At 44.9% G+C, this 115343-nt stretch carries 88 protein-coding genes, 2 tRNA genes and 1 pseudogene (2 of these 91 only partly in view); 37 read left to right on the top strand and 54 right to left on the bottom strand.

Going from position 1 to position 115343, the window contains the following annotated elements:
* Together KHN78_RS11125 and galE are read right to left on the bottom strand one after the other, a co-directional pair.
* Window positions 1-58 carry the 5' portion of a UDP-glucose--hexose-1-phosphate uridylyltransferase gene (locus tag KHN78_RS11125; RefSeq protein WP_211916066.1) on the bottom strand. 995 nt of this gene lie to the left of the window's left edge, so only the first 58 of its 1053 coding nucleotides appear in the window; it begins with the start codon at window positions 56-58; its stop codon lies beyond the left edge, outside the window.
* A gap of 114 nt (window positions 59-172) precedes the next feature.
* Complete coding sequence (gene galE / locus KHN78_RS11120; RefSeq protein WP_211916065.1) at window positions 173-1192, bottom strand: UDP-glucose 4-epimerase GalE; 1020 nt, start codon at window positions 1190-1192, stop codon at window positions 173-175.
* Between the two features lie 405 nt (window positions 1193-1597).
* Between galE and ebgR the strand changes: the two genes are divergently transcribed.
* Window positions 1598-2602 carry a transcriptional regulator EbgR gene (ebgR, locus tag KHN78_RS11115; RefSeq protein WP_211916064.1) on the top strand — a complete coding sequence of 335 codons (1005 nt, stop codon included), beginning with the start codon at window positions 1598-1600 and terminating at the stop codon, window positions 2600-2602.
* Between the two features lie 205 nt (window positions 2603-2807).
* Here ebgR and KHN78_RS11110 read toward each other — a convergent pair whose 3' ends face one another.
* Window positions 2808-3725, bottom strand: coding sequence for a LysR family transcriptional regulator (locus KHN78_RS11110; protein ID WP_211916063.1), 918 nt, complete (start codon window positions 3723-3725; stop codon window positions 2808-2810).
* 114 nt (window positions 3726-3839) lie between these two features.
* Between KHN78_RS11110 and chrA the strand changes: the two genes are divergently transcribed.
* Both chrA and KHN78_RS11100 read left to right on the top strand, forming a co-directional pair.
* On the top strand, window positions 3840-4979 hold the full coding sequence (gene chrA, locus KHN78_RS11105) for a chromate efflux transporter (protein WP_211916062.1): 1140 nt from the start codon (window positions 3840-3842) through the stop codon (window positions 4977-4979).
* 251 nt (window positions 4980-5230) lie between these two features.
* On the top strand, window positions 5231-6922 hold the full coding sequence (locus tag KHN78_RS11100; protein ID WP_211916061.1) for an AMP-binding protein: 1692 nt from the start codon (window positions 5231-5233) through the stop codon (window positions 6920-6922).
* A gap of 161 nt (window positions 6923-7083) precedes the next feature.
* On the opposite strand, the gene fusA is transcribed toward KHN78_RS11100, so the two are convergent.
* Together fusA and radA are read right to left on the bottom strand one after the other, a co-directional pair.
* Window positions 7084-9171, bottom strand: a complete 2088-nt coding sequence (gene fusA, locus KHN78_RS11095; protein ID WP_211916060.1) for an elongation factor G — start codon at window positions 9169-9171, stop codon at window positions 7084-7086.
* 202 nt (window positions 9172-9373) lie between these two features.
* Window positions 9374-10753 carry a DNA repair protein RadA gene (gene radA / locus KHN78_RS11090; RefSeq protein WP_128810291.1) on the bottom strand — a complete coding sequence of 460 codons (1380 nt, stop codon included), beginning with the start codon at window positions 10751-10753 and terminating at the stop codon, window positions 9374-9376.
* A 149-nt stretch (window positions 10754-10902) separates the two neighbouring features.
* On the opposite strand from radA, the gene KHN78_RS11085 reads away from it, so the two are divergent.
* Window positions 10903-13251, top strand: a complete 2349-nt coding sequence (locus KHN78_RS11085) for a PilZ domain-containing protein (RefSeq protein ID WP_211916059.1) — start codon at window positions 10903-10905, stop codon at window positions 13249-13251.
* A 91-nt stretch (window positions 13252-13342) separates the two neighbouring features.
* Here the strand turns inward: KHN78_RS11085 and serB are convergent, their stop codons facing one another.
* Window positions 13343-14323 carry a phosphoserine phosphatase gene (gene serB, locus KHN78_RS11080; protein ID WP_211916058.1) on the bottom strand — a complete coding sequence of 327 codons (981 nt, stop codon included), beginning with the start codon at window positions 14321-14323 and terminating at the stop codon, window positions 13343-13345.
* 90 nt (window positions 14324-14413) lie between these two features.
* On the opposite strand from serB, the gene KHN78_RS11075 reads away from it, so the two are divergent.
* A complete protein-coding gene (locus KHN78_RS11075; protein WP_211916057.1) occupies window positions 14414-15019 on the top strand; it encodes a YtjB family periplasmic protein in 606 nt (201 codons plus the stop codon).
* A gap of 115 nt (window positions 15020-15134) precedes the next feature.
* On the opposite strand, the gene deoD is transcribed toward KHN78_RS11075, so the two are convergent.
* The 10 genes from deoD to KHN78_RS11025 form a co-directional block, all read right to left on the bottom strand.
* Window positions 15135-15854 carry a purine-nucleoside phosphorylase gene (gene deoD / locus KHN78_RS11070; RefSeq protein WP_128810288.1) on the bottom strand — a complete coding sequence of 240 codons (720 nt, stop codon included), beginning with the start codon at window positions 15852-15854 and terminating at the stop codon, window positions 15135-15137.
* A 187-nt stretch (window positions 15855-16041) separates the two neighbouring features.
* Window positions 16042-17262 carry a phosphopentomutase gene (locus tag KHN78_RS11065; protein ID WP_211916056.1) on the bottom strand — a complete coding sequence of 407 codons (1221 nt, stop codon included), beginning with the start codon at window positions 17260-17262 and terminating at the stop codon, window positions 16042-16044.
* Window positions 17263-17330: 68 nt separating this feature from the next.
* On the bottom strand, window positions 17331-18659 hold the full coding sequence (gene deoA / locus KHN78_RS11060) for a thymidine phosphorylase (RefSeq protein ID WP_211916055.1): 1329 nt from the start codon (window positions 18657-18659) through the stop codon (window positions 17331-17333).
* A gap of 99 nt (window positions 18660-18758) precedes the next feature.
* Window positions 18759-19535 carry a deoxyribose-phosphate aldolase gene (gene deoC / locus KHN78_RS11055; RefSeq protein WP_211916054.1) on the bottom strand — a complete coding sequence of 259 codons (777 nt, stop codon included), beginning with the start codon at window positions 19533-19535 and terminating at the stop codon, window positions 18759-18761.
* 575 nt (window positions 19536-20110) lie between these two features.
* Window positions 20111-21394, bottom strand: coding sequence for a NupC/NupG family nucleoside CNT transporter (locus KHN78_RS11050; protein WP_211916053.1), 1284 nt, complete (start codon window positions 21392-21394; stop codon window positions 20111-20113).
* A 204-nt stretch (window positions 21395-21598) separates the two neighbouring features.
* Window positions 21599-22372: a TatD family hydrolase gene (locus KHN78_RS11045; protein WP_211916052.1), complete on the bottom strand. Its 774-nt coding sequence runs from the start codon at window positions 22370-22372 to the stop codon at window positions 21599-21601.
* Window positions 22359-22526, bottom strand: a complete 168-nt coding sequence (locus tag KHN78_RS11040; RefSeq protein ID WP_211916051.1) for a DUF5363 family protein — start codon at window positions 22524-22526, stop codon at window positions 22359-22361. Before KHN78_RS11040 ends, KHN78_RS11045 begins: the two co-directional genes overlap by 14 nt.
* 101 nt (window positions 22527-22627) lie before the next feature.
* Entirely contained in the window at window positions 22628-24217 is a 1590-nt protein-coding gene (gene prfC, locus KHN78_RS11035) for a peptide chain release factor 3 (protein ID WP_211916050.1), read from the bottom strand.
* A 130-nt stretch (window positions 24218-24347) separates the two neighbouring features.
* Window positions 24348-24803, bottom strand: coding sequence for a ribosomal protein S18-alanine N-acetyltransferase (gene rimI / locus KHN78_RS11030; RefSeq protein ID WP_128810282.1), 456 nt, complete (start codon window positions 24801-24803; stop codon window positions 24348-24350).
* Between the two features lie 12 nt (window positions 24804-24815).
* Window positions 24816-25214, bottom strand: a complete 399-nt coding sequence (locus KHN78_RS11025; protein WP_211916049.1) for a DNA polymerase III subunit psi — start codon at window positions 25212-25214, stop codon at window positions 24816-24818.
* Window positions 25215-25277: 63 nt separating this feature from the next.
* On the opposite strand from KHN78_RS11025, the gene KHN78_RS11020 reads away from it, so the two are divergent.
* Complete coding sequence (locus tag KHN78_RS11020; RefSeq protein WP_211916048.1) at window positions 25278-25730, top strand: hypothetical protein; 453 nt, start codon at window positions 25278-25280, stop codon at window positions 25728-25730.
* Window positions 25731-25857: 127 nt separating this feature from the next.
* Here the strand turns inward: KHN78_RS11020 and KHN78_RS11015 are convergent, their stop codons facing one another.
* A complete protein-coding gene (locus KHN78_RS11015) occupies window positions 25858-26361 on the bottom strand; it encodes a GNAT family N-acetyltransferase (protein WP_128810280.1) in 504 nt (167 codons plus the stop codon).
* Window positions 26345-26872, bottom strand: a complete 528-nt coding sequence (locus KHN78_RS11010) for an SCP2 domain-containing protein (protein WP_164837146.1) — start codon at window positions 26870-26872, stop codon at window positions 26345-26347. The genes KHN78_RS11015 and KHN78_RS11010 overlap by 17 nt, the downstream gene beginning before the upstream one ends.
* Window positions 26873-27138: 266 nt before the next feature.
* On the opposite strand from KHN78_RS11010, the gene KHN78_RS11005 reads away from it, so the two are divergent.
* The 3 genes from KHN78_RS11005 (at window position 27139) to KHN78_RS10995 (ending at window position 31238) form a co-directional block, all read left to right on the top strand.
* On the top strand, window positions 27139-29178 hold the full coding sequence (locus KHN78_RS11005) for a putative bifunctional diguanylate cyclase/phosphodiesterase (protein WP_211916047.1): 2040 nt from the start codon (window positions 27139-27141) through the stop codon (window positions 29176-29178).
* Window positions 29179-29325: 147 nt separating this feature from the next.
* On the top strand, window positions 29326-30339 hold the full coding sequence (locus KHN78_RS11000; RefSeq protein WP_211916046.1) for a peptidase U32 family protein: 1014 nt from the start codon (window positions 29326-29328) through the stop codon (window positions 30337-30339).
* Window positions 30340-30359: 20 nt separating this feature from the next.
* Entirely contained in the window at window positions 30360-31238 is an 879-nt protein-coding gene (locus KHN78_RS10995; protein ID WP_211916540.1) for a U32 family peptidase, read from the top strand.
* A gap of 139 nt (window positions 31239-31377) precedes the next feature.
* Here the strand turns inward: KHN78_RS10995 and KHN78_RS10990 are convergent, their stop codons facing one another.
* The 17 genes from KHN78_RS10990 to rlmE all read right to left on the bottom strand — a co-directional run bounded on the left by KHN78_RS10990 (window position 31378) and on the right by rlmE (window position 49449).
* On the bottom strand, window positions 31378-32724 hold the full coding sequence (locus KHN78_RS10990; protein ID WP_211916045.1) for an MATE family efflux transporter: 1347 nt from the start codon (window positions 32722-32724) through the stop codon (window positions 31378-31380).
* 57 nt (window positions 32725-32781) lie between these two features.
* Window positions 32782-33195 (bottom strand): MarR family winged helix-turn-helix transcriptional regulator, encoded by a 414-nt coding sequence (locus KHN78_RS10985; protein WP_128810275.1) that lies wholly within the window; start codon window positions 33193-33195, stop codon window positions 32782-32784.
* 99 nt (window positions 33196-33294) lie between these two features.
* Window positions 33295-34218, bottom strand: a complete 924-nt coding sequence (gene nlpI / locus KHN78_RS10980; RefSeq protein WP_128810274.1) for a lipoprotein NlpI — start codon at window positions 34216-34218, stop codon at window positions 33295-33297.
* Window positions 34219-34392: 174 nt separating this feature from the next.
* Window positions 34393-36528, bottom strand: a complete 2136-nt coding sequence (pnp, locus tag KHN78_RS10975; RefSeq protein ID WP_128810273.1) for a polyribonucleotide nucleotidyltransferase — start codon at window positions 36526-36528, stop codon at window positions 34393-34395.
* Between the two features lie 320 nt (window positions 36529-36848).
* On the bottom strand, window positions 36849-37118 hold the full coding sequence (gene rpsO, locus KHN78_RS10970) for a 30S ribosomal protein S15 (RefSeq protein WP_005380094.1): 270 nt from the start codon (window positions 37116-37118) through the stop codon (window positions 36849-36851).
* Between the two features lie 150 nt (window positions 37119-37268).
* Window positions 37269-38213, bottom strand: a complete 945-nt coding sequence (gene truB, locus KHN78_RS10965) for a tRNA pseudouridine(55) synthase TruB (protein WP_211916044.1) — start codon at window positions 38211-38213, stop codon at window positions 37269-37271.
* Window positions 38213-38629 (bottom strand): 30S ribosome-binding factor RbfA, encoded by a 417-nt coding sequence (gene rbfA / locus KHN78_RS10960; protein WP_211916043.1) that lies wholly within the window; start codon window positions 38627-38629, stop codon window positions 38213-38215. Before rbfA ends, truB begins: the two co-directional genes overlap by 1 nt.
* A 109-nt stretch (window positions 38630-38738) precedes the next feature.
* On the bottom strand, window positions 38739-41426 hold the full coding sequence (gene infB / locus KHN78_RS10955; RefSeq protein ID WP_211916042.1) for a translation initiation factor IF-2: 2688 nt from the start codon (window positions 41424-41426) through the stop codon (window positions 38739-38741).
* A 24-nt stretch (window positions 41427-41450) separates the two neighbouring features.
* Window positions 41451-42935 carry a transcription termination factor NusA gene (gene nusA, locus KHN78_RS10950; protein ID WP_211916041.1) on the bottom strand — a complete coding sequence of 495 codons (1485 nt, stop codon included), beginning with the start codon at window positions 42933-42935 and terminating at the stop codon, window positions 41451-41453.
* Window positions 42936-42971: 36 nt separating this feature from the next.
* Entirely contained in the window at window positions 42972-43427 is a 456-nt protein-coding gene (gene rimP / locus KHN78_RS10945; RefSeq protein WP_128810269.1) for a ribosome maturation factor RimP, read from the bottom strand.
* Window positions 43428-43657: 230 nt separating this feature from the next.
* Window positions 43658-43734, bottom strand: a tRNA-Met gene (locus KHN78_RS10940).
* A 56-nt stretch (window positions 43735-43790) separates the two neighbouring features.
* A tRNA-Leu gene (locus KHN78_RS10935) sits at window positions 43791-43874 on the bottom strand.
* Window positions 43875-43892: 18 nt separating this feature from the next.
* On the bottom strand, window positions 43893-44231 hold the full coding sequence (gene secG / locus KHN78_RS10930; protein WP_128810268.1) for a preprotein translocase subunit SecG: 339 nt from the start codon (window positions 44229-44231) through the stop codon (window positions 43893-43895).
* A gap of 256 nt (window positions 44232-44487) precedes the next feature.
* Entirely contained in the window at window positions 44488-45828 is a 1341-nt protein-coding gene (gene glmM / locus KHN78_RS10925; protein WP_206513210.1) for a phosphoglucosamine mutase, read from the bottom strand.
* Window positions 45829-45848: 20 nt separating this feature from the next.
* Window positions 45849-46679, bottom strand: a complete 831-nt coding sequence (gene folP, locus KHN78_RS10920) for a dihydropteroate synthase (protein WP_211916539.1) — start codon at window positions 46677-46679, stop codon at window positions 45849-45851.
* A 52-nt stretch (window positions 46680-46731) separates the two neighbouring features.
* The gene (gene ftsH / locus KHN78_RS10915; protein WP_206513200.1) at window positions 46732-48711 is read right to left on the bottom strand and encodes an ATP-dependent zinc metalloprotease FtsH; all 1980 of its coding nucleotides are present in this window, start codon (window positions 48709-48711) and stop codon (window positions 46732-46734) included.
* Between the two features lie 108 nt (window positions 48712-48819).
* Window positions 48820-49449 carry a 23S rRNA (uridine(2552)-2'-O)-methyltransferase RlmE gene (gene rlmE, locus KHN78_RS10910; RefSeq protein WP_128810266.1) on the bottom strand — a complete coding sequence of 210 codons (630 nt, stop codon included), beginning with the start codon at window positions 49447-49449 and terminating at the stop codon, window positions 48820-48822.
* A 138-nt stretch (window positions 49450-49587) separates the two neighbouring features.
* On the opposite strand from rlmE, the gene yhbY reads away from it, so the two are divergent.
* On the top strand, window positions 49588-49884 hold the full coding sequence (gene yhbY, locus KHN78_RS10905; protein ID WP_009842966.1) for a ribosome assembly RNA-binding protein YhbY: 297 nt from the start codon (window positions 49588-49590) through the stop codon (window positions 49882-49884).
* A 69-nt stretch (window positions 49885-49953) separates the two neighbouring features.
* Here yhbY and greA read toward each other — a convergent pair whose 3' ends face one another.
* Window positions 49954-50427 (bottom strand): transcription elongation factor GreA, encoded by a 474-nt coding sequence (greA, locus tag KHN78_RS10900; protein WP_128810265.1) that lies wholly within the window; start codon window positions 50425-50427, stop codon window positions 49954-49956.
* A gap of 538 nt (window positions 50428-50965) precedes the next feature.
* Here greA and KHN78_RS10895 point away from each other — a divergent pair.
* Together KHN78_RS10895 and dacB are read left to right on the top strand one after the other, a co-directional pair.
* On the top strand, window positions 50966-51982 hold the full coding sequence (locus KHN78_RS10895) for a porin (protein ID WP_211916040.1): 1017 nt from the start codon (window positions 50966-50968) through the stop codon (window positions 51980-51982).
* A gap of 117 nt (window positions 51983-52099) precedes the next feature.
* Window positions 52100-53524, top strand: a complete 1425-nt coding sequence (gene dacB, locus KHN78_RS10890) for a serine-type D-Ala-D-Ala carboxypeptidase (protein WP_211916039.1) — start codon at window positions 52100-52102, stop codon at window positions 53522-53524.
* Here the strand turns inward: dacB and KHN78_RS10885 are convergent.
* A complete protein-coding gene (locus KHN78_RS10885) occupies window positions 53503-54348 on the bottom strand; it encodes a magnesium transporter (RefSeq protein WP_211916038.1) in 846 nt (281 codons plus the stop codon). The two genes, dacB and KHN78_RS10885, sit on opposite strands and share 22 nt — an antisense overlap.
* A gap of 419 nt (window positions 54349-54767) precedes the next feature.
* A complete protein-coding gene (gene tyrS, locus KHN78_RS10880; protein WP_128810262.1) occupies window positions 54768-55955 on the bottom strand; it encodes a tyrosine--tRNA ligase in 1188 nt (395 codons plus the stop codon).
* Window positions 55956-56085: 130 nt separating this feature from the next.
* On the opposite strand from tyrS, the gene KHN78_RS10875 reads away from it, so the two are divergent.
* Window positions 56086-57375, top strand: a complete 1290-nt coding sequence (locus KHN78_RS10875) for a peptidoglycan DD-metalloendopeptidase family protein (protein ID WP_211916538.1) — start codon at window positions 56086-56088, stop codon at window positions 57373-57375.
* A 31-nt stretch (window positions 57376-57406) separates the two neighbouring features.
* Here KHN78_RS10875 and KHN78_RS10870 read toward each other — a convergent pair whose 3' ends face one another.
* The 3 genes from KHN78_RS10870 to erpA all read right to left on the bottom strand — a co-directional run bounded on the left by KHN78_RS10870 (window position 57407) and on the right by erpA (window position 62124).
* A complete protein-coding gene (locus KHN78_RS10870) occupies window positions 57407-60541 on the bottom strand; it encodes an efflux RND transporter permease subunit (RefSeq protein ID WP_211916037.1) in 3135 nt (1044 codons plus the stop codon).
* A gap of 9 nt (window positions 60542-60550) precedes the next feature.
* Entirely contained in the window at window positions 60551-61675 is a 1125-nt protein-coding gene (locus tag KHN78_RS10865) for an efflux RND transporter periplasmic adaptor subunit (RefSeq protein WP_211916036.1), read from the bottom strand.
* A gap of 107 nt (window positions 61676-61782) precedes the next feature.
* Window positions 61783-62124 carry an iron-sulfur cluster insertion protein ErpA gene (erpA, locus tag KHN78_RS10860; protein ID WP_211916035.1) on the bottom strand — a complete coding sequence of 114 codons (342 nt, stop codon included), beginning with the start codon at window positions 62122-62124 and terminating at the stop codon, window positions 61783-61785.
* A 237-nt stretch (window positions 62125-62361) separates the two neighbouring features.
* Between erpA and hemL the strand changes: the two genes are divergently transcribed.
* From hemL to KHN78_RS10790, 14 genes are all read left to right on the top strand, one after another.
* The gene (hemL, locus tag KHN78_RS10855; RefSeq protein ID WP_211916034.1) at window positions 62362-63657 is read left to right on the top strand and encodes a glutamate-1-semialdehyde 2,1-aminomutase; all 1296 of its coding nucleotides are present in this window, start codon (window positions 62362-62364) and stop codon (window positions 63655-63657) included.
* Window positions 63658-64054: 397 nt separating this feature from the next.
* Window positions 64055-65140, top strand: coding sequence for an AI-2E family transporter (locus tag KHN78_RS10850; RefSeq protein ID WP_211916033.1), 1086 nt, complete (start codon window positions 64055-64057; stop codon window positions 65138-65140).
* Between the two features lie 107 nt (window positions 65141-65247).
* Window positions 65248-66273, top strand: coding sequence for a 16S rRNA (guanine(1207)-N(2))-methyltransferase RsmC (gene rsmC / locus KHN78_RS10845; RefSeq protein ID WP_211916032.1), 1026 nt, complete (start codon window positions 65248-65250; stop codon window positions 66271-66273).
* Between the two features lie 226 nt (window positions 66274-66499).
* Window positions 66500-69886: a response regulator gene (locus tag KHN78_RS10840; RefSeq protein WP_211916031.1), complete on the top strand. Its 3387-nt coding sequence runs from the start codon at window positions 66500-66502 to the stop codon at window positions 69884-69886.
* Window positions 69887-70802: 916 nt separating this feature from the next.
* Entirely contained in the window at window positions 70803-72485 is a 1683-nt protein-coding gene (locus tag KHN78_RS10835) for an ABC transporter substrate-binding protein (protein ID WP_211916030.1), read from the top strand.
* 170 nt (window positions 72486-72655) lie between these two features.
* Window positions 72656-73642, top strand: coding sequence for an ABC transporter permease (locus KHN78_RS10830; RefSeq protein ID WP_041058689.1), 987 nt, complete (start codon window positions 72656-72658; stop codon window positions 73640-73642).
* 2 nt (window positions 73643-73644) lie between these two features.
* Window positions 73645-74670, top strand: a complete 1026-nt coding sequence (locus tag KHN78_RS10825) for an ABC transporter permease (RefSeq protein ID WP_211916029.1) — start codon at window positions 73645-73647, stop codon at window positions 74668-74670.
* A 2-nt stretch (window positions 74671-74672) separates the two neighbouring features.
* Window positions 74673-75656: an ABC transporter ATP-binding protein gene (locus KHN78_RS10820; RefSeq protein WP_128810254.1), complete on the top strand. Its 984-nt coding sequence runs from the start codon at window positions 74673-74675 to the stop codon at window positions 75654-75656.
* A gap of 44 nt (window positions 75657-75700) precedes the next feature.
* On the top strand, window positions 75701-76696 hold the full coding sequence (locus KHN78_RS10815; RefSeq protein ID WP_128810253.1) for an ABC transporter ATP-binding protein: 996 nt from the start codon (window positions 75701-75703) through the stop codon (window positions 76694-76696).
* 69 nt (window positions 76697-76765) lie between these two features.
* Complete coding sequence (locus KHN78_RS10810; protein WP_211916028.1) at window positions 76766-78505, top strand: glycoside hydrolase family 9 protein; 1740 nt, start codon at window positions 76766-76768, stop codon at window positions 78503-78505.
* 2 nt (window positions 78506-78507) lie between these two features.
* Window positions 78508-79404, top strand: a complete 897-nt coding sequence (locus KHN78_RS10805) for an N-acetylglucosamine kinase (RefSeq protein WP_211916027.1) — start codon at window positions 78508-78510, stop codon at window positions 79402-79404.
* A gap of 2 nt (window positions 79405-79406) precedes the next feature.
* Window positions 79407-81326 carry a beta-N-acetylhexosaminidase gene (locus KHN78_RS10800; protein WP_211916026.1) on the top strand — a complete coding sequence of 640 codons (1920 nt, stop codon included), beginning with the start codon at window positions 79407-79409 and terminating at the stop codon, window positions 81324-81326.
* 86 nt (window positions 81327-81412) lie between these two features.
* The gene (locus KHN78_RS10795; protein ID WP_211916025.1) at window positions 81413-83821 is read left to right on the top strand and encodes a GH36-type glycosyl hydrolase domain-containing protein; all 2409 of its coding nucleotides are present in this window, start codon (window positions 81413-81415) and stop codon (window positions 83819-83821) included.
* A 125-nt stretch (window positions 83822-83946) separates the two neighbouring features.
* A complete protein-coding gene (locus tag KHN78_RS10790; protein ID WP_128810248.1) occupies window positions 83947-85359 on the top strand; it encodes a phosphoglucomutase/phosphomannomutase family protein in 1413 nt (470 codons plus the stop codon).
* Window positions 85360-85458: 99 nt separating this feature from the next.
* Here KHN78_RS10790 and KHN78_RS10785 read toward each other — a convergent pair whose 3' ends face one another.
* The 6 genes from KHN78_RS10785 to KHN78_RS10760 form a co-directional block, all read right to left on the bottom strand.
* Window positions 85459-86490, bottom strand: a complete 1032-nt coding sequence (locus KHN78_RS10785) for an ABC transporter ATP-binding protein (RefSeq protein WP_211916024.1) — start codon at window positions 86488-86490, stop codon at window positions 85459-85461.
* Window positions 86490-88115, bottom strand: a complete 1626-nt coding sequence (locus KHN78_RS10780; RefSeq protein WP_211916023.1) for an ABC transporter permease — start codon at window positions 88113-88115, stop codon at window positions 86490-86492. The genes KHN78_RS10785 and KHN78_RS10780 overlap by 1 nt, the downstream gene beginning before the upstream one ends.
* 99 nt (window positions 88116-88214) lie before the next feature.
* Window positions 88215-89228, bottom strand: coding sequence for a Fe(3+) ABC transporter substrate-binding protein (locus KHN78_RS10775; RefSeq protein WP_211916022.1), 1014 nt, complete (start codon window positions 89226-89228; stop codon window positions 88215-88217).
* Window positions 89229-89381: 153 nt separating this feature from the next.
* Window positions 89382-90611, bottom strand: coding sequence for an ammonium transporter (locus KHN78_RS10770; RefSeq protein ID WP_211916021.1), 1230 nt, complete (start codon window positions 90609-90611; stop codon window positions 89382-89384).
* A gap of 26 nt (window positions 90612-90637) precedes the next feature.
* Entirely contained in the window at window positions 90638-90976 is a 339-nt protein-coding gene (locus KHN78_RS10765; protein ID WP_005439398.1) for a P-II family nitrogen regulator, read from the bottom strand.
* A 188-nt stretch (window positions 90977-91164) separates the two neighbouring features.
* Entirely contained in the window at window positions 91165-91533 is a 369-nt protein-coding gene (locus tag KHN78_RS10760; protein WP_211916020.1) for a YacL family protein, read from the bottom strand.
* A gap of 263 nt (window positions 91534-91796) precedes the next feature.
* Between KHN78_RS10760 and KHN78_RS10755 the strand changes: the two genes are divergently transcribed.
* The 3 genes from KHN78_RS10755 (at window position 91797) to KHN78_RS10745 (ending at window position 95499) form a co-directional block, all read left to right on the top strand.
* Window positions 91797-92948 carry a sugar diacid recognition domain-containing protein gene (locus KHN78_RS10755; protein ID WP_211916019.1) on the top strand — a complete coding sequence of 384 codons (1152 nt, stop codon included), beginning with the start codon at window positions 91797-91799 and terminating at the stop codon, window positions 92946-92948.
* 134 nt (window positions 92949-93082) lie between these two features.
* A complete protein-coding gene (locus KHN78_RS10750; protein ID WP_211916018.1) occupies window positions 93083-94348 on the top strand; it encodes a GntP family permease in 1266 nt (421 codons plus the stop codon).
* Window positions 94349-94365: 17 nt separating this feature from the next.
* The gene (locus KHN78_RS10745; protein WP_211916017.1) at window positions 94366-95499 is read left to right on the top strand and encodes a glycerate kinase; all 1134 of its coding nucleotides are present in this window, start codon (window positions 94366-94368) and stop codon (window positions 95497-95499) included.
* Window positions 95500-95588: 89 nt separating this feature from the next.
* Here KHN78_RS10745 and acnB read toward each other — a convergent pair whose 3' ends face one another.
* From acnB to hrpB, 4 genes are all read right to left on the bottom strand, one after another.
* Window positions 95589-98177 carry a bifunctional aconitate hydratase 2/2-methylisocitrate dehydratase gene (gene acnB / locus KHN78_RS10740; protein ID WP_211916016.1) on the bottom strand — a complete coding sequence of 863 codons (2589 nt, stop codon included), beginning with the start codon at window positions 98175-98177 and terminating at the stop codon, window positions 95589-95591.
* 270 nt (window positions 98178-98447) lie between these two features.
* Window positions 98448-100757, bottom strand: a complete 2310-nt coding sequence (locus KHN78_RS10735) for a patatin-like phospholipase family protein (protein ID WP_211916015.1) — start codon at window positions 100755-100757, stop codon at window positions 98448-98450.
* An 87-nt stretch (window positions 100758-100844) separates the two neighbouring features.
* The gene (gene mrcB, locus KHN78_RS10730; RefSeq protein ID WP_211916014.1) at window positions 100845-103235 is read right to left on the bottom strand and encodes a penicillin-binding protein 1B; all 2391 of its coding nucleotides are present in this window, start codon (window positions 103233-103235) and stop codon (window positions 100845-100847) included.
* On the bottom strand, window positions 103228-105696 hold the full coding sequence (hrpB, locus tag KHN78_RS10725; protein WP_211916537.1) for an ATP-dependent helicase HrpB: 2469 nt from the start codon (window positions 105694-105696) through the stop codon (window positions 103228-103230). Before hrpB ends, mrcB begins: the two co-directional genes overlap by 8 nt.
* A gap of 66 nt (window positions 105697-105762) precedes the next feature.
* Between hrpB and sfsA the strand changes: the two genes are divergently transcribed.
* The 7 genes from sfsA to panC all read left to right on the top strand — a co-directional run bounded on the left by sfsA (window position 105763) and on the right by panC (window position 111726).
* Window positions 105763-106479 carry a DNA/RNA nuclease SfsA gene (sfsA, locus tag KHN78_RS10720; protein ID WP_211916013.1) on the top strand — a complete coding sequence of 239 codons (717 nt, stop codon included), beginning with the start codon at window positions 105763-105765 and terminating at the stop codon, window positions 106477-106479.
* 137 nt (window positions 106480-106616) lie between these two features.
* Window positions 106617-107063: an RNA polymerase-binding protein DksA gene (gene dksA, locus KHN78_RS10715; RefSeq protein ID WP_128810236.1), complete on the top strand. Its 447-nt coding sequence runs from the start codon at window positions 106617-106619 to the stop codon at window positions 107061-107063.
* A 109-nt stretch (window positions 107064-107172) separates the two neighbouring features.
* Window positions 107173-108036, top strand: coding sequence for a tRNA glutamyl-Q(34) synthetase GluQRS (gene gluQRS / locus KHN78_RS10710; protein ID WP_211916012.1), 864 nt, complete (start codon window positions 107173-107175; stop codon window positions 108034-108036).
* 101 nt (window positions 108037-108137) lie between these two features.
* The gene (pcnB, locus tag KHN78_RS10705; protein WP_211916011.1) at window positions 108138-109505 is read left to right on the top strand and encodes a polynucleotide adenylyltransferase PcnB; all 1368 of its coding nucleotides are present in this window, start codon (window positions 108138-108140) and stop codon (window positions 109503-109505) included.
* On the top strand, window positions 109502-109987 hold the full coding sequence (gene folK / locus KHN78_RS10700) for a 2-amino-4-hydroxy-6-hydroxymethyldihydropteridine diphosphokinase (RefSeq protein ID WP_128810233.1): 486 nt from the start codon (window positions 109502-109504) through the stop codon (window positions 109985-109987). Before pcnB ends, folK begins: the two co-directional genes overlap by 4 nt.
* Before the next feature lie 24 nt (window positions 109988-110011).
* Entirely contained in the window at window positions 110012-110806 is a 795-nt protein-coding gene (gene panB / locus KHN78_RS10695) for a 3-methyl-2-oxobutanoate hydroxymethyltransferase (protein WP_128810232.1), read from the top strand.
* Window positions 110807-110817: 11 nt separating this feature from the next.
* Entirely contained in the window at window positions 110818-111726 is a 909-nt protein-coding gene (gene panC / locus KHN78_RS10690; RefSeq protein WP_211916010.1) for a pantoate--beta-alanine ligase, read from the top strand.
* Window positions 111727-111853: 127 nt separating this feature from the next.
* Here the strand turns inward: panC and KHN78_RS10685 are convergent, their stop codons facing one another.
* From KHN78_RS10685 to KHN78_RS10675, 3 genes and pseudogenes are all read right to left on the bottom strand, one after another.
* Window positions 111854-112624 (bottom strand): ABC transporter permease, encoded by a 771-nt coding sequence (locus KHN78_RS10685; RefSeq protein ID WP_211916009.1) that lies wholly within the window; start codon window positions 112622-112624, stop codon window positions 111854-111856.
* Window positions 112624-113541: an ABC transporter ATP-binding protein gene (locus tag KHN78_RS10680; protein WP_211916536.1), complete on the bottom strand. Its 918-nt coding sequence runs from the start codon at window positions 113539-113541 to the stop codon at window positions 112624-112626. Before KHN78_RS10680 ends, KHN78_RS10685 begins: the two co-directional genes overlap by 1 nt.
* Window positions 113542-113760: 219 nt before the next feature.
* Window positions 113761-115343: pseudogene (locus KHN78_RS10675) on the bottom strand (SulP family inorganic anion transporter); it runs 87 nt beyond the window's last position.

The raw sequence follows: 115343 nt of genomic DNA, 5'->3' as shown, positions 1-115343 counted from the left end.
TTAGTGGGTTGTAACGACGGTGTGGGTGATCCACTGGGTTAAATTCAACATTCGACATCTTACTTACTCAACTTTTAAAATTTCTTTCATCTGCATTCCCCAATGAAACTGGAGTTGCAGCTAGGCAGTCAATCAACAACGCTGCAGTTTCAATTACGCAGCGGGGCTTGGTTTACGAAGGGGAATAGCCTTGCGGGTTGTTTGACTGCCACTTCCACGTATCAGCGGTCATTTCCGCAACACTGCGAGTCGCTTTCCAGCCGAGTTCTCGCTCCGCTTTGTCTGTGCTTGCCCAACATTCTGCAATATCACCCGGACGACGAGGACAAAGCTCGTAAGGCACAGGATTACCACAAGCGGTCGCGAACGCTTCCACCATTTCAAGTACGCTGGAACCTTTACCTGTACCAAGGTTGTAAATGTGTAAACCGGCTTTTTCGCCCACCGATTTCAGCGCTGCAATATGGCCATCTGCCAAATCCATCACGTGGATGTAATCACGCACGCCTGTGCCATCCGGTGTTGGGTAGTCATTGCCAAATACCGACAGCTTTTCGCGGCGGCCTACTGCCACTTGCGCGATAAACGGCATCAAGTTGTTTGGGATGCCCTGAGGATCTTCACCCATGGTGCCCGATGGATGCGCACCAACTGGGTTGAAGTAGCGCAGCAAAGTCACGCTCCAATCGTTTTCTGCGTTGAACAAATCGCTCAAGCACTCTTCCACCATGTACTTGCTGCGACCGTATGGGTTAGTGGTAGCCCCCGTTGGAGAGTCTTCCGTAATTGGCACAATGTCAGGATCGCCGTAAACCGTTGCCGATGAGCTAAATACAATGCTTTTCACACCCGCTTTACGCATGCTGCGCGCCAACACCAATGAGCCATTCACATTGTTGTCGTAGTATTCCAATGGTTTCGCGACAGATTCGCCCACCGCTTTCAGGCCAGCAAAGTGAATCACAGCTTGAATGTCATGCTTGGCAAATACTGAGTCCAAAAAGGCTTCATCACGGATGTCGCCTTGGTAGAAAGCCGGCTGCTTACCGGTTAGCGCTTCAATGCGGCTTAACACTTCCACTTTGGCATTACACAAGTTGTCGACAATGATTGGCTCCATACCTGCTTCAATCATCTGTACACATGTGTGACTGCCGATGTATCCCATACCGCCTGTGACAAGAACTTTCACTTCTGCTTCTCCACTGTTGCTGCCGATGCTCAGTTAGACGCTAATGGTTAGCTGAGCCTAATTAACCAACTATTAGCGACACCGTCCATTTCTTAACTGCCTAGAAGTCTACCAATCAAATCCGGTTTAAATCCGTGATCAAACTCAAATAGTGTAAACGTTTCCACAAAATCACAAAATAGCGCGCTAAATGGCAAAGTTTCAGTTAAAGTAAAGACGAGATAAATGAATATACCCAAGTAACCTCAAGATGCTTGGGTATAAAGCTCTCACTATCCAAAACTTAGTTGTAATTTAATGAAATATGCTGTTTTACTAAAAGTTTATTTTACTTTAAGCCGCGGGTTACAATTACTAACCCATTAATCTTAAAAGGATGGTGAATTTTGTTTTCGGGAAGAGTAAATGGCAACGTTAAAAGATATTGCTACTGAAGCGGGCGTCTCACTTGCAACCGTATCACGCGTGTTGAATGACGACCCAACGTTAAGCGTTAAAGAAGAAACCAAACGCCGTATTTTAGATATTGCTGAAAAACTTGAGTACCGTACTGGCAGCTCAAAAAAGAGCGCCAAAGAGGCGAAACAAAAACACCACTTCTTAGCCTTGTATAACTACAAGCAAGATGCTGAAGTAAATGACCCATACTATTTATCAATTCGACACGGGATCGAAGCTCAATGTGACAAGTTAGGCATTACACTCACCAATTGCTACCACAGTGAGATTGATGTCGAAACGCAAAAGATTACTGGCGTTCTTTTGGTTGGAAAAACGGATAACAGCACCATCAGCAAATTACCAAAACGTCTTGCTGACAGCATTTGCTACATCGACTTCTCCGATAATGACAGCACCTACGACTGCGTTGATGTCGACCTTTATCATATCAGTAAGCAAGTAATCGAATTTTATCTTCAGCAAGGCTATGGACGGATTGGTTTTATCGGTGGTCAACGTGAGAGTGGCACACCAGACATGCGTGAAAACGCATTTGTGGAATACGGTAAACTAAAAGGTGTGGTAGCTGAAACAGATATTTATCGTGGAGACTTATCCAGTTTATCAGGTTACAACCTAACAAAAGAAATGCTCGCCAAAGGTGATTTCCCAAAAGCGCTATTCGTTACCTCTGATCCAATAGCGATTGGCGTGTTGCGAGCTATTCATGAATTTGGGTTAAACATCCCAAAAGATATTGCGTTGATCAGCCTCAATGACATTCCAACAGCATGTTTTACGTTCCCTCCTCTTTCTACGGTCCGTATTCACTCTGAAATGATGGGTGCACAGGGCGTGAACTTGTTGGTCGAAAAGTATCGAGACAAAAGAGAAATGCCACTCAAAGTTTACGTGCCAAGTAAATTAAAGCTGCGAGGCACAACCAAGTCATCGTCGGAATTCGAATAGACTTTTCCTATTAAGCACTGACATTTCAGTGCTTTTCTCTCTTCCTTTCAAGTGGTCACTTTCGTGTTTTACTCGCGTGTTTTACTTCAATACCGACGAAGTTGTTGACCATCCCTCTCACTCCGTATCCTTGATATAACCGTCGATCACTCCAAAGTTAAACGTTTTCACAAAATTTGTATTAGAAAAGCATTTTCGTTCCGAACTATATGGAGGTAACAATTTCTGCGACTAATTCCCGCAGCCATACTCCTTTTTCTTCATTATTTCGACTTGTGTGCCACAACATCGCAATATCAAAATCAGCGACAGCAATAGGCGGCTTCACGGTCACTAAATCGTCAGAAAAACCATCCGACAACGCCATTTTCTCTGGCACAATCGCGATCAATTCACGCTGGTTGAGTAAGTTTCGAATAGTAAGAAAATTGCGAGAAGCGACGGTGACTTTTCGGTTCAAGCCATGATCAGCGAGCTTTTTGTCAACCTGCGTACTTAAACTACCATCAGGACTGACCAAAGCCTGCTCAATGTTAGCAAAAGTGTGAATCGACAATTCACACTCACCTTTTAAAACACGTTTATCACACAAGCACACGTGTTTCTCGGTATAGAGATACTGACTCTCAAAGTTGTCATCGAGCACGGGCATACTACCAATTATCACGTCGAGTTTATCGTTCTCAGTAATCGCAATATAGTTGCTTCGATTGACATTAATAAAGCTGATCTGCGCTTCTGGTGCGCGCTGTCGGATGGCATCGTAAAGCTTAGGAGCAAAGATAAATTCAGCGTAGTCGGTCAAACCGATACGACAAACACCTGAATAATTCTCGGGTTGAAAAACCGATTTTGTCAGTAAATCCTTGGCAATCGAATCCAGCAAATGGTGTACGGTTGGCGCGATGTGATGTGCGTGCTCCGTTGGCTCCATTTTGTGGCCTTTTCGCTCAAACAATGGGTCGTCAAACAACCCCCTCAAACGCTGTAAACTGTGGCTCATAGCCGACTGGCTAACAAAGCTTTTTTCTGCCGCCAGACTCACACTGCGATGGCGGTACAGATAAGAAAAGGTCACTAACAGATTTAGATCGATATTACGCCACTGGATATCATCTTTCATAGAACAGCCATTATCCAATTTTATTCATAGATGTAATTAAAACTATTAATTTGAATCATCTTAGTACATTTTTTACATTAGAGGCAGTCTTATTGGAGATTTAACAGGCTCAACATGTTTACCATTTTTAAAACTTTTTTTTGGCTTGGTTGGATCAGTTTCGGTGGCCCTGCAGCGCACATCGGTTACTTCCGCCAAACGTTCGTTGAAAAACTCAAATGGATTGATGACAGCGAATACGCACAAATCGTGGCATTAAGCCAATTCTTACCGGGCCCTGGTTCTAGCCAAGTTGGCTTTGCTCTAGGTTATAAACGCGGTGGCTTAGGCGGCGCATGCATGGCGTTTCTTGGCTTCACGCTGCCTTCAGTGATCATCATGTTGGCGCTTGCGATGGTAAGTAGCCAGATCACTGATACAGCGCTGTTCCAAAACATCGTGCATGGCTTGAAATTGCTGGCGGTCGTTGTGGTGGCGGATGCGACTTGGGGAATGTACAAAAACTTCTGCCAAAGCAAGCTAACAGCCGGGTTATGTGTAGCAACCGCAATTGCGTTATTGGTTGCACCGAGTATCGCAACTCAAATGCTCGTACTGGTTGTAGCGGGCTTAATTGGTACTCAATATCTAAAGAAAGAATCCACAGCACCTGCCGAACCTTTTAAACCAACCATCGCACCGCTGGCGTTGTTTGCGGCCCTCTTGATTGGCTTACCGTTCGTGGCTCACACCCTGCCAATGCTTGGGCTATTTAGCGACTTCTTCCAAGCGGGTAGTTTGGTGTTTGGTGGTGGTCACGTCGTACTTCCTCTACTTCAAAACATTGTTGGCGATCAGCTAAGTCAAGACGCGTTCCTAACGGGCTACGCCGCAGCGCAAGCGGTACCGGGGCCGATGTTTACGTTTGCGACTTACATTGGTTATGAGCTGTCTGATGCACCAATTCTAGGCGCGTTGGTCGCAACATTAGGCGTCTTCTTACCAGGCTTCTTGTTGCTACTGGGCGTGCTAAAAAACTGGCAAGCTTTAGCAGGTAAACCCGCGATATCAGGGGCAATTAACGGGGTCAACGCATCGGTGGTTGGATTGCTACTGGCAGCGCTTTACCAACCGGTATTTAGCAGTGCGGTTATCGCTCCTATTGATATTGCGCTCGTCATCGCTGGCTTCTATTTACATAAGAAACTTAACCTATCTGTATTGTGGATGATCGTGTTCTTTGTGGCGGTAGGCATCATCACTGGCATGATTTAAACTCTTCTAAGCGCATGCACAATAACCGTATGCGCTTTTTCTTCTTATACATAATTCACAATACAAAACCTCTGATGCTCCGCGATGAATATTCTTTCATCTCCCCTTGATAGCAATTATTTGCATCTCGAACACTATCTTCTCCACAGAATTCATCAAAATCCATTCCCGTCGAATAAGTTAACATGCTAAGGTTAACAATATATTAACAACTATAAAGCCACACGAGAGAAGACATGGAGTCATCTACAATGAATCAGCCTAATCTAGAAAATCCTGCTGGTTGCGCTCTCCCGCCACCAAACGAAATGATCCTTAAATGGGCAGAGGAACGCCCAAATGAGGTTTACTTAAAGCAAATCATCAATCGCCAATTCGTAGAATTTACGTTTGCAGAAGTTGCAGACCAAGCGCTTCGCCTAGTCAGTGCCCTACGTAATTTAGGAGCACAACCCGGTGATAAGGTGGCATTAGTATCTAAAAACTGTGCCGAGTGGTTTATTTGCGATTTAGCGATGATGCTCGGAGATTACGTCAGCGTGCCGATCTTCCCAACCGCTGGTGCTGATACGATCGAATACTGCCTCACCCATAGCGAAAGTAAAATCATCATTGGCGGCAAACTCGATGACCCTAAGGCGACACAGCAAGTCATTGACGCCTTGCCAGACGTCATCAGTATTGCATTGCCTTATGACACCGCGCCAAACTGCCAATATCAGTTCAAACAGCTGATTGCTGATGCCGAGCCAAGTACTGAGCGCCCACAGCACTACGATGATAAATTGATGTCTGTCGTCTATACATCAGGCACTTCAGGCTTACCAAAAGGCGCAATGCTTACTTATGGTGCATTCAACTGGTCTGTACAACAACTCATCAATCACATTGGTATTCAAGAAAATGACCGATTATTTTCTTATCTGCCATTGGCCCATATTACTGAGCGTGTTTACATTTTTGGCTCATCGATTCGTGGTGGTGTTATGACAGCATTTCCGGAATCACTCGATACCTTTATTGAAGATGTCAAAATGCATCGCCCAACCCTGTTTATCTCGGTTCCACGTTTATGGACACTATTTCAGCAACGAATTCAAGATAAGTTACCGCAGAAGAAACTGAATATTCTGCTCAAAATCCCATTTGTAAATACGCTAATTAAGAAGAAATTGGCTGATGGACTTGGTTTGGATCAAGCGCGAGTCCTGGGTTGTGGCTCAGCTCCAGTCTCACCTGCTTTGCTTGAATGGTACCGAAGTGTCGGTCTAAATATTACTGAAGCATGGGGAATGACCGAATCTTTTGCCTATAGCACCATTAATTATCCATTCAGAGCCGACAAGATTGGCTCCGTTGGTAATGCTGGCCCTGGTATCGAACTCAAGATTGCCGAAGATGAAGAGATCATGGTTCGCAGTAAGGGGCTCTTTTCTGGTTACTACAAAAATGATATTGCGACACAAGAGTCATTTGATTCCGACGGTTGGCTGCATACTGGTGATATCGGCGCAATTGACGCTGATGGCTACTTAACCATCCAAGGTCGTAAAAAAGACACCTTTAAAACCGCCAAAGGCAAATTTGTTGCGCCAGTACCTATCGAGAAAAAGCTTTTCGAATACAGCCGCGTTGAAATGATGTGTTTGATTGGTTTAGGCTTACCTGCGCCGATCCTTTTGGTGGTTCCGCATGATTTCCCTCACTTTGATAAAGAGCGCTATGCTCGTACAACCCGCAAAGTCATTTCAAGAATGAACCAGGAGTTAGAGTCTCATGAGCAGATCAAAGGAGTATTGATGATCCAAGATCCTTGGAGCATCGAAAATGGTATTTTGACCCCTACCCTGAAGATCAAACGCCACGTCCTAGAGCAAAAATATCATGAGATTGGTCAGAACTGGCCAAAAGGCGAATTGGTCGTGTGGGAAGAAGATCTTTAGTCCACAGTACAGAAACATAATCAACGCTCCTATATTCGGGGCGTTTTTTTATGAGCCATACGCAGTTTCTATATTGGTGCAGTGCGACTCATATTTCGATTTAAGATATGAAAAAGCCCCACACTAGGTGGGGCTTTGATATCTTAGAGTTAACTTAAGAATTACTTCTTAGCGTTACGCTCTTTAACTTCTGCAATCACTTGCTCAGCCACGTTGTTTGGACATGGGTTGTAGTGAGAGAATTCCATAGAGAATTGACCACGGCCAGAAGTCATAGTACGTAGAGTACCGATGTAACCGAACATTTCTGATAGAGGTACATCACCCTTGATACGTACGCCAGTAGTACCAGCTTGTTGGTCTTTGATCATACCACGACGACGGTTAAGGTCACCGATTACGTCACCAACGTGATCTTCTGGAGTGAACACGTCAACTTTCATGATTGGCTCAAGAAGTTGCGCGCCAGCTTTAGGCATAGACTGACGGAATGCGCCTTTAGCAGCGATTTCGTAAGCGATAGCTGAAGAGTCAACTGCGTGGAAGCCACCGTCGAATAGTTCAACTTCTACGTCTAGAGTTGGGAAGCCAGCTAGAACACCGTGGTCCATCATGCTAGCAAAACCTTTCTCAACTGCAGGCCAGAATTCTTTAGGTACGTTACCACCAACAACTGTTGATTTGAACGTGAAGCCTGAACCTTGCTCCCCTGGGCGGATGCGGTAGTCGATCTTACCGAACTGACCAGAACCACCAGACTGTTTCTTATGCGTGTAGCTATCTTCAACTGCTTGAGTGATAGTTTCACGGTAAGCTACCTGTGGAGCACCTACTTCTAGCTCAACGCCGTAAGTACGCTTCAGGATATCAACTTTGATGTCTAGGTGAAGTTCGCCCATACCTTTAAGGATGGTTTCGCCTGAATCTTCGTCAGTTTCAACTTGGAATGATGGATCTTCTGCAACCATTTTACCGATCGCGATACCCATTTTCTCAGAACCGTTCTTATCTTTAGGCTTAACAGCGATAGAGATTACTGGTTCTGGGAAGATCATTGGCTCAAGAGTACATTCGTGCTTAGGATCACATAGAGTGTGACCAGTCTTCACGTTCTTCATACCAACAACTGCGATGATGTCACCAGCTTGTGCTGAATCGATCTCGTTACGCTCGTTCGCGTGCATCTCAACCATACGGCCGATACGCTCAGTTTTACCAGTAGCTGAGTTAAGGATCGTGTCACCTTTCTTCATCTTACCAGCGTAGATACGGATGAACGTTAGTGCACCGAAGCGGTCGTCCATGATCTTGAACGCAAGCGCTTTTAGTGACTCGTCTGCAGATACAGTTGCAACTTCGCCAGTTGGCTCACCAGTTTCTGGGTTAGTTAGTGGTTGAGGATCTACTTCTGTTGGAGAAGGTAGGTAGTCAACTACTGCGTCAAGAATAAGTTGGATACCTTTGTTCTTGTACGCTGAACCACAGTAAGTTGGGAAGAATGCTAGGTCACGTGTACCTTTACGGATACAACGTTTGATGTCTTCTAGAGATGGCTCTTCGCCGTCCATGTAAGCCATCATTAGGTCATCGTCTTGCTCAACAGCAGTTTCGATTAGCATTTCACGGTATTCAGCAGCTTGGTCTACTAGATCAGCTGGAATATCTTGAACTTCGTAGTTCTCTGGAAGACCTGAGTCATCCCAGATGTAAGCTTTTTGGCTTAGTACGTCAACAACACCACAGAAGTCATCTTCGATACCGATTGGTAGAGTCATAACTAGTGGAGTAGCACCTAGAACGTTTTGTACTTGGTCAACAACTTTGAAGAAGTCAGCACCCATACGGTCTAGTTTGTTAACGAAGATTAGACGAGATACGTGAGACTCGTCCGCGTAACGCCAGTTAGTTTCAGACTGAGGCTCAACACCACCTGAACCACAGAATACACCGATACCACCGTCAAGTACTTTTAGAGAACGGTAAACTTCGATTGTGAAGTCAACGTGTCCAGGAGTATCGATGATGTTTAGGCGGTGATCGTTCCAGAAACAAGTAGTAGCAGCAGACTGGATTGTGATACCACGTTCAGCTTCCTGCTCCATGAAGTCAGTAGTAGTTGAACCGTCGTGAGTGTCACCGATCTTGTGGATTTTACCAGTTAGCTTAAGGATACGCTCTGTAGAGGTAGTTTTACCCGCGTCTACGTGAGCAAAAATACCAATGTTTCTGTATTTTGATAAATCAGTCATTGTCTTACTCTGTTAATAAGGTATAAAGTGCGCGCAGAGTATATCACATTCTGTCAAGACTGATACCCTCGCGTGCGGCTATGGATAAAAAATATTTAGCGGGGGAATCTACCCCAAAACAATAGCCAAGTGTAGTATTTTGCGGTGAAAAATCCCAGTTTTTCGCCATTCAACGATTATGAGTGCCTAACTTAATAGCAACTCACAACTCATCAAACGCTTCTATCGCCTCTGAGAGCTTCTTCACGCCATGAATCTGCATTCCTGGAATGCCACCTTTTGGCATGTTCGCCGCCGGAACTATCGCTTTCTTAAAGCCATGCTTAAAAGCTTCATTCAAACGTTCTTGACCACTTGGTACCGGACGAATCTCTCCCGCTAGGCCAACTTCACCAAAGACCACCACATCTTTTGGTAAAGGACGATCACGAAAACTGGATAATAGCGCCATAACTAATGCAAGGTCTGCACTGGTCTCGGTCACTTTTACGCCACCAACCACATTCACAAACACATCTTGATCGGCCATTTGCAGGCCGCCGTGCTTATGCAGTACCGCTAATAATAGTGACAGGCGGTTTTGTTCTAGGCCTACCGCAACTCGGCGAGGGTTCGCTAATTGAGAATAATCCACCAGCGCCTGAATTTCGACCAATAGTGGACGAGTCCCCTCCCAAACGACCATGACAGATGAACCCGATGTTTCTTCTTCTCCTCGAGAAAGGAAGATCGCCGATGGGTTACTGACTTCTTTTAAGCCCTGCCCTGTCATTGCAAATACACCCAACTCATTTACCGCACCAAAGCGGTTTTTGTGGCTGCGTAGCGTTCGGAATCGGCTGTCTGTTCCACCATCTAATAAAACGGAGCAGTCAATGATGTGTTCAAGTACTTTAGGACCCGCCAACGTACCATCTTTTGTTACGTGACCAACAATAAACACGGCAACATTATTCTGCTTTGCGTAACGCGTCAAAGCGGTTGCGGACTCACGGACCTGTGCGACACTCCCCGGAGAGGACTGAACGTCAGAAACATGCATAACCTGAATCGAGTCGATGACCATGATGCGTGGTTGTTCTTTCTCTGCTATCTGACAAATTTTATCGACATTGGTTTCTGACAGCATCTTTAGATGGTCTTTTGGTAAACCCAAACGAGAAGCTCGCATCGCAACTTGCTGGAGTGATTCCTCACCCGTGACATATAACGTTGGCATCTGTGACGATAATAAACACATCGTTTGCAGTAATAAGGTCGACTTACCTGCACCAGGACTACCACCAATCAAAATGGCCGCGCCAGGGACGACTCCGCCGCCAAGTACTCGGTCTAACTCTTTAAAGCCGCTGGTAAACCTAGGCACTTCTTGCAAGTCAATCTCAGACAACGTCTGCACTTTTGATTCGGTTGCAGAACCTGCATAGCCACTTAAGCGCTCATTGCGGGCAACGGTTGGAGACGCTGCAATTCGAACTTCAGTAATCGTGTTCCACGCGCCACACGCATTACATTGTCCCTGCCAACGTGGGAAGTCTGCGCCACAATCATTACAAACATACGCTCGTTTTGCTTTCGCCATGATGCCTCGATTTTAAACACTCAATATTTTCAACAAATGTGACCAAACACTGCTACGCCAGTGACTACCTAGTGATAACTATTGATATACTCAAGCTTTGCTAGGTTTAGCCGATACAAATTAAATAACGACATACTCTAACAGAAATCATGCAGCAATCTGAAATACTCTCGCTCGCTGAACGACTGATTCCCACTTACGGTGCCGATGACTTCGATTTCGTTCTCAGCCAAATTACAGAAGGCGAACCGCCATCAACAAAGTTACTGGTGAAAATGGAACTCAATCGTGTGATGGCTCCTTGCACCAAAAGCGTCGACCTTCGAGGCCGCGTGAATGGAGAGTGCCGTCAATATCTTTTAGATGGAATATCACACTGGCTAGATGACGTTGCATTCAATGCATATCATAAAAACCTTGAGAAATATGGTCGTTATACTGAGGGCATGTGGGAGTCGTTGATCAATACCCGCAATAGCTTTCGTCTACTCAGCCAAAACACGCATCAAAAAGAAGCCACGCAGCTCACCGATCCGGAAAGCCCATTTTTGGCTGAGCCTATCCATTTAGGCTATGACTTAAAACGACAAGAAAAACGCTTAAAAGTACAATCTCAAGTCGAAATTACTCGCCAAAAAGGTCAGCTGGTCCACGCGCTAAGTATTGATTTGTCTTGTTCTGGGGCAAAATTCAAAGTCCCAAGCGCATTTAAATACAACTTGGGCGAAGTCATCCAAGTCACGTTCACGGAGTTCGCCAGCAAATCACAGATTTCCGGCCTTGAGGAGCCTCTCTCGTATCGAGTTCTTGCGGTTGATGACTGCTATGAAAATAATGCGGTCCTCTATCTTAGAACCATCCGACTAACCGAAACCAAAATCATCGAACGAGTGATCGATGAAGCTCTCAATAGCACGGCAAAACGTATACGACATGATAATCAAGACAAGATTATTCGCGCTCGTACACGTGGCTATGAACATATGGCCCTCAAGCACACCAGCAATCTACCGCTGTTTTTTGAGGGTACTGAATTAAAGCTGGCAATGCTCACGCCAAACAACCAACAACTCTGGCAGTACTGGCATGACGAGCGTAATCAACAAGTATTAGGCTCTCTGTTTAATCAGCAAAGAATGTCTGATCTCATTCGCCAAGGCGCAAAAGGGACGACAAACGTCCTTTACTCATTTACGCATGAGCATAATGATAAAACGTATTTCTACTCGATGCTTCGACCAGAAGCCACACGAGAGCAACGTCAATTATTTTGGCACCTAGGGGCTAAAAGGCCAAGTTGGCGAGCGTTCCGCCTCTCAATCTTCGAGCTTTCTGAGCAAGAAAAAAACGATATTGCTACGCTCTCCGTTGAGTTTAACTGCTGCTCACAATCGCTTTCACATATCGGAATTTTGCAAGAGATCGCAGATAACGAGTCTGCGCAAGATTATTTACTCACTGAGAAACCAAGACTGGCAGCAAATACACTCAACGCATTTCGACACCCACGTAAAATCATTGGTTCACCAAAGGGGATTTACTTCGATGCAAAATCACGAAGAAAAGAGCCTCGCTACCGATTTAAAACGCCACTCGTTTTGAAATCTAACCAAGCAAAATTGGGCGGATATACCAAAGATCTTTCCAAGCGAGGGCTTAACATCCACTTGGATGAGCCCATGTTGCTGCGCGTAGGCGAAGAAGTGCTGATCAATTTTAGAGAACTGCAACTGTACGACAAGCAGCTACCTCTTTCTGCAGTGCCATACAAAGTAGTGCGTGTCAGTCCTGATGGCCATGATGTGCAACTCATGATCGATGAATACAGTAAAACCATGCGAGTCATTGCTTTCTTTAATCGCATCATTGAACACAATCAAGATAAGTTGTTACCTCAAAAAGAGATATTGCCTACTAACTCACTGCTTGAGCGGTTGCATAGTGTTTTGCTCTCTAGAACATTAACGACTCCGGTGTTTATTACCAAGAGTGCGGTTTCTTCGGTGAAAACCCCAATCATTGGTGTCAACTTCCCGCTACCAAAACACATCGCGTTATACGCACGACTTGGACATAATCAGCAATTTTCACTGGATCCTTTATTTAAAGGGCGATCCAGTACTCTCATCGCCGAGCCAATCAAGCGAATCGATGGCGCAAGAGCCAAGCATCAGGATATTTACACACGGGTTTCTAAAGTTGGCGATACGATCACGGAAGTCGAATCAAAGTTACCTCAAGAGTTTGAGAGTATAAAAGAGCGCATCAACTTTATTAAGAAAGCACGCATGATGGGCGAGTTCTATGCGATACGAGTCTCAACTGCTCCCATTTTTGACCCAATGACTTCAATGCTACAACGAGATTTGAATGAGTTAATACAACTTGGTGTCCATCAGGCCAGCAAACTCGAAAAAGAGCTAACCGCATTGATTGGGTACTGTGAGTTTGAAGATATTACTGAAGAAGTGGTTGTTAGGTTGGAGTTGACCGATTAACGATTCATCTCAAAGAATAAGACAATCTAACGCAATAAAAACACCGCTGGACTTGGCGGTGTTTTTCCATCGAAATATTCATTGCTGAATATTATGGCTTCGGTTTCCAGCTAATTTTTTGCTGTTTCACGAGTGCGCCAGAAAGAATACACAACACACCACCAAGCCCAGCAAACCGAACCGATGCTTGAGCTTGCGCTTCAACTTTTGCTTTCGCGTGATAAGCAATGCCTAGTCCAGCAGCGGACATCATCACCAAATCATTCGCGCCATCACCCACCGCAACAGTATTGTGCAACTCAATGTCATACTCTTCTGCTAATTCCACCAAAATGTCGGCCTTGGTTTGCGCAGCAACGACGTCGCCAAGCACTTCCCCCGTCAATTTGCCATCGACAATTTCCAGTTGGTTGGATTGTGCAAAATCCAGTCCCACTTTGTCTTTAATAAAGTCGGAGAAGTAAGTAAAACCACCAGAAGCAATCGCCGTCTTCCAACCCAATGCATTGAAGGTGGTAATTAACGCTTCGAAGTCTGGCATGAATGGCAGTTGGCTTCGTACCTGCTCAAGAATCGCTTCATCAGCCCCTTTCAGTTTACCAACGCGCTGACGTAAACTTTGTTCAAAGTCTAGCTCACCTTGCATGGCTCGTTCGGTGACTTCGGCGACTTCTTCACCCACACCAGCAAGTTTGGCGATTTCATCAATGCACTCAATTTGAATTGCCGTAGAGTCCATATCAAACACAATCAGGCCCGGTGACGACAAATCAGGAACTTCGTTAAGATCGGCATAATCGATCTCTAATCCCTGAAGAATGGTTTCATGCTCCGATGTTAAGCTTCCTGCCATCAAAGCAACTTCGTACTGCCCGACTTTCCACATATCTAATATAGGGTTATAACAGCCCGTGAAAAAATCAATATCATCAAAATGACGAGGCGATAGAAACTCAGCAAACACAATCCAAGTCGCTTTTGACTTATCCAGCTGTGTTGCAAAGCGCGTTTCGGGGAATCGATTTAAAAGTGTGGTATGCCTTTTGATTGGCAAGCTTTTTGGCGCGTCCATGTATATAATCCCTTATGACTTTGCTAAAACGTTACCTTAACAAGCTAAAAAGGCAAGTCTTTGTTTTATTTTGAATGGACGAGTCAACGCATGAGTGAATCCTTGTTCTCCGCTAGGAACGCCCTACGAATTCTAGCGTTAATCCTACTCGGGTTAATGCTGTTCTTTACTATCAAAAACAGTGTCGTAATAAGTAAAGGCAATGAGAAAATTCAAGCGCAGCAACTTGAAACCCTGACAAGAGTACTGATTTCACAGGCCTCTTTGTCAGCTAGTGAAATGATCGTAAACAAAGATCAGGAACGCCTGCTCGCTTTAACCAATCAGTTGGCTCAAGATAGATTAGTATTTGATGCCACGATTTATAGTGCGCAAGGTGTGCGTTTGGCATCCAGCGAAGAAGCGCTTTCTGTAAGAGAAGTACTAGGGCTTGATACCCCACTAGCCACGGCTTCAATTGGTCGCCAACAATTGGTCGAGCCGGTTTTATCCGATGGCACAATCATTGGGTATGTGCGAGTGACCTTTGAAACTGGTCGTGTCACCGCGATTTCTGATCACCACTACCGTAAAAGCGATCGTTACATGTACATGATGGTACTAATGAGTTTTGCGTGTGGCATGTTGTTCATTATGCTTTTGCGTAGAGAGCCAATTCGCCGTAAAAAAGGTGAAAACCTACTTTTGACCAAATAGTAGTGCAATACAGAACTGATTACTTTGTTTCGAATAAAAAACTACTTTGTTTCGGATAAAAAACAGCCCGCAAGATGCGGGCTGTTTTATTTAATAAATACGTTAACGGAGAAGATTACTCTTCATCACCTAGCAGTACAGAGTCAAGTGCAATCAACATCATATCGTTAAACGTGTTTTGACGCTCTTCTGATGTCGTTTGCTCACCTGTTTTGATGTGGTCAGAAACAGTACAGATTGTCAGCGCTTTCGCGCCATATTCTGCTGCAACGCCATAGATGCCAGCCGCTTCCATTTCAACACCTACAATTCCGTACTTGTCCATTACGTCGAACATTTCTGGATCTGGCGTGTAGAATAGTTCAGCTGAGAATAGGTTGCCGACTTTTACGTCTACGCCGCGCGCTTTTGCTGCTTCTTCTGCTGCACGAACCATTTTGTAGTCAGCGATTGCTGCAAAGTCATGACCTTTAAAGCGAATGCGGTTCACTTTAGAGTCTGTACATGCGCCCATACCAATAACAACATCACGTACTTTGATGTCTTCGTTTACTGCGCCACAGCTACCGACACGGATCACTTTCTTCACACCGAAATCTTTGATCAGCTCAGTCACGTAGATTGAACATGATGGGATACCCATACCATGGCCCATTACAGAGATCTTACGGCCTTTGTAAGTACCTGTGTAACCAAACATATTACGAACATCACATACTTGAACAACATCATCTAAGAAAGTTTCAGCGATGTATTTTGCACGTAGCGGGTCGCCTGGCATTAGAACGACGTCTGCGAAAGCACCCATTTCTGCGTTGATATGTGGAGTTGCCATGTTTTATTCCTTAACCTGTCTCTAGCGTTCCCCTCTAATGGAGGAATGGACTAGATTGATATGATTTTGACAAGCAGTATTCCAATACCTATCTAGATAAGTAAATAATCCAATTATTTAGATAGGTTTAGTACTGCGAACATAAAACTAGGAGCAATCATGCTCCCAGTTTTCAATAGCTTATTTATTATAGAAAGTTCTTACCGTATTCCATTGGAGAAGTACCGAAGTACGTTGCCAATGTTTGACCGATATCCGCAAAACTGTCACGGCGACCCAATGAGCCCGCTGGCACTTTCTTACCATAAACAATCACTGGAATATGTTCACGAGTATGGTCAGTACCTGGCCATGTTGGATCACAACCGTGGTCAGCCGTTAGGATAAGCACATCGTCTTCTTCCATAATATCCAGCACTTCGTTGATGCGACCATCGAAGTACTCAAGTGCCGCTGCGTAGCCCGCTACGTCACGACGGTGACCGTAAGCTGAGTCGAAATCTACAAAGTTAGTGAATACGATGGTGTTGTCACCCGCTTCTTTAATTTGCTCTAGCGTTGCTTCGAACAATGCAGGGATGCCAGTTGCTTTCACTTTCTTAGTGATACCACAGTTTGCGTAAATATCTGCGATCTTACCGATAGAAACAACGTTACCTTGCTTTTCTTCCACAAGTTTTTGTAGAACCGTAGTTGATGGCGGCTCAACAGAAAGGTCACGACGGTTACCAGTACGCTCAAATTGACCTTTACCAGCACCAACAAATGGACGCGCAATGACACGACCGATGTTGTAATCTTCTAGCTCTTCACGTGCAATTTGGCAAAGCTCTAGCAGACGATCTAGACCGAAAGTCTCTTCGTGACATGCGATTTGAAATACAGAATCCGCTGACGTGTAGAAAATTGGTAGACCGGTCTTCATGTGCTCTTCACCAAGATCGTCAAGAACTTGAGTACCAGATGCATGGCAGTTACCTAGGAAACCGTCAAGACCCGCGCGCTCAAGGATGCGGTCAGTCAGCTCTTTCGGGAAGCTGTTCGCTTTGTCCGTGAAGTAGCCCCAATCAAACAATACAGGCACACCCGCAATTTCCCAGTGACCAGACGGCGTGTCTTTGCCTGAAGAAAGCTCTGCTGCATGACCGTAAGCACCGATGATTTCAGCGTCTGCATCTAGGCCAGGTGCAAAACGACCGGTTGACTCTTTGTGCGCCATTGCCAGACCTAATTTAGATAGGTTTGGAAGACAAAGTGCGCCTTTACGTTTGTCGTTATTTGCTAAGCCTTGCTCACACTGGTCAGCAATATGACCTAGCGTGTCTGAACCTACATCACCGAATTGCTTCGCATCTGCAGCTGCGCCGATGCCGAATGAGTCTAGTACTAAAATAAATGCTCTTTTCATTGCTCGTTCCTTAGGCCCACTCGGCGTCTAATTATGGTTGAGTAGGCCTTGTATCATTACTTATTCGATTAAAGATCTTCTGCACGGATTTGACGGTAAACCTCTGGAGTTGGTGTGTACTCACCCCCTACAGTGATTGCACTACGAAGTGCTTTTGCTGCTTCTGCCCATTGCTCTTCAGTGCGAGCATGGATAATCGCAAGAGGTTTGTCACTGTCTGCTACTTCACCTAAACGAATGAAGTTGTCAAAACCAACCGCGTAGTCGATTTCGTCTGTTGCTACACGACGACCGCCACCCATAGAAACCACAGCCATACCAATAGCACGCGTATCCATTGCTGAAACGATGCCGGTTTCTGTTGCGTATACAGGCTTAATAATTTCTGCTTTTTCTAGATAGTTATCGTAGTTTTCAACGAAATCTGCAGGACCACCAAGTCCAGCAACCATCTTGCCAAAACATTCTGCCGCTTTACCGTTATCAAGCACTTCCATTAGCTTCGCACGTGCGTCTTCTGTGTTCTCAGCAAGTTTGCCAAGTACTAACATTTCAGCACATGAAGCCATGGTTACTTCAAGTAGACGAGGGTTACGGTATTCACCTGTAAGGAAACGAACCGCCTCGCGTACCTCTACTGCGTTACCAGCAGAAGAAGCCAGCACTTGGTTCATGTCTGTTAGGATAGCGGTTGTGGTTGTACCTGCACCATTTGCTACCGCAACGATAGATTTTGCTAGCTCTTCAGACGCTTCGTAAGTTGGCATAAATGCACCAGAACCTACTTTTACATCCATCACTAGAGATTCAAGACCTGCAGCAAGCTTCTTCGATAAAATCGACGCCGTGATCAGTGATATGTTGTCTACTGTCGCTGTAATATCGCGAGTAGCGTAAACGCGCTTATCTGCAGGAGCAAGATCACCCGTTTGACCAATGATCGCTACACCTGCGTCTTTAGTTACTTGACCAAACACGTCGTTTGTCGGCGTAATGTTGTAGCCTGGAATAGACTCAAGCTTATCCAGCGTACCGCCAGTGTGGCCAAGACCACGACCAGAGATCATAGGTACGAAACCGCCACATGCCGCTACCATTGGACCAAGCATGAGAGAAGTGACGTCACCCACACCACCAGTAGAGTGCTTATCGACAATTGGACCACCAAAGTTCATGTGGCTCCAATCGATAACCATACCTGAATCACGCATTGCACACGTTAGTGCGATACGCTCTGGCATCGTCATTTCATTGAAGAAGATTGTCATAGCAAATGCGGCGATCTGACCTTCAGATACACTGTTGTTTGCTACGCCTTGAATGAAGAAGTTGATTTCGTCGGCTGTTAGAACTTCGCCGTCACGTTTTTTACGGATAATTTCTTGTGGTAAATACATTAGTGCCTCCCCAAGCTCATTATGAGCCATGGAAAAAGTAGGATAGAAGAGGATTGGTAGCACCAAAGCTGGTGCTACCGTTCAGACGTATTGTTGGAATTAGTACGCTGCTGGATCAGCGACTTCGTCCGATACTTCTAATGTATTAAGTAGGTTTGTTAGCAGGCTAGACGCACCGAAACGGTAGTGACGAGCATCAACCCAGTTGTCACCAAGGATTTCGTCAGCCATTGCTAGGTATGCAGCTGCATCTTCAGCAGTGCGCACACCACCTGCTGGTTTGAAACCAACAGTTTCTGCAACACCCATGTCACGAATCACTTCAAGCATCATACGAGCGTATTCTGGTGTTGCGTTTACTGGCACTTTACCAGTTGAAGTTTTAATGAAGTCAGCACCCGCTTCGATACAGATTTGAGATGCTTTCTTGATTAGTGCTTCTTCTTTAAGTTCACCCGTTTCGATGATCACTTTAAGAAGGATATCACCACAAGCTTCTTTACATTGCTTAACAAGTTCGAAGCCCACTTTCTCATCACCCGCCATTAGAGCACGGTATGGGAAAACTACGTCTACTTCATCTGCACCGTAAGCAACTGCTGCTTTTGTTTCAGCCACTGCGATTTCGATGTCGTCGTTACCGTGTGGGAAGTTCGTTACGGTTGCAATACGAACATCTGGTGTACCTTGCTCACGAAGTGTCTTCTTAGCAATAGGAATAAAGCGAGGGTAAATACAGATTGCAGCTGTGTTACCTACCGCTGATTTCGCGTCATGACATAGTGCGATCACTTTTGCATCAGTGTCGTCATCATTTAGCGTAGTTAGGTCCATTAGTTTAAGTGCACGTAGCGCTGCTGCTTTTAAATCGCTCATTTCTATCTCCGATCAATATTCAAAAAATTCACTGCTTAACCTCACATCAACTCTCTAACTATAATCAAGAAGCAGACAGTGTGTGAAAATTTGGTTAATCAGTCTATTAATGAACGGACTTGGTTCCTTGAAGACTCGGCATAGTCAGCGAAAATCATATGCCAATTGCTATCCTTGTCACCGCACAGTACCAGTTTGGCCTATGGCACAACAATCTATGATTGCGGTGTCTTTAATATCACATCACACAGTAAAACGCTTCTAAGATGTGACATTGAAGGGCAGTTCATTTGCCCATCGAATAAGTAATATTCACTTTGTGATTAAATCATCATCATAACCACAACTTCATGATTACTACATTATAGATTTTCACCGCAAAACTGTAGCACCAAATAGAGCGCAAACGGTTTGTATCTCAAAATTTCAGTCCTATTCCATCAACGGTACAAGCCGTTAACGTCGAGCTTTGACCAGTCAATTTTACAGGCCTAAAAACGAAAAATGCCCCGCAGCAATTTCTTGCTACAGGGCATGATTTAAAACGGCGTCTATATATTAAGAACCGATTCTAATTAAAGAGCTGCAAGGCTAAGGCAGAAGCCTGCAATAGTCGCTGCCATTAGGTTAGACAACGTACCAGCAAGAACAGCTTTAATACCCATGCGAGCGATATCTGAGCGACGGTTTGGCGCAAGGCTACCTAGACCACCAAGTAGGATCGCGATAGAAGAAAGGTTCGCGAAGCCACATAGTGCGAATGAGATGATAGCCGTTGTCTTTTGAGACATTACTTCACCAGTTGCCGCAACCACTTGAGCATTTTCACCTAGGTAAGGAGTGAAGTTCAAGTACGCAACGAATTCGTTGATAACGAGTTTCTGACCGATGAATGAACCAGCAACGATTGCTTCGTCCCAAGGAACACCGATTAGGAATGCTAGTGGAGAGAACGCGTAACCTAGGATTAGCTCTAGAGTTAGTTCAGGCATACCGAACCAACCACCAATGCCACCTAGCATACCGTTGATAAGAGCAATCAGACCAACGAATGCGATTAGCATTGCACCTACGTTTAGCGCAAGTTGTAGACCAGAAGCCGCGCCGCCCGCTGCTGCGTCGATTACGTTAGCTGGTTTGTCATCGCCACCATCCATTGCTTCTTCGATATCTTCATGAGGCTTATCTGTCTCAGGGTGAAGAATCTTAGCAAATAGTAGACCACCAGGTGCTGCCATGAATGATGCAGCAACTAGGTACTCTAGCGGAACACCCATAGATGCGTAACCTGCTAGTACACCACCAGCAACAGATGCTAGACCACCACACATTACCGCGAATAGCTCAGACTGAGTCATTTTTGGAACGAATGGACGAACAACTAGAGGTGCTTCAGTTTGACCTACGAAAATGTTAGCAGCAGCTGACATTGATTCCGCACGAGAAGTACCTAGCGCTTTTTGTAGTGCACCACCAAGAATCTTGATAACCCACTGCATTGCGCCAATGTAGTAAAGAACAGAAATCAGTGCTGAGAAGAAGATCAGAGTAGGAAGAACGCGGAATGCGAAAATGAAACCGCCGCCACCGAACACTTCGAACATCTTGTCAGAAACAAGACCACCGAATAGGAATGATGAACCATTGTTACCGTAGTTGATAACGTTAGAAACACCAGTAGAGAAACCGTTTAGTAGATCACGGCCCCAAGGTACATAAAGAACAAATGCACCTAATGCGAATTGGATAGCAAATGCGCCACCCACAGTTCTTAGATTGATAGCTTTACGGTTATTAGAAAATGCAAATGCAATAGCAAGAAGCACTACCATACCGACTAGGCTCATAAACAGGCTCATAGTTTATGACTTCCTTATAAGTTATTTATTGGCGTGTTACAAAATGGAGCTATAAAGCGGGGCCAATTATACTCATGCAGCATCAATTAAAGTAATGCCACCTTCACACTTTCCTATAAGATTCATCATAAATTCACCTCCATTTGTGAGGTGTATCACAATAGATAGGAAAACGTTTTCTATTTTAAACAGCATATTTCGATTTTATTCACATATTGAGAATACTGAATTGCTATTTTCCCACAGCTGAGACGCAATCGATTGCTTATTAACTGTATGTAATTGCGACAACTCATTCAGTACGCGGATGATTTTAGCAGGGTGATTCGGTTCACCTTGATAGCCAAGTATAGGCATATCAGGGGCATCCGTTTCTAGAATCATGTGTTTCAGCGACAGCTTTTGAATGGCCTCACGTGTTTTATTGGCTCTTGGGTAAGTAATAGTGCCACCAACACCGATAAAAAAATCTAATCGAACCCATTCCATCGCCTGCTGATAACTGCCAGAAAAAGCATGCAGCACGCCACCTTTAGGTAATTTTGCCGTTTTGACCATTTGAATAAGTCGATTGTGTGCTTTTCGACTATGAAGAATAACGGGCAGTTTGAATTTTCGCGCCAGCTCAAACTGCAACTCAAGAGCTCGTTCTTGAAGATCTTCAGGAACATTGATAGCAAAATCTAAACCACACTCTCCAATTGCGACACACTGCTCACCTGCTAGTGATAACTGATGATCCAATTCCGCTAAGTGTTGCTCAAAATTATGCTGGAGAAAGTAAGGGTGGAAACCCAATGCGTAGTAAATACCCGGATATTGGTTGGCTATAGTTTGAATGCGAGACCAATTGCTTGGCCCTACTGAGGGAATCAATATGCGCTCCACTCCTTGCTCACGAGCCAGTTCATAGTGATGACTAAAATCATCTTGGAACACATCAAAATCAAAATGGCAGTGAGTATCAAACAGTTTCATTCTTCGACTTCTCTTGCGCTTTCTTATGGGTAGTGAATGTTTCATGTGCTGGATCTTTTTTATACGGCACGCAACTGCGTTTTTGATCCGGCGTTAACCCCATCTCTTTACACCAATCATCGTAGCGTTTGAGTCCTTTCTTAAACCAATTCATTTCTCACCTTCCCTACACCAAATAAAAAGCCGCCCTGAGCTAAGTGTATAGCTAAGGGCGGCTTCGAATCTAATTTGTTTTATCGAGCAGTTTCGTATTGATTAGTGTTCACGCGTCGCACGGAAATCAACATCAGGGAAACGCTCTTGCGCAAGGTTTAGGTTAACCATTGTCGGTGCAATGTAGGTTAGGTTATCACCACCATCTAGCGCTAGGTTCGCTTGGTTCTTACGTTGGAACTCGTCCAACTTCTTCGCATCACCACACTCAACCCAACGTGCTGTTGCAACGTTAACACCCTCGTAGATCGCTTCAACGTTGTATTCTGACTTCAAACGAGCCACAACCACGTCAAACTGAAGCACACCAACCGCACCTACAATTAGGTCGTTGTTTTGTAGTGGACGGAATACCTGTACCGCCCCTTCTTCAGACAGCTGAACCAAGCCTTTAAGTAGCTGCTTCTGCTTCAATGGATCTTTTAGACGAATACGACGGAACAGCTCCGGTGCGAAGTTCGGAATGCCAGAGAACTTCAGTGATTCACCTTGAGTAAACGTATCACCAATTTGGATCGTACCGTGGTTGTGTAGACCGATGATATCCCCTGCGTAAGCATTCTCAGCACGCGAACGGTCACCAGCCATAAAGGTTACCGCATCAGAAATACTGACTTGCTTACCAAGACGAACGTGGTTCATCTTCATTCCTTGCGTGTACGTGCCTGACACAATACGCATAAATGCAATGCGGTCACGGTGTTTAGGATCCATGTTTGCTTGGATCTTAAATACGAAACCAGAGAACTTATCTTCTGTTGCTTCTACATCACGCTCAACCGCTTGACGAGTTTTCGGCGCAGGTGCCCACTCAGTCAAACCATCTAGCATATGGTCTACACCGAAGTTACCCAATGCCGTACCAAAGTAAACTGGTGTCAACTCACCTTTTAAGAACAACTCAAGATCAAACTCTGGACATGCGCCCATGACCAACTCAAGCTCTTCACGTACACTTTCTGCAAGGCTCTCACCGACTTTTTCATCAAGTTCTGGGTTATCCAAGCCTTTGATGATGCGTACTTCTTGGATCTCGTGGCCGTGACCTGATTCATACAGAACTGTTTCATCGCGGTGAATGTGGTAAACACCTTTAAACTCTTTACCACAACCGATTGGCCATGTGATTGGCGCACACATCATGCCCAATTCGTTTTCAACTTCGTCCAATACTTCCATTGGATCACGAACGTCACGGTCAAGTTTGTTCATGAAAGTCACGATTGGCGTGTCGCGAAGACGCGTAACTTCCATTAACTTACGAGTACGATCCTCGACACCTTTCGCCGCATCGATAACCATCAAACACGAGTCAACCGCCGTTAGTGTGCGGTAAGTATCTTCCGAGAAGTCTTCGTGTCCAGGTGTATCAAGTAGGTTTACCAGACAATCATTGTAAGGGAACTGCATCACAGAAGTAGTAACCGAGATACCACGTTCCTTTTCCATTTCCATCCAGTCTGATTTTGCGTGCTGCGCGTTACCACGACCTTTAACCGTACCTGCTTTTTGGATTGCGTTTCCGAATAACAGTACTTTTTCAGTAATGGTGGTTTTACCCGCATCCGGGTGAGAAATAATAGCAAATGTTCTACGTTTAGAAACTTCGCCTAGAAAAGGTGTATTTGACATGAAATTGATCTTCTTTGATGTCTGGATACTTGCTTAAAAACAAAGCAAGCTTTTTTTGATTCAATATTGCGCGGTATTGTCCCCTATTATTGCGCTAGGGGCAACTTTCCTTAATGCTGATAACGGAGTCTTAATAAAAGAAGAGATAACTCATGATTATCGCATCTTCTTTGCCATTACCTGTTTTGGCTGGGTAATAACCGTAACGACGGTCAACCTCATTAAAACCAGCTTGCTCGTAAATATGGATAGCGGGCAAATTGCTTTCACGCACTTCCAACCAAGCACTCTCAGCTTTGGCTTGTTCACAGTAATCTAGAAAGGCATCAAGCAGCTTTTGTCCCAATCCTTTCCCTTGCTGACTCGGTGCAATAGCAATATTAAGCAAGGTCACTTCACCGACAATATTCTGCCCATAAAAGTAACCCACCACCTTGCCTGCATCCGTCATCACATGATGACATGCACCTCGGCTAGATAAGTCGCGAACGAGCGACTCGGCCCAAGGATGAGAATGAGCCTGTTGTTCAATTTGCCATACTTGATCTAAGTGTTCAGCGCTCATCGGCGTAATTTCAATCGTCACGCGTTTGCTCCATTAAGAATATGAACAAATCTGCAGCCATAAGGCGCGGCGCTGTTCGTTGTTACCATCAATGTCTTTTAACAGCGGCGAAGTCAGCTGTTTAGCATTAATACTCGTATCGGCCTCACAGCCAGCAAACCACACCCATTCCAAATCATGTTCACCCAAAGATGATAAACGCTCTGGCTCTAGGTGCAGCGCATCATCAAGTGAGAGCTTGATACTTTTTAGCACCCGCTCAAACATCAATGCTGTCTCATTTTCTGGACACATTGGTGAAACCAATAGGAGTTTACAAGAACTTTGCAAACGTAACATTGGCACTTGATAGTTTTCCAACCTATCTGGATGGATCAACTCCCATGTGCTGATCCCCATTTCATTTAAATACTGTTTCTCGTTTATTGACATTTTTTGTCACCTAATTGAACGAGGCAATGCTACCAAATAATCGCATGTAAAGTCAGAGGTGTTATGAAGCTTTTCCAAACAATCACTATTGCACTGCTAATCTCAACCACCAGCTTCGTTACGTTTGCTAAGAACAATGATGATAACTGGGAACTGATTGCTCAAAAAACCGTTAACTTTCAAACCGAAACAGATACCGTAGAACCGAACGGTCTATTTAAAAATCGTCAGTTTAGCAAAATCAAAATTAAGTGCATTCAAGGCACCATGAACTTCAAAAATATGAAAGTCATCATGACCGATGGTAGTGAGAAAGAACTTAAAACCATGACTGGGACATTGACTAAAGGCATGTCAACACGAGCTTGGACTCTACCAGGCTCTGAAGATGCCAAACTCAAGCGTATTGATATGGAGTACAAAAGCTGGGGCAACATGACACTCAATGCAGCTGGTGTGAGTAAAAAAGCAAAAATCGAAATTTGGGGCAAAAAGCGCGTCCAAGAGCAAGATTAGATCACTTTTCCTCTGTGACGACTCAAAAACTAAGTCTAGTCAAAAACCAAGTCTACTCAGGAAACTAAATCTGCTCAAAAAATAAAGCCCGCTATTTCTTGCGGGCTTTGTCATTCAATCTTAGCGATTATAACTCAGAAAATTCTGGCGAATAATCGATACGGCCAGAACGTCCTTCGCACTGACCTTCTGCCAATTCTGCTACGCGGAATGCACCTTGGGGTACTTCCCATGCACAGTCAAAACCCATCTCTTCTGCGGCTTTAAAACCTTGACGTGCATAGTAATCAGGATCGCCTAGTACGACACAAACTGGGTAACCGAAATCACGCAGAGAATCAAAACCCTCCTTGATCATCTCAGCAGCAATACCTTGACGACGATAATCTTCATGCACAGCCAAGGGTGCAAGCCCCTGCCACGACAAATCTTCACCGTTCAAGGTCACTGGACTAAACAGCGCGTGACCAATGACTTCGCCTTCATCGGTACATGCCACCAAAGACAAAGTAAGCTTACCGTTTTCACGTAAACGCATTACCAAATTCGCTTCAGCTTCCGTTGGGAATGTCTGCTTAAGAAGACGATCGATCGTTAAAATGTCTGCCGGAGCCTCAGTTCGAATAAGCATTCTTCACTCCGCTTTCTTGCACTGGTTCTTGCACGCCTTTTTGGACAAAGTCTGCCAATTGGTTCAGTGCCACTTGCATGGTTTTCGGTAGTTGCTCCAAATCGACACTGTCCATTAGGTTCTTCACTTCCAACCCAAGCTCAGTATCACCTTCGATAGAAAGACGACGTTGGAAGAACAGCGTGTCAGGGTCTTCTTTACGGCCCGCAATCAACACCAAATCATTAAGGTTGCCACTAAAGCTCACATCTTCTTGAACGGGCTTATCTGCTACCACCAACTTCTCATCTTGGTAACTAATGTACCAAGCTAAGTTCAAGTCTTTAATTGCTACTTTTAGCCACTTATCTTCAAGAAACTCAAAATCGCCATCTTCCAAGGCTTCTTTGAATACCATTTTAAGCCCTTCTAACAAGGCTTTTTTCTGAACAGTTTGCGGCAATAACTGGACTGGAGATCGCAAAATTGAAGCTGCATTCTTTACTAGTTGACTGCGAATCTTGTTTAACACGCTAATTATCCGTTACTTTGTCATAAGGTTGTTTATCTTACGCAATAGAGTAATACCAGTACCTGTTATGTATCAAGAAAACTATTTGTTTTAGAAATGGGCGGTTACGCCAACTATTGCGTCGACTTTTTGACTTTATCTGAATTATTGGCGCTGAGACATCGAGAAACGCTTTTATAACGTATGGTTCAAAGTTATAGTTATCAAAATAGCGTTTTTATTACACGGACGAATAATCAGGCTCATTGGAGATCGGTAACCCCTTAATGCCTTCCCAACAATTACAACATTGGTTTGCAACGCTTACCTCAAATAGCCCATTCTTTTTTGCCATTCTTGATAACAAACACAGTTATCGGATGGTGAGTGAACGCTATTGTGATATAGCAGGCCTCAATCAAGACGAACTTGTTGGGCTCAATGACAAACAAGTCTTAGGAGAAGCCTTTTATGCCAAGCTTTCTCCCTACTATGACCGCGCATTTAAAGGCGATCATGTTGAAGCAGAAATTACCCTTGATGAAACCGATCTAGAAACTAGCCTACATTTTAGTCTTTCTCCCGTGAAAGAAAGCGATGAAATCCGTTTTATTATTTTTCATGCCGTCGATACATCAGAAAAACAGATTTTAGTTCGCTCGCTAGAAGAATCCGAAACAAAGTTTGCAAAACTCACTCGTCTTCTACCTGACGGATTGCTACTCGTTGAAGATGACATCATCATCTCGGCCAACCCAGCATCAGCCCGTCTCCTTGGTTTAAATTCCCCTCATGAATTACTTGGAGAAGAAGTTTCTCGATTATTCATTGATGAAAACAGCAAAAAAGTTTTTAGTCATCCAATAAGCTCATTGCTTTCAGAGAAGCCTTTTTTATGTTTAACCAGCGCACGTTGCGGGTTCGAACGAAAAGTACGCTTGCATGCCGACCACACAGCCATTTTAGGGAATGAGTCCCAAATTATTCTTATTCAAGATGCCGATGATGCCCCAAAAGCACTTTCATCCACTGCTTCTGAAGATGCTCATATCGATAGCTTAACCAAACTTTATAATCGCTTTGGTTTTACCAAGCGGCTGGAGCAGCTCATTAAAAGCCAAACGCCCCTGCTTGTTTTTTACCTCGATATCGACAACTTTAAGAATATCAATGACTCGCTTGGTCATCATATCGGTGACAAAGTCATTCAAGAAGTTTCTGCTCGCCTTAAGCGCTCGTTACCCACTCAAGCGATTATTGGCCACCTTGGTGGGGATGAATTCGGCATTATCCTGCCAGAGCCCGAGAATAACCTCATGGCAGAAACACTGTCTGAACGCATTATTGCTCTGATCAACCAACCCTTTGATTTACACCATTTCACAAAACGCCTCGCTTGCTCTATCGGCAGTGTTCGTTACCCAGAAGATGGTCAAGATGCCCGTATCTTGTTACAAAATGCCGATACAGCTATGTACGAAGCGAAAGATCGGGGGCGAAACCGTCTGATCAAATTCAACGATCAAATGAACAAAGAAGCTCGAATGCGCTTATGGCTGGAAATCGAACTACAAAAAGCATTGCAACAAAATGGGTTAGAGGTGTGGTATCAGCCAAAAGTGAACGCGCGCGATTTCAGCATTAATGGTGCGGAAGCGTTGGTTCGTTGGAAACACCCAGTCGAGGGGTACATTAGTCCTGGCGCCTTTATTCCCGTAGCAGAACGCGCGGGGTTGATTGAACACCTTGGTAAGGTGGTCATGCGTGATGTATTTAACACGGTAAAACGTTGGAAACAACAAGGGATCCTACCTGGCCGTGTAGCAATAAATCTGTCTCCGGAACAATTTGGTAACCCTCAGCTCATTGATTTCATGGAAAAGCTGCTTCGCACAACAGAATTGGACCCAAGCTGCATCACTTTTGAGCTCACTGAGAGCGCCGTAATGAGCGACAGTGACCATACTCTACAAATGCTCAATGCGATTAAAAAACTGGGCTTTGACCTCTCCATTGATGATTTTGGTACTGGTTACTCATCACTTTCTTATCTTGCCAGATTTCCTATTGATGAACTCAAAATTGACCGCGCATTTATTAACGACATCGACACGTTGCCAAAACAAGTAACGGTGATTGAGAACATCATTAACCTCGGAAAATCTCTCGACTTAACCGTGGTTGCCGAGGGGGTAGAAACACACCAACAAGCGACACTACTCTCTAATCTGCAATGCAACTCGATACAAGGGTTCCATTTTCACCGACCACAACCTAAACATGAAGTTGAAGAACTGTTTGCACAGAACCGTCGACATAAAAACTGATCTCAGTTTCTGCAAAATTTGAGCGTTACCCCTTAATCCCAAGGGGTAAATTCTCACTTTATTGAGCTAAACCTAACTTAGGTCAATTTCGCTATTCACAATTCTTCATAAAATGCGGGCATCTTTTTCTCTCTAAATTGTGAGCATATGGAACTCTTGTGTCCTGCGGGTAACTTGCCTGCGTTAAAAACCGCGATTGATTGCGGTGCAGACGCCGTATACATCGGCTTCAAAGACGATACAAACGCTCGTCACTTTGCGGGTCTGAACTTTAATGGCAAAAAGCTTGAAAAAGCGGTGCAATATGTTCACGACCGCAATAAGAAAATCCACGTAGCGTTAAACACATTTGCACACCCGAATGGTTTTGACCGTTGGACTAACGCCGTTGATAACGCGGCCGCTCTTGGTGTCGATGCCCTTATCGTGGCTGACATCGCGGTACTTGAATACGCCGCTCGCAAATACCCTGAGCTTGAACTACACCTTTCTGTCCAAGCCTCTGCGACAAACGTTGCGGCGATTGATTTCTATAAACAGAACTTCAATGTAAAACGCGTTGTATTACCGCGCGTATTGTCTATCCATCAAGTAAAACAGTTATCACGTAATATGACGAGTGATGTTGAGCTTGAAGTATTTGCTTTTGGTAGCCTATGCATCATGTCAGAGGGGCGTTGTTACCTCTCATCATACATGACGGGCGAATCGCCAAATACGGTAGGCGCATGCTCTCCTGCGAAGTACGTACGCTGGCAAGAAACCGAACAAGGTCTAGAGTCTCGTTTAAATGACATCCTAATTGACCGCTACAGCGCTGGCGAAAATGCAGGTTATCCTACACTGTGTAAAGGCCGCTTCGATGCAGACATTGATGGTGAGAAAAAACGTTACCATGCGCTAGAAGAACCAACGAGCCTAAATACCCTGTCGATGCTACCAGAGCTGTTTGCAGCAAACGTTGCGTCAGTGAAAATTGAAGGCCGTCAGCGCAGTCCTGCTTATGTAGAGCAAGTTACGCGTACCTGGCGCGCAGCAATCGATCGTTACCAAGCAAACCCTGAAGCTTACCACGTAGAAACCGCATGGGATGCAGCACTGGCGAATGTATCGGAAGGCACGCAAACGACACTGGGTGCTTACCACCGCAAATGGCAATAGAGGTTAAGATGGATAATTCAATGAAGTACGCACTTGGCCCATTATTGTATTTTTGGCCAAAGCAAGATGTAGAAGCATTCTACGAGCAAGCAAAACAAAGTTCAGCCGATATCATCTACCTAGGCGAAACCGTGTGTTCTAAGCGTCGTGAGATGAAACCTGCGCACTGGTTTGATATTGCAAAAGATCTGTCCGCATCTGGCAAGCAAGTGGTGCTTTCAACAATGGCGCTGCTCGAAGCACCAAGCGAAGTGAACATCATGAAGAAGTACATCGACAACGGTGACTTCGCCATTGAAGCAAACGACGTATCAGGTGTTCAACTGGCTTCTGAACACAAGGTACCATTCATCGTTGGACCTGCGGTGAACACGTACAACGCACACACGCTGAACTTGTTCCTTAAACAAGGCATGATTCGTTGGTGTATGCCTGTAGAACTGTCTCGCGAATGGTTAAGTAACACGCTCGTTCAATGTGATGAACTGGGTATTCGCAACAAGTTTGAAGTGGAAGTATTTAGCCATGGTTACCTACCACTGGCTTACTCTGCACGCTGCTTTACGGCTCGGGCAGAAAACCGTGCGAAAGACGATTGTGAAACGTGTTGTATTAAGTACCCTACCGGCATTCAAGTAAGTAGCCAAGAGGGCCAAGAAGTCTTTAACCTTAATGGTATTCAAACCCAATCCGGTTACTGCTACAACCTGATCAACGATCTACCAAGTATGGACGGCCTAGTTGATGTGGTTCGTCTAAGCCCATTAGGCATCAGTACATTCTCTGAGCTTGACCGTTTCCGCTCAAATGAGAAAGGAACAAACCCTGAGAAGATTCAGGACCGTCAATGTAACGGTTACTGGCATCAACTTGCGGGTCTAGAAGTGAAGAACATCTAACCACTTCTCACAACTATCGAAGCAATAAAAAAGCGAGGCACTAACCTCGCTTTTTCGTTGCTGCTACTTTTTTACTGCTTTTAGCAATAGTTAATAGCTACTTATGAATAGCTAACTGTGAATAGCTAACTGTTCGCTACTAAGATACGTGAACCGCGGCTTCAACCGGACTCTGATTCATTAGCTTCTTAATGTCACGCCATAGCATGGTAAATACCACCAAACTTAACGCAATATTAGACAGCGGGAACGCAATCCAAATACCTGTCACGCCCAAGAGCTTTGGCATAATGAATAGGAATGGAAGTTGAACCAGCATATTTCCTATCGTAACGAACATCGCTTTACTGCCTTTGTTAACCGATTGATAGTACGCCGCTGCAACCACTAAGAAACCATCAAAGAACAAAGCGAACATGTGTAGACGAATCCCTACCACCGCGCTATCAATGAGCTCTTGATCTGAACTATTAAACACCGAGACAAACTCGTATGGGAAAATGTTCATCAAAATAACAAATGCCACGCCGCCGAGTACTGATGTTCCCATCGCGATCTTAAGTAGTTTACGAATATTGTCTTGATTGCGAGCACCATGATTGTAACTCACTAGTGGCTGCATACCGTTGGCGATACCCTCTGCAATCAGGTAATAAACCGTCACTATGTAGCCCAAAATGGCGTAGGCGCCAATAAGCAGTGCGCTGCCATGTTGCGCGAACAAACTGTTATGAAATGCCACCATCATTGCGCCGTAGGCATACATAAAGAAGCTAGAAGTACCGATCGTGACAATCTTAGGAATGACATCAAACTGCATCTTTAAGTCGCTGACCGTCAAACGCATTTTTGCTTTCGAGGTAAAGAAATACCCAACACCAAGAATAGTTACTACCATCTGCGCAAGAGCGGTCGCAATGGCTGCACCTGTCAGTTCCCAATCAAGTAACGCAATGAAAACATAATCCAACACGATATTAATAATGGCGCCAATCACCATTAAAATAGTGGCTAGGTTGGGACTATCATCGTTACGCAATAAGAATGGAACGGCTATCGAACCTAAGGAGAACACACAAGCTACGCTTAACACATGTAAGTATTGAAGACCAAGGTCATAAACTCGGCCCTCTGCACCTTGCCAGCGGATAAAATCATCAGCAAAGAAATACAGAATCGTGGCAACCATAGGCATCAGTGCAACAAGCAGCAATAAGCCTGTAGAAAGAATGCGTTTCGCGCCGTCGCTATCTTTCTCACCTTGTTTAATTGATGATAGTGCACCAGTACCTACCCCAACCATCATACCAATACCCAGAATCGAGCCGATAATTGGCCAAGAAATATTGATACCTGCTAGCCCATCGGCACCAACGTAGCGACCGATAAATATGCCGTCCACAACTTGATAGAGTCCATTTACAAGCATTGCTGCAACAGTCGGAATGGTGTATTTCCAAAACTGTTTATAAATTGAGTTTTGCATCTGTACCTTCAATAGTTAGCAAAGCTAACTAAATAGACAAAAATAAAAAATATTACTTCAATCTCCAAGCGCTTTGTTCAATAGCGCTTTCAATTGCATAGTTTCCCGCTCGCTGAGTTTTCGCGTCATTTGTGCAGAGATATCCTTATAGACAACCTGTTCCAAGGACATATCTTCAATCACCTCTTCCGTCAAAACAACACGCTTAGCTCGCGCATCTTCATTACACGGAACCCGCTTAACAAGGCCTTTTCTTTCTAAACGATCCACCATATTCGAAACCGACGGCTTAGTGACTTGCAGTTCCTCCGCCAAATCGGTGATGCGAATACCTTGTGGATTCACGTGAATGACTCGCAAATAATCGAACTCATTGAAGCTGAGATTTGAAAGGGGATCTTCTTTTGCGTAAACACGCCACGCTTTCGCGCAAAAACGCTCAAGATCAATCAGACTTTTCTCTAATGCCATCAAGTTTTATTCATTTAGTTAGCCAGGCTAACTATTTTAAATTTTAACTTTAAAACGTTCAAGCACAAAAAAGCCGCCTTATAACATGGCGGCTTTCGATTATTCTTGCTCTGTTGCCTGTTGTTCGGCTTTGAGCTTAGCTAATTGCTCTTGTTGAAGTTGCTCGTATATTTGAGTTAACTCGATGAAAGAATAGCGATGCTCGACATACTCATACACATTGAAAGAAATGGCTAATTTGTATAGCGATATGGCGTCTGCCACATTCCCTTCTAAACGGTAGCGCTTACCTAGGTAAAAATACGTTTCTGTTAGGCGCTCAGCAAGACGATAATTCTCACGAGTGCCCTCCATGATCGCTTTCAATGCGGCTTCATCCGACACATCACGCAACATGATGGCGACTAAAACCCAACCCCATTCTTCACTACGATCGCGTTGGTAACGCTGTTGAAGATTGGCCTTAGCTTGTTCAGGGTTCTGCTCTGCCTCAATAATATAGAGCCAGAGTGCGCGAAATGGATCGCTCGGCATTTCTTGATAATGCTTGGTCATATCTTCTAACGCAAGCTCGATACGACCACCATAGTAAAGCGCAATTGCTCGGTTTCGCTCTGCATAAGAGTTTTCTGGTGCAAGTTCTAAAGTGGAGTCAAAAGCTTCATACGCCGCATCAAACTCACCGACTTGAGTAAAGAACACGCCAAGTAAGTTGAAGATATCTGGCTGAGCGGGATTCAATTGCAAAGACTGGTTGAAGTCCAAACGAGCTAGGTCACGCAATCCGACACTGTCATAGTAATTACCACGCTCAAAGTGCATCTTTGCTCGTACTTCATCACTCAGGTCAGGACGTTGCAGCAACTGAGAAAGGCGAGCGATCTGGACCTCTTGCTGCACACTCGGTTGAAGAGGTACTGCCATCGGAGGGTAAATCCACTGTTCAGTTGAGTGCTGAGCGGTATTCACACACCCGGTCAGCGCGAACGCCACACATAAACTTGCGGTTTGAAACCATTTCACTAATTGGGACTCCTGTTTAGACCGCCGTAAGGTTGCTCGGTAATGCGTTCGTCTTATATAGACAAATGTAAACAAACGCACAGAACAAGCACAAAAAAGGGAGCATTATTGCTCCCCTTTTATAGCACGCTTTCAGCCTCTTAAGCTAATAAAAGACCAAAGTCGATGACTTTATTACTCGTCTTTAGCTTCAGGCGCTTCAATAGCCGCTTCTTCAGCAGGCTTTTCAACCGCTTCTTTCATACTTAGACGTACACGGCCTTGGCGGTCGATTTCAAGCACTTTAACTTGAACTTCTTGGCCTTCCGCTAGGTAGTCAGATACTTTCTCAACGCGTTTTTCAGCAATTTGAGAAATGTGTACTAGACCGTCTTTACCTGGAAGAATCGTTACAAATGCACCGAAATCAGCTAGACGTGCAACTTTACCAGTGTAGATACGGCCTACTTCAACTTCAGCAGTGATCTCTTCGATACGACGAATTGCTTCTTTCGCTGCAGCGCCTTCTGTTGCTGCAATCTTGATTGTACCGTCATCTTCGATTTCGATAGTTGTACCAGTCTCTTCCGTTAGAGCACGGATAACTGCACCACCTTTACCGATAACGTCTTTGATCTTGTCTGCGCTGATCTTCATTGTGTGAATACGCGGAGCGAACTCAGAAATGTCATCACGAGCGCCAGAGATTGCTTCATCCATTACAGATAGGATGTGCTTACGTGCACCTTGAGCTTGGTTAAGCGCAATTTGCATGATCTCTTTAGTGATACCTTCGATCTTAATGTCCATTTGAAGTGCTGTGATACCTGTGTGAGTACCTGCTACTTTAAAGTCCATATCACCAAGGTGGTCTTCGTCACCTAGGATGTCAGAAAGCACAACGAAGTCGTCGCCTTCTTTAACAAGACCCATTGCGATACCCGCAACAGATGACTTGATTGGCACACCTGCGTCCATAAGAGCAAGAGAAGTACCACATACAGAAGCCATTGAAGAAGAACCGTTAGATTCTGTGATTTCTGATACTACACGTACTGTGTATGGGAACTCATCTACAGATGGCATTACCGCAGCGATACCACGCTTAGCTAGCTTACCGTGGCCGATTTCACGACGCTTAGGAGAACCTACAAAACCAGTTTCACCTACACAGTATGGAGGGAAGTTGTAGTGTAGTAGGAAGTGATCTTTACGCTCACCAGTTAGCTCATCGATGATTTGAGCATCACGTTGTGTACCTAGAGTCGCTGTAACGATCGCCTGTGTTTCACCACGAGTGAATAGCGCACTTCCGTGAGTACGTGGAAGAACGCCAGTACGTACGTCTAGCGCACGAACCATGTCTTTCTCACGACCATCGATACGTGGGTTGCCAGCGATGATGCTACGGCGTACCACTGTCTTCTCTAGATCGTGGAAGATAGTGTGGATTTCTTTTGTATCCGCTTCAGGATCTTGAGCAAGTAGCGCTTCGTTTACTTCTGCTGCAATTTCATGAATGCGATCGTAACGAGCCATCTTCTCAGTGATTTGGTACGCTTCGACAAGCTTAGCTTCTGCTAGTTCAGCAATCTTAGTTACCAGTGCAGTGTTCTCTTCAGGAGCTACCCAATCCCAAGCTGGTGTTGCCACTTCAGCTTTGAATTCGTTGATCGCATTGATAACAACTTGTTGTTGGTCGTGACCGTAAACAACCGCTGCTAGCATTTCTTCTTCAGTTAGGTTGTCTGCTTCAGATTCAACCATTAGTACTGCTGATTCTGTACCTGCAACCACTAGGTCTAGTTTAGATGCATCTAGCTCAGTATTGCTTGGGTTTAGTACTAGTTGGCCGTTAATGTGACCAACACGTGCTGCACCGATAGGGCCGTTGAACGGAATACCAGAAATAGCAAGCGCAGCAGAAGTACCGATCATCGTTACGATGTCAGGTTGAACGTCTGGATTTACAGACATTACTGTTGCAATAACTTGAACTTCGTTTTTGAATGCATCTGGGAATAGTGGACGGATTGGACGGTCAATTAGACGAGCCGTTAACGTTTCACCTTCAGAAGGACGACCTTCACGCTTGAAGAAACCACCAGGGATTTTACCTGCAGCGTATGTACGCTCTTGGTAGTTTACAGTTAGTGGGAAGAAATCTTGACCCGCAACTGCTTCTTTCTTACCTACAACTGAAACGAATACTGCTGTATCGTCCATTGTAACCATTACTGCTGCTGTAGCTTGACGAGCGATAACGCCAGTTTCTAGGGTAACTGTGTGGTTACCGTACTGGAACGTTTTAACAACTGGTTTTTCGAACATTGTTATTCCTTGTTTCTAATTTTTCTCTATGAATAGAAAAATCTCAGAATGTGTTAATAGACACTCAAAGCATTACGAATCGCGACTAGTAAAAATGGACTGAGTCAAACTGAAGTGCATTTTTAATAGTCGCGACCTTTTGGTCGACGTGGTTGACTGTAATGTATTGAGCTGATTAAAACCTCTAAACGAGATTTAGCCGCGTGTAGTATAACGGCATAAGTGTGATTTGGCTAAGCTATAGCAGCCAAAATAAGTAAGGGGCAACAAAAAAGGGGCATAAAGCCCCTTTTTTTTACAAACTGCTATGCAGTCGCTTATTAGCGACGTAGGCCTAGACGCTTGATTAGGTCTTGGTAGCGAGCTAGATTTTTACCTTTTAGGTAATCTAGAAGCTTACGACGACGAGAAACCATACGTAGAAGACCACGGCGGCTGTGGTGATCGCCTTTGTGAGCCTTGAAGTGACCTTGAAGGTGGTTGATAGAAGCTGTAAGTAGAGCTACTTGAACTTCTGGTGAACCAGTGTCGCCTTCGCCTTGTGCGTATTCTGCTACGATTGCTGCTTTAGTTTCTGCATTCAGAGACATAATTCTCTCCTAATAAGAGTAGGTTTAAAATTGTAGCAGCCAATCTCTGATTCAGCCGCTACGCGAAGCGCGAATTATAGGGAAGTTTCCTAACTCACGCAATATAAAAATACCGGCACAAAAGCCGGTATTTTCTTGAACTAAACGAAGTTACTCTTCGTTTCGGAAAACCACCAAACGTTTTGGTGCCACTTTCCCATCATCGTTCAATTCAGCAACGCCAATAAACAACTTGTCTTCACCAGAAGTCATACGAATTGGCGTTCCTGCTGGCGCACCAAATACCTGAACAGGCATACCATGCTGCACAAGGTCGGTTAACTCCGCGTTTAAATTTACCTCAGGCAAATCTTCTACGGCTGTGTCCATTGGTAACAGCAACGGATCAAGCAGTTCCTTTGGCGCTACTTCATCACGATGAGCTTGTTCTAACAGTTCATTTAACTGTTCAAGTGTCACCATTTTCTCGTATGGGTACTTAGCAACACCAGTACGACGCAACATTGTCACGTGTGCACCACAGCCAAGCATTTCACCAAGATCATCAACGATAGTACGGATGTAAGTGCCTTTTGAGCAGTGAACTTCCATCTCAACTTCATCACCCTCAAAGCGATGAAGTACGATTTCGTATACTGTGATCTTGCGAGATTCGCGTGGTACTTCGATACCTTTACGAGCGTACTCGTATAGTGGCTTACCTTGGTATTTCAATGCTGAAAACATGGAAGGCACTTGGTCAGATTCACCACGGAATGTATCAATGCATGACTCTAGTTTTGCTAAATCAACATCGATTGGACGTGTTTCTACCACTTCGCCGTCAGAATCAGACGTATCTGTACGTTCGCCTAACTTAGCAATCACGCGGTAGCGTTTATCTGAATCTAACAAAAATTGCGAAAACTTGGTTGCTTCGCCTAAGCAGATCGGCAACATGCCCGTCGCTAGTGGGTCCAATGCACCCGTATGACCTGCTTTCTCAGCAAAGTAGATACGCTTTACTTTTTGCAGTGCATCATTTGAAGAGATACCTGTTGGTTTGTCCAACAAGATAACGCCATTAATTGGACGACCTTTACGACGACGAGCCATTAGTTATCTTCTCCAGCCTGTGCTTGATCGTCTTCACGACCAGCATCTTTTTGTCTACGCTTGTCTTCGTTAACGACTTCAGATACTAGGTTAGACATACGCATACCTTCAACAAGCGTGTTGTCGTAGTAGAAGCGGATTTCTGGTGTTAAGCGTAAACGAATACGCTTACCTAACATCATACGAATATGAACTTCATGCTCACGTAGAGCTGCTAGGCATGATTCTGGCGTTTGCTCACCGACACATAGGAAAGTAACAAATACTTTTGTGTAAGCAAGGTCACGAGATACTTCTACATCTGAGATGGTTACCATACCCAAACGAGAATCACGAACTTCGCGCTGAAGGATCATCGCAAGTTCTTTTTGCAGCTGTTGTGCAACACGCTGCGTGCGGCTAAATTCTTTTGACATATTCATTCTCTTACATAGAAAGAATGGGGGGATGGTCAAGCCAGCCCCCCATGGTGTATTCAACAACCCATTACTATTTGTCTTTTAGACATTTAGTAATATTAGTCAATTAGTCTAGAGTACGTTTGATTTCAACGATTTCGAATACTTCGATCTGGTCGCCTACGCGAACGTCGTTGTAGTTCTTAACGCCGATACCACACTCGTAGCCATTCTTAACTTCTTGAACGTCATCTTTAAAGCGGCGAAGTGATTCTAGCTCACCTTCGTAGATAACAACGTTATCGCGTAGAACGCGGATTGGGTTGTTACGCTTGATTAGACCTTCAGTAACCATACAACCAGCGATTGCGCCCAGTTTCGGTGACTTAAACACGTCACGTACTTCAGCAAGACCAATGATCTCTTGCTTGAATTCTGGAGCAAGCATACCGCCCATTGCTTGTTTAACTTCGTCAATCAATTGGTAAATGATTGAGTAGTAACGTAGATCAACACTTGCATTTTCGATAGCACGACGAGCAGATGCATCCGCACGAACGTTAAAGCCAAGGATGATTGCGTTAGAAGCTTCTGCAAGTACTGCATCAGTTTCTGTAATACCACCAACACCAGAACCAACGATGTTCACTTTCACTTCGTCAGTAGACAGTTTTAGTAGAGAGTCGGCAATCGCTTCCACAGAACCTTGTACGTCCGCTTTAAGAACTACGTTTAGCTCAGCAACTTCACCAGCAGTCATGTTAGAGAACATGTTCTCTAGTTTAGATTTCTGCTGACGAGCAAGTTTCACTTCACGGAACTTACCAGCACGGTAGTTTGCTACTTCGCGTGCTTTACGCTCATCACGTACTACTGTTGCTTCGTCGCCTGAAGATGGTACACCTGAAAGACCTAGGATCTCTACAGGGATAGATGGACCAGCTTCTGTAATTTCTTTACCTAATTCGTCACGCATTGCACGAACGCGGCCGTACTCTTGGCCACACAATACGATATCGCCTTTACGTAGCGTACCTGATTGAACAAGTACAGTTGCAACTGGACCACGACCTTTATCTAGACGAGATTCAACAACCACACCAGATGCCATACCTTCTGCTACAGCAGTAAGTTCAAGAACTTCAGACTGAAGAAGAATCGCTTCTAGAAGACCATCGATGTTTGTACCCTGTTTAGCAGAGATGTGAACAAACATGTTCTCACCGCCCCATTCCTCAGGGATTACGTCGTATTGAGCTAGCTCATTCTTAACGTTGTCTGGGTTCGCGTCTTCTTTATCGATCTTGTTCACTGCAACAATCAGAGGAACGCCTGCCGCTTTCGCGTGCTGGATCGCTTCGATTGTTTGTGGCATTACACCATCATCCGCAGCTACAACAAGTACAACGATATCTGTCGCTTGAGCACCACGAGCACGCATAGCAGTAAACGCCGCGTGTCCTGGAGTATCAAGGAACGTGATCATGCCGTTTTCAGTTTCTACGTGGTAAGCACCAATGTGCTGTGTGATACCACCCGCTTCGCCTGATGCAACGTGTGTACGACGGATGTAGTCAAGTGTTGACGTTTTACCATGGTCAACGTGACCCATGATGGTCACAACTGGCGCGCGTGGCACTGATTCTGCGTTAGTGTCACGGTCAGATAGTACTGCTTCTTCCAGTTCGTTCTCTTTACGAAGAACAACTTTATGACCCATTTCTTCAGCAACAAGTGCCGCTGTTTCTTGGTCAATCACTTGGTTGATAGTCGCCATCGCGCCCATCTTCATCATCACTTTGATAACTTCTGTCGCTTTAACCGACATCTTGCTAGCTAGTTCAGAAAGAACAATAGTCTCACCAATAACAACATCTTGCTTCGCTACCGTTGCCGATTTATCGAAACCGTGTTGCATTGAAGTTGGTTTAGCAAGTTTACCTTTACGAGCTTTACCACCACGTTGGTTACGACCACCGCGCTCGTTGTCATCGTTGCGGTTAGAAGCTTTTTTCTTCTTCTTACGACGGCCAGCTTCTGAGCTACGATCTGCAGCATCTTCAGCTTCACGTGCGTACGATGATGTCGTTACATGGTAGTCAGAGTTTTCTAGCTCTTTCTTTTTCTTTTCTTCTTCAGTCCAACGAGCTTCGTTTTCTTCAGCAAGTTTACGCGCTTCTTCTACAAGTTTTGCGGCTTCTTGCTCAGCTTTACGTTGGGCTTCTTCTTCCTGACGACGCTTTAGCTCGTCAGCATCTTTCTTCGCTTGCGTATTAGCATCCGCATTTTTTGCATTCATGTCTTTCTTAGCCTTATCAGCTTGTGCGCGTTTTGCCTTTTCTTCAGCTTCACGTTTTGCATCCGCTTCACGTTTTGCTTTTTCATCGGCTTCGCGCTGTGCTTTCTCTGCAGCCTCACGTTTGGCTTGTTCTTCAGCCTCACGCTTCGCAAGCTCTTCAGCTTCACGCTTTGCTACTTCCTCAGCCTCACGTTTTGCGTCGTCTTCGATAGTGCTGCGCTTCACATATGTGCGCTTCTTACGCACTTCTACTTGAACATCTTTACTCTTACCGCCACCCGCATTAACACTCAATGTGCTACGAGTTTTACGCTGTAGAGTTAGACGAGTCGGCTCAGAATCACCTGATTTATCGCCGTGTTCTTTTTTCAAATGAGAGAGAAGCTTCTGCTTCTCTTCATCAGTAACATTGTCAGAGCTCGCCTTATTCATGCCAGCGTCAGCAAGTTGTTCAATCAAGCGGTCGACTGGCGTACCAATCTCATCACTCAGTGCTTTAACTGTTAATTGTGTCATGCCGCTTCCTCCTTGCTGAAAATATTATTCTTCGCCGAACCAACAGATGTTACGAGCTGCCATGATTAGCTCACCCGCACGCTCTTCGGTTAGACCATCGATGCCTTCTAGATCATCGATGCCTTGGTCAGCTAGGTCTTCTAGTGTTGCAATACCTTTCGCTGCCAATTTAAATGCCATCTCGCGCTCTAGACCATCCAAGCCTAGTAGGTCTTCTGCTGGCTCTAGACCATCAAAAGATTCTTCTTGTGCAAGTGCAATTGTTGTTAACGCATCTTTCGCACGGCTACGAAGCTCTTCGATAAGTTCTTCATTTAAACCGTCAACTTCAAGAAGCTCATTTACTGGCACGTATGCCACTTCTTCTAGAGTAGAGAAGCCTTCTTCAACAAGTAGTTGAGCAAAGTCTTCTTCGATATCTAGATACTTCATGAAGTTTTCGATAGATGCTTGAGATTCTTCAGCATGTTTCTTCTGAAGATCTGCAACCGTCATTACATTTAGTTCCCAACCAGTTAGTTGAGACGCCAAACGTACGTTTTGACCGCTTCGGCCGATTGCTTGTGCTAGGTTATCAGCTTCTACAGCGATATCCATAGAGTGCGCATCTTCATCAACGATGATAGATGCAACGTCTGCAGGAGCCATTGCATTGATAACGAATTGCGCTGGGTTATCATCCCAAAGCACGATATCAATGCGCTCACCACCAAGCTCACCAGAAACCGCTTGTACACGTGCACCACGCATACCAACACACGCACCCACAGGGTCAATACGCTTGTCGTTTGTTTTTACTGCGATTTTAGCACGAGAACCTGGATCACGTGCAGCACCTTTCAATTCGATGATTTCTTCAGCGATTTCTGGCACTTCTACACGGAATAGCTCTGCTAGCATTTCTGGCTTAGAACGCGTGATGAAAAGTTGGAAGCCACGAGCTTCTGGTGCAACTTTGTATAGCAAACCACGTACACGGTCACCTGGACGGAAGTTTTCGCGAGGAAGTTGGTCATCACGTAGGATCACAGCTTCCGCGTTGTTGCCAAGGTCTAGTACGATAGTTTCACGGTTTACTTTTTTCACAACACCAGTGATCAAATCACCTTCGTTGTCGATGAACTGCTCAACAATTTGCGCGCGCTCAGCTTCACGTACTTTCTGTACAATAACTTGCTTAGCTGTTTGCGTAGTAATACGGTCAAACGTTACTGATTGGATTTCGTCTTCGATGAAATCGCCCAGTTGAACAGTTTCGTCGTCGTATTGTGCTGCTTCAAGAGAAATCTCTTTTGTTGGATTTTCTACGTTTTCAACAACCAACCAACGGCGGTAAGTAACAAACTCACCTGTTTTGCGATCAATAGCAACACGTACATCGATTTCGATTTCGTACTTTTTCTTTGTAGACGTCGCTAGAGCAATCTCAAGAGCTTCAAAGATACGCTCACGAGGTACCGCTTTTTCGTTCGATACCGCTTCTGCTACCGCTAAAATTTCTTTACTCATTGTATTTAGCCTCTAAGCTTAAACTTTTTTAGGGAACTAAAATTTAGGGATCAGGTTAGCTTTTGAAATGTTGCTTAGAGCAAACTCTTCTTGTTGCCCTTCAACCATAACCGCTATTGTCTCACCATCAACGCCGTGAATAATACCACTCCACTTGCGACGGTTTGCCACAGCCATCTTCAAAACGATGCTGACCTCGTGACCAATAAATTGCTCGTAATGTGCTGCTTTGAAAAGTGGTCTTTCTAAACCTGGAGAAGACACTTCTAAGCTATAAGCAACAGAAATTGGATCTTCAACGTCTAATACTGCACTCACTTGGCGGCTAACTTCTGCACAGTCATCCACATTAATGCCATTTTCATGATCAATGTAAATACGTAGCGTTGAGTGCGCACCTGCACGAATGAATTCTAATCCAACTAACTCATAACCTGATGCCGCTACTGGCGCTTCAAGCATTTCAGTAAGTTGTCTTTCTAAACCAGTCATTTGAACCACTCCAGAAACAAAAAAAGGGCTCAGAGCCCAATCAAAAAACCAAGCAACATTCTGAGTTAAATTATAAAAACTCAGATAACAAAAAACCCCGAAAGTCGGGGTTTTATGCTGCTGGACCCTGATACGTTAAGAATAGCCAATAATGCTGTTCTTAACTCGCAGTATGGTTAGCACTGCGCAAACTTGCCAACCTTTCCATTCTTCCTAAAGAAAGAAGAGATTGGTTGCGGGGGCCGGATTTGAACCGACGACCTTCGGGTTATGAGCCCGACGAGCTACCAAGCTGCTCCACCCCGCGTCCGACTTGCTGAGCATTATACGCTCAAACAGGCGATTTACAAGTTTGTAAATACATGGTGCCGAGAGAGGGACTCGAACCCTCACACCAAAGGCACTAGCACCTCATGCTAGCGTGTCTACCAATTTCACCATCTCGGCGTCATAAACCTTTACAGCTTATTGAGGAATTTCATCACCAGCTGGTGCTGGAACTTCACTCGCTGCATCTTTAACTTGCTCTACAACTGGCTGACCTAACGTTGGGTCTACCCATTGTGACTCAGTCGTGTGCGTTGACATACGGCCAAGTAACAAGCTAACGATAAAAAATACGGTTGCTAAAATAGCAGTTGTTCGGGTTAAGAAATTACCTGAGCCGCTAGCGCCAAACACTGTGTTTGAAGCACCTGCACCGAACGAGGCTCCCATATCTGCGCCTTTACCTTGTTGAATCAACACAAGGCCAATCACACCAAGCGCTGCCAACAGGTAAATCACAAGTAGAACTGAAAACATTTTTTCCACCTATGTTCCAAATTGTTGAGCCAGCGCCGTTCAAAAATACTCTTTGTTATTCATGAACAAGGCTAGCGACCTCCTAACAGGAGGCGGAGCAATACTAGCGAAAGCCAGTAACGCTGACAAGGGAAAATTCGCAAAAAATCAGCACTAATGCATTAAGCGCTCAAAAAAAGGGCAAAAGATGCCCTTTTCTATTCTACATTCGAGATACATCACATACTCAATTTACATTGTGAGTAGTAATTTTCGATTAGCAGTTTGCTTTAACAGCGTCTGCGATTTTTAGCGCTGACGCCTGTACCAGCTCAGCGTCTTCACCCTCTACCATCACACGAAGAAGTGGCTCAGTACCTGATTTACGAAGAAGTACTCGCCCTTTCTCACCGAGTACAGCTTCCACTTCTGCGACAGAGTCTAAAACTGCTTGAGCTTCCAGTGGATTGCTATCACCTGAAAAACGTACATTCTCAAGTACCTGTGGATAAAGCGTCATGCCTTGAGACAGATCGTGCAAGGACATATCACTACCAACAACAGAAGCGAGAACTTGAAGTGCAGCTACAATTGCATCACCGGTTGTCACTTTATCTAACAAAATAACATGACCTGAGTTTTCTGCGCCGATCTTCCAACCTTTTGCCAACAGCTGTTCCATCACATAGCGGTCACCAACAGCTGCACGTACAAATGGAATACCCAACTGTTTTAAGCCATTTTCCATGCCCAAGTTGGTCATCAACGTACCCACTACACCGCCTTTTAGCTCGCCACGACGCAATGCATCACGCGCAATGATGTAAGCGATTTGGTCGCCATCGACCTTATTACCAAGGTGGTCAACCATAATGATACGGTCGCCGTCGCCATCAAATGCAAGGCCTAGATGAGCTTGCTCTTCAACAACGCGTTTTTGTAACGCACGTACATCTGTCGCGCCAACTTCATCATTGATGTTAGTGCCATTCGGCTCTACACCCATGGCCACGACTTCAGCACCTAACTCTTTAAATACGTTAGGAGCGATGTGGTATGTCGCACCATGCGCGCAATCTACAACAATCTTCAGTTTTGCTAGGTTAAGCTCTGATGGAAAGGTTCCCTTACAAAATTCAATGTAGCGACCCGCTGCGTCATTTAGACGCGTTGCTTTACCAAGCTCAGATGATTCAACACATTCGATGTCTTTGTCTAGCTCAGCTTCAATCGCTAGCTCGATATCATCAGGCAGTTTCGTACCCTCTGATGAGAAGAACTTGATGCCATTATCATAGTATGGATTGTGTGAAGCAGAAATCACAATCCCCGCCTCTGCGCGAAACGTTTGAGTTAAGTATGCCACTGCAGGTGTAGGCATTGGACCGGTAAACGTCGCTTTTAGACCCGCCGCGGCAAGACCCGCTTCTAGAGCAGATTCAAGCATGTAGCCAGAGATACGGGTATCTTTACCGATAATAACCTTTTTTGTGCCTTGTTTTGCTAGTACACGACCAGCAGCCCAGCCAAGCTTAAGTACGAAATCTGGTGTAATTGGGTATTGTCCAACTTTTCCACGTACACCATCTGTACCAAAGTAACGTCTTTTATCAGACATAAAACTTTCCTTAATTCTTTTTAAATATTGTTTTTCGTCATCTCGACAACTTTTATTGCTTCGATGGTTTGCTCAAAATCGTGAACTCGAATGATCTGCGCCCCTTTCATTGCAGCAATAGTGGCACAAACGACACTCGCATTAATACATTCGGCTGCTGGCTTATCAAGTAATTTAAAAATCATCGACTTACGAGACATCCCCGCCAAAATTGGCAAACCAAACTCATGAAACTTATCAAGATGAGCCAGCATATGATAATTGTGTTCAGTGGTTTTGCCAAAGCCAAAACCCGGGTCAAGAATAAGTTGAGACTTATCAATCCCCATCGCCTCACATGCTGCGATACGTTCTTGAAGGAATTCAGCAACATCGCTCATGAGATCATCATATTGAGGGTTAGCTTGCATTGTACGAGGCTGCCCTTTCATATGCATCAAGCAAATGGGCAAGTTGGCTTTTGCCGCAACCGCCAATGCGCCTGGCTCTTGTAAGGCTCGCACATCATTAATGATATCCACGCCTGCCTCAATGGCTTGGCGCATCACTTCTGCTTTACTTGTGTCGATAGAAATCCATACGTCGTATTTTTCTCGAATCGCTTTGATAACAGGAATGACACGTTGAAGTTCTTCTTCCAACTCAACGTCTGGAGCGCCAGGACGAGTTGATTCACCACCGATATCGATGATACTGACGCCAGCGTTAATCATTTTCTCTGCTTGGAGTAATGCGCTATTGAGAGAGTTGTATTTTCCGCCATCAGAAAATGAATCAGGCGTCACATTGAGAATTGCCATCACATGAGGACGGGAAAGGTCGAGAGATTTATTGTTTGCTTTAATAATCATCATAAATACAAAAACCCCGAGCGAACTCGGGGTTTATTACTATCAATTAACGTTATTCTGAATCTTTCTTTTCTGGAACGTCGCTAGAAGTAGCTTCTTGAGAAGTTGGTTGTTCAGCAGGTTTTTCTGCTTCAACCTCTGTTTCTTCAGCTTTTACTTCAGGTTGCGCTTTTGGCGTATCATCGCGGTCAGACTTGTTGCTTGGGTTATCCCCCCAACCAGCTGGCTCGCGAATCTCAGTTTTGCGTTCCATCAGGTCATCAATCTGGCCAGCATCAATGGTTTCATACTTCATTAGCGCATCTTTCATCGCATGCATGATATCCATATTGTCTTCCAAGATTTTCTTCGCACGGTCATAGTTGCGATCGATGATATTACGAACTTCATCATCAATAAGCTTCGCTGTGTCATCAGACATATGTTTCGTCTGAGTCACGCTACGACCTAAGAACACCTCACCTTCGTCTTCTGCGTAAAGAAGAGGACCAAGTTTTTCTGAGAAGCCCCATTGCGTTACCATCTTACGCGCGATTTCAGTCGCACGCTCAATATCGTTAGAAGCACCTGTTGAAACTTTATCAGCACCGTAGATCAGTTCTTCAGCTAAGCGGCCGCCGTACAAGCTAGAAATCATAGACTCTAGGTGTTGACGCGACATACTTACACGATCTTGTTCTGGCAAGTACATAGTGACACCTAGCGCACGACCACGTGGAATGATCGACACTTTGTACACTGGATCATGCTCAGGCACTAGACGACCAACAACCGCGTGACCTGCTTCATGGTAAGCCGTTGACTCTTTTACGTCTTCCGACATCACCATTGAGCGGCGCTCTGCACCCATCATGATTTTGTCTTTCGCTAACTCAAACTCAACCATTGATACGTTGCGTTTGTTACCACGAGCAGCAAACAGTGCGGCTTCGTTAACTAAGTTAGCAAGGTCAGCACCAGAGAAACCCGGTGTACCACGAGCAATTAGTGATGGTTCTACATCACCCGCTAGAGGTACTTTACGCATGTGAACTTTAAGAATCTGCTCACGACCACGTACATCTGGTAGGCCAACAACCACTTGGCGGTCAAAACGACCCGGACGTAACAATGCAGGGTCCAATACGTCTGGACGGTTGGTTGCTGCGATAACAATGATACCCTCGTTACCCTCGAAACCATCCATCTCTACCAGCATTTGGTTTAGTGTTTGTTCACGCTCATCATGACCACCACCAACACCTGCGCCACGTTGGCGACCTACCGCATCAATTTCATCGATAAAGATGATACAAGGTGCCGCTTTCTTTGCTTGTTCGAACATGTCACGCACACGAGATGCACCAACACCCACGAACATTTCTACGAAGTCAGAACCCGAGATAGTAAAGAACGGTACTTTTGCCTCACCAGCAATGGCTTTCGCTAAAAGCGTTTTACCAGTACCTGGAGGACCGACCATTAGAACACCTGTCGGGATCTTACCACCCAGCTTTTGGAAGCGGCTTGGATCGCGTAGGTAATCAACCAGTTCTTTGACATCTTCTTTTGCTTCATCACAGCCTGCAACGTCAGCAAAAGTTGTCTTGATTTGCTCTTCGCTCATCATACGAGCTTTACTCTTACCGAAGGACATAGCGCCTTTACCGCCACCGCCTTGCATTTGACGCATGAAGAAAATCCACACACCAATCAGTAAGATCATAGGGAACCAAGAGATGAATATAGTACCGAGTAAGCTCTGCTCTTCAGGAGGCGTACCTTGTACTTTTACATTTTGGTTAATTAGATCATCTAGAAGCTTCTGATCGTACACCGGCATGTAGGTGACCATTTTGGCACCACCGCCACGACGAACGAAACTAATTTCACCGTCTTTAAAAGTTGCTTCTTGAATCTGGCCTTGGCCAACTTCCTGTACAAACGTGGTGTAATCCACGGTTCTGCCATTGCTCTCTCCAGGGCCAAAGCTCTGGAATACCGACATCAACACGACAGCGATAACAAGCCACAGAATTAAATTTTTTGCCATGTCACTCAAGGTGTCAGCCTCTCGATAACTAATTGTAATTAAAGGTAGGGTACTACAGTTTATAAGCTGTAGCTATAGTGTTAACCATGCTCTAAACGAGCGAAATAGTTAACCTTTGTAACCAGTGGCTACAACAAAGACTTCTCGTGAGCGAGCTCGCGATGAGTCTGGTTTTCTGATTTTTACGGCTTTAAACATGTTTCGGACTTCTTTAACGTACTCGTCGAAGCCTTCACCCTGGAAAACCTTTACGACAAAGCTACCATTAGGTGCTAGAACTTGTCGACACATATCTAAAGCTAATTCAACTAAATACATAGCGCGTGGCTGATCAACTGAGTTGTTACCCGCAATATTAGGTGCCATATCAGACATTACAACATCAACCATAGATGGTTGAATTCTGTCTAACAATGCCTCTAGAACCGCATCGTCACGAAAGTCACCCTGCAAGAAACTTACACCAGCAATGGGATCCATTGGCAACAAGTCACATGCAATGATTTGACCATTGTCACCTACAATCTTAGCAGCATATTGAGACCATCCTCCTGGTGCTGCACCTAGATCGACCACGGTCATTCCTGGTTTCAACAGTTTATCTTTCGTTTGGATTTCATCAATTTTGAAGTAAGCACGCGAACGGTAACCTTTTTTACGAGCTTCATTTGCGTATTTATCATCAAAGTGTTCTTTCAACCAACGACCAGAACTCGCTGAATGTTTTTGTTTACTCATTTTAATCCCAACAAGGCACAAATAGGAGCTATTGTTTTAATAGGTCCAACCTATTACTCAATAAATTATAGTCTTCAGCAATAGATGGCGTTAAAATAGCTTTTTTCAACCCTTATATTAAAGAAAATTGGCCGCGTAATGAACCTAAGCACCAAACAAAAGCAGCACCTTAAAGGCCTGGCTCACAGTTTAAAACCTGTTGTGCTAATGGGCGCAAATGGACTTACAGAAGCCGTGCTAGCAGAAATTGAAATCGCTCTAAACCATCACGAACTGATCAAAATTAAAGTTGCATCAGAAGATCGTGAGACAAAACAGCTAATCATCGACGCTATCGTACGTGAGACGGGCGCTGAAAAAGTTCAGACTATTGGTAAAGTACTTGTACTATTCCGTCAGTCTGAAGAGCGTAAAATCGAAATTCCTCGTAAGTAATTCCTACTTACTATTTGGAATAAGAAAAGGTCGCCATTGGCGACCTTTTTTGCATCTATCGAATACCAATTAGATGTATTCAACGCTGTCGATTTCGAAATCTTTTGCACCACCAGGTGTTTGGATAGCAACTTCGTCGCCTTCCATTTTGCCAATAAGGCCACGAGCGATAGGTGAGCTTACTGAAATTCGACCTGCTTTGATGTCTGCTTCATCATCACCAACGATTTGGTAAGTTTTTTCTTCATCAGTATCACAATCAATCAGTGTCACTGTTGAACCAAAAATTACCTTGCCAGTGTTATCCATTTTAGTTACGTCGATAACTTGAGCAACAGATAGCTTGTATTCAATATCACGGATTTGTGCTTCACAAATCCCCTGCTCTTCGCGTGCAGCGTGGTATTCCGCGTTTTCTTTCAAATCACCAAGCTCACGCGCTTCTGCAATTGCTTCTGAAATTTGCGGACGAAGCTTTAGTAGACGTTCTAGTTCTACACGTAGCAGCTGCTCGCCACGCAGTGTCATAGGAACTTTTTCCATTATATAACCTCAAGGCCAAAGGTGTCTTTGGACAAAAAAAAGCCCACCCGGCTATCGAAGCTGGGTAGTACGTTCAAGGAGTTGTTTCACTTAGTTTAAACAAACTCCTCAGTGAAATCACCTTAATTCGAATTTGCAGCTGTTAAGGTGAAATCAAACCACCAAATGAATCAATATCCACATTAATCATTGTCTCATTTTATTGAAAACAAACAGTGTTCATTACATAAAAAACATAAATAAAGGTAAAAAGTAATCAATGTCAGAGCAATGTCACGACAACAATAAACTCTTAAATACAATAACTTAATACCACAACAGTAAAAATCGAACAGTGTTCATTATTTGGATTTATATCATTTTACTAACTCATCATGAAACTTTAGCAGTAAAACATGTCCGGCAAGTTGCTGTGGCGTAGCTTTAACTATTACGGATAATTTTTACCGAATAAAACTATGCACATAGCAAAAACTTGAGAGAGAACAACTCTCCCCCATAAAACAATGATTATGGACAGCGAACTAGGACTAATAAGATGAAAAAGACTCTAATTGCTCTTTCTGTATCTGCAGCAGCTATTGCAACAGGTGTTAACGCAGCGGAACTTTACAACCAAGATGGCACTTCTCTAGAGATGGGTGGTCGTGCTGAAGCTCGTCTATCTATGAAAGATGGCGATGCAGCAGACAAATCTCGTATCCGTCTAAACTTCCTTGGTACTCAAGCAATCAACGACAACCTATACGGTGTTGGTTTCTGGGAAGGTGAGTTCACTACAGCTGATAAAGGCGTAGTAGATAGCGGCAGCAACAACCTAGACACTCGTTACGCATACGCTGGTCTTGGTGGCGCATTCGGTGAAGTAACTTACGGTAAAAACGATGGCGCACTAGGTGTTATCACAGACTTCACAGATATCATGGCTTACGCAGGCAACACTGCAGCAGACAAACTGGCAGTCGCTGACCGTGCAGACAACATGCTTGCATACAAAGGCCAATTCGAAAACCTAGCAGTTAAAGCAAGCTACCGCTTTGCTGACCGCCTAGAAAACGAACAAACTGGTGAATACTACGACAACAAGCAAGATGGTTACTCTCTATCTGCGATCTACGCACTAGGCGACACTGGTATTAACCTAGGTGCAGGTTATGCTGATCAAGATAAAGCGAACGAGTACATGCTAGCAGCGTCTTACACTATCAGCGATCTATACTTCGCGGGTGTATTCACTGACGGCAAAAAAATGACAGATAACCTTAAGAGCACTGTAGATTACACAGGTTACGAACTAGCCGGTGCTTACACTCTAGGTCAAACGGTATTCACATCAACATACAATAATGCAGAAACGAACAATGAAACGTCTGCAAACAACTTCGCTGTTGATGCATCTTACTACTTCCAGCCTAACTTCCGTGGTTACGTATCGTACAACTTCAACCTAATTGATGCTGGCGATAAGATCGGCTCAACATCTAAACTTAACGGCACTGCAACTAAGATTGACGCAGAAGACGAGCTAGCTCTAGGTCTACGTTACGACTTCTAATTCAGTCTCATGAATTAAAGATAAAATGCTCGCATCTTGCGGGCATTTTTTATATCCGGAATTCTGCAAATTTTCGGTATATACTCAATGACATAATCCACACAATCAAAAATTACTATGCATCTACGTTGGTCCGCTGTACTGTTTTTTAGTCTTTTTTCTGCATCTATTTTCGCTTACCCTCATCAGGAAGTATTGCCTGAGGGGGTGCGTGTTAGCCTTATTGCCGAAAAACTTAACGACCAAAGCGAGCTAACCGGAATACAACCAACAACCCAATACTTCCCACCAGCAAGCACGTTAAAAATCGTCACGGCACTGGCTGCAAAACTTGAGCTTGGCAACGCATTTGTATTTCGAACCAGCATAGAAAGCTCCAGTGCAGATGCTGTCATCACCTTTTCTGGCGATCCAACCCTACAAACACAAGATTTAAAAAACCTCCTCACTCGCGCAAAGAAAAATGGCTTAAAGCATATCAAAGGCGATTTGTGGCTCGATAACAGCGCGTTTACGGGATACAACCGTGCTGTCGGCTGGCCTTGGGACATTTTAGGCGTATGCTACAGTGCACCAGCCTCTGCCATCGCATTAAACGACAATTGCGTTCAAGCCTCTATTTATACCAATAAGAATGGCACTACGCGTGTCTATGTTCCTGAGCATCAACCTATAAATGTCACCACTCGTGTGCAAACCGTTTCTAGAAGTGTTCAAAAAAGCCGTCATTGTGATTTGGACCTAATCGCCAACCCAAACAACCAATATGAACTTACCGGCTGTTTGGTTGACCGTGGGGATAAGCCACTCCCCCTCAAATTTGCAGTTCAAGATCCAGAAAGCTATACCAGTCAAAAACTAGAAAAATTATTAAAACAAGTTGGAATCAATCTTAGTGGTGATATTCGGATAGGCAAAGCGCCTAGAAAAGAACGAAAACTGCTAGCAATGCACAAGTCTAAACCACTGCCACAACTGCTCGATGAAATGCTAAAACGATCTGACAACTTGATTGCAGACACTCTCACGAAAACGCTTGGTGCTAAGTTCTTTCTTCAACCAGGGAGCTTTACCAATGGCACAGAAGCCATTAAACAGATCATTTTTGCTAATACAGGTGTCGACATTCAAAATGCTCGCTTAGAGGACGGATCCGGCTTGTCACGAAATAACCGTATTTCTGCTACTTCTATGGCTCAAATCCTACGGTACATTTGGCAGCATGAAAAAGAATTGAATCTGATCGCCATCATGCCTAAATCAGGCGAGTCAGGCACACTTCAGTACCGCCAGAGCATGCGTAAAGCCCCAATCAAAGGCCAACTCATAGCAAAAAGTGGATCGTTATATGGCACATACAATATGGCGGGATACGGACTAGACAAAAATGGGCAGCCAAATACACTGTTTGTTCAGTTTGTGTCGGACTATTTCCCAGAAAAAAGGGACGACAACAAACCTGCTATCGCCCCTATCACACGTTTTGAGACACTGTTCTATCAAGATATTGTGAGTTTTAGTCAGGCAATACCTAAGAAGTAGTTCACCACTGTAAAGTAAATCCACATCCCAGATATATCCACAATGGATGCCAATACTGGACTCACTAATACGGCAGGGTCCAGTTTACAAGCTCTTGCCACAATAGGTAATAAACCACCAAGTGTTGTGGATATCGTCACTTGTATAAACAGCGCAACGGCAATGGCAAGGGCAATATCTTCAAGTGCAAATCCACCTGTAGACTGACTGCCGCTAAACAGCATAATACGCCCTACCATCACAATGCTGATCGCCAATGCAATGAAAAGTGCAACTCGGCTTTCTTTCCAAAGCACTTCTAGCCATTGGCGTTTCTTTAACTCTCCCGTTGCAAGAGCACGAATCACCAACGTTGCCGCTTGTGTTCCTGTATTACCACCCGCAGCTGCGATCACCGGCATGTAAACCGCCAACAAAACTAACTGGCTTAGCGTATCTTCATACTGAGCGATAATAAGGCCTGAAACGATCCCTAACAATGCAAGTGCGATGATCCAGCCAATACGCTGCTTAACATGCCCTAACACACTGGTAGAAAGATAACCGTCTGGTGTATCAACTTCAGAAATATGCAAACCTAATTGATGCGCATAGTGCCGAGCTCGCTTATCAAATCCTGCTTGCTCAAGTTGAGCAATAAGACTGTTTACATAACCAACTGAACAGTGCTTCAAAATACCGACCGCCTCATCAATAGGCATGATGGTCAGTAAATGTAACTGCTGCTCTTGCTCATATTGCAAAAACGCATTACGAGCTGCACCAATTTCGACTTCTGAAAAGTTTGGTGTTGTTTCAATAAAAGTGTTGTTCATTACCGTCATGGCGAATCTCCCGATTGGCATTGGTAACGACCATCGACAACGCACGCAACGCATCATCCGCGTCAGTTTTCAATGATTAAGAAACTCAAGGCGAATGAAATCATCAATGCAAAAGCACTGTCTATTCAGAATGTAAGAAGGAAATAACGAGAAGAAAATGTGAAAAGATGCCTCACCACTTGGGTAAGACGGAGATCGCCAATACCGAAGAGGGTTATTTCACTCCCTTTATCTTACTCACCCAACAACTGGGAGGATGGTCGGTATTATTCATGTAAATCTCCAATAATGTTGCCCATCTGGCAACGCGCGTATAGTAGCAAAGTTAATCAATTTTTGCAGTCAATCCGTTACGTTTTAACCAAATTTTTATACAAAAAAAGCGCCCATAGGACGCTTTCATTTGGAACAATTATTAATTACTTGATAGTAATACGTGCGAATTTACGTTTACCCACTTGGAATACGTAAGTGCCTGCTTCAGGAGCAAACTTCGCATCTGCAACTTTTTCGCCTTCCATCTTCGCTGCGCCTTGCTTAACCATGCGCATTGCTTCAGAAGTAGAAGCACATAGACCCGCTTCTTTAAGTAGGTTTGCTACTGGTGTGCCCGCATCGAAATCAAACTCTGGCATTTCATCAGGAATTTGATTCTTGGCAAAACGGTTCACGAATTCTTGCTCAGCCGCATCCGCGTCTGCTTCACTATGGAAGCGAGCAATGATTTCTTTTGCTAGCAGCACTTTAACATCGCGAGGGTTCTTACCTGCTTCCACGTCGGCTTTGAACTGTGCAATTTCTTCCAGAGGACGGAATGACAGTAGCTCGTAGTAGCTCCACATTAGATCGTCTGAAATAGACATGATCTTACCAAACATTTCACTTGGTGCTTCGCTGATACCGATGTAGTTGCCTGAAGATTTAGACATCTTCTTCTCGCCATCTAGACCAACTAGAAGTGGCATCATTAGTACAACTTGAGGTTTTTGACCGTGAGATTTTTGCAGTTCACGGCCCATTAGGAGGTTGAACTTCTGGTCTGTACCACCAAGCTCTACGTCCGTTTCCATCGCGACAGAATCCCAACCTTGCAATAGCGGGTACATGAATTCGTGAATTGCGATTGGTTGACCACCTGCGTAACGCTTTTTAAAGTCATCACGTTCAAGCATACGAGCAACGGTTTGGTTAGCAGCAAGACGGATCATACCCTCTGCACCAAGCTCAGATAGCCATTCAGAGTTGAACTGAATTTTAGTCTTAGCTGGATCAAGAATCTTAAAGACTTGCTCTTTGTACGTTTCTGCGTTGCGTAGAACATCTTCACGGCTTAGCGGTGGGCGAGTCGTGTTTTTGCCTGTTGGATCACCTACCATTGCAGTGAAGTCACCGATTAGGAACGTCACTTCATGACCTAGTTCTTGGAACAAGCGAAGCTTATTGAAAATAACCGTATGGCCTAGGTGGATATCAGGTGCTGTTGGATCGGCACCTAACTTAATACGTAGAGGACGGCCTTCTTTTAGTTTTGCGATCAGCTCTTCTTCTGGAATCAGCTCTTCAACACCGCGCTTAATCTCGGCTAATGCAGCTTCAATGCTCGCCATTCTTGTTCACTCCCACAGATTTGGCAAAAATATAATAGCTGAACATCTTACTTGAATAGCGATGCATTTTGAAACACGTTAGACTAGGTAGTTGTCATTTTTTATGTTTAATTTAGCAATCAAGTACCTCATGCATTCAATTTTTGTCAGACTTCCACTCTTGCACAAAGTACTGATCGGCGTTTTTAGTGCCCTCATCATCTTTGCACTATTCTTTTTGCCTGATCCGCAAGACCTCGACCCGCAGCAAAGCCGCCTTCAAGTCGGTCAGCATTACTCTGTACCACTCTCTATCGAATCCCCGGTAAGAAGCGAGTCTTCCAGTCTTCCAACTGTCCTACGCTGGGAGACTTACAAAATCAAAAATGGTGAGAGTGCCGCGGTCTTATTCAATCGCGTCGGTTTGTCTCCGCGCCTCTTGCATGACTTGATTACTTCTGACAAAGAAATTAAAGACCAACTCACTCGTCTACGCCCAGGAGACCAACTGAAGTTCGGGTTTGATGAGAACAACGACTTTATTCAGCTAAAACGTAAATTGAATGCTTTTGAGACATTCCGCATTAAGTTACAAGGTGATAAATACGTCTCTGAAGTGGATAAAAAAGAGGTGGATCACCAATATAACTATGCGGAAGCGATCATTAAATCCAATTTCTGGAACGCTGGGATCACTTCAGGATTAAACGCAAATCAAATCATGGAACTGGCAGGTATCTTTGGTTGGGACATCGACTTTGCATTAGACATTCGTAAAAATGACTCTTTTCGAGTGCTTTACCAAGAAGAAGTCGTTGAAGGTGAAGTGATTGGTCGTGGCAAAATTATTGCAGCCGTATTTAAAAACCAAGGAGATACGTTCACTGCCATTTTGGATGAGAAAAGCGGAAAATACTACGATGAAAATGGACGCGCTATGAAGAAAGCATTCTTGCGTGCACCACTGGATTTCCGTCGAGTGACATCAAACTTCAACCCTCGTCGCCTCCACCCGGTGACAGGGAAAGTTCGTCCTCACCGAGGCACTGATTATGCGGCACCCGTTGGCACACCTATCTGGGCTGCTGGTGACGGTATTGTACAAAAGTCAGCGTACAACAAGTTCAACGGTAACTATGTCTTTATCAAACATAGCAATACCTATATTACCAAGTACTTGCACTTGACTAAGCGACTCGTAAAAACAGGCCAACGCGTAAAGCAAGGCCAAGCTATCGGTACATTAGGTGGCACCGGTCGCGTAACAGGACCGCATTTACACTACGAGTTCCTTGTCAATGGCGTACACAAAAATGCCAGAACGGTTAAATTACCACAGTCAAAATCTCTGACAGGCAAAGCAAAACAAACGTTCATGGCAAACGCTAAAATCAGCATGGCAAAACTGGACCGTTACAGCAAGTTGCTCGCAATGAAATAACCGTCCCACCAATACAAAACCAAGAGGCAGCCTAAGCTGCCTCTTTTGTTTCTATTTCAGGGTCATCAATATTGTGCTCACGACCTAGCATCAGTAAACAAGGTGTTAATACCAACGTGAGCACTGTGGCAAACGCCAATCCACCAGCAACAGCACTCGCTAATTGAGACCACCACTGGGTACTTGGTGCACCAAACTCAACTTTTTGATTGATTAAGTCGATGTTCATTTCTAGCACCATCGGTAACAATCCCAAAATTGTGGTTACAGTGGTCAGTAGTACAGGACGTAAACGTTGAACCCCAGTACGCAAAATAGCGTCTTTCTTCTCTAGACCACGTCTTCGCATTTGATTATAAGTATCAATCAACACAATATTGTTATTTACCACAATACCAGCCAATGCTATCACGCCAATCCCCGACATGATGATACCAAAAGGTTTTTGCAAAATAAGTAGGCCAGCAAATACACCAACTGTCGAAAACAGCACCGCGCTAAGAATCAAAAAGGCTTGGTAATAGCTGTTAAATTGCGTAATCAATATGAGCGCCATGACCCCTAATGCAATCAAGAACGCCGTTTGTAAAAACGCAGATGAGTTTTCCTGTTCTTCATTTTGACCACGAATCTTAAACTCAATGCCAGCAGGCAGATCAAGTTTTTGAATCTCTGCACTTATGTTAGGTAACTCTAAGGCTAAGTTATAACCCTCTACCATATCGGCTTTGATATTGATAACCCGTTGCCCATCCACACGTCGGATTGAGTCTTGCTTATGATCCGGCAGAATCTGGGCAAAGTTGGTGATAGGGACAAGACCTGCCGCCGTTTTGACTCGTAACTGATCAAAGCGGCCAATATCGCGCTTGTCTTGAGGATAGCGCACCAATATATCGACCTCTTCATCAGCATCATCTGGCAAATAATCACCGATTTTTAGCCCATTTGTCACAAACTGCACGGTGTTACCGACCAGTGTTGCATCAGCACCAAAACGAGAGGCATCATCTCGGCGGATATCGATTTGCCAATCAATGCCCTCTTTATTCGTTGTATCACTTAAATTGGTTAGTGCTGGGTTTTTATCAGCCCAATAACGCACTAACTTGGCAGCACCATCCAGCATTCCAATACTGGCATTTTGCGCCGACATTTCGATGACAAGATCGTGCTCAACAGGTGGACCAGCATCTGGAAATTTATACTCTAACTCCACTCCAGAGAAGCGGTTGGTTACCTGCTTTAAATCCTCGATAATGACTTTAACCTGGCGACGATACTGCCAATCAACAGGTGTAATCTGAATTTGACCGATTTCATCACCACTGCTTGATTCCGAACCCGTGCGCGTATAAACGCTTTCAAACTCGTCATGTCCGAGCATCACTTGCTCAATTTCACGCATCACGGTGTCTTTTTCTTTAATAGAAAGATCGCCATAAGAACGCACTTTTACGGTAAAGAATGCGGGATCAACTTCAGGGAAAAATTCCACCCCGAGTCCAGCTTTGCTGTAGGTGTACCCCACCCCAGAAGCAAGTAATATTGCGCTGAGTAATACTTTAAGTGGATGCTTTAAAGCGATAGAAAGCGTCAAATAATAGAGCTTGGTGATTCCTGTAGCTTTGTGAAATTCACCATTATGTAAATCCACCATCTGCTGTTTGCGTTGCGCACTCACCACCTGTGGTTTGCCAATGATTCCGCCAATGACCGGTACAAAAAGAAGCGCCATCATCAGTGAAGCACTTAAGGTTGCGATCAACGTCAACGGTAAGTATTTCATGAACTCTCCCGTAATATCGGGCCAAAATAGCAATGGGGCAAACGCCGCCAACGTTGTCGCGGTTGAAGCTGTGATCGGCCAAGCCATTCGTTTTGCCGCGTCTCGGTATGCTTGTTTTCTTTGTACGCCCTCTTGCATTCGCCGGTCAGCAAACTCAGTGACAACTATGGCACCATCCACCAGCATCCCCACCGCCATAATCAATGCAAACAGCACCACTATGTTAATGGTGAGTCCAAACACGGAAAGAACAAATAAACCCGTTAAGAATGAGCCCGGAATCGAGATACCAACTAATAATGCCGTTCGAACGCCCAATATGGCGATGATGACAATGACTACCAAAATGATGGCCGAAAGGATGTTATTTTGCAGATCACTCAGCATCAGTTTCACATCATCGGACTGATCCCAAGTATATTTAACTTGCAAGTTGTTCGGCCAATCCGGTCGTTTTTTCCCCTCTGCGATGACTCGCTTAACAAGATCAACCGTATCAATGATGTTTTCTCCCGCCCGTTTTTTTACATCCAAAACAATCGCAGGCTCACCGTCTAAACGAGCAAAGCTTTCAGGATCGCGAAATGCACGGCGTACCGTCGCGACATCACCAAACGTAATGACCTCTTTTCCACTGACTTTGATCGGCAATTCGAGCACGTCTTTCAATGAATCAAACACCGAGGGAACTTTTACCGAGAAACGTCCATAACCGGTATCCACAAACCCCGCGGCGACTACCCGGTTATTTAAGGCAATTAAATTATAGATATCTGCCTGATCTAAACGATAACTCTCCATCAGCAGAGGATCGACGACGATTTCAACAATGTCTTCTCGATCACCCGCGATATCCACTTCTAAAACTTGACGAAAACTCTCTAGCTTATCTCTTAATGCTCGCGCGATCTGTACTGTCGTGCGTTCAGGAACGGTACCGTAAAGCACAACCGTAAGAACCGGTTCTTCCGAGGCAAAAGTGACTTCATTTACGGTTGGCTCATCACTATCTGCAGGTAGTTTTGGCTTCGCAAGATCCACCGCATCTCGCACATCAGCCATTGCCTCCGCTAAGTCCACGCCAACACTGAACTCTAAGGTAACAGACGCATGCCCTTCAGAAGCAATTGACGTCATTTCCTTAACCCCCTCGATTGAGCGTAACTCTTGCTCAATCGGCCTAACGAGTAATCGCTCAGCATCCGTTGGTGAGATCCCTTGGTGCCCAACCGACACGTAAATAATAGGGATCGTAATATCAGGGCTCGATTCTTTGGGGATCGTGATATAAGTGACAACACCGGCGATCAAAATCATCACCAACAACGTTAGCATGGTACGTGCACGCGACAACGCCGCATCAATCAACGCAAACATATGCTCTCCTTATTGTTGATTGGCAGCGTCAGTGATGTCACTCACCTTGGTCGCCATGACAAGATCGCCATCTCGAGCAAAGCCTTGCCCCAAGACAATAATATCCACTTGTTCGCCCAACCCTGATAACCAAACCCCATCATTTTCTGCTTTGACGAGTTGAATCGGAATAAAGTGAACACGTTGATCACGCAAGGTTTTGATGCCTAGGTTTCCCTCCTCATCCAATGCCAACATTGCTGCAGTCACTTTAATTGCAGAGACCTCACTTAGCGCTAGGGTAGCTTCGGCACTGATGCCTGCTGACATATCGTGTTGACTGTTATCGATTTCGATTTCAATCGGGAATGTATTCGTAGAAGAAGAGGAAACTCGACCGATGTAACGAATATTCCCCTCATGATGAACTTTATCAATGGTGCGAATATCAGCCTTTTGCCCCTCTTTAAGGTAATGAATGTGACGCTCACTGACGTCGGCCTCAATGATCAACTTTTCTAAATCAATCACTGTGGCAATAGGATCGCCGACACCAACAAAGTCTCCTACCTCAATAAACTTGTGGTCGAGAATGCCGTTAAATGGCGCTCTTACTTTCGTATTTTTAAGCGCAGTCTCAACATTACTCAAGTTAGCTCTCGCATCCACTAATGCCGCTTGAGCTGTCGCAAATGCAACTTCGCCTTGTAAGCCTCGATTTTTAAGAGATTGTGCAGCTTTGAACTCTTTTTCTTTTACGCTCAGCATGGCTTTAGCACGCTTGAGTTGAATATCCAGATCACGCTCATCAATATTGGCAATAACTTGCCCTTGCTTTACTGTTTGGCCTTTCTTGACATTTAACTGAACGATTTTCCCTGCCACTTCCGCTCCTAAACGTGCTTGACGATTCGGGGCAGTACGACCATAGAGCTCTATGGTTTTACTGGTGGACTGAGCGACAAAAGTATCAAACATCACTTTAGCGACGGGGGACTCGTCAGATTGGGAGGATGGTGTTGACGAAGATGGAGGCGGATCATCTTGCGCATTTAGCTGACCCATTGCGAGCCACACAGCAAGAATAATAATCAGAGTAAGAGAAACAAGCCATGGACGCCCGACAATATGTCGTCCAAAGGAAAATCCTGACATACAAAGTCCTTTTATAATCTTTACCAAATCAGTCGGTAAAGTGCGTTTACGAATCTTCCTGCTACGTAAAACTCAGGCAGCCAATTGGCTGCCTGTTGTCGTATTCATTACACGCTAAATGATGCACCACAACCACAAGTGGTTGTTGCATTCGGGTTATTGACGAAGAAGCGCGCCCCTTCCAAACCCTCAGTGTAATCAACTACGCCACCAATAAGGTATTGCAGGCTCATAGGGTCAACAACCAGTGTTACGCCACTGTTTTCGATTGTTGTATCCCCCTCGTTCACATTTTCATCAAAAGTAAAGCCGTATTGGAAACCGCTACAGCCACCACCCGTAATGTATACGCGCAATTTTAGTGCTGGGTTTTCTTCTTCTGCGATCAGCGTCTTAACGCGAGATGCAGCAGCATCAGAAAAAGATAATGGTACGTTCACTTCGCTCACGAAGACCTCTCTCACTCGTGTAATGCGTCAAGCCTGTAGCAAGACGTCAAATTTTTGCTAATTAGAGCGATTATCCAATACCTGACCAACTCGTTCAAGTATTCACCGTCGATTCTTTAAAACAGAGTAAGTTTACATTGTTTACACCCACATAAATTACGCAAAACGTTTCTAACTTGAGATTAGCTAGGTACAATGCGCCCCACTTGGTCCGAGCAATCAACAGAGGATAATCCCATGACCAAATCATCAGAGCTATATCAAAAGGCTCAGAAAACCATTCCTGGCGGTGTGAATTCACCAGTTCGTGCATTCAACGGTGTTGGCGGCTCTCCGCTATTTATCGAACGAGCAGACGGTGCCCTGATTTTTGATGCCGATGGTAAAGCGTACATTGACTACGTAGGTTCTTGGGGCCCAATGATTCTTGGCCACAACCATGCAGTGATCCGTGAAGCTGTAATCAAGGCAGCTCAACGCGGTCTGAGTTTCGGTGCGCCAACTGAAATGGAAATTGCGATGGCTGAATTGGTCTCTGAACTTGTACCATCAATGGAACAACTTCGCATGGTAAGCTCTGGTACTGAAGCAACCATGAGTGCGATCCGTCTTGCTCGTGGCTTTACTGGTCGCGACAAAATCATGAAGTTTGAGGGCTGCTACCACGGCCATGCAGACAGCCTATTAGTAAAAGCGGGTTCTGGCGCGCTAACTCTTGGCCAACCAAGCTCTCCAGGCGTACCTGCTGACTTTGCTAAACACACGCTAACAGCAACATTTAACGATCTTGAATCTGTACGTGAATTGTTCGCTGCAAATAAAGGCGAAATTGCGTGTATCATCGTTGAACCAGTAGCGGGCAACATGAACTGTATCCCACCAGTAGCTGGCTTCCACGAAGGTCTACGTGAAATCTGTGACCAAGAAGGCGCGCTTCTGATTTTCGATGAAGTAATGACAGGTTTCCGCGTAGCACTTGGCGGTGCTCAAGCTCACTACAACATCAAACCAGACCTCACCACACTAGGTAAAGTGATCGGTGGTGGTATGCCAGTTGGCGCTTTTGGTGGTCGCAAAGAAGTTATGCAATACATTGCTCCTACAGGTCCTGTGTACCAAGCGGGCACATTATCTGGTAACCCAGTGGCCATGGCAGCAGGCTTTGCATGTTTGAATTTGCTAAAAGAAGAAGGCAATGAGAAACGCCTAGCAGCAAAAACAAAACAACTTGCAAATGGTTTCAAAACACTTGCAGACAAACACGGCGTTCCACTTGTTGTAAACCAAGTAGGCGGCATGTTCGGCTTCTTCTTTACTGAACAAGAAAGCGTGACTTGTTATGAAGACGTAACTAAGTGTGATGTCGAGCGCTTCAAACGTTTCTTCCACCTAATGCTAGAGCACGGTGTCTACCTTGCACCATCAGCATTCGAGGCAAGCTTTACCTCTCTTGCTCACGGCTCAAAAGAAATTGATGCCACATTAGAAGCCGCTGACCGCTGTTTCGCTATCATTGCGTCTGAAGCGAAATAAGGTAACTGAATTGGGTGCTTTTAGCAAAACGGCGCTAAAGCCATAGCGCTCAATTCAATACAAAAATTACTATATAAAAAGGACCATCTCGGTCCTTTTTGGATACCTATTTCCAGTTAGCAATCACTAGAATGATCATTACACCAAGCACAATTCCAAACCATGGTATGCGTTTGGTCTTTGTCTCAGTTTGACACGCCTTATCTTTGCCACAGCAACCCATTTTTTGATCTCTTGATTGATAACCGCCTGAATTGTGGTCATTATAACAGGTCAATGGCGCCGTTCTAATTCAGCTCTGTCATAAGCTTGAAAGAATTGTCGGTGCAAAGTACTAAAGATTTTGCGCTGTGGTATAAGGCGTAAACACAAATCATCCGTAAGTTGGATTAATCCTATGCCGAATAATGTAAAAATCACGTCGAGTCACCGAGTGCTAGTCGTTGCACTCCTCGCCGCTGCTTTTGCCTGCTATTTACTGGTTGAACCGTACATCAATTCAATCGTTATGGCTTTCATCATCTCACTACTCATGTTTCCAATTCATGAATGGTTTGAGAAAAAGATGCCGAGCCACCAAAACATGGCGTCACTACTTTCATGTATCGTGCTCACTTTTATTATCGTGATTCCATTGTTATTTGTATTTGCTGCAATTGTTCAACAAGGGTCAGTGTTTTCACAAAACACTTATCAATGGGTTTCGAATGGCGGAATTCAAGATATCTTCCAACACCCATGGGTAGTCAAAGGTTTATCTCTTGTAAATGAATACTTGCCTTTTGACAAAATTGAACCTCAGGCTATTGCAGAAAAAGTTGGCCAGTTCGCCACAAGTTTTGGTTCTAACCTTGTGGCCATTAGTGCCAAAATCCTAGGTGACGCCACGAATTTCTTGATGGATTTTTTCCTAATGCTGTTCGTGTTGTTCTTCCTACTTCGCGATCACGATAAAATCATTTCAGCACTGCGCCATATTTTGCCGCTTTCGCGTAGCCAAGAAGATAAAATTCTGACAGAAATCGAGCAAGTTTCTAAATCTGCTGTAATGGGATCATTCTTAACGGCAATCGCTCAAGGTTTTGCTGGTGGTATTGGTATGTGGCTAGCTGGATTCCCTGGTTTGTTCTGGGGAACGATGATGGGCTTTGCCTCTTTCATACCAGTAGTCGGTACGGCATTAATCTGGATCCCAGCAGCCATCTATTTATTCCTGACTGGCGATACAACTTGGGCAATCTTCCTTACTGTTTGGAGCGTGATCATTGTTGGTTCTATTGATAACTTATTGCGCCCACTTTTAATGCAAGGCAGTGCGGGGATGAACACGTTAATGATCTTCTTCTCACTATTAGGAGGTTTGCACCTGTTTGGCTTAATTGGATTGATCTATGGTCCGTTAATCTTTGCCGTCACTATGGTCTTGTTCAATATCTACGAAGAAGAGTTTAAAGACTTCCTTAACAAACAAGATAACACCTAGAAATATCGGTCAGTAGCGCCTGAGTTCTGGGTAGACGTTAATTGCTTCAAGCTTGGGCCAGATTGTGCGAAAATCTGGCCCAACTTATTTTCTGACGAACCAAATTTATGTCTGCTTATATCGCTCCTAGCCAAATAGCTCAGCGCCAACTCGAGTATTTCAACGGAAAACACGTTTTAGTTGCAGGTGAAGTTGAAGACTTATTCCCTCTGGAATTGGTCAATCACTGTGAGTCTGTCGAAGTGTTCACTTCTAACTATAGCTATTTCCGTCAAATTCGCAGCTCTGACAAAATTAGAAGCCACTTCGGTTCAGAGTTTGATATTGATACTCAAGCAGACATGGTGTTGTTGTACTGGCCAAAAGCAAAAGCAGAAGCAGAATATTTACTTGCCATGCTGATGGCGAAGCTTGGTATTAACACCGAAATCGTCGTCGTTGGTGAAAACCGCTCAGGGGTGAAGAGCATTGAGAAAATGTTCAAAGAATATGGCCCTGTAAACAAATACGACTCTGCTCGTCGCTGTTCATTCTACTGGGGTACTTGCCTTAACGAGCCAAAGCCTTTTAATCAAGCGGATTGGTTTAAGTCTTATGTTGTAACGTTAGGTGAACAATCGCTGACGGTTAAGAGCCTTCCTGGCGTATTCAGTCATGGTGAATTTGATTTGGGTAGTCGTTTGCTGCTTGAAACCCTGCCTAAGCTATCTGGCAAAGTTCTCGACTTTGGTTGCGGCGCAGGCGTACTCGGCGCATTTATGACGAAAGCAAACCCAGAGATCGTGATTGAAATGTGTGACATCAACGCTTATGCGATCACCTCTAGCCAAGCAACGCTAGAAGCTAACGGGTTAACGGGGCATGTGTTTGCGTCAGACATTTATTCAGATGCTTCAAACGATTATCGTTTTATCATCAGTAACCCACCATTTCACAGTGGTCTCGACACAAATTACAACGCAGCTGAAACGCTACTAGGTCAAGCACCTCACCATATGACTCGCGATGGTGAAATGGTCATTGTTGCGAACAACTTCTTAAAATACCCGCCAATTATTGAGAAAGCATTCAATAATTGCGAGACACTAAATAAGACTACCAAGTTCTCTATCTACTACGCTAAAAAGTCGTAATCCGTTGCTGCGCAGGCGAAATCCTGCGCAAATTTTCCTAAAGTACATCAAACTCAGCAAAAAACTGCGCCTTTCACCACGCTTTACACTTAACTTTCTTGTCAAAGAAAAAAAACTCGTTAATTTTGTTAATTCTATTGAGTTTAATGCCTTATCCGTTTTTAACGAGAACCTCGGCAAGCCCCAATTATTGGCCACTGCCCTTTTATGAGTTGTAATCTTATTCATGTTTAAATTCTACAAAAAGCAGAAATTTAAGCGTCTACAAAGTACGCTAATGACCGCCTTTTTGGTTCTAAGTATTACGCCCCTGACGATCACAGCGATCTTCTTCCTGCAATCTCACACTAAAGATCTTGAAGAACAGAGTACATCGCATCTTCTTTCAGTTCGTGATACCAAGCAGCAGCAAATCATCGATTACTTCGCGGCGCAAGAAACCGAAGTAATGGGCTTTGTGCGTTCAGAATTAGCTTATGCTAGCGGTGGACGATTCTACGGCCTTGTTAATGCATTTAGTCGCTTGGGGCAAGATATCGAAAGCGCAAGACACAACGCTCAACAGCGCTACATTAGAGGCAGTGGCGACCAAATCAAAACCTCGATTTTACCCGAATCTTCAGACTACGTTGGCAGTGAACGCTATCGTCTGCTCCATAAGCGCTACCACTGGGCTTATCTAGAATTACTCAAGCGCTCAGATTTCAACGATATTTTATTGGTCGACATTGATGGGAACGTCACATATTCAATCAACAAAGACGACAACTATGGCACTAACTTACTAAGCGGCCCATACAAAGATACCGCATTGGGTAAAACGTTTAAGCGCCTATCTGAAGATGTCAGAGCTCGCCGAAAAATCAATGAAGACTATACCCCCGTCGTCGTGTCTGACTTTGATTTAGAAAATGGAAAACAAGTCGCGTGGCTTGGTGCACCTATTGTACAACAAGGCTACCTACACAGTTATGCCATGTTCCGCCTACCAAATAATGGTATCACCAAGCTCGTTGCTGATATCAACCGTGATTCATCCATCAATACCCTTTTAGTAGGTAGCAACCATCAGCCTCGTACCATTAACACCAAGCAACAAGATATTCAAAACAGCTTGGAAGTCGTGGATAAAGCCCTTGCTGGTCAAACAAACGTTGGAACCTACAAAAATGGTGCGGGAGAAGAGTTTATCGCCGCATTTGCGCCTATCCAAACCCGAGGGATAACTTGGGCATTGGTGGTTCAACTACCAGAAAAAGAAGCTTTTTATCGCGTTCATCAGCTGGAAAAGCTATTCGTCATTGCAATGCTTATCGCTATTGTTCTAGTAGTCATTGCCTCACATTACCTGTCTAACTTCATTACTTCGCCTCTACTCAAATTAACATGGGCTGCAGAAAAGGTTTCCGCAGGTGATCTAGACGAAACCACATTTAATACCAAACGCAAGGATGAAATTGGCCGTCTAGCCATTAGTTTTGAGCGTATGCAACGTTCTATTCGCGAGAAGATCCAAACCATCAAGCAACAAAACGAAGAGCTAGAGAGCAACATCAAGCTGATCCAAAAGCAAAACGAAGAGTTGCAATTGGCAGACAAACTCAAAGATGAGTTCCTAGCAACGACGTCCCACGAATTACGTACACCACTACACGGGATGGTAGGAATTGCAGAAACCCTAGTCTCGGGAGCAAATGGTGCCATTCCTGCAAGCCAAAAGTACCAACTGGATATCATCATTAAAAGTGGTCAGCGCTTGGCCAACCTAGTAGATGATTTATTGGATTACCACAAAATGCGTTATGGCAGCATGGATATCCAAAAGTCGGCGGTTAGCCTTGCGAGTGCCACTCGCTTGGTGCTTGAGCTTTCAAATCATTTACTTGGAAACAAAACCATCCGAATCATCAATCAAGTTCCAGCTGATTTAAAAGCCGTTTCAGCCGATCCTCAGCGCTTAGAGCAAGTGCTGTATAACTTGATCGGCAATGCGATCAAGTACACCTCTGAAGGGAAAATCGTCATCTCGGCCAATGTCATTGATGAGCAAGTCCGAGTTCAAGTGGTCGATACTGGCCAAGGTATTCCAGCTGAACACCTCGAGCATATTTTTGAACCGCTTATCCAAGCGGGACAAGATACCAGCCGTTACCGTCAAGGTGCTGGTTTGGGGCTATCAATCAGCCGTCAATTGATTGAGTTAATGGGCGGGTCACTCTATGTGAGCAGCCAGCCAATGGTCGGGACGACATTTAGTTTCACTCTTCCACTGGCTACGGAAGCAGAAATTGAAGCCACTGAAAGCCTTGCTGCTCGCGGACATTTCCAAATTCCTGAAATAAACATGGACAGCAACAACGATCTTTCTCTACCAGAAAATCCTGATGGTCCTCTTCTTTATGTGGCCGACGATGAACCCGTTAACTTACGCGTGTTAGAAAGCTTCTTACGATTAGAAGGCTACCGAGTACGTACCGTTTCCGATGGTCCTGATACACTAACGTTAATCGAACAGGAAAAGCCTGAACTCTTATTACTCGATATCATGATGCCGGGAATGAGCGGCTATCAAGTTTGTAGTGAATTGCGTAAAACATACGATCATGCTGAACTGCCAATCATTATGCTCACCGCTCTGAATCAAACTGAAGACCGTGTTCGTGGATTTGAAGCCGGTGCTAATGATTATCTATCAAAGCCATTTAACAAACAGGAGCTTGCTGCTCGGATTCAAGCCCACCTAACGGCAAGTAAAGCTGAAATGCGTCATGTCGAGAACAAACTCCTAGAGTCCGAACTACGACAACGAGCACAAATTGAAGCCAGCTTGCTAGAAACACAAGGACGGTTACTTGAACAATTGGAATCGGCTCCTGAAGCCATCATTTGCTTGCGTGATGACCAACGGGTACGTTTTGCCAATGAAGCCGCATGCAAACTGTTTAGACGGACTTTGGAGCAGCTTAGACGATCTTCGGCAGATGAGTTAATCGCGCCAAAATACCTCACAGTCAAGCAACCACATTACTGCGGTAAGGTGGATATATACGTTGAGGATATTCGCCAAAATATTGAAGCAGACATTCTTAAACTTCCTGAGGGCTCAGGCCTAGATGTCATGTACATCTTTAACGTCGGTGGTGGGGCAAATGCAGCGCGTATCCACAATTTGGAAACTGCCGTTGAAGTACTGTCGAGCTATGCATTCGATGGCGACAAGGACCAACTTCAAAAATTGAAAGAGCTTGGTGGGGAATTTACTCGTCTTGCAGATAAAGCATTGGGCAGTAAAAAGGACAAACAAGAGCTCATGCGTGAAGTACTCGTCGATGTTATGTCGCACGCCCTTGATTATTGGGAATCCGCAACCGGAGAAACCAAATTTGCCTTTGCAGAACAAAGTGGGCTTTGGCGTGTCTACCTCGACCGAAGTACGCTACAAACTCGTACGCTCGATAAATATATGCGCATTGAAACGCTACCTAAAACGCCACGCTGGCGAACGGTACTAAGCTCTATCGAGTTCATTCTTGAGCATTGTAAGGACCAAAGCCCAGAGCGTGCTCATATAGAAGCTCAACGAGACAAGTTACAAAGATTGCTTACCAGTTAATCTTTCATAACATACACATCCTACCCCACCAATCTGGTGGGGTATTTTTTTATCTATCATCTCATATAGCATGGGATCACTCTTCTTCACCAACAAAGCGGCACTCAATAAGTAAGCACATACGATAAGTACGTTTCAAGCAAACGGTACAAACCAATCTCCTTCTGGGGCTGCTGGCTGCGAAGCCTCCTCCTTATCAACGATAGACCAACCACACCTGGCAAGGTAATTACTTAGATTGTGTACCTAAAGCGTTCTTAAGGCATGATATAAAGAGCTCCTAATACATGAAACAAGTATTCTCAACTCAGAGAGTTCCTCACTATAGATTTACCCCAATCGCTTTAGCCAACGCAACGAAACACACTTCCTTTTTTAGTTAAAAAAAGCATAATCCTCACCGCCGTTTTTACGCGACATTTGGCCATATTTGAGTTTCAAAACAGAGTTTGGCTGACAATTGGTAGAGATTGCGAACTCAATCACAACAGAACGGCAGATTAAATTTCATCTAAATAATTAACGTATTTTTGACGTGTGAGCTAGATCGTCAATGACTCACAAACAATAGAAGACGACAAAAATAAAGCGCTTAAGGGTTAGTAACAACTAACACGCACTTTTCACATGGAAACATATTGCGACGCAGTTCAATGTTCAAAACTTAGCCTCAGGCGTACAAAAAAAGCGCAAAATAACGTTTATAACGTAAGTTGCTATGTTTTTAACGTTTTTGACGGGAAACGAATTTGATTATTTTACTGATAAGGTGTTTTCTTAACCGTGCCTAAGGCCTACAGGCCACTCTTAGAAGCTACAGGCAAATAGATATAGTGTAGTGATGAAGAGGTGGGTCTTAGAGAATGTTAATCCATTATTCCATTAGTGAAATGAAAGCAAATAGTAAGGAACAGCTATGCTTGCCAATATTAAAAAAACAGCACTAGCAACAGCAATTATTGCAACGGCTACGACCGGTTTTGCATCAGTAGCTACAGCCGCTGAACGCAGTGAACTGACTATCCACCCTAAAGAGTTTACAACTTTTGTTCGTAACTTTAACCCTTTCTTGGGTGCAACTAACCTGCACACAACGACTGACTTTATTTACGAGCCTCTCGTTGTTTTCAACGAAATGCATGGTAACACACCAGTATTTCGTCTAGCAGAAAACTTCAAAATGGCCGATGACCTAAAAAGCGTAATTTTCGATATTCGTAAAGGCGTAAAATGGTCTGATGGCGAAGCGTTTAGCGTTGATGACGTAGTTTACTCTTTTAACCTAGTTAAAGAGAAGCCAGAGCTCGATCAATCAGGTATCAACTCATGGGTTAGCAGCGTAGAAAAACTTAACGATCACCAAGTTAAGTTCAACCTAACTGAAGCAAACTCTAACGTTCCTTACGAAATTGCTAGAGTACCAGTGGTACCTAAGCATGTATGGAGCAAAGTAAAAGATCCAGCGACATTCACTAACGAAAATCCAGTGGGTTCTGGTCCGTTCACAGTAATCGACACGTTCACTCCGCAGCTATACATCCAGTGTGAAAACCCGAACTACTGGGATGCAGCTAACCTAGACGTTGACTGTCTACGCGTTCCTCAAATTGCAAACAACGACCAGTTCCTGGGTAAAGTTGTTAACGGCGAAATGGACTGGACTTCTTCATTCGTTCCAGACATCGACCGTACTTACGCAGCGGCGAGCCCTAAACATCACTACTGGTACCCGCCTGCAGGTACTCAAGCGTTCGTAGTAAACTTCAAAAACCCAGATGCAGCGAAGAACGAAGCGCTAACTAACGTTGACTTCCGTCGCGCATTCTCTATGGCTCTTGACCGTCAAACTATTATCGACATCGCGTTCTACGGTGGCGGTACTGTGAATGACTTTGCATCAGGCCTTGGCTATGCATTCGAAGCTTGGTCTGACGAAAAGACTCATGACAAGTTCAAAGGTTACAACACTTACAACGCTGAAGGTGCTAAGAAGCTTCTAGCAAAAGCAGGCTTTAAAGATGTGAACAAAGATGGCTTCGTTGACACGCCATCTGGCAAGTCTTTCGAGCTTCTAATTCAATCACCAAACGGTTGGACAGACTTCAACAACACAGTACAACTCGCAGTTGAACAGTTGGGCGAAGTTGGTATCAAAGCTCGTGCTCGTACACCAGATTTCTCTGTGTACAACCAAGCAATGCTTGAAGGTACATACGACGTAGCATACACCAACTACTTCCACGGTGCAGACCCATACACTTACTGGAATAGTGCGTACAACTCAGCACTACAGTCTGGCGATGGTATGCCACGTTTCGCAATGCACTTCTACAAGAACGATAAGCTAGATGGTCTTCTAAACAGCTTCTATAAAACAGCTGATAAGCAAGAACAGCTAGAAATCGCTCACGGTATTCAGCAAATCATCGCTCAAGACCAAGTCACTATCCCTGTATTGTCTGGTGCTTACATGTACCAATACAACACAACTCGCTTCACTGGTTGGTGGAACGAAGAAAATCCTAAGGGCCGTCCAAACATTTGGGCTGGTATCCCAGAGCGTCTACTTCACGTATTGGACCTAAAACCAGTTAAATAAGTAGAAGTTCATTTCTAGCGGCACACATCCCGTGTGCCGCCTATAAAAATCCCCTTGTGACCAAACCAACATATGGCGCTCGTCGTCAGGGGATTTTTCGCTCTAAATTTCGCTAGGAGCGACCTGAAACCAGAAACAGGGAAAAAATCTGGGTGAGTAAGGTGTGAGTTATGGGTTATTTTTTAAGACGTTTGTCGTTCTATCTTGTCGCGCTCTTAGTTGCAGCGACGTTAAACTTTATTATTCCGCGAGCAATGCCTGGTGACCCAGTTACCATGATGTTTGCTAACGCATCAGTACAGGTAACACCAGAGCGAATCGCAGCAATGAAAGAACTGCTGGGTTTCGTAGATGGTCCAATTTACATTCAGTACCTGTCGTACATCAAAAACATTCTAAGCTGGGAGCTAGGTACTTCTATCCAGTTCTACCCGCTTTCAGTTAACTCTTTACTAGGTGGCGCATTTGGTTGGTCATTGTTCCTAGCAGGTACTGCTGTTGTACTTTCATTCTCGATTGCTTCTGTTCTCGGTATCTTCGCGGCTTGGAAACGTGGTAGCCGATACGACGCATTTGTCACGCCAGGCACTCTGATCATTCAAGCGATTCCGCAAATGGTTATCGCGATGCTAGCACTGTTCATCTTTGCTATCGGCCTAAAGTGGTTCCCATCGGGTTACGCATACACCCCAGGTACAGTGCCAGATTGGACAAACTGGGAGTTCTTAAAAGACGTGGGTTATCACGCAATCCTTCCATTGTTCTGTGCAACGATTGTTCAGATTGGTGGCTTCCTAGTAAACATGCGTAACAACATGATCAACCTACTTGCTGAAGACTACATCACAATGGCAAAAGGTAAGGGGCTGAGCGAAAACCGTGTGGTATTCAACTACGCAGCTCGTAACGCACTACTACCAAGTGTCACTGCACTCTCAATGTCTCTAGGTATGGCAATCGGTGGTCAGCTAATCATCGAGATGATCTTCAACTACCCAGGTCTAGGTACGGTTCTTCTAAACGCAATTCACGCACGTGACTACCAAGTACTTCAAGGTCAGCTCATCATCATGACGATGTTCATGCTGTGCTTCAACCTAATGGCTGACATGCTGTACATGATTCTAGACCCTCGCCTACGTAAGGGAGGCAAATAATCATGAAAGAACTATTTAAACTGATTTTAGGTAACGCGTTCGCACGTGTTGGTTTAGCAATTATCTCGCTATTCATCTTTATAGCAGTAGCTGCACCTTTGATTACTCAACACGCACCAGACAAGCGTACTGGTAACCCACATGAATACCCTGGTTTTGTTGTAAAACAAGCACAAAACAACCCGGATGGCTGGGTTGCGAAAAACCTAGCAGACGACCGTCGTACCCTGCTGATGTCGAAAAAAGCAGACCACGTACTGGGCACGTCTCGTATGGGCCGTGACATCTGGTCTCAAGTTGCTTACGGCGCTCGAGTATCTCTAGGTGTTGGTTTCGGTGCGGGTATCATCGTGTGTTTCTTAGCAACCGTTATTGGTATCTCCGCAGGTTACTTCGGCGGCCGTGTCGATGATGTACTGAGTGCTGCTATGAACATCATGCTGGTTATTCCACAGTTACCACTCCTGTTCGTACTCGCTGCGTTTATCGGGGAGGCAGGGCCGCTCACCATTGCCTTGATTATCGCCGGTACTTCCTGGGCTTGGGGTGCACGTGTTGTGCGAGCTCAAACCATGGCACTACGAGAAAAAGAGTTCGTTAAAGCAGCAGAAGTACTGGGTGAGTCACCAATTCGCATCATCTTCGTTGAGATTTTGCCAAACCTCATCCCAATCGTTGGTGCAAGCTTCATCGGTTCAGTAATGCTAGCAATCAACACGGAAGCGGTAATTTCATTCCTAGGTCTAGGCGATGCAAACACCATCAGTTGGGGCATCATGCTGTACAACGTACAGACTTCATCAGCGATGCTTATCGGCGCATGGTGGGAAGTGCTAGCACCTTGTTTTGCATTAACTCTATTGGTTACTGGCCTTGCTCTACTGAACTTCGCAGTCGATGAAATTGCTAACCCGCAGCTTCGTTCTCACAAAGGCATGAAACGCTGGAAGAAAATGGCAGCACAAGATAAGAAAGAACGTGAGCCAGAATTGGCACCACAAAATGCACTATGGAGCGGAGATAAATAATCATGACTGCACCACTAATTTCTATCCGTAACCTATGCGTAGACTACATTACAGATGCGGGCGATGTCCGCGCCTGTAATAACGTCAGCTTCGACATTGCGCCAGGTGAAGTATTCGGCCTAGCCGGTGAATCAGGCTGTGGTAAATCAACCGTTGCATTCTCGCTAATGCGCCTTCATAAGCCGCCAGCGTTTATCACTGGTGGTGAGGTTATCTTCAATGGTGAGAATATCCTTCAATACAGCGATGAACGCATGCAGTCTTTCCGCTGGAGTGAGATGTCGATGGTATTCCAAAGTGCCATGAACGCATTGAACCCTGTTCTCAATATGGAAGAACAATTCTGCGACGTGATCATGCGCCATACCAACATGACTCGTGAACAAGCGAAAACTCGAGCTGAGGGATTACTGGAAATCGTTGATATCCACCCTAGCCGTCTAAATGACTACCCACACCAGTTTTCTGGTGGTATGCGTCAACGTTTGGTTATCGCAATTGCGTTAGCGCTAAACCCTAAAATGATCATCATGGATGAACCAACAACGGCACTAGACGTAGTGGTTCAACGTGAGATTCTGCAAAAAATTTATGCATTAAAAGAAGAGTTTGGTTTCTCTATTCTATTCATCACCCATGACTTGTCGTTGATGGTCGAGTTCTCAGATCGCATCGGCATTATGTACTCTGGTGAATTAATTGAAGTTGCACCATCTAAGCAAATTTTGGAAAGTCCTTACCACCCTTACACGAAAGGTTTGGGTAGCTCTTTCCCTCCATTAACCGGCCCAAAAACCAAATTGACAGGTATCCCAGGCAACCCTTTGAACCTATTAGAGATCCCTCAAGGTTGTCGTTTCCAAGCTCGTTGTGACCGCGTTCACGAAGCTTGTACACGAGTTCCGACACAACTGCGCGAAATCGAAGCAGGTCGTTTCTCGAACTGTCATTTATACGGCCAACCTATTGCTCAAGCTAAGGTTTAAAACAAACACCTTACGCTAAGAACAAAATTACATTGGAGAGAATTATGAGCAAACAACTCGGCGAACTGCTGATTGAAGGTAAGAATGTCGTTAAAGACTTCCCTTTGAACAGTAACTCAATCAAACAAACCAAGATGCGTGCAATCAACGATGTATCTTTCAAAATGTACAAAAGCCGCGGTTTGTCAGTGGTGGGAGAATCAGGTTCAGGCAAATCAACCACAGCTAAAATGATTGCAAAAATGTATGCCCCAACCGATGGCATCATTGAATACAAGGGCCGCGATATTCAGGACATCACATCGAAACACGATCTGATGACCTACCGTGAAGGCGTGCAGATGGTATGGCAAGACCCGTTTGGGTCACTTAACCCAACGCACAATATTTTCCACCACATTGCTCGCCCACTGTTGATTCATAAAAAAGTATCACCGGGCAACAAAAAAGAGCTAGAAGAGCGCGTGTATGATCTTCTAGAACAAGTAGGTCTTATCCCACCAAAAGAGACGGCGCAAAAATTCCCTCACCAGCTTTCTGGTGGACAACGTCAACGTGTGAACTTAGCTCGCAATATCGCAGTAGGGGCCGAGGTAGTACTGGCCGATGAACCAACATCCATGCTTGATGTATCAATTCGTGCAGGTGTTCTTAACCTGATGGAAGAAATGAAGTTTGAGAAGCAAATGTCTCTACTTTACATCACCCATGACATCGCAACTGCACGTTACATCGCAGAAGACTTAGCCGTAATGTACGTGGGTCACATGGTTGAATGGGGTGATACAGAGGAAATCATCCACGATCCTCAGCATCCATATACACAACTGCTAGTTTCTGCCGTGCCAGATCCATCTAAGTCCATTCATGAAAAATTGAAAGGCAACAAAGGTGATATCCCTCTCTGGACACCTGACTCTGTGGGTTGCCCATTTGCCGGACGCTGCGTTCATGCTACCGACAAGTGCCGAGAGAAACTGCCTGCTGTTACTCAGTTGTCAGACAATCACTTTGTTCGTTGTTACTTATTTGAAAATTAATAACTACTAGGGTCAGGCTAAACCTGACCCACTTTTTCTTTGTATTATTTGTTCCCCTGGAGAAATTGAATGCTGCTACTGACTAACCACATTGGTTACGAGCGTCTAGGTCCTAAAAAAGCGATCATCCAGACGAGCCGATCACGTCTGTCTTCTTATACTGCTTTGCTGGTTTGTGCCAATAGTCATCAAACGGTTGCAACCCTAACGGTTGAGAAGCAAGGCAAAGTAGCGAACTGGCATCAAGGTCATTTCTACCTCATCGACTTTTCTTCATTTAACACTCCAGGTAACTACTACCTTCGTTTCGATCATTTACGCTCATCTCACTTTGAGATCGGCGAACATATTCTTCTCGATCACACTCTGTCTGATGTGATCCACTACTTTAAATCTCAACGCTGTGGCGGCATTTTCGATCAGCAAGATCGTCAAGCCCCACTGCTAAATTCAAACGAAACTGCCGATGTTCACGGCGGTTGGTATGACGCATCTGGTGATGTCAGCAAATACCTCAGCCACTTGTCCTACGCGAACTACCTCAACCCACAGCAAACCCCAATGGTGGTTTGGAATATGTTGAAAGGTTTGTCTCTGCTTCAAGGCAACGAGAAACTGGCTAAATTCACCGCAACTCGTCTCATTGAAGAAGCACTATTCGGCGCTGATTTCCTTGTCCGTATGCAAAACGAAAAAGGCTTCTTCTACATGACGGTGTTCGACAAGTGGAGTAAAGACACCGCCCAACGCGAAATCTGCGCTTATGAAACCCAGTTAGGTCACAAATTTGATGATTACCAAGCAGGTTATCGCCAAGGTGCAGGCATTAGCATTGCAGCATTAGCATCAGCCGCTCGCTTAGATGTTCACGGTGAGTTTGACCAACAAAAATATCGTAATGCCGCAGAAAACGGCTATTGGCATCTAAAAGAGTGCAACACCCAATACTTAAACGATGGTGAAGAGAACATCATTGATGAATACTGTGCGCTTCTTGCCGCTGTAGAGCTATTCAAGACCACCAAAGAGGCGCGTTACCTAGATGAAAGCCGCGTATGGGCAAAACGTCTTTCAACTCGCCAAACAAGTGATGAGAACATTCAACACTTTTGGAGTGCTAATCAAGATGGCAGTCGACCTTACTTCCATGCAGCAGAAGCGGGGCTTCCTGTTATCGCACTATGTGAATACTTAAGTATCGAAGACGACTCTGAGCGCGCATCGGTAGTCAAACAAATCATCACTCAAGCGTGTGAATTTGAAGTCTCTATCACCAACAAAGTAACCAACCCATTTGGCTACCCTCGCCAATATGTAAAAGGCGTGGATGAAGCTAAACGTGATGCGTTCTTTGTGGCACACAACAATGAGTCTGGATACTGGTGGCAAGGTGAGAATGCCCGCCTAGGTTCACTGGCGACCATGGCTTATGTGGCGCAACCACACGTTGTATCAGATCAATTAAAACAACAGCTCTCAGCTCTTGCTCAAGATTCGATTAACTGGATTGTTGGTCTAAACCCATACGACATGTGCATGTTGGACGGCCATGGGCGTAACAACCCTGACTACCTCCCTCAATACGGCTTCTTCAACGCTAAAGGTGGTGTGTGCAATGGCATCACGGCAGGCTTTGAAGACGAAGAGGACATCGCCTTTAATCCACCAGCACAGAAAGACGACATGCTTCAAAACTGGCGCTGGGGCGAACAGTGGATCCCGCATGGGGCATGGTATCTATTAGCAATCATGAGCCAAGCTCAGCACATTTCCATGCTTGCTGATTCTAACGCATTCGAGGAGCAATAATCATGGGGATGTATTTTGTTGGAATCGATGGCGGGGGTACATCATGTCGCGCCCGCATTAAAGATGCTCAAGGCAACGTCATTGGCGAAGCGAAAAGTGGCAGCGCAAACATCATGTTAGGCGCGGAAATCGCAATGGTGTCGATTCTTGAATCTATTGCTTCTGCGGCAAAACACGGCGGTCTGACTCAATCCGATTTTTCTTCTATGCATGTAGGCTTAGCGCTAGCAGGCGCAGAACATAAAACCTCTTGGCAAGCATTCATGGCTTTAGAGCACCCGTTTGCCAGCATGACACTCAATACCGATGCCTATGGTGCGTGCATCGGCGCCCACAATGGTAAGGATGGAGCAATCATGATTGCAGGAACCGGCTCTTGTGGCATTTACCTGAAAGGACTTGAGCAGCATGTTGTTGGTGGTCGTGAATTTCCAATCTCGGATCAAGGTGGCGGTGCCGTTATGGGGCTACGTCTAATTCAACAAGTTTTACTTGCAGAAGATGGCATTCGTGAAAAAACACCGTTAACAACGCACGTAATGGCACATTTTAAAAATGATATCGACAACATAGTCGCTTGGTCTAAAACAGCATTGCCACGAGACTATGGTCAGTTTTCCCCTGCAATTTTCCAACACGCAGATCAAGGCGATACGTTGGCGATAGAAATGCTCAAACAAACCGCAGCAGATATTGAAATGTTCTTAGTCGCTCTCAATAAACGCGGTGCAACGCGCATTTGCTTGATGGGCAGTATCGCAGAGCGAATTTTGCGCTGGCTATCTCCGCCAGTTCAACAGTGGGTGGTTGAGCCCGAATTTGATGCCATCGATGGGGCCATTATGTTTGCAGGCAAACCAGAACATAACCTTTACTCGGTTAATGTTGAGCAGGAGTGAATATGGAATATCGAGTTGATCTAGTCGTTCTATCTGAGCAGAAACAAAACTGCCGCTTTGGTCTGACTTTTCATAACTTAAGTGATCAAGACCTCGTTCAGTGGGGTTTAACTCTTGCGTTTGATCGTTACATTCTTCCGGGCAGTGTTTCAAACGGCCAGTTAACACAAATTGGCAGTTTCTGTACTCTCAAACCCGAGAGACAAGTACTTGAAGCAAACCATCATTATTACTGCGAATTTAGTATTGGTTCGAACCCTTTCCGCTATTACTCTGATGGCTTCAATGAAGCAACCGTCGATTTTATCGTTGATGGTCAATCACAACGTGCAAACGTTGATGTCACGCCTATCGTTTTAGCATCACCATACAAAGAGCGCTGCGATATTCCTCCAAGTGATTCTCATGCACAACCACTATTGCCAAAACCAAATCATATCGAAATAAATGATCATTCATTCCGTTTTGATGAGCAAGTTGGCATTGCAAGCTACACCGATTTAGCTAACACCGCAAAAGAGTGGTTACTGGAAGAGCTGAAACGAATTCACCAATTTGAAATCGCGTCATCGAATAGCGGAAAGATCTTATTTAAGAGCAATCCAACGCTTGATGAGGGAGCATACAAACTCAAAGTTACACAAGCCTCTATTAAGATCGAAGCGGGATCTTCATCTGGGTTTACCCACGCATGTGCAACGTTATTACAACTCATCAAGCGCGATGAAGAAAGCAATACCATGGATGCAGTGTGCTGCACAATTAAAGACAGTCCTCGTTTTCGATACCGTGGCATGATGCTCGACTGCGCGCGACACTTCCATTCAGTAGAGCAAGTGAAACGCTTGATCAATTTACTGGCGCATTACAAGTTTAACACGTTCCATTGGCACCTCACTGACGATGAGGGCTGGCGCATCGAAATCAAATCACTACCTCAGCTTACCGATGTTGGTGCATGGCGTGGCGTTGGTGAAACTCTCGAACCACAATACACGCATTTATCTCAGCGCTACGGCGGCTTCTATACGCAAGAAGAAATCAAAGATGTTATCGCGTTTGCCGCACAACGTGGCATTACGATCATTCCTGAAATTGACGTTCCTGGGCACTGTCGAGCGGCAATCAAGTCGCTACCTCACCTATTGGTTGAAGCAGACGACACCACCGAATACCGTAGCATTCAGCACTATAACGACAACGTCATCAATCCTGCTCTACCGGGCAGCTATGAATTTATCGACAAGGTATTGGAAGAAGTGGCGGCATTGTTCCCTGCACCTTATGTGCATATTGGAGCTGATGAAGTGCCACATGGCGTTTGGTCAAAGAGCCCCGCTTGCCAAGCCCTAATGGCGCAATTGAGTTACACCGACTACAAAGAGCTGCAAGGTCACTTCCTGCGTCATGCAGAAGACAAACTGCGCAAACTGGGCAAACGCATGCTGGGTTGGGAAGAAGCTCAACACGGCAACAAGGTCAGCAAAGATACCGTTATTTACTCATGGTTAAGCGAAGAAGCGGCATTGAACTGTGCTCGCCAAGGCTTTGATGTGGTGCTGCAACCAGCACAAACTACTTATTTGGATATGACCCAAGACTACGCACCAGAAGAGCCTGGCGTCGATTGGGCAAACCCGCTGCCATTAGAAAAGGCATACAACTACGAACCGTTAGCGGAAGTCCCTGCTGACGACCCAATCAGAAAACGCATTTGGGGCATTCAAACCGCTCTATGGTGCGAAATCATCAACAACCCATCGCGCATGGACTACATGATTTTCCCTCGCCTGACTGCCATGGCAGAAGCATGTTGGACTGAAAAACAACACCGCGATTGGACCGACTATTTATCACGTTTGAAAGGACACCTACCTCTGCTCGACTTGCAGGGCGTAAATTACCGTAAACCGTGGAAGTAATATCAGTGTGATGCCAACACATTACGCTTTAAAAGATTATAAATTTTTTGACTGCAGGTGCAGTTTAGTAAAAAGGAAATACATAAATGAAATACGGCTATTTCGATAACGAGAATCGTGAATACGTCATCACTCGCCCTGACGTACCAGCACCTTGGACTAACTACCTAGGCACTGAAAAGTTCTGTACGGTTATCTCACATAACGCGGGTGGTTACTCGTTCTACAACTCTCCAGAATACAACCGTGTTACTAAATTCCGTCCGAATGCGACGTTTGATCGCCCTGGACATTATGTTTACCTGCGTGATGATGAGACGGGTGATTACTGGTCAATTTCATGGCAACCAGTCGCAAAAAGCCTTGATGAAGCAAGCTACGAAGTTCGTCATGGTTTGTCATACTCGAAATTTAAATGTGACTACAATGGTATCGAAGCAACGAAAACGCTATTCGTACCAAAAGGCGAAGACGCGGAAGTTTGGGATGTGGTGATTAAGAACACCTCTGACAAGCCACGTACGATCAGCGCATTCTCATTTGTTGAGTTCTCATTTAGCCACATTCAATCTGATAACCAGAACCATCAAATGTCGCTGTACTCGGCTGGTACGTCATACAACGAAGGCGTGATTGAGTACGACCTATACTACAACACCAACGATTTCGAAGGCTTCTACTACCTAGCGTCAACGTTTGAGCCAGATTCGTACGACGGTCAACGTGACAGCTTCCTAGGTCTATACCGTGATGAAGCCAACCCACTAGCGGTAGAACAAGGTAAGTGTTTCAACACCGCGCAAACGTGTTACAACCACTGTGGATCTCTGCACAAACAATTCACCATCCAACCAGGTGAAGAAGTTCGTTTTGCTTACATTCTAGGTATCGGTAAAGGCAACGGTGACCGTCTACGTGCTAAGTACCAAGACCTTGCAGAAGTCGACAATGCATTTGCGGGCATCAAAGCACACTGGGATGAGCGTTGTGGCAAGTTCCAAGTGAAATCACCAAACGAAGGGTTAGACACCATGATCAACGCTTGGACGCTATACCAAGCAGAAACGTGTGTGGTGTGGTCTCGCTTTGCTTCATTCATCGAAGTGGGTGGTCGTACTGGTCTTGGTTACCGCGATACAGCGCAAGATGCGATCTCAGTTCCTCACGCTAACCCAGTAATGACGCGCAAACGCATCGTTGACCTACTGCGTGGCCAAGTGAAAGCGGGTTACGGTCTACACCTATTCGATCCAGATTGGTTCGATCCAGAAAAAGCTGACGTTAAACCATCAAAATCACCAACGGTTGTTCCAACTCCATCTGATGAGGACAAGATCCACGGCATCGAAGACACGTGTTCTGATGACCACCTATGGCTAGTCCCAACCATTTGTAAGTACGTGATGGAAACGGGTGAACATAGCTTCTTCGACGAAGTAATCCCTTACGCAGATGGTGGCGATGCAACGGTTTATGACCATATGAAAGCAGCACTAGACTTCTCTGCTGAATACGTAGGTCAAACCGGTATCTGTAAAGGTCTGCGTGCTGACTGGAACGACTGTCTAAACCTAGGTGGTGGCGAATCGTCAATGGTGTCATTCCTGCACTTCTGGGCACTGCAAGAGTTCATCGACCTAGCAAAATACCTAGGCAAAGAAGCAGACGTCGAGAAATACACGGAAATGGCAGCTAACGTTCGCGAGGCGTGTGAAACACACCTTTGGGACGATGAGGGTGGTTGGTACATCCGTGGTCTGACAAAGAATGGCGATAAGATTGGTACTGCACAACAAGCGGAAGGCCGAGTACACCTTGAGTCAAACACATTAGCGGTACTTTCTGGTGCGGTTTCTCAAGAGCGCGGTGAGAAAGCGATGGATGCGGTAGACGAGAACTTGTTCTCTGAATACGGCTTACATCTAAACTCACCATCATTTGCAACGCCAAACGATGATATTGGTTTTGTTACTCGCGTTTACCAAGGCGTAAAAGAGAACGGCGCTATCTTCTCACATCCAAACCCATGGGCTTGGGTCGCTGAAGCGAAATTAGGTCGTGGTGACCGTGCAATGAAGTTCTACGACGCACTGAACCCATACAACCAAAACGACATCATCGAAAAACGTATTGCAGAGCCTTACTCATACGTGCAGTTCATCATGGGTCGTGACCACCAAGACCACGGTCGTGCAAACCACCCATGGTTAACAGGTACCTCTGGTTGGGCTTACTTCGCCGTAACCAACTTTATCCTTGGTGTGCGAACAGGCTTCGACGGTCTTACTATCGATCCATGTATCCCAACGAACTGGCCTGGCTTCGAAGTGACTCGTCAATGGTTAGGTGCAACGTACAACATCAAAGTCGTAAACCCTGATTCAGTAAGCAAAGGCGTTAAGTCGATTACCGTAAACGGTGAAGCTGTAAGTGGTGCATCGGTACCAGTTCAAGCGGAAGGTTCAGTAAACGAAGTTATCGTAACTCTGGGTTAATCATCTTTTGGGGGAGTCTTTCTCCCCTTTCGATTTATCCGATGCACTTAAGTTTGATAAGTGCATCGGTTCGCTAGCAAAGGTTTAAGAAGCGGTGGGATGCCGCTCTTATCGAGGATCGAATTATGATCAAATTTGGTACAGGCGGTTGGCGTGCATTTATCGGTGAGGAGTTCACCAAAGATAATGTACGTTTAGTTGCTCAAGCAGTGGCAAACATTACGAACAACGAATCCGTCGCGGATCGCGGCTTTATTATCGGCTATGACCGTCGCTTTCTTTCTGACAAAGCAGGTCGTTGGTTTGCAGAAGTTCTTGCAGCAAACGGCATCGTGGTGAGCTTTATCGACAAGTTTGTTCCAACCCCAATCGTGATGTTTCAAGCTAAAGAGATGAACTGTGCTTATTCTGCTTGTATTACGGCTTCACACAACCCTGCTGATTACAACGGCATAAAAGTTTTCATCGAAGGTGGCCGTGATGCAGACGAAATCATCACACAAAAGATCGAAACTCAAATTGCGACACTCACCGCGCAAGATGTGAAAAGTGTCGATTTTGATCAAGCCGTTGAAGATAAGCAAATTAACATCATCAACCCAATGAATGCATTTGTCGACTCAATCATCGACTTCATCGATATTGAAGCGATCAAGCGCGCGAATCTACGTGTTCTCATCGACCCTATGTTTGGTGTGGCGAAAAATGCGCTGCAAACCGTGCTGATCAATGGTCGCTGTGAAGTTGATGTCATCAACGATGGTAAAAACCCAGATTTTGGTGGCTTAATGCCATCACCAAGCGCAGCAACACTCTATCGCCTAATGCACCTTGTCGAACAAGAGGGTTATGACATTGGTATCGGAACCGATGGTGACGCAGACCGTTTAGGTATTATCGATGAAAAGGGCCACTTTATTCACCCAAATGAAGTGCTACTTCTACTTTACTACTACTTACTAGAGTACAAAGGTTGGAAAGGCTCTGTCGTACGTAACATCGCAACTACGCACCTACTCGATAAAGTCGCAGCCGATCACGGTGAAAAGTGCTTTGAAGTACCCGTAGGCTTTAAGCACATCAGTTCACAAATGGAAGCGGATGACTCACTGATCGGTGGTGAAAGCTCTGGTGGTTTAACGATACGCGGCCATATCAAAGGTAAAGATGGTGTATTCGCATCAAGCTTATTGGTAGAAATGATTTCCGTCACTGGCAAGAAATTATCTGAGTTACTGGACGAAATCTACGGCAAGTACGGCTATGCCTACATGGCAGAGGGCGATTGCAAGTTCAAACCTGCACAAAAAGAAATACTGTTCAATAAGATTTATGTTGAAAAGCAGTTGCCTGAGTTTGAGTTTGAAATTGAAAAAGTCAGCTACGAAGATGGTGCGAAAGTGTACTTCAAGAACGGCGGTTGGATTATTGCGCGCTTCTCAGGTACTGAGCCACTGCTACGAATTTTTGCAGAAATGCAAGATAAGGACACTGCGGAACGTGTTCTTCAACAGTTTAAAGACTTCTTGTCTTTATAACTGACCTTGTGCCTGTCCAAGCACAAACCTATAGGTGAAGAACACTTGCCCGGCATGACTGCCGGGCCTTTTTATCTCTTTTCGCTACTGAGTTGTTGATTAAGCAAATGCCAACACACCTTGGGTTTCTACTTTCACCGTCACATTATCACCGACATTAAGCGCTTGAGCTGAAGTCGCCAATAAACGGTCACCATTCACATCAATAATGTAACGGCAGTGATCTCCCATAAAGTGCTGTTCTAACACTTTGACTGCACTTTCACTATCCGCTTCAATTTGGACATGCTGTGGACGAAGTAACAAAGAACATTCCGCACCAATTAGAATCTCTTGCTGCGTATTCGCTTCTATCACTCCAAGCTGCGTTTCGAATTCGCTGTCAGAAATACGTTTGGCAGCCAAATAACTACCACCACCTAAAAAGTCAGCAACAAACTTACTCGATGGCTGATAGTAAAGCTCTGAAGCCGTTCCATACTGTTCAATCACGCCTCGATTCATAACGGCCATTTTGTCGGCAAACGCAAACGCCTCTTCACGACTGTGCGTAACAAAAATTGCAGTAACACCCTGTTCTTTAAAGATCTTTCTAATCTCGCCGATCAGCTCGTGACGAACTTGGGTATCAATATTAGAAAACGGCTCATCTAGCAACAGTAAATCTGGTTTATAAGCAAGCGAACGAGCAATCGCCACACGCTGCTGCTGACCACCAGACAGCTGATGAGGGTAACGATCGCCGTAGCCTTTTAGGTGAACCAAACCCAACATCTCTTCTACTTTGAGTAACTTCTGTTGAGCGCTTTCATTTTTTAGGCCAAAGGCAATGTTCTCTGCCACCGTCAAGTGAGGAAACAGTGCATAATCTTGAAAGATCATACCGATGTTACGTTGCTCGGGTGGCAGCCAATTTTCACCGTCATCAATCGTGACACAGTTTAAACTCATTTGTCCGGAGCTCAGAGGCAACAAACCCGCTATTGCCTTAAGTAGGGTTGTTTTACCACACCCACTCGCACCAAGTAGGCAAACAATCTGGCCTTGTTCCACTTCAAGAGACAATGATTCAAGTACTGTTTGAGCGTCATACTGACAAGTTAAGTTTTGAATAGATAATGCGCAGCTCATCAGTGATTTTGCTCCAGTGAACGATTTACAACAACAAGCGGGATCAACCCAACAAGAACCAGTAATACAGCCGGCAGAGCAGCAAGCTCTAAATGCTCGTCCGAGGCGAAGTTATATACATACGTCGCCAAGGTTTCAAAGTTAAATGGACGCAACAACAGTGCAGCATTAAGCTCTTTCATCGACTCAATAAACACTAATAGTCCGGCGATCAATGCACCGCGTTTTACCAATGGGAAATGCACTCGCCATAACATGGTATTCGGCGTACAGCCCATGGTTCGAGAGGCCATGTCTAATGATGGAGAAATCTTATTCAAGTTGCTTTCCACGCTGCCAATGGCGACGGCAGAGAAACGCACCACCATAGCGAAGATCAACGCAAACATTGAGCCAGAGAAAATCAGCCCAGGTCTGCTCCACTCCATCGCTTTAGCAAAATCGTTCACACGGTGATCCATAAACAACACCGCCACCATCACGCCGATCGCAAGTACCGTTCCCGGAACCGCATACCCCATAGAGGATAACCGCATAAATGCCAAACTCGAACGACCACCGTTAACTCGCTGGCTAAAATTCACAATCAAGGCAATTGCAACACCAATGATTGCCGCCACGATTGACACCACCAAGCTGTTCCATGCGTATTCACGGAATTCTGGTGTCCAACTCTGAGCAAAGTACGTAATAGCGTAATCAATTAACTGTAACAGTGGGAAAACAAACGCGACGGCAACCAAACCCCAACACCAAATCAACGCCCCCCATTTCTGCCAACCTTTTAACTCATAACGAAACTCTTCATGGCTGTTAAATTGACTTTGGAAAAGCTTCTGTTTACGGCGACTGTAACGTTCCGCGCTGAGCAAAAGCACAACCACCATCAACATCATTGCTGAGATCTTCGCCGCAGCATTTAAGTTTGAGTAACCAAGCCAGGTATCGTAAACCGCAGTTGTCAATGTATTCACCGCAAAGTAACTGACTGTTCCGAAATCACCAATGGTTTCCATCGCGACGAGAGACAAACCAACCGCGATAGATGGTCGAACTAAGGGTAACGAAATACGCCAAAAGCTTTCCCAAGGAGAACATTTGAGTAAGCGCGCACTTTGCAGCAAGGAAACGTTCTGTTCCATAAATGCTGCACGACACAGCAGGTATACATATGGGTAAAGAACCAGAGAAAGAACAAAAGTCGCACCACTTAAGGTTCGAATATCTGGGAACCAATAGTCGCCAGGCCCCCAACCCGTTATATCACGCAAAAAGATTTGAATCGGTCCGGCAAAATCAAACCAATCCGTAAAAATATAGCCAATGATATAACCTGGCATGGCAAGCGGTAGAACCAAGGCCCACTGCAACCACTTCTCAGTTGGCAATTTACACATCGCCATAAACCAAGCGCTTGGAATACCGAGAATCAAAGAAAGGAACATCACACCAGCGGTCAGTGCAACAGTGTTATAGATATAGGTTGGCATGACCGTCGACATCAAATGTGCAAACAAGTCATCCGTCTCGCCAATGGCGGTATAGAAGATCGCTAAGATCGGCAAAACCAGTAACAAGGTGATTACCCCACTACTGGTTTTCCATAGAGAATGTTTATTCTTCATTGCCTAAATACTACAAGGCTTTATGAAACACAAATGCAGGTGCAAATACATCTCATATCCTTTAATCAAATGGGGGTATAGTTATACCCCCACATGGAATTAAAGGTCAAATTTCACTTCATCTAGCAACTTAATTGCCGCTTCATGATTTGCTGCAATATCGTCTAGAGAAATCTTATCCGCGGAGAAGTCACCCCAAGATTCCACAAGTTCAGAACGCTTAACGCCTTCCTTCACTGGGTACTCGTAGTTTACTTCTGCATACATTTGCTGCGCTTTGTCACCCGTTAGGAATTCCATTAACTTCACAGCATTGTCTTTGTTTGGAGAGAACTTCGCCATCGCCATACCAGAAATGTTTACGTGAGTACCTGTTGTCTCTTGGTTAGGAAAATTAATGTATACCGCGTCAGCCCAAGCTTTTTGCTCTTTGTCGTTAACCATCTTACCTAGGTAGTAGCTGTTACCTAGAGACACGTCACACAAGCCTTCTTTGATTGCTTTAACTTGAGCACGGTCATTACCTTGAGGTTTACGAGCTAGGTTCGCTTTTACGCCTTCTAGCCATTCTTTTGTTTCAACTTCACCGTGGTGCGCGATCATAGAAGACACTAGAGATACGTTGTAAGGGTGCTTACCGCTACGAGTACAAATTTTGCCTTTGAATTCTGGCTTCGCTAGATCCTCGTAGTTGAAGTCGTTACCTAGTTTGCCAACACGGTCACGTGAAGAGTAAACGTTACGAGTACGTAAAGTCAGAGCAAACCACTCGTTTTCTTTGTCTTGGTACTGTGCTGGTACGTTTTCTTCGATGATTTTGCTGTCTACCTTTTGAACTAGACCTTTGTTCGTCAGTTCAGCTAGACGACTGATATCTGTAGTAAGGATTACGTCAGCGGGGCTGTATTCGCCTTCCTGAGCCAACTTCTCTGCTAGACCTTTTTTCGCAAACTTCACGTTTACTTTAATGCCAGTTTCTTTAGTGAACTCGTTGAACATTGGTTCAACTAGGAAAGGTTGACGGTAAGAGTAGACGTTCACTTCTTCAGCAGCCATTGCTGTTGGAGCCAGAGTAGCGCAAGTAATCGCTGAAAGAGTTAGCAGTTTTTTCATTGGTTAATCCCTTGTCATGCTAATGATAATGTTTATCAGTTGCGTTATTATATGCATGTTCAACAAGAAAACAATGATGTGACACAAAAAAACCTGCTCTTTCGAGCAGGTTGTTGAACGTTTAGTTTGTAACTAATTATTTCAATATGTCCGCTATTTTACAGTAACGAACTCTGGGTAAGCGCCAACGCCACAGTCATGCATATCCATCCCTTCCATCTCTTCGTCTTCCGAAACTCGAATGCCAATGGTTACTTTTAAGATTGCCCATACCACTAGGCTTGCACCAAATACCCAAGCAAAGATAACTGCCGCACCTAGAAGCTGTGCACCAAACGTTGCATCACCATTGCTTAGTGGCACAACCATTAGGCCGAAGAAACCACACACACCGTGAACTGAGATAGCACCAACAGGATCATCAATCTTAATCTTGTCTAGACCAATGATGCTGAATACCACTAGTGCACCAGATACCGCACCAATTGCCACAGCATAAAGCGGTGATGGTGATAGAGGGTCAGCCGTGATTGCAACAAGACCTGCAAGCGCACCGTTCAGAATCATCGTTAGATCCGCTTTACCCCACGTTGTTTTACATACGAATAGTGCTGCAATTGCACCTGCCGCTGCCGCTGCGTTAGTGTTCAAGAAAATTTGGCCTACTGCTGTCGCATTCTCAAAGTCAGAAACCATTAGTTGAGAGCCGCCGTTGAAACCGAACCAACCAAACCAAAGGATGAACGTACCCAATGTAGCGAGAGGCATGTTTGAACCTGGGATTGGGTAGATTTCGCCGTTTTTACCGTATTTACCTTTACGTGCACCCAGTAATAGTACGCCTGCTAATGCTGCTGAAGCACCTGCCATGTGTACGATACCTGAGCCCGCAAAGTCACTAAAGCCTGCTTCTGATAGGAAGCCACCGCCCCACGTCCAGTAACCTTCCATTGGGTAGATAAATGCCGTCAGTACCGCTGAGAAAATTAGGAAAGACCAAAGCTTCATACGCTCTGCAACCGCGCCAGATACTACCGACATTGCTGTTGCTACGAATACTACTTGGAAGAAGAAATCTGACTCTAGAGAGTGGTCGGCTCCTTCAGCCTGTGTGCCGATTAGCGCACCAAATGATGGCAACCAGCCGCCCTCGCCGTTATCAACGTACATGATGTTGTAACCGACCAATAAGAACATGGTACAAGCAATCGCGTACAGACAGATGTTTTTGGTTAGAATTTCTGTTGTGTTTTTAGAGCGAACTAAGCCCGCTTCCAGCATGGCAAAACCCGCTGCCATCCACATTACTAACGCACCGGAAATGAGGAAGAAAAAGGTGTCGAGTGCGTAACGTAATTCGGTTACCGTAGTTGTTAATTCCATGATAGTTCTCCAATCCCTTGAATTCTTTAAAGTGCTTCTGCGTCCATTTCACCAGTACGGATACGTACCGCTTGGTTTAGGTCGTAGACAAAAATCTTACCATCACCAATTTTGCCGGTTTGAGCCGCTTTAGTGATGGCTTCTACCACGCGTTCTACATTGTCTGCATGGGTTGCAATTTCTAGTTTTACTTTTGGTAGAAAGTCGACTTGATACTCCGCGCCACGGTATAGCTCCGTGTGGCCTTTCTGACGACCAAAACCTTTCACCTCTGATACTGTCATCCCTTCAATACCAACATCAGCCAATGCTTCACGTACATCGTCTAACTTAAAAGGTTTTATAATGGCATTAATGATTTTCATTGACTCTTCTCCGCAGCTTTCATCCTGAAACAGTTTTGTTAATCCAAGCTGCGTGCCAACTTTTTATCTCATTGATTTATATAAACTTAGATAAAATCCTAAACTTATAAACAAAAAAGGCGCACCAAGTCGGTGCGCCCTTTTCACAAATATAAGGCAATCTCAGTGAGACTACCCAAAACTGTGCATTAAATGTTCAAAAAGTCTTTCCATTGCTCAATCAAAGAACAAAAGTCCTCAATACCGCAACTCGCCGTGCTCTCGGCATTGTAGAAATCGAATTCAGTTTCCATCTCGACTTCATAATCGTGACTCAGTGCATTTTCTTGCACCAGAACTTCATCATCGAGGATCATTAAACTTATTTCTGCACCAGTCAGTCTATGCTCTTGAGATGGCGAAGAAAATGCCTGATCAATTAAAGCTTCAACTTGTGCAATTTTTGCAGGGTCTTTGCCGATTTCTTCTTGCAGCCAACGACCAACAATCTCATGCCCCATACTGCATTTTACGTAATACTCGCCCATCAGCGTATTACGAATAAATTCAAATTCCATCGTAGTGCTCTTTAACTCTGGTCAGACGAATCGTCACCCATTCAATTTTATTGTTACCACCTTTCTACGGCAGAAAATGCTCTCTGCTGAACAAAGGTAATTAATGGGCGAAGTCTACCCCGCTAACTTTCAAACGCAAGTATCACTTTGGGTTCACTACATACTTTATCTGAAGATAATACGTTGTCGCACACCTTTTATACGATTGTCCCGCCAAGAGCCTAGTGGTATCTTGCGCGTTTTGCACCTTAAATAAGCTTGTTATGCAGCTAAATGAAACCATCGCAAGACAGATTGTCGAGCGTACCATGAAGATCATCCCTTATTCTGTCAACGTCATGGACGAATTGGGCCGCATTATTGGTTCCGGTGATCCTGCGCGACTCTGTCAGCGCCATGAAGGGGCGATCCTTGCTATTGCAGAACATCGCGTTGTCGCCATTGACTCAGCAACCGCCGAACACCTCAAAGGCGTCAAGCCCGGCATCAACTTCCCGATCATCTATCAAGATAGAATTATTGGCACCATTGGCATATCTGGCGAACCAGAACACGTGCACCAGTATGGTGAGTTAGTAAAGATGACGGCGGAGCTTATTGTTGAGCAAGCGGCACTCATGTCACAAGTAGAGTGGCACAAACGCCACAGAGAAGAACTGGTAATACAGCTGATTCAAGGTGCGCAAATCGATAATGATGCCATTCGCCTAATCGGAGAAAGGCTCGATCTTGATCTTAGCAAGCCTCGAATTGCAGCTATCGTCCAAGTCATGCCTGATGAAAATAAGACTCCGTTGTCACTCGCACACTTGCAGCAGCTCGTGCATCTTTTAGAGTTCCCTGAGCGTGACAATCTAGTCGGTATTTTATCGGTATCCGCCAATGAGGTCGTGGTACTTAAACCAATAGAACTGAGCAAAAACGGCTGGTCCATTGAGAATGAACGCAAGCGAGTCACAAAACTCCTGAAACGTGTACGACAATTAGGCAAATTTAAGATTCGTATCGCTTTGGGAGATTATTTTGAAGGAAGTGATGGGCTGAGTAAATCGTATCAAACGGCCAAACTCACTTTAGAATCGGTACATAACCAAAATGGCGAGGTCTTTTTCTATCAAAATCATCGATTACCCGTTCTTCTCAGCAGCCTGTTCGAAGAGTCATGGAAAGTTGAACAACTAAGAGAGCCTTTCGATTTATTGATGAAACAAGACACCAAGGGAACATTAGTAAAAACCCTCAAAGCATATTTTGCTCAAAACTGTGACGCTTATCAAACAAGCCAACTCCTGCATATTCACCGTAATACTCTACGCTATCGACTAGAACAAATAGAAAAGATTACTAAGCTAAGTATCAACAACTTAGATGACAAATTGCACCTTTATCTTGCTTTGAACTTACTGCGCCATTAATTAGCGTTTTGTGCACGCGCACAAAAATGCACATGTTTCCGGCAGAATATTTGTTGTTCAATCTAAAGACGATCCAAAGCATCCCCCCTATAGTGCGGGCAAAATAATTCTCAAAACTAAATTGGAAACAAAAAATGGCTGAAGTCTCTACGCTTGGCGCATTAGCTGCGCTAGTGGTTGCGATAGCGCTTATCCTACGTAAAGTTCCACCTGCATACGGAATGATCATCGGCGCTCTAGTCGGTGGTGTTGTTGGTGGTGTATCACTCACTGATACCGTCTCTCTCATGATTGGTGGTGCTCAAGGCATCGTAACCGCGGTTCTACGCATTCTCGCGGCAGGTGTACTTGCTGGCGTGCTGATCGAGTCTGGTGCAGCAACGTCTATTGCTGAAACCATTGTAAAGAAAGTAGGCGAAACGCGTGCCTTATTGGCACTCGCGCTAGCAACGCTGATTCTAACGGCAGTTGGTGTATTCGTTGACGTTGCTGTTATCACGGTGTCTCCTATTGCTCTTGCGATAGCCCAACGTGCCAATATTTCTAAGACCGCGATTCTTCTTGCAATGGTTGGCGGTGGTAAAGCGGGTAACGTGATGTCACCTAACCCGAATGCTATTGCTGCCGCGGATGCATTCAATGTCCCGCTTACTTCGGTTATGGCAGCAGGCGTTGTACCGGGGCTATTTGGTCTTGCCTTGGCGTACATCATTGCAAAACGTCTAACAAATAAAGGCAGCATGGTACAAGCCCATGAAGTTGTCTCTGTTGATCACTCTAAGCTACCGACATTCGGCGCCGCTATCGTGGCACCACTGGTTGCAATCGCGCTACTTGCATTGCGCCCGATCGCAGGCATTAACGTAGATCCACTGATTGCCCTTCCTCTTTGTGGCTTTATTGGTGCTGTCGTTATGGGGCGTTTTAATGACACCAACCACTTCGCGGTTTCTGGTTTAAGCCGTATGGCGCCGGTTGCGGTGATGCTGCTTGGTACCGGTACATTAGCCGGCATTATTGCCAACTCTGGTCTTAAAGGTGGCTTGATTGAAATCCTGACCGCTTCTGGTTTGCCATCTTACCTACTTGCTCCTATCTCTGGTGCCATGATGTCACTTGCAACCGCATCAACCACAGCAGGTACTGCGGTAGCCGCAAGTGTATTTAGTCACACCATTCTAGAATTAGGCGTCCCTGCACTTGCTGGTGCGGCAATGATCCACTCAGGTGCTACTGTATTTGACCATATGCCTCACGGCAGCTTCTTCCACGCAACCGGAGGCTCCGTTCATATGGACATTCGTGAGCGTCTTAAGCTCATCCCTTATGAGTCTGCGGTTGGTCTGATGATCGCATTTATCTCTACCATGATGTTCGGTGTGTTTGGTCTATTTGTATAAGGCGTTAAGGTATTACTATGAAAATTATTATTGCTCCAGATTCATACAAAGAAAGTCTTAGTGCAATGGATGTCGCCGTTGCCATTGAGCAAGGCTTCAAGCAAGTTCTTCCTAATGCAGAATACATCAAATTACCAATGGCAGATGGTGGCGAGGGTACGGTTCAATCTTTGGTTGATGCAACAGGCGGCGAGATCATTGAACACTGCGTCACTGGCCCACTTGGCGAACAAGTGACGGCATTCTATGGGTTGATGGGGGATGGCAAAACAGCCATCATCGAAATGGCCGCCGCTTCCGGTCTCCACCTCGTGGAACCTGCAAAACGTAACCCTGTTATCACCACAACATTTGGTACTGGTGAGTTGATCAAAGCGGTACTCGATAAAGGTGTTGAGCACATCATCGTAGGCATCGGTGGTAGTGCTACCAATGATGGCGGCCTTGGAATGGCGCAAGCTCTAGGTATTCGCCTGCTTGACGAATCTGGCCAATCGCTAGGTTTTGGTGGTGGTGAGCTAAGTAAACTTCATACCATCGATATGGGCAACCTTGACTCTCGCCTTGCTGACGTGCGCTTAGAAGTCGCATGTGATGTTGATAACCCACTGTGCGGCGAGAAAGGTGCGTCACAAGTGTTTGGTCCACAAAAAGGGGCGACACCAGAGATGGTGGCATTACTCGATAGCAACTTGGCACACTACGCTGGCGTAATCAAAGCTCAGCTTGGTCAAGATGTGTTAGATCGTCCAGGCGCAGGCGCAGCAGGTGGTTTAGGCGCTGCTTTAATGGGGTTACTCCAAGCAGAATTGCGCCCTGGCATCGAAATTGTGATGGATGCTGTTCACTTAAATGATGTGGTTGCTGATGCCGATTTGGTGATCACAGGTGAGGGGCGTATTGATAGCCAAACGATCCATGGTAAAACGCCTATTGGTGTTGCTCGCACCGCGAAAAAACACAATGTGCCTGTCATCGGTATTGCTGGCTGTTTAACGCAAGATTGTGGCGTTGTACACGAACACGGTATTGACGCTGTCTTTGCCGTCGTTAACCGCTCCGTCGATCTACCAACAGCGTTAGTAGAAGCTGCTCAGAATATCGAGTTAACTGCACGAAATGTCGCAGCTCTGCTGCAAGTAAAACTTTAATACTACTTGACTCAGTGAACTGAGTTATAAAACTGTTGCCATAAAAAAACCGCTGAATGTTCAGCGGTTTTTTATTATTCGCATAACATTTATGCTGGCTCTTGGAAGATCACTTCATCCGCTTTCTTGGTGTACTGATCCATCTTATGGAAGTTCAAGTAACGGTAAGTGTCTGCCGCCGTTGCATCAATTTGTTTCGCATACTCTAGGTATTCTTCCTTGGTTGGGATCTTACCTAAAATTGCACCCACAGCGGCAAGTTCTGCTGAAGATAGGTAGACATTCGCTCCTGTACCTAGACGGTTCGGGAAGTTACGAGTAGACGTCGACATTACCGTTGCTTTGTCGGCAACGCGTGCTTGGTTACCCATACATAGAGAACATCCCGGCGTTTCGATACGAACACCCGCACGACCATAAATACCGTAGTAACCCTCTTCCGTTAACTGATCACGGTCCATCTTCGTTGGTGGTGCGACCCATAGGCGAGTATCAAGTTGACCACCGAACTGCTCAAGTAATTTACCTGCCGCACGGAAGTGGCCAATGTTTGTCATACAAGAACCAATGAACACTTCATCAATTTGCGTACCTTGTACTTCTGATAGAAGACGCGCATCATCTGGATCGTTTGGTGCACATAGGATTGGTTCATGAATATCCGCTAGGTCGATTTCAATGATGTGCGCGTATTCCGCATCTGCATCCGCTTCCATCAACTCAGGATTTGCCAACCACTCTTCCATTGCGGTGATACGACGCTCGATAGTACGGCGGTCACCGTAACCTTCAGAGATCATCCACTTAAGCATCGTGATGTTTGAGTTTAAGTATTCTTCAACCGACTCTTGAGACAGCTTAACTGTACAACCCGCAGCCGAACGCTCTGCTGACGCATCAGAAAGCTCAAATGCTTGTTCAACCGTTAGGTGCTCAACGCCTTCAATTTCTAGTACACGACCAGAAAATTCGTTGATCTTACCTGCTTTCTCAACGGTCAGTAGACCTTGTTGGATTGCGTAGTAAGGAATGGCGTGCACAAGGTCACGTAGCGTGATACCTGGCTGCATTTCACCTTTAAAGCGAACCAAGATTGACTCTGGCATATCCAGTGGCATAACACCTGTCGCCGCTGCAAACGCTACTAGACCAGAACCCGCTGGGAACGAAATACCAAGAGGGAAACGAGTATGCGAATCACCACCTGTACCGACAGTATCAGGCAGCAACATACGGTTTAGCCATGAGTGAATAACGCCATCACCCGGACGAAGTGATACACCAGCGCGGTTCATAATGAAATCCGGTAGCGTGTGGTGCGTGTTTACGTCAACTGGTTTCGGGTATGCCGATGTATGACAGAAAGACTGCATCACTAGATCCGCAGAGAAGCCCAGACAAGCAAGATCTTTTAGCTCATCACGCGTCATAGGCCCCGTCGTATCCTGAGAGCCAACCGTCGTCATCTTAGGCTCACAATACTGACCTGCACGTACACCTTCAACGCCACATGCTTTACCCACCATCTTCTGAGCGAGTGTGTAGCCTTTGTCAGATGCAGAAGGGTCAACTGGCTTAGCAAATAGGTCTGTTTCTTCTAGACCCAATGATACGCGAGCACGACTTGTTAGACCTCGACCGATGATCAGTGGAATACGACCACCAGCACGAACTTCATCAAGCAATACTTTGCTCAGTTCAAAGCGAGAGATCACTTCATCGTTTTTACGGACAACGCCTTCGTATGGGTAAATTTCAATCACATCACCCATATTCATGTTCTGTACGTCTAATTCAATTGGTAGTGCGCCCGAGTCTTCCATTGTGTTATAGAAGATAGGCGCAATTTTACCACCTAGACAGATACCGCCAGTGCGTTTGTTTGGTACGAATGGGATATCTTCCCCCATAAACCAAAGCACTGAGTTAGTCGCAGACTTACGAGAAGAGCCCGTACCAACAACATCACCTACATAGGCTAGCGGGATACCGTCTTTTTGCAGTTCTTCAATTTGGTTGATAGGACCAACACTGCCTGGTTGATCTGGCACGATGCCATCACGTTCCATCTTCAGCATAGCTTTCGCGTGTACTGGGATATCAGGACGAGACCAAGCATCTGGTGCTGGTGATAAATCATCCGTGTTAGTTTCACCCGTTACTTTAAAGACTTTAACGGTGATCTTTTCAGCGACTTTCTCTTTTGAAGTGAACCACTCAGCATCAGCCCAAGATTGTAGGACTTGTTGTGCAAATGTATTGCCTGCTTTGGCTTTCTCTTCTACATCATAGAAAGCATCAAACATAAGTAGTGTGTGAGACAGTGCTTTTACTGCAATTGAAGCAAGCACGGCATCATCAAGGAACTCAACAAGTGGAGCAATGTTGTAACCACCCTGCATAGTACCCAACAGTTCTGCCGCTTTTTCACGGCTTACCAGTGGCGATGCCACTTCGCCTTTAGCCACAGCAGTCAGGAAACCTGCTTTTACATAAGCAGCTTCATCAACACCTGGTGGAATGCGATTTTCTAGTAGGTCAAGAATAAACGCTTCTTCACCTTGTGGGGGGGTTTTCAGAAGTTCAACAAGTCCAGCAACTTGCTCCGCGTCTAGCGGTTTAGGAACAACTCCTTCGGCAGCACGCTCTTCGACGTGTTTACGGTAGGCTTCAAGCACGACTTTTTCCTCTCATTGCGGTTCCTCCTTTATTAATTACTATTGTTAAAGTAAAGGAGTGAACATCCTTGGAAACTTGGCTCTCCATTGCCCTTGTTTTCATTCAATTCTTGATTGAGAAACAGCGCCATAGAGGCCAAACTGTGGGCGACAGAATAGCAAATTTAACTTTAAATTAAAATCTCCCCACCTTGACCAACATAGCAACTTACGACTAAAGTCCGGTGAATATTGGCTAAATATGCAAAGATTTTGCTGCTCTTTACCTTTTTATTTAAATGATGTTCCAACGATCAAGTACACAGCATCCAAACTTTCCTCTGTACGACCGTAAGCCAACATAATGGGACCAATGGGTGAATCAACGCCAAAAAATACGGAAGCCGCATTATACAATGGCGCATCATTTAGCTTCAGATTGTTATCTGACCAAACACCACCATGCTCCAGTGATGCTCCCAGATAAACTGGGGCTTGGAACAATCCAAAATCATTCTCCATCCATTTATAGCGATACACTAAGCTGGTGAAAAATAGGTTTTGACCAATAAGACTGTTTCTTGGAATTCCAGATAGGTTTAAAAAACCACCGAGCTCTCGTGGATCAAGAGGAATGGAAGAATTTTTACTCTCAACAACACTGTATTCTGCCTGACCGACTAAAGTATGACGGCTGTGTGTCAACGCACCTTTAAAACGCGCGGTAATTTCATAGACCGTATCTTCAATATCCTTATCAGGATTACCAAGTTGAAAACTCTCTGGGCTCTTGTCATGAGAGATTAAGTAATCTAAATCAATCAACATACCCCGCGTAGGAAAGGCAAAATCATCCAGCGTATCGAGTCGGTATTTTGCGAACACACCTAAACGTTCATAATCAAAATGCCCCGCAGAGGCAAAGGTAGAGGCCTCAATCTCGCCTTTCGTGTATCGCCCGCCCACTCGGAACTCTTGCCATAACGTCGGTTGCACACCAGCGGCAAGATCGGTCGTGAACTCGGTATAAGAGACCGGAAGAAAATCATAGACCGAACTGATATCTGGATTTTCAAAATCATTAACCGGCCAGTTACGGTTTTCATTGTTGTAGTTCACGCGACCAGAGACAAACAACTCTTGGCTAGATAGAACCGGAGAGTAGAGTTCTGCCTCAATCAGTTTATCCGTTCCCATGTCTACATTAACGGTCAATTCTGCACCGTGCGAATTCAAGTCGGTAAAGTTGGCAGAAACACCAATCCCATATTGACTGTCCGTATTGAAATCATCTTCAAGGAAAAAGCGAAAGTTAAGGTAATTCGGCCCCCATGACTTCTCATTCACTTCAAAGACAAGTAGGTTTACGCCCTCTATTTCTTCAAAGTGATAAGTAATCAACTCGAAGCGATCGAGCGCATACAAATTTTTGACGGCTTTTTCGATCTCTTCCGTGGTGAGTTGTCTTCCTGCATCAAGCTCTAAACGGTTTGTCAGCAATACATCGCTATAGTGCGTGTTGTTGACTATCACGATTTGATCAACAACTCGTTCATCGCCGTACTGCATCGCTTTTCGGACATCTTGTTTGTGCTCAATGTATTTTTGGTAATCGGCATTTTCAACACTCAATGCTTCAAGTCTTGATTTCAACTTCATCGTGATGTCATACCCTGACTTAAATGCATTTGGCATCTTGTCAAAATCAACCGTTTCCATTTGACCAACATCAGGTCGAATATAAACATCATCATCTTTGAGTGTTTTCGCTTGCTCTTGAGTGCTGCGACGAACCAAATAATTGGATAGCTGATCGGCAACGACAAACAAGCCTGTAAAGTCTTCTTTGTCTTTGTAATCGGTACTGATATCGACCGCAATCACGACATCTGCTCCCATCGATCGAGCGATATCAACAGGCATATTATTGACCACGCCACCATCAACGAGCATGTGTCCATTGAGTTCATAAGGAGGGAGGGCACCCGGTACCGACATACTGGCCATCATGGCATCAACAAGATAACCGTTATCCAATACCACTTCTTCTAATTCGACAATATCCGTCGCAACCGAACGGTATGGAATCGCGAGATCATCAAAGGATTTAAAACGACCTAAATTACCAGTGGTTTCGCGCAAAATACGTAACATATTTTGGCCTTGAACGACCCCCGTTGGTGAACGAACTTCCCCAAATCTTAAGCCGAGATCTGTGTTAATTTGGTAACGGTCTTCGTATTCTTTGTCGCGAACGCGACGTTGACTGCGGTCGACACGGTCTCGATAACCGCTATTCCAATCGACGCTATAAATAAAACTTTCGATTTCATCCGCGCTCATGCCCGTGGCATACAAGCCACCAACGTAAGCCCCCATGCTGGTACCAGTAATGATATCAACCGGAATATGCATGTCTTCCAGCGCTTTTAAGACACCGATATGAGCAGCACCTTTCGCGCCTCCACCCGCCAATACAACGGCGACTTTCGGGCGCGACGGATCTTCATGTTTCGCAAAGGAAGGGGTTGCTATCAAAAAGGAGCAGATCCAAAGCGCAACCTTGTACTGCCATGGACATAATGTCGACTTTCTGAACATCCCTTTCTTCCTTTACTGAATCTTTAACGCTTACTTGTACTAAGAATTCAGCAACTGCACAAGTCAGCGATGATGTTTTTGAACATTTTACCAATCAAATAACTTGTTCAACCAGTTAGACTTTTTATCACATTGTTGTTTGATTTGGCCCGTTTTATCCCAAACTGGCAGCTTATACTCACTACGACAATTCATTTCTAATGCACCTTGAGGCGTCTTCTGAAAGCCCAATGTAGTGACTTCTCTTGGCCAAGGTAAATCCAATCGCTCAGGTATACGTTGCTGCAAGTATTCCGCATAAACACGTAAAGCACCGCTAGAACCCGTCAATTTCGTCGATTTATTATCATCTCGGCCAAGCCAAATTGTCGTTACTTCTCGGCCATCAATTCCGACAAACCAACTATCCCGGCTATCATTACTGGTACCCGTTTTCCCTGCTAATGCCGCCCATGCGAACTGACTTTGTAAGAAGCGTCCTGTTCCTTGTGCAACACCTTGCTTCATCGCATAAGTCGTTAGCCAAGCCGCTTGCTCATCGACCGCTGGCGAGGATTTAGGTAATGACTGGTATAGTACATTGCCGTCCATATCGATTACAGAACGCAATGCTGATAATTTCGCACGTTTCCCTGAATTGGTCAGCGTCTGGTACATCTGTGCAACTTCAAACGGCGTTAACGAGAATGCGCCAAGGAACATCGATGGAACAGGGCGAATCTCTTGCTTATCGACGCCCAACCGTCCCAACGTATCGGAGACTTCAGGAATACCAAGTTGCATACCCAATCGAACCGTTGGTACGTTCAATGACTTTGCCAGTGCTAAGTACAAAGGCACATCGCCACGGAATTTACGATCAAAGTTTCGAGGCGACCAAACCGTCCCCTTGCTGCCTTTTAAACTCAATGGTGTATCGTGCAATGTTGTCGCTAAGTTGTACTTTTCTGGTTGCTCTAACGCCGTTAAATAGATAGCCGGCTTGACCAGAGAGCCTATCGGACGACTTGCATTCAATGCTCGGTTGAAGCCCTCATACCCGACTCGCTTACCTCCGACCATTGCTCGAACTTCGCCGCTATGACGATCAACTGCAACCGCAGCCGCTTCTAATTCTTTACCCGCTCGTTGCGCAAGCTCAGGGACTTTCTTCGCAATGGCTTTTTCCAACTTACTTTGTGAAACCGGATCCAACGAGGTAAACAATCGTAAACCAGTATCCGACTTAAAGTTATCACCCACTTTCTCTTTCAGTTCAATGTTTAGCTGTTGGAAGTAAGCTGGCTGACGACTGGCAATACGCGGCTTACTTTGCGTATCCAATGGACGATTCACCGCTTGTTCATATTGCTCTGCGGTTAACATATCTTGTTGCATAAGCAAACGCAGAACCAAGTCACGTCGTTCTTTGGTGCGTTCAGGATAACGAATTGGATTGTAGTAAGATGGGCCTTTGACCATGCCCACCAGCATAGCTAATTGATCAATACGCAGCTCTTGAATCGGTTGACCAAAGTAGTAACGCGATGCCAAGCCAAAGCCATGAATCGCATCACCACCACTTTGGCCTAAATAGACTTCATTTAGGTACGCTTCAAGAATTCGGTCTTTGCTGTAGCGATAATCTAAGATTAACGCAATATACGCTTCACGCACTTTGCGCCATAAGGTTTTGTCACGAGTAAGAAACAGGTTTTTGGCTAACTGCTGAGTCAGAGTACTGCCACCTTGAACGGTGCGCCCCGCTTTAATATTGGCCACAAGCGCACGACCAATAGCCAGTGGTGACACGCCATCATGTTGGTAAAAATCACGGTCTTCCGTTGCTAATAACGCATCGACCAAAATCTCCGGAAATTGATCGCGACGTAAGAATAAACGCTGTTCATTTTGATCTTTTTCCAGCATACCCAACATTTTAGGTTCGATACGCAAGTAACCAAGATCCCCTTTCGACTCCAAAGATTGAATCCGTTGCAAACCACTATCGGAGAAATGCAGCATAACGTGGCGATCTGGCTCTGGCCCATCGGTAAATTCAAACGGACGACGGATCAACTCAATGCGAGTTGAAGAAGAAGAATACTCTCCGGGATAACGAGGTTGACTCACCTTACGATAGTTCAACACGTCCAATTCATTGCGCATTTCTTTAACGGAAATGTTTTCTCCTGGACTCAACGTTAAAATACGGGCATAGACGACAGTTGGAAGATCAAATAGCTGACCATCAAAGCGCTCTTTCACCACACTATCTAAATAAATGCCGACAAATACCAATACTGCAACCAGCGCAACGCCAGCTTTCCAACTGAATGACCAGATAGTTTTCAGCCAAGAGCGTTTCTCACCGCTTGGCTTTTTCGATGGTGATCGCTTTGGTCGTTTCGCACTGCTGCTTTTTGCCGTCGTCGATTTATTTGGCGTTGCTTTTTTGGCTGGCGATTTTTTCACGCTAGGCTTTTTTGTATCAGTCATTATTTAATTGTCTTTTTGTTTTTGTCGTCGCAACATGATTTGCAGGGTCGTCTGGCCAAACGTGTTTTGGATAACGCCCTTTCATCTCTTTTTGCACTTCTTTATAGCTTCCCGCCCAAAACGCAGCCAAATCAGAGGTAACTTGAAGCGGTCTCTGTGCTGGTGACAACAGTTCTAACACCATACGCTTTCGTCCAAGCGCAACGGTTGGCGATCCACTTTCACCAAATACTTCCTGCATGCGTACCGAAAGGACCGGTTCTTGACCAAACTGGTAACGAATGCGCTTTTTAGAGCCCGTTGGTAGATGATATTCTTCAGGCAACCATTCATCGATGTTTTGATTTAAGGGCCAACCCAGTCGAGCATTAAGCGCTTCGACCAAGTTCACCTTTGTCAGATCTTTTACCGATGACACCGAACTCATGTAAGGCTCTAACCACATTTCCAAATTATCGAGTAAACCTGCCTCATCAAAGCTTGGCCAAGCTTGTTCTGGCAACCACGCCACTGCACAACGGATCCGCTCTAACAGGTTTGTCGCTGCTGGTGTCCAGTTTAGACTCTGTAAGCCCTGACGACGGACATAAGTGAGTAAAGCTTGTGTCATTTTTTCTTTACCCGGACTTGGCAGCACTTCTCGCTTGATCACCAATTGTCCGAGTTTAATTTGTCGTTCTGCAATCAATCGTCCCTTTTTTTCATCCCAATCAACAACGTCTTGCGAAGAAAATAGCGACTCAAACGTTTCTTGTAAGCCATGAATATCTAGCTCACACGCCAAATTAACCTGGCTAGAGTTGGAGTGTGAACGCATCAAATCAATTGCAACCAAATACTCGCAACCACCAAGTGCATCTTCAGTACGGCACTCTGCACCATGACCATTTGCAAGTGTAAAACGGCCATATTGGTTCACTCGTTGTTGCGCAATACGATCGGGAAATGCCAAACTCAACACCAACGGAAACGCTTGCTCATCAACATCTTTCAAGCTAAATGCAGTGTCTAGCTTATGCGCCAATGTTTGAGCTCGCTTAATTAGCATCGCTTTTTTCGCATGTGTGCCCGACATCCAACGGTGTAAACTGTGCGCAACATTCGTCACGTTGCGTTCAGGCTCTTCAATAAGGGCGACGGCAGCGAGCGCGGTATTTAGCATTTTTTCACCGGAATACTGCGCCTGAATCAACATTGCCGCAGAACGAGGCTCAACACCCAGTTCATGTGCGATTTTTCCCTCTGTCGTTAGTTGGCTTTGTTCGTTCAGCAAGCCCAAAGAAACTAATAATTGCTTAGCCTGAGAAAGCGCAGCGGTCGATGGAACATCAAGCCACTTGAGCTCAGAAATATCACCCGCTCCCCAAAACGCCAACTCCATGACCAAACTGGCAAGATCTGAATGAAGAATTTCAGGTTGTGGTACTTGTGGCTGCTGCTTTAACTGACTTTCAGAATACAAGCGAACACAAATTCCCTCTTCGATACGACCAGCACGGCCGGCACGTTGAATCGCAGAAGACTGCGCAATACGCACTTGTTCTAGGCGTGTTAGGCCATTTTTTAAATCAAAACGAGCGACTCGTTCTAATCCTGAATCAACCACCAAACGAATACCTTCAATCGTTAAGGACGTTTCAGCAATATTGGTCGCTAGCACAACTTTGCGTTTACCTATAGCCGCTGGCGAAATTGCCTTTTGTTGTTCCGCGAAACTGAGTTGGCCATAAAGAGGGCACACTTCTACGTTATCAGGCAGATGTGATAAACGCTCTTCAACCTGTTTGATCGCCGCAACACCGGGAAGAAAAGCCAATAACGATCCCGACTCTTTTTGCATCAAGCTTTCGATTGTCTTTGCCATCAACACTGGCAGAGGATCATTATTTCCCAACGGCAGGTAACGTGTCTCAACATCAAAACTGCGGCCATCCGACTCAATATAAGCAGCCGTCGGCAACAGTGCTTGCAATGCAGTTTGGTCTAATGTTGCCGACATCACGACGATTTTTAGATCATCGCGCAACGCTTCTTGAACTTCTAAGCTGAATGCCAACGCCGTATCTGCATGAATACTGCGTTCGTGAAACTCATCGAAGACCAATAAATCGACCCCATTGAGTTCAGGATCATTTTGGATCATACGAGTCATGACCCCTTCTGTCACAATCTCTAACTGTGTATGATGGCTCACCTTTGTCTCACCACGCACGCGGTAACCCACGCGACCACCGACTTGCTCGCCAAGTTGCTGTGCCAAATAACGCGCTATATTACGAGCAGCAAGGCGACGAGGTTCAAGCATCACAATTTTGCCTGTCACAGATTGGTTTAACAAAAGCTGTAAAGGGAAGTGGGTTGACTTACCTGCACCAGGCGCAGCTTTAAGAATAATTTGATGTTGCGTTTTTACCGCCTTAAGTAATTGCGGCATCACGGCTTCAATCGGCAATTGTGACAAAGGTAAGACCCTATGTGGTAATGTTGGCCACATTGTACATAAAAACCTTCTTGGCTAAATAAGCAAATGCAATTCAAACCCGCTCTAGAGTCAGCAACTCTGCTAAAACGCTACAAACGCTTCCTTGCCGATATCGAACTAGATAATGGTGAAACCCGTACAATCCATTGTGCCAACACTGGGGCCATGACTGGTTGTGCTGAATCGGGTAATACAGTCTGGTATTCCACCTCAGATAACCCCAAACGTAAATATCCTAACAGTTGGGAACTGAGTGAAACGGCCCAAGGACATAAAATCTGTGTTAATACCGCACGAGCCAACCAATTAGCAGTAGAAGCAATTGAAAATAATGTCATTTCAGAGCTCTCTGGATATGACACACTTCAAACTGAAGTTAAATATGGCAGTGAAAATAGCCGAATTGATATCTTGCTTAGCGCAAGCGACAAACCGAAGTGTTATATAGAGGTAAAGAGCGTCACATTACTCGATGAGCGAGAGGCCTCAGGACAAGGTTATTTCCCTGATGCCGTAACCACTCGGGGACAAAAGCACCTGCGAGAGCTCACAGAAATGGCACAAAATGGAAGTAGAGCCATACTTTTATTCACTGTTTTACATTCAGGCATTGAAAAAGTATCCGCGGCGCACCATATAGACGCGAAATATTCAATGTTACTAAAACAAGCACAAGACGCGGGCGTGGAAGTTCTCTGCTACAAAGCCGAACTAAGTAATACTGAAATCAAACTTGTTTCAGATGTTGATTTTATCAATTAATGAGAAAAAATGATGTCATCTTCACAATGACGATAAGTTTGCTATTCAGTGATTGCTTGCACCGCCTCTTTTTGCTATAGATACCCGCCTTAAATTGACTGCGTAGCAGTTGACTAGGTGTAAGTAGGAGATGCTGTATGCCAGAATCAAAGAAAAAAACCATAGGCATCCTAGCCATTGCTGGTGTGGAGCCATATCAGGAAAAGCCTGGTGAAGAATACATGTCGCCAGAGCAGGTTGAACACTTTACAAAAATCTTAACAGCTTGGCGTAATCAACTCAGGGAAGAAGTCGGTCGCACTGTACACCATATGCAGGACGAAGCAGCAAACTTCCCAGATCCAGTTGACCGTGCCTCTCAAGAGGAAGAGTTCAGCTTAGAACTGCGTAACCGTGACCGTGAACGCCGCTTGATCAAAAAGATTGAGAAGACGTTAGACAAAATCATGGATGACGACTTCGGCTTCTGTGAATCATGTGGCGTAGAAATTGGCGTTCGTCGCCTTGAAGCTCGTCCAACAGCTGATCTTTGTATCGACTGTAAAACACTTGCAGAAATCAAAGAAAAACAAATGCAAGGTTAATCAACCACGCATTATGATTATTGAAAGGGAGCTCAGGCTCCCTTTTTGTTTTAACTAGTTTTGTAACGTTAAGTTTATAATATTACGTAATAATTTTCGAGATGCACGCATGACACGCTATGTAGGTCGATTTGCCCCATCCCCATCAGGCCCATTACATTTTGGTTCACTCGTTGCTGCACTAGGTAGCTACTTTCAAGCAAAAGCCAACCATGGCGTTTGGCTAGTTCGCATCGAAGACCTTGATCCCCCAAGAGAAATGCAAGGGGCATCAGAAGCCATTCTTCAAGCCTTAGAAGCCTATCATTTACATTGGGATGGAGAGATCGTTTATCAGAGCCAACGTCATCACCTATATCAAGCACAAATCGATGCTTGGTTGAAAAATGGTGACGCCTACTATTGCCAATGCACTCGTAAGCAAATCAAAGAACACGGTGGCTACTACCCTGGCACTTGTCGAAACAAGAACTTGCAAGAGGGGGCAATTCGTCTAAAAATGACGAAGCCCATCAGCCATTTTATCGACCAAAGGCATGGTCAAATGAGCATTCCTGAGGCTCTAATAAATGAAGATTTCATTATTAAACGTCGAGATGGCTTATTTGCCTACAATCTTGCGGTAGTATTGGACGATATCGATCAAGGTGTTACCGAAGTTGTACGTGGTGCAGATCTCATTGAGCCAACTGGGCGCCAAATCAGCCTGTACCAAATACTTGAACAACCTGAAGTCAGTTACTTACATTTACCGTTAGCAATGGACACAAACGGTAATAAGCTTTCAAAGCAAAATCATGCTATGGCCATTGATGTCAATGAACCAAAGCCTACTTTACTGCGCGCAATGACCTTTTTAGGCTTCCATATTCCTGAAGAGTTAAACGCCACTAACATAGACGAAATTCTACGTTGGGGCTGCGAAAATTGGCAGGTAAAACAACTTCCAGTCGAGATTGAAATCACGCCGTGATTCTCAAATGGCACTGCGTAGGCTATCATTAGGCGCAAAATTGGCCCTAGCGGCTTAAGAACTAACCAACGCAAAATTGGACTAAACCCAGTTATTGCCAGATGCACATGAATACAAACGACTATACAACAAGCGAACCGGCCACAATTCCAGAACTCGCTCTCAATGTACTTACTCGTGAAGAGCACAACATCTCGCGTAAGCAAATCAGTGACAATGCACTGAAAGTGCTATACCGACTAAACGGTGCTGGTTTCGATGCTTTTCTTGTGGGTGGCGGGGTTCGAGACTTACTGCTTGGACAAAAACCAAAAGACTTTGATATTGCGACCAACGCAACACCAGAACAAATCAAACAGCTGTTTAGAAACTGCCGTTTGATTGGTCGTCGTTTTCGCCTTGCACACATAATGTTTGGCCGAGACATCATTGAAGTCGCCACTTTCCGTGGTCACCACCAAGAGCAACAAAACAAGAACATCTCTCAACAGTCAAAAGAAGGCATGTTGCTGCGCGATAATGTGTATGGCACGGTTGATGAAGATGCTGAGCGCCGAGACTTCACGATTAACTCGATGTACTACAACATCGCAGACTACTCAATTCACGACTACGCGCGTGGTATCGAAGACCTCGAAGATCGACTTATTCGTCTCATTGGTGATCCTGAAACTCGTTACCGCGAAGATCCTGTACGTATGTTGCGCGCAGTTCGTTTCGCAGTAAAACTTGATTTTGATATTGAAGAAGACACAGCAGCTCCGATTGAAGAGATGGCGCCATTACTACGTGACATCCCATCTGCTCGTCTATTCGAAGAGTCACTGAAAATGCTTCAGTCAGGTCATGGTTTAGAAACCTACCACCTGCTGCGCGAATACAACTTATTCCAACAGTTGTTCCCTTCCATTTCAGAGCACTTCACTGAAGATTACGAATCCCATACGGAGCAAATGCTTGATTTAGTATTGGACTCTACGGATATGCGTATCGATGAAGGTAAACGTATTAACCCTGCGTTTATGTTTGCTGCAATGTTGTGGTATCCACTGTGCGCATTAGCAGACAAGCTAATGGAACAGCGCAACCTGTGTCACTACGATGCAGTAATGGAAGCAAGTAATATCATTCTTGATGAGCAAGTGCGAACCATCGCAATTCCTCGCCGTCATACCGCCACCATTCGTGAAATTTGGCAATTACAATTACGTCTGCCAAGACGTAACGGTAAACGAGCATTCCGTCTAATGGAACTCAATAAATTTAGAGCTGGCTTTGATTTTCTTGAAATGCGCGGTGAAATTGAGGGTGGCGACACTCAGAAGCTTGCCAAGTGGTGGGAAACTTTTCAAAATGCAGGCCGAGAAATGCGCCAAGCCATGGCAAACGATCTCGATAGCCAGTCATCAGGCTCAGGTCAGCGACGCCGAAAAACCTATCGCAAGAAAAAGAGCAAATCGAAATCATGATTACAGCGTACATTGCGGTAGGCAGTAACTTGGCTGATCCTGTCAGCCAAGCTAAGCAAGCGATAGAAGCCATCAAGTCACTACCAAACTCTGAGTTTGTGGCCGCTTCTTCGTTATACAGCAGCACACCAATGGGTCCGCAAAATCAACCGGATTACATTAATGCGGTTGTCGCTATAAACACGAATTTGACGCCTCTTGAGCTGCTTGATTGCACACAAGCTATCGAGCAAGAACAAGGGCGTGTCCGAAAAGAAGAACGTTGGGGTCCAAGAACACTGGATCTTGATATTGTACTGTTCGGCAATGAGGTGATTAATTCCGAAAGACTGACAGTTCCACACTATGGAATGAGAGAGCGCGAGTTCGTACTCTACCCTCTTGCGGAAATTGCACCAAGTTTACAACTCCCAGATGGGACCGAGGTGTCGACACTACTGACAAAAGTAGATCGTAACGGCCTCAATATTTGGCAGTCATAGCCAACTCCTTGTGAGGATAAAACAATGAAAAAAATGACCATCAACGACCTAATCAAGTGGAAACAAGAAGGTCGTAAATTTGCTACTTCAACAGCTTACGATGCAAGCTTTGCCCAACTTTTTGAAAGCCAGGAAATGCCAGTATTGCTGGTTGGTGACTCTCTAGGCATGGTGTTACAAGGTAAAAACGATACATTACCTGTAACCGTTGAAGATATCGCTTATCACACGCGCTGTGTGCGCGCTGGCAGCCCAAACTGTCTATTGATGGCTGATATGCCATTCATGAGCTACGCAACGCCAGAGCAAGCGTGTGAGAACGCAGCAACGCTAATGCGTGCTGGTGCAAACATGGTAAAAATCGAAGGCGGCGATTGGTTAGTTGATACCGTTAAAATGCTAACTGAACGCGCTGTACCTGTATGTGCTCACCTTGGTCTAACACCCCAATCAGTTAACATCTTCGGCGGCTACAAAGTACAAGGCCGTGATCAAGAGAAAGCCGATCGCATGGTTAAAGATGCGCTGGCTCTACAAGAAGCGGGTGCACAAATTGTTTTACTCGAGTGCGTTCCTGCTGAATTAGCCGCGCGTATTACTCAAGTACTTGACGTTCCAGTAATTGGTATTGGTGCGGGTAATGTGACTGACGGTCAAATCCTGGTTATGCATGATATGTTCGGTATTTCAGCCAACTACATGCCAAGATTCTCGAAAAACTTCCTTGCTGAAACAGGCGATATGCGCACAGCAGTATCAAAATACATGGCTGATGTCGAAAGCGGTGCATTCCCAGACGAAGCTCATACTATTGCCTAGAGGATAAGTGCATGCAAACTTTTGCGGAAATTTCGGCAATTCGTGAACAAATTAAAACGTTCAAACGTGAAGGCCGTAAAGTGGCATTTGTCCCAACAATGGGCAACCTGCATGATGGCCACTTAACGCTTGTTCGTAAAGCGCGTGAATACGCCGATATCGTTGTCGTAAGCATCTTTGTAAACCCGATGCAGTTTGAACGTGCAGACGATTTAAATAACTACCCTCGCACACTTGAAGATGATTTGAGTAAGCTTGGTGGTGAAGGGGTGGAGCTGGTATTTACACCAACACCTGAAATTATCTATCCCGAGGGTCTGGATAAACAAACCTTTGTTGACGTACCTGGTTTGTCTACCATGCTTGAAGGTGCCTCTCGTCCAGGTCACTTTCGTGGCGTAACAACCATCGTAAACAAACTGTTCAACATCGTTCAACCTGATGTCGCTTGTTTTGGCGAAAAAGATTTCCAACAACTGGCCGTGATTCGTAAGATGGTTGATGACTTGGCGATGGACATCGAGATCATCGGTGTACCAACCGTGCGTGAAATGGACGGTTTAGCGATGAGCTCACGTAATGGTCTATTGACGATTGATGAACGTCAACGTGCTCCTGTGCTTGCACGTACCATGCGTTGGATCAGCAGTGCAATGCGTGGCGGTCGTGACGACTACGCTTCCGTAATTGAAGACGCAAGCGACCAGTTGCGTGCAGCAGGTCTACAGCCTGATGAAATCTTCATCCGTGATGCTCGCACACTACAAGCAATCACAGCTGAAACAACTCAAGCTGTTATTTTGATGTCTGCATTCTTAGGTAAGGCTCGTCTAATTGATAACCAAACGGTAGATATGGTTGTTGAAAGCAAAGACGACGCTGAATCTAGTGAAGCAAATAAATCAGCAAACGCAGAATAATAAGCCACAATGACTCGCTATTCACTACGATTGATGTAAATATCGAGTTCGTAAATAAAAACAAAAAGGTCGACACTGTGTCGACCTTTTTTATAACTGCTTTTTGTGTACAGGCTTAATGCACTGACTATGAACGCAAGCCGATGCCTTTGGTTACCAAGTAATGCGCCACAGCATAAAGCGCAACAACAAATACAGACAATACGCTAAATGAAGTTACGATACCCACATCTGAAACACCTAAAAAGCCGTAACGGAATGCGTTCACCATGTATACGATTGGATTTAGCTTAGACACACCCTGCCAGAATTCAGGCAACAGACTAATTGAATAGAATACCCCGCCTAAATAAGTCAGTGGCGTCAAAACAAATGTTGGGATGATCGAAATGTCATCGAACGTTTTTGCATAAACCGCATTAATTAAACCACCAAGTGAGAATACCACTGACGTCATAAAGACCGTAGCAATGATGATCCCCCAGTGATCCACTTTCAAATCAACAAAGAATAAGGATACAAATGTCACGATAGTGCCAACCAGCAGACCACGTACCACGCCACCCATCACAAAGCCCAAAATGATGATGTAATTTGGCACAGGAGCCACCAGCAACTCTTCAATGTTTCTTTGGAATTTTGAGCTAAAAAATGAAGACGCAACGTTTGAATAGGAGTTGGTGATCACTGACATCATGATCAAACCAGGCACTATATATTCCATATAACTAAAGCCACCCATTTCACCGATACGGGAACCAATCAAGCTGCCGAATATAATGAAATAGAGCGTCATGGTGATCGCTGGCGGAACTAACGTCTGAACCCAAATACGAGTGAAGCGGTTAATTTCTTTTGTCAGAAGACTGCAGAACGCCGTCCAATACAACTTATACATTATTGATTACCCCCACGAACAATGCTGACAAAAAGTTCTTCCAAACGGTTTGCTTTATTGCGCATTGAAAGCACTTTAACACCATGTTCAGAAAGCTGGCTAAACACTGAGTTCAACCCTTGGCTCTTATCGAGTTCAATTTCTAAAGAACCGTTCACCATCATTTGGCTATTCACGCCTTCTAATTTCGGCATTTCACCCTCAAACTCAACATCTAAAATGAAAGTTTCAACACGAAGTTTGCTTAAAAGTGCTTTCATTGTGGTGTTCTCAATCAGCTCACCTTTATTAATGATACCGATGTTGCGACACAACATTTCCGCTTCTTCAAGGTAGTGTGTTGTTAGGATGATGGTAATACCCTGCTGTTGGTTAATCTCTTTTAAGAAATCCCACATTGAGCGGCGCAATTCAATGTCAACACCTGCGGTTGGTTCATCAAGGATCAACAACTGTGGTTCATGCATCAACGCGCGAGCAATCATTAAACGGCGCTTCATTCCACCAGATAAGTTACGCGCACGCTCTTTCCGCTTCTCCCACAAATCAAGTTTGCTGAGGTACTTTTCTGCTCGCTCTTTCGCCAGCGTTTTAGACACCCCGTAATAACCCGCTTGCTGCATCACAATTTGCTCAACCGTCTCAAATTGGTTGAAGTTAAACTCTTGAGGTACCAAACCAAGGTTTTGTTTTGCCAATTCAAGATGCGTGTCGATGTTGTAGCCAAATACCTTTGTTGTACCGGAGGTCTTATTAACTAAAGAAGATATGATGCCAATTGTGGTCGATTTACCTGCACCATTCGGTCCGAGAAGCGCATAGAAGTCACCTTTTTCTACTTTTAGGCTAATGCCTTTCAACGCTTCAAATCCGCCCGTATACGTCTTGCGAAGCTGTTCAATTTCTAATGCGTACATTGCTTTAATCGCTGCCATCTGTTGATGAATCATAAATGCAAATACCTGAGCGGGAGTTCATTTTGACTCCATAAACACCACGTATTGCAATGAAGTTAATTTAGTTTATCGTTGAATGACGATGAATACAATTAAACCTTCCATAAAATTAGAAATAACTGGGACACAAAAAAACGCCACAGAATAGATTCTGTGGCGTTTTAAAAATATGAACTTTATTTACATCACTAACATCTGATGTTCATCGGTTTCCACATGCTTCACCGCTGCATTCAATGCTTCATAGCGGAACTTATAGGTGTTCTCATCCGGCACTAGATCAATCACATGGAATTTTTCTAGTTGTTCTCGCGTTCGTTGATTTGGACAAAGTAAGTACACTTCACAGTTGGCATCTAGAGCATCTTTAATGGCATTTTCTAACGCAAGGCCCACAGTGACATCAATCATCGGTACATCAGTTAAATCCAAGATCATCACCTCGTAGTCCGAGATGCTGGTGTGCTGACGAGAGATAGCTTTAGATACACTGAAGATCATTGGCCCCGATAAATAAAAGAACAACACCTTACCATCGCACGATCCAACAACCCTCTTTCGCTATCCGTCAGTGGTACATCGTCTTCATCTGCATCGCTGATCGCTTTCACTTGGCGAGCTTGCTCACGACTCAAGCGCTCAATGATGATGATATTAGAGATAAACACACCTAAACCAACCGCAACAATCAAATCAACAAATACCGTCAATAGCATTACGCCGTACATCACCGCCATGCCAGGAAAGCTAACTTTATGTGCTCGTTGAATAAAGCTCCAATCAAGAATGTTAAACCCGACATAGACCGCAATACCTGCCAGCACTGCCATCGGGATCGGCTCAGTCAGGCCGCTTGCCACCAATACAACCAGCGCTAAAATCAACGCTCGTATCACGCCTGACAATGGAGAACGAGCGCCAACTTGAATATTGGTGACGGTCCCCATTGTGGCCCCCGCGCCAGGTAAAGCACCGAACAAACCAGAAATCATATTTGCCAATCCTTGACCTCGAAGTTCTTTATCCGAGTCATGTTCTTTACGCGTCAATGAGTCTCCGATAACGGCAGTTAACAACGTATCAATACAGCCTAAGGTGCCAAGAACCAATGCATCAATCACCATCTCAGTAAACATCGCTGGATCGATATGTGGCACCACTAACGATGGGAGGCCTGCTGGAATCTCACCAATTCGGCGGATGTCATCAACATCGAACAAAATGACAGAAAGCAACGTTACCGCGACTAATGCAACTAACTGAGCTGGAACATACTTTCGATACCGTTTTGGAAAAAAGAACAAAATACCAAGCGTCAGCAAGCCTAAAAACAACTCACTAAATTTGAGCGTTGAGATGGTTTCAGGTAACGCAGAAAGCGTGCCAATGACACCGCCAGAGGGAGCAGCATGGCCGAGTAAAGGGGAGAGTTGCAAAATGATAAGAATCACGCCAATACCAGACATGAAACCCGATATCACGCTGTATGGCATCAGGGTGACATATTTACCTAACTTCAATGTACCAAGAACAATCTGGAACGCCCCCGCCATCATGACGACGGTGAACGTCATTGCCATACCGGTTTCTGGGTATTTTGCCATCATGCTGGTCAAAACTGCGGTCATAATGACCGTCATTGGGCCAGTTGGCTCAGAAATCAGAGTGTTAGAGCCACCAAACAGCGAGGCAAATAGCCCCACCATAATCGCCCCCCATAAACCTGCTTCTGCTCCAGCTCCTGAGGCCACACCAAATGCCAG

The sequence above is a fragment of the Vibrio sp. B1REV9 genome (assembly GCF_905175395.2).
GTDB lineage: Bacteria > Pseudomonadota > Gammaproteobacteria > Enterobacterales > Vibrionaceae > Vibrio > Vibrio alfacsensis.
The sequence above is the reverse complement of the archived record's forward strand: the minus strand, read 5'-3'. Positions and strand labels throughout refer to the sequence as shown.

Bases quoted from the DNA above. Each gene is read 5' to 3' on its own strand.
- KHN78_RS10825 (WP_211916029.1), top strand. From the start codon at position 73,645: ATGAAAGAACTATTTAAACTGATTTTAGGTAACGCGTTCGCACGTGTT.
- pnp (WP_128810273.1), bottom strand. From the start codon at position 36,528: ATGTTCGAAAAACCAGTTGTTAAAACGTTCCAGTACGGTAACCACACA.
- KHN78_RS10680 (WP_211916536.1), bottom strand. From the start codon at position 113,541: ATGTACGCATTAGAAATTGAACAGCTTCGCAAGACGTATACGGGCGGA.
- fusA (WP_211916060.1), bottom strand. From the start codon at position 9,171: ATGACTGATTTATCAAAATACAGAAACATTGGTATTTTTGCTCACGTA.
- KHN78_RS10875 (WP_211916538.1), top strand. From the start codon at position 56,086: ATGCATTCAATTTTTGTCAGACTTCCACTCTTGCACAAAGTACTGATC.
- ftsH (WP_206513200.1), bottom strand. From the start codon at position 48,711: ATGGCAAAAAATTTAATTCTGTGGCTTGTTATCGCTGTCGTGTTGATG.
- KHN78_RS11050 (WP_211916053.1), bottom strand. From the start codon at position 21,394: ATGAGCCTGTTTATGAGCCTAGTCGGTATGGTAGTGCTTCTTGCTATT.
- tyrS (WP_128810262.1), bottom strand. From the start codon at position 55,955: ATGGCGAGCATTGAAGCTGCATTAGCCGAGATTAAGCGCGGTGTTGAA.
- KHN78_RS11065 (WP_211916056.1), bottom strand. From the start codon at position 17,262: ATGAAAAGAGCATTTATTTTAGTACTAGACTCATTCGGCATCGGCGCA.
- KHN78_RS11005 (WP_211916047.1), top strand. From the start codon at position 27,139: ATGCCTTCCCAACAATTACAACATTGGTTTGCAACGCTTACCTCAAAT.
- KHN78_RS10760 (WP_211916020.1), bottom strand. From the start codon at position 91,533: ATGGAATTTGAATTTATTCGTAATACGCTGATGGGCGAGTATTACGTA.
- KHN78_RS11000 (WP_211916046.1), top strand. From the start codon at position 29,326: ATGGAACTCTTGTGTCCTGCGGGTAACTTGCCTGCGTTAAAAACCGCG.
- KHN78_RS10885 (WP_211916038.1), bottom strand. From the start codon at position 54,348: ATGACGGTAATGAACAACACTTTTATTGAAACAACACCAAACTTTTCA.
- sfsA (WP_211916013.1), top strand. From the start codon at position 105,763: ATGCAATTCAAACCCGCTCTAGAGTCAGCAACTCTGCTAAAACGCTAC.
- yhbY (WP_009842966.1), top strand. From the start codon at position 49,588: ATGAACCTAAGCACCAAACAAAAGCAGCACCTTAAAGGCCTGGCTCAC.
- nusA (WP_211916041.1), bottom strand. From the start codon at position 42,935: ATGAGTAAAGAAATTTTAGCGGTAGCAGAAGCGGTATCGAACGAAAAA.
- KHN78_RS10995 (WP_211916540.1), top strand. From the start codon at position 30,360: ATGAAGTACGCACTTGGCCCATTATTGTATTTTTGGCCAAAGCAAGAT.
- folP (WP_211916539.1), bottom strand. From the start codon at position 46,679: ATGATTATTAAAGCAAACAATAAATCTCTCGACCTTTCCCGTCCTCAT.
- KHN78_RS10865 (WP_211916036.1), bottom strand. From the start codon at position 61,675: ATGTCAGGATTTTCCTTTGGACGACATATTGTCGGGCGTCCATGGCTT.
- secG (WP_128810268.1), bottom strand. From the start codon at position 44,231: ATGTTTTCAGTTCTACTTGTGATTTACCTGTTGGCAGCGCTTGGTGTG.
- gluQRS (WP_211916012.1), top strand. From the start codon at position 107,173: ATGACACGCTATGTAGGTCGATTTGCCCCATCCCCATCAGGCCCATTA.
- KHN78_RS10830 (WP_041058689.1), top strand. From the start codon at position 72,656: ATGGGTTATTTTTTAAGACGTTTGTCGTTCTATCTTGTCGCGCTCTTA.
- rsmC (WP_211916032.1), top strand. From the start codon at position 65,248: ATGTCTGCTTATATCGCTCCTAGCCAAATAGCTCAGCGCCAACTCGAG.
- KHN78_RS10895 (WP_211916040.1), top strand. From the start codon at position 50,966: ATGAAAAAGACTCTAATTGCTCTTTCTGTATCTGCAGCAGCTATTGCA.
- KHN78_RS11075 (WP_211916057.1), top strand. From the start codon at position 14,414: ATGAGTGAATCCTTGTTCTCCGCTAGGAACGCCCTACGAATTCTAGCG.
- KHN78_RS10810 (WP_211916028.1), top strand. From the start codon at position 76,766: ATGCTGCTACTGACTAACCACATTGGTTACGAGCGTCTAGGTCCTAAA.
- rbfA (WP_211916043.1), bottom strand. From the start codon at position 38,629: ATGTCAAAAGAATTTAGCCGCACGCAGCGTGTTGCACAACAGCTGCAA.
- KHN78_RS10850 (WP_211916033.1), top strand. From the start codon at position 64,055: ATGCCGAATAATGTAAAAATCACGTCGAGTCACCGAGTGCTAGTCGTT.
- KHN78_RS10750 (WP_211916018.1), top strand. From the start codon at position 93,083: ATGGCTGAAGTCTCTACGCTTGGCGCATTAGCTGCGCTAGTGGTTGCG.
- KHN78_RS10780 (WP_211916023.1), bottom strand. From the start codon at position 88,115: ATGAAGAATAAACATTCTCTATGGAAAACCAGTAGTGGGGTAATCACC.
- rlmE (WP_128810266.1), bottom strand. From the start codon at position 49,449: ATGAGTAAACAAAAACATTCAGCGAGTTCTGGTCGTTGGTTGAAAGAA.
- KHN78_RS10765 (WP_005439398.1), bottom strand. From the start codon at position 90,976: ATGAAAATCATTAATGCCATTATAAAACCTTTTAAGTTAGACGATGTA.
- KHN78_RS10800 (WP_211916026.1), top strand. From the start codon at position 79,407: ATGGAATATCGAGTTGATCTAGTCGTTCTATCTGAGCAGAAACAAAAC.
- panC (WP_211916010.1), top strand. From the start codon at position 110,818: ATGCAAACTTTTGCGGAAATTTCGGCAATTCGTGAACAAATTAAAACG.
- KHN78_RS10685 (WP_211916009.1), bottom strand. From the start codon at position 112,624: ATGTATAAGTTGTATTGGACGGCGTTCTGCAGTCTTCTGACAAAAGAA.
- KHN78_RS10795 (WP_211916025.1), top strand. From the start codon at position 81,413: ATGAAATACGGCTATTTCGATAACGAGAATCGTGAATACGTCATCACT.
- panB (WP_128810232.1), top strand. From the start codon at position 110,012: ATGAAAAAAATGACCATCAACGACCTAATCAAGTGGAAACAAGAAGGT.
- KHN78_RS10805 (WP_211916027.1), top strand. From the start codon at position 78,508: ATGGGGATGTATTTTGTTGGAATCGATGGCGGGGGTACATCATGTCGC.
- KHN78_RS10815 (WP_128810253.1), top strand. From the start codon at position 75,701: ATGAGCAAACAACTCGGCGAACTGCTGATTGAAGGTAAGAATGTCGTT.
- KHN78_RS11085 (WP_211916059.1), top strand. From the start codon at position 10,903: ATGCAGCAATCTGAAATACTCTCGCTCGCTGAACGACTGATTCCCACT.
- KHN78_RS10785 (WP_211916024.1), bottom strand. From the start codon at position 86,490: ATGAGCTGCGCATTATCTATTCAAAACTTAACTTGTCAGTATGACGCT.
- KHN78_RS10985 (WP_128810275.1), bottom strand. From the start codon at position 33,195: ATGGCATTAGAGAAAAGTCTGATTGATCTTGAGCGTTTTTGCGCGAAA.
- KHN78_RS10870 (WP_211916037.1), bottom strand. From the start codon at position 60,541: ATGTTTGCGTTGATTGATGCGGCGTTGTCGCGTGCACGTACCATGCTA.
- KHN78_RS11100 (WP_211916061.1), top strand. From the start codon at position 5,231: ATGAATCAGCCTAATCTAGAAAATCCTGCTGGTTGCGCTCTCCCGCCA.
- KHN78_RS11020 (WP_211916048.1), top strand. From the start codon at position 25,278: ATGAAGCTTTTCCAAACAATCACTATTGCACTGCTAATCTCAACCACC.
- KHN78_RS11015 (WP_128810280.1), bottom strand. From the start codon at position 26,361: ATGCTTATTCGAACTGAGGCTCCGGCAGACATTTTAACGATCGATCGT.
- glmM (WP_206513210.1), bottom strand. From the start codon at position 45,828: ATGTCTGATAAAAGACGTTACTTTGGTACAGATGGTGTACGTGGAAAA.
- folK (WP_128810233.1), top strand. From the start codon at position 109,502: ATGATTACAGCGTACATTGCGGTAGGCAGTAACTTGGCTGATCCTGTC.
- KHN78_RS10840 (WP_211916031.1), top strand. From the start codon at position 66,500: ATGTTTAAATTCTACAAAAAGCAGAAATTTAAGCGTCTACAAAGTACG.
- prfC (WP_211916050.1), bottom strand. From the start codon at position 24,217: ATGTCAAATACACCTTTTCTAGGCGAAGTTTCTAAACGTAGAACATTT.
- deoD (WP_128810288.1), bottom strand. From the start codon at position 15,854: ATGGCAACTCCACATATCAACGCAGAAATGGGTGCTTTCGCAGACGTC.
- pcnB (WP_211916011.1), top strand. From the start codon at position 108,138: ATGCACATGAATACAAACGACTATACAACAAGCGAACCGGCCACAATT.
- dksA (WP_128810236.1), top strand. From the start codon at position 106,617: ATGCCAGAATCAAAGAAAAAAACCATAGGCATCCTAGCCATTGCTGGT.
- KHN78_RS10755 (WP_211916019.1), top strand. From the start codon at position 91,797: ATGCAGCTAAATGAAACCATCGCAAGACAGATTGTCGAGCGTACCATG.
- serB (WP_211916058.1), bottom strand. From the start codon at position 14,323: ATGGACGCGCCAAAAAGCTTGCCAATCAAAAGGCATACCACACTTTTA.
- truB (WP_211916044.1), bottom strand. From the start codon at position 38,213: ATGGCTCGTCGTCGTAAAGGTCGTCCAATTAATGGCGTTATCTTGTTG.
- deoC (WP_211916054.1), bottom strand. From the start codon at position 19,535: ATGAGCGATTTAAAAGCAGCAGCGCTACGTGCACTTAAACTAATGGAC.
- greA (WP_128810265.1), bottom strand. From the start codon at position 50,427: ATGGAAAAAGTTCCTATGACACTGCGTGGCGAGCAGCTGCTACGTGTA.
- dacB (WP_211916039.1), top strand. From the start codon at position 52,100: ATGCATCTACGTTGGTCCGCTGTACTGTTTTTTAGTCTTTTTTCTGCA.
- ebgR (WP_211916064.1), top strand. From the start codon at position 1,598: ATGGCAACGTTAAAAGATATTGCTACTGAAGCGGGCGTCTCACTTGCA.
- hemL (WP_211916034.1), top strand. From the start codon at position 62,362: ATGACCAAATCATCAGAGCTATATCAAAAGGCTCAGAAAACCATTCCT.
- KHN78_RS10990 (WP_211916045.1), bottom strand. From the start codon at position 32,724: ATGCAAAACTCAATTTATAAACAGTTTTGGAAATACACCATTCCGACT.
- KHN78_RS11110 (WP_211916063.1), bottom strand. From the start codon at position 3,725: ATGAAAGATGATATCCAGTGGCGTAATATCGATCTAAATCTGTTAGTG.
- KHN78_RS10745 (WP_211916017.1), top strand. From the start codon at position 94,366: ATGAAAATTATTATTGCTCCAGATTCATACAAAGAAAGTCTTAGTGCA.
- deoA (WP_211916055.1), bottom strand. From the start codon at position 18,659: ATGTATTTACCACAAGAAATTATCCGTAAAAAACGTGACGGCGAAGTT.
- KHN78_RS11045 (WP_211916052.1), bottom strand. From the start codon at position 22,372: ATGAAACTGTTTGATACTCACTGCCATTTTGATTTTGATGTGTTCCAA.
- KHN78_RS11025 (WP_211916049.1), bottom strand. From the start codon at position 25,214: ATGTCAATAAACGAGAAACAGTATTTAAATGAAATGGGGATCAGCACA.
- rimP (WP_128810269.1), bottom strand. From the start codon at position 43,427: ATGACTGGTTTAGAAAGACAACTTACTGAAATGCTTGAAGCGCCAGTA.
- KHN78_RS11040 (WP_211916051.1), bottom strand. From the start codon at position 22,526: ATGAATTGGTTTAAGAAAGGACTCAAACGCTACGATGATTGGTGTAAA.
- KHN78_RS10735 (WP_211916015.1), bottom strand. From the start codon at position 100,757: ATGTTCAGAAAGTCGACATTATGTCCATGGCAGTACAAGGTTGCGCTT.
- radA (WP_128810291.1), bottom strand. From the start codon at position 10,753: ATGGCGAAAGCAAAACGAGCGTATGTTTGTAATGATTGTGGCGCAGAC.
- KHN78_RS10770 (WP_211916021.1), bottom strand. From the start codon at position 90,611: ATGGAATTAACAACTACGGTAACCGAATTACGTTACGCACTCGACACC.
- infB (WP_211916042.1), bottom strand. From the start codon at position 41,426: ATGACACAATTAACAGTTAAAGCACTGAGTGATGAGATTGGTACGCCA.
- rpsO (WP_005380094.1), bottom strand. From the start codon at position 37,118: ATGTCTCTGAATGCAGAAACTAAAGCAGCAATCGTAGCAGAATACGCA.
- KHN78_RS10820 (WP_128810254.1), top strand. From the start codon at position 74,673: ATGACTGCACCACTAATTTCTATCCGTAACCTATGCGTAGACTACATT.
- KHN78_RS10790 (WP_128810248.1), top strand. From the start codon at position 83,947: ATGATCAAATTTGGTACAGGCGGTTGGCGTGCATTTATCGGTGAGGAG.
- KHN78_RS10835 (WP_211916030.1), top strand. From the start codon at position 70,803: ATGCTTGCCAATATTAAAAAAACAGCACTAGCAACAGCAATTATTGCA.
- KHN78_RS10775 (WP_211916022.1), bottom strand. From the start codon at position 89,228: ATGAAAAAACTGCTAACTCTTTCAGCGATTACTTGCGCTACTCTGGCT.
- chrA (WP_211916062.1), top strand. From the start codon at position 3,840: ATGTTTACCATTTTTAAAACTTTTTTTTGGCTTGGTTGGATCAGTTTC.
- mrcB (WP_211916014.1), bottom strand. From the start codon at position 103,235: ATGACTGATACAAAAAAGCCTAGCGTGAAAAAATCGCCAGCCAAAAAA.